This window comes from Acidovorax sp. GW821-FHT09B03 (assembly GCF_059418305.1).
The window spans coordinates 56,319-167,913 of the sequence record NZ_JBWKPP010000012.1; the positions used below are offsets into that span (position 1 = coordinate 56,319).

110 protein-coding genes and 2 tRNA genes (2 of these 112 only partly in view) are annotated in these 111,595 nt (G+C 65.4%); 38 read left to right on the forward strand and 74 right to left on the reverse strand.

Going from position 1 to position 111,595, the window contains the following annotated elements; genetic code table 11:
• Positions 1-2,153, reverse strand: the 5' portion of a protein-coding gene (locus AC07PA_RS20420; protein WP_494608692.1) for a DUF3683 domain-containing protein. 1,762 nt of this gene lie to the left of the window's left edge; the window shows 2,153 of its 3,915 coding nt (coding positions 1-2,153); the start codon lies at positions 2,151-2,153; its stop codon lies off the left edge, out of view.
• A gap of 121 nt (positions 2,154-2,274) precedes the next feature.
• Positions 2,275-3,504 (reverse strand): phosphoglycerate dehydrogenase, encoded by a 1,230-nt coding sequence (gene serA, locus AC07PA_RS20425; protein ID WP_007854597.1) that lies wholly within the window; start codon positions 3,502-3,504, stop codon positions 2,275-2,277.
• Between the two features lie 294 nt (positions 3,505-3,798).
• Between serA and ugpB the strand changes: the two genes are divergently transcribed.
• From ugpB to AC07PA_RS20455, 6 genes are all read left to right on the forward strand, one after another.
• Positions 3,799-5,109: a sn-glycerol-3-phosphate ABC transporter substrate-binding protein UgpB gene (gene ugpB, locus AC07PA_RS20430; RefSeq protein WP_494608693.1), complete on the forward strand. Its 1,311-nt coding sequence runs from the start codon at positions 3,799-3,801 to the stop codon at positions 5,107-5,109.
• A 123-nt stretch (positions 5,110-5,232) separates the two neighbouring features.
• Positions 5,233-6,114 (forward strand): sn-glycerol-3-phosphate ABC transporter permease UgpA, encoded by an 882-nt coding sequence (gene ugpA, locus AC07PA_RS20435; protein ID WP_007854594.1) that lies wholly within the window; start codon positions 5,233-5,235, stop codon positions 6,112-6,114.
• A 1-nt stretch (position 6,115) separates the two neighbouring features.
• Positions 6,116-6,967: a sn-glycerol-3-phosphate ABC transporter permease UgpE gene (gene ugpE, locus AC07PA_RS20440; RefSeq protein WP_494608694.1), complete on the forward strand. Its 852-nt coding sequence runs from the start codon at positions 6,116-6,118 to the stop codon at positions 6,965-6,967.
• A gap of 76 nt (positions 6,968-7,043) precedes the next feature.
• A complete protein-coding gene (gene ugpC, locus AC07PA_RS20445) occupies positions 7,044-8,054 on the forward strand; it encodes a sn-glycerol-3-phosphate ABC transporter ATP-binding protein UgpC (RefSeq protein ID WP_007854588.1) in 1,011 nt (336 codons plus the stop codon).
• 5 nt (positions 8,055-8,059) lie between these two features.
• Complete coding sequence (ugpQ, locus tag AC07PA_RS20450) at positions 8,060-8,827, forward strand: glycerophosphodiester phosphodiesterase (RefSeq protein WP_494608695.1); 768 nt, start codon at positions 8,060-8,062, stop codon at positions 8,825-8,827.
• A 79-nt stretch (positions 8,828-8,906) separates the two neighbouring features.
• Positions 8,907-11,432: a DUF3772 domain-containing protein gene (locus AC07PA_RS20455; protein ID WP_494608696.1), complete on the forward strand. Its 2,526-nt coding sequence runs from the start codon at positions 8,907-8,909 to the stop codon at positions 11,430-11,432.
• Between the two features lie 21 nt (positions 11,433-11,453).
• Here AC07PA_RS20455 and AC07PA_RS20460 read toward each other — a convergent pair whose 3' ends face one another.
• Positions 11,454-11,732, reverse strand: coding sequence for a hypothetical protein (locus AC07PA_RS20460; RefSeq protein WP_494608697.1), 279 nt, complete (start codon positions 11,730-11,732; stop codon positions 11,454-11,456).
• Positions 11,733-11,805: 73 nt separating this feature from the next.
• Between AC07PA_RS20460 and hemA the strand changes: the two genes are divergently transcribed.
• The 6 genes from hemA to paeA all read left to right on the forward strand — a co-directional run bounded on the left by hemA (position 11,806) and on the right by paeA (position 18,150).
• Entirely contained in the window at positions 11,806-13,107 is a 1,302-nt protein-coding gene (gene hemA / locus AC07PA_RS20465) for a glutamyl-tRNA reductase (RefSeq protein WP_007854579.1), read from the forward strand.
• Positions 13,108-13,193: 86 nt separating this feature from the next.
• Positions 13,194-14,282, forward strand: coding sequence for a peptide chain release factor 1 (gene prfA / locus AC07PA_RS20470; protein WP_494608698.1), 1,089 nt, complete (start codon positions 13,194-13,196; stop codon positions 14,280-14,282).
• Between the two features lie 23 nt (positions 14,283-14,305).
• A complete protein-coding gene (gene prmC / locus AC07PA_RS20475; RefSeq protein ID WP_494608699.1) occupies positions 14,306-15,160 on the forward strand; it encodes a peptide chain release factor N(5)-glutamine methyltransferase in 855 nt (284 codons plus the stop codon).
• Between the two features lie 52 nt (positions 15,161-15,212).
• Positions 15,213-15,536, forward strand: coding sequence for a Grx4 family monothiol glutaredoxin (grxD, locus tag AC07PA_RS20480; RefSeq protein WP_007854573.1), 324 nt, complete (start codon positions 15,213-15,215; stop codon positions 15,534-15,536).
• Between the two features lie 183 nt (positions 15,537-15,719).
• The gene (locus AC07PA_RS20485; protein WP_494608700.1) at positions 15,720-16,727 is read left to right on the forward strand and encodes an AAA family ATPase; all 1,008 of its coding nucleotides are present in this window, start codon (positions 15,720-15,722) and stop codon (positions 16,725-16,727) included.
• A 91-nt stretch (positions 16,728-16,818) separates the two neighbouring features.
• Positions 16,819-18,150 carry a polyamine export protein PaeA gene (gene paeA / locus AC07PA_RS20490; RefSeq protein WP_007854569.1) on the forward strand — a complete coding sequence of 444 codons (1,332 nt, stop codon included), beginning with the start codon at positions 16,819-16,821 and terminating at the stop codon, positions 18,148-18,150.
• A 31-nt stretch (positions 18,151-18,181) separates the two neighbouring features.
• Here the strand turns inward: paeA and AC07PA_RS20495 are convergent, their stop codons facing one another.
• Positions 18,182-18,850 (reverse strand): lytic transglycosylase domain-containing protein, encoded by a 669-nt coding sequence (locus tag AC07PA_RS20495; RefSeq protein ID WP_494608701.1) that lies wholly within the window; start codon positions 18,848-18,850, stop codon positions 18,182-18,184.
• Entirely contained in the window at positions 18,847-20,589 is a 1,743-nt protein-coding gene (locus tag AC07PA_RS20500) for a proline--tRNA ligase (RefSeq protein WP_145694506.1), read from the reverse strand. Before AC07PA_RS20500 ends, AC07PA_RS20495 begins: the two co-directional genes overlap by 4 nt.
• A 92-nt stretch (positions 20,590-20,681) precedes the next feature.
• On the opposite strand from AC07PA_RS20500, the gene AC07PA_RS20505 reads away from it, so the two are divergent.
• Positions 20,682-21,389: an RNA pyrophosphohydrolase gene (locus tag AC07PA_RS20505; protein WP_145694931.1), complete on the forward strand. Its 708-nt coding sequence runs from the start codon at positions 20,682-20,684 to the stop codon at positions 21,387-21,389.
• Positions 21,390-21,463: 74 nt separating this feature from the next.
• On the opposite strand, the gene proB is transcribed toward AC07PA_RS20505, so the two are convergent.
• From proB to rplU, 4 genes are all read right to left on the reverse strand, one after another.
• Positions 21,464-22,606 (reverse strand): glutamate 5-kinase, encoded by a 1,143-nt coding sequence (gene proB, locus AC07PA_RS20510; RefSeq protein WP_145694507.1) that lies wholly within the window; start codon positions 22,604-22,606, stop codon positions 21,464-21,466.
• Positions 22,607-22,711: 105 nt separating this feature from the next.
• The gene (cgtA, locus tag AC07PA_RS20515) at positions 22,712-23,782 is read right to left on the reverse strand and encodes an Obg family GTPase CgtA (protein WP_145694508.1); all 1,071 of its coding nucleotides are present in this window, start codon (positions 23,780-23,782) and stop codon (positions 22,712-22,714) included.
• Between the two features lie 180 nt (positions 23,783-23,962).
• A complete protein-coding gene (gene rpmA, locus AC07PA_RS20520; protein ID WP_007854552.1) occupies positions 23,963-24,220 on the reverse strand; it encodes a 50S ribosomal protein L27 in 258 nt (85 codons plus the stop codon).
• A 15-nt stretch (positions 24,221-24,235) separates the two neighbouring features.
• The gene (gene rplU, locus AC07PA_RS20525) at positions 24,236-24,547 is read right to left on the reverse strand and encodes a 50S ribosomal protein L21 (protein ID WP_024814187.1); all 312 of its coding nucleotides are present in this window, start codon (positions 24,545-24,547) and stop codon (positions 24,236-24,238) included.
• Between the two features lie 226 nt (positions 24,548-24,773).
• On the opposite strand from rplU, the gene AC07PA_RS20530 reads away from it, so the two are divergent.
• From AC07PA_RS20530 to AC07PA_RS20565, 8 genes are all read left to right on the forward strand, one after another.
• Entirely contained in the window at positions 24,774-25,703 is a 930-nt protein-coding gene (locus AC07PA_RS20530) for a polyprenyl synthetase family protein (RefSeq protein WP_035203467.1), read from the forward strand.
• Positions 25,704-25,751: 48 nt separating this feature from the next.
• Positions 25,752-25,828 (forward strand) — tRNA-Pro (locus AC07PA_RS20535).
• 139 nt (positions 25,829-25,967) lie between these two features.
• Positions 25,968-27,707 (forward strand): type IV-A pilus assembly ATPase PilB, encoded by a 1,740-nt coding sequence (pilB, locus tag AC07PA_RS20540; RefSeq protein ID WP_035203458.1) that lies wholly within the window; start codon positions 25,968-25,970, stop codon positions 27,705-27,707.
• A 28-nt stretch (positions 27,708-27,735) separates the two neighbouring features.
• Positions 27,736-28,956 (forward strand): type II secretion system F family protein, encoded by a 1,221-nt coding sequence (locus AC07PA_RS20545; protein WP_494608702.1) that lies wholly within the window; start codon positions 27,736-27,738, stop codon positions 28,954-28,956.
• The gene (locus AC07PA_RS20550; protein WP_494608703.1) at positions 28,956-29,870 is read left to right on the forward strand and encodes a prepilin peptidase; all 915 of its coding nucleotides are present in this window, start codon (positions 28,956-28,958) and stop codon (positions 29,868-29,870) included. The genes AC07PA_RS20545 and AC07PA_RS20550 overlap by 1 nt, the downstream gene beginning before the upstream one ends.
• A 3-nt stretch (positions 29,871-29,873) precedes the next feature.
• Positions 29,874-30,473: a dephospho-CoA kinase gene (gene coaE, locus AC07PA_RS20555; protein ID WP_494608704.1), complete on the forward strand. Its 600-nt coding sequence runs from the start codon at positions 29,874-29,876 to the stop codon at positions 30,471-30,473.
• Positions 30,474-30,561: 88 nt separating this feature from the next.
• Positions 30,562-31,317, forward strand: a complete 756-nt coding sequence (gene zapD / locus AC07PA_RS20560) for a cell division protein ZapD (RefSeq protein ID WP_007854534.1) — start codon at positions 30,562-30,564, stop codon at positions 31,315-31,317.
• 14 nt (positions 31,318-31,331) lie between these two features.
• Positions 31,332-31,556, forward strand: a complete 225-nt coding sequence (locus tag AC07PA_RS20565) for a DNA gyrase inhibitor YacG (protein ID WP_007854531.1) — start codon at positions 31,332-31,334, stop codon at positions 31,554-31,556.
• A 35-nt stretch (positions 31,557-31,591) separates the two neighbouring features.
• Here the strand turns inward: AC07PA_RS20565 and AC07PA_RS20570 are convergent, their stop codons facing one another.
• The 5 genes from AC07PA_RS20570 to AC07PA_RS20590 form a co-directional block, all read right to left on the reverse strand.
• Complete coding sequence (locus AC07PA_RS20570) at positions 31,592-32,050, reverse strand: NUDIX domain-containing protein (RefSeq protein WP_494608705.1); 459 nt, start codon at positions 32,048-32,050, stop codon at positions 31,592-31,594.
• A complete protein-coding gene (locus AC07PA_RS20575) occupies positions 32,043-32,915 on the reverse strand; it encodes an ATP-binding protein (RefSeq protein WP_494608706.1) in 873 nt (290 codons plus the stop codon). Before AC07PA_RS20575 ends, AC07PA_RS20570 begins: the two co-directional genes overlap by 8 nt.
• A 19-nt stretch (positions 32,916-32,934) precedes the next feature.
• Positions 32,935-34,164 carry a bifunctional glutamate N-acetyltransferase/amino-acid acetyltransferase ArgJ gene (gene argJ / locus AC07PA_RS20580; RefSeq protein WP_494608707.1) on the reverse strand — a complete coding sequence of 410 codons (1,230 nt, stop codon included), beginning with the start codon at positions 34,162-34,164 and terminating at the stop codon, positions 32,935-32,937.
• A 101-nt stretch (positions 34,165-34,265) separates the two neighbouring features.
• Positions 34,266-37,031 carry a preprotein translocase subunit SecA gene (secA, locus tag AC07PA_RS20585; protein ID WP_007854521.1) on the reverse strand — a complete coding sequence of 922 codons (2,766 nt, stop codon included), beginning with the start codon at positions 37,029-37,031 and terminating at the stop codon, positions 34,266-34,268.
• A gap of 139 nt (positions 37,032-37,170) precedes the next feature.
• Positions 37,171-38,151, reverse strand: coding sequence for a M23 family metallopeptidase (locus AC07PA_RS20590; RefSeq protein ID WP_035203453.1), 981 nt, complete (start codon positions 38,149-38,151; stop codon positions 37,171-37,173).
• 32 nt (positions 38,152-38,183) lie between these two features.
• Here AC07PA_RS20590 and AC07PA_RS20595 point away from each other — a divergent pair, with 32 nt between their 5' ends.
• On the forward strand, positions 38,184-38,483 hold the full coding sequence (locus tag AC07PA_RS20595) for a hypothetical protein (RefSeq protein WP_007854517.1): 300 nt from the start codon (positions 38,184-38,186) through the stop codon (positions 38,481-38,483).
• 156 nt (positions 38,484-38,639) lie between these two features.
• Here the strand turns inward: AC07PA_RS20595 and AC07PA_RS20600 are convergent.
• From AC07PA_RS20600 to petA, 6 genes are all read right to left on the reverse strand, one after another.
• A tRNA-Thr gene (locus tag AC07PA_RS20600) sits at positions 38,640-38,715 on the reverse strand.
• A 59-nt stretch (positions 38,716-38,774) separates the two neighbouring features.
• Positions 38,775-39,332, reverse strand: a complete 558-nt coding sequence (locus tag AC07PA_RS20605) for a ClpXP protease specificity-enhancing factor (protein WP_007854515.1) — start codon at positions 39,330-39,332, stop codon at positions 38,775-38,777.
• A gap of 44 nt (positions 39,333-39,376) precedes the next feature.
• Entirely contained in the window at positions 39,377-39,988 is a 612-nt protein-coding gene (locus tag AC07PA_RS20610; protein ID WP_007854512.1) for a glutathione S-transferase N-terminal domain-containing protein, read from the reverse strand.
• A 104-nt stretch (positions 39,989-40,092) separates the two neighbouring features.
• The gene (locus tag AC07PA_RS20615; protein ID WP_007854505.1) at positions 40,093-40,848 is read right to left on the reverse strand and encodes a cytochrome c1; all 756 of its coding nucleotides are present in this window, start codon (positions 40,846-40,848) and stop codon (positions 40,093-40,095) included.
• 16 nt (positions 40,849-40,864) lie between these two features.
• A complete protein-coding gene (locus tag AC07PA_RS20620; protein WP_145694516.1) occupies positions 40,865-42,280 on the reverse strand; it encodes a cytochrome b in 1,416 nt (471 codons plus the stop codon).
• Between the two features lie 13 nt (positions 42,281-42,293).
• On the reverse strand, positions 42,294-42,890 hold the full coding sequence (gene petA / locus AC07PA_RS20625) for a ubiquinol-cytochrome c reductase iron-sulfur subunit (RefSeq protein WP_007854498.1): 597 nt from the start codon (positions 42,888-42,890) through the stop codon (positions 42,294-42,296).
• Positions 42,891-43,035: 145 nt separating this feature from the next.
• Between petA and mscL the strand changes: the two genes are divergently transcribed.
• Entirely contained in the window at positions 43,036-43,464 is a 429-nt protein-coding gene (mscL, locus tag AC07PA_RS20630; protein WP_007854489.1) for a large conductance mechanosensitive channel protein MscL, read from the forward strand.
• 162 nt (positions 43,465-43,626) lie between these two features.
• Here the strand turns inward: mscL and pdxA are convergent, their stop codons facing one another.
• Positions 43,627-44,658, reverse strand: coding sequence for a 4-hydroxythreonine-4-phosphate dehydrogenase PdxA (pdxA, locus tag AC07PA_RS20635; RefSeq protein WP_494608708.1), 1,032 nt, complete (start codon positions 44,656-44,658; stop codon positions 43,627-43,629).
• Positions 44,655-45,413 carry a Nif3-like dinuclear metal center hexameric protein gene (locus AC07PA_RS20640; RefSeq protein ID WP_081497336.1) on the reverse strand — a complete coding sequence of 253 codons (759 nt, stop codon included), beginning with the start codon at positions 45,411-45,413 and terminating at the stop codon, positions 44,655-44,657. The genes pdxA and AC07PA_RS20640 overlap by 4 nt, the downstream gene beginning before the upstream one ends.
• Positions 45,414-45,534: 121 nt before the next feature.
• On the opposite strand from AC07PA_RS20640, the gene AC07PA_RS20645 reads away from it, so the two are divergent.
• Positions 45,535-46,701 carry a S1C family serine protease gene (locus AC07PA_RS20645; protein WP_007855723.1) on the forward strand — a complete coding sequence of 389 codons (1,167 nt, stop codon included), beginning with the start codon at positions 45,535-45,537 and terminating at the stop codon, positions 46,699-46,701.
• A 150-nt stretch (positions 46,702-46,851) separates the two neighbouring features.
• Here the strand turns inward: AC07PA_RS20645 and tatC are convergent, their stop codons facing one another.
• The 9 genes from tatC to AC07PA_RS20690 form a co-directional block, all read right to left on the reverse strand.
• Positions 46,852-47,655, reverse strand: a complete 804-nt coding sequence (tatC, locus tag AC07PA_RS20650; protein ID WP_007855724.1) for a twin-arginine translocase subunit TatC — start codon at positions 47,653-47,655, stop codon at positions 46,852-46,854.
• A gap of 62 nt (positions 47,656-47,717) precedes the next feature.
• Entirely contained in the window at positions 47,718-48,179 is a 462-nt protein-coding gene (gene tatB / locus AC07PA_RS20655) for a Sec-independent protein translocase protein TatB (RefSeq protein WP_007855725.1), read from the reverse strand.
• A gap of 22 nt (positions 48,180-48,201) precedes the next feature.
• Entirely contained in the window at positions 48,202-48,444 is a 243-nt protein-coding gene (tatA, locus tag AC07PA_RS20660; RefSeq protein ID WP_007855727.1) for a Sec-independent protein translocase subunit TatA, read from the reverse strand.
• A 106-nt stretch (positions 48,445-48,550) separates the two neighbouring features.
• A complete protein-coding gene (locus AC07PA_RS20665; RefSeq protein WP_007855728.1) occupies positions 48,551-48,907 on the reverse strand; it encodes a histidine triad nucleotide-binding protein in 357 nt (118 codons plus the stop codon).
• Positions 48,908-48,949: 42 nt separating this feature from the next.
• Entirely contained in the window at positions 48,950-49,990 is a 1,041-nt protein-coding gene (locus AC07PA_RS20670; RefSeq protein WP_494608709.1) for a patatin-like phospholipase family protein, read from the reverse strand.
• On the reverse strand, positions 49,983-50,369 hold the full coding sequence (locus AC07PA_RS20675; RefSeq protein ID WP_007855730.1) for a DUF4870 family protein: 387 nt from the start codon (positions 50,367-50,369) through the stop codon (positions 49,983-49,985). The genes AC07PA_RS20670 and AC07PA_RS20675 overlap by 8 nt, the downstream gene beginning before the upstream one ends.
• Positions 50,366-50,743 (reverse strand): phosphoribosyl-ATP diphosphatase, encoded by a 378-nt coding sequence (locus AC07PA_RS20680; protein ID WP_007855731.1) that lies wholly within the window; start codon positions 50,741-50,743, stop codon positions 50,366-50,368. The genes AC07PA_RS20675 and AC07PA_RS20680 overlap by 4 nt, the downstream gene beginning before the upstream one ends.
• Positions 50,744-50,747: 4 nt before the next feature.
• Positions 50,748-51,146 carry a phosphoribosyl-AMP cyclohydrolase gene (gene hisI / locus AC07PA_RS20685; RefSeq protein ID WP_186457775.1) on the reverse strand — a complete coding sequence of 133 codons (399 nt, stop codon included), beginning with the start codon at positions 51,144-51,146 and terminating at the stop codon, positions 50,748-50,750.
• Positions 51,147-51,264: 118 nt separating this feature from the next.
• Entirely contained in the window at positions 51,265-52,935 is a 1,671-nt protein-coding gene (locus AC07PA_RS20690; protein ID WP_494608710.1) for an RCC1 domain-containing protein, read from the reverse strand.
• Between the two features lie 163 nt (positions 52,936-53,098).
• Between AC07PA_RS20690 and AC07PA_RS20695 the strand changes: the two genes are divergently transcribed.
• Together AC07PA_RS20695 and AC07PA_RS20700 are read left to right on the forward strand one after the other, a co-directional pair.
• On the forward strand, positions 53,099-53,788 hold the full coding sequence (locus AC07PA_RS20695) for a response regulator (protein ID WP_007855734.1): 690 nt from the start codon (positions 53,099-53,101) through the stop codon (positions 53,786-53,788).
• Between the two features lie 73 nt (positions 53,789-53,861).
• Complete coding sequence (locus AC07PA_RS20700; RefSeq protein WP_494608711.1) at positions 53,862-55,784, forward strand: sensor histidine kinase; 1,923 nt, start codon at positions 53,862-53,864, stop codon at positions 55,782-55,784.
• A 12-nt stretch (positions 55,785-55,796) separates the two neighbouring features.
• On the opposite strand, the gene AC07PA_RS20705 is transcribed toward AC07PA_RS20700, so the two are convergent.
• The 9 genes from AC07PA_RS20705 to AC07PA_RS20745 all read right to left on the reverse strand — a co-directional run bounded on the left by AC07PA_RS20705 (position 55,797) and on the right by AC07PA_RS20745 (position 62,673).
• Positions 55,797-56,345: a hypothetical protein gene (locus tag AC07PA_RS20705; protein ID WP_007855737.1), complete on the reverse strand. Its 549-nt coding sequence runs from the start codon at positions 56,343-56,345 to the stop codon at positions 55,797-55,799.
• A 20-nt stretch (positions 56,346-56,365) separates the two neighbouring features.
• Positions 56,366-57,166, reverse strand: a complete 801-nt coding sequence (hisF, locus tag AC07PA_RS20710; protein ID WP_145694521.1) for an imidazole glycerol phosphate synthase subunit HisF — start codon at positions 57,164-57,166, stop codon at positions 56,366-56,368.
• Between the two features lie 38 nt (positions 57,167-57,204).
• Positions 57,205-57,945 (reverse strand): 1-(5-phosphoribosyl)-5-[(5-phosphoribosylamino)methylideneamino]imidazole-4-carboxamide isomerase, encoded by a 741-nt coding sequence (gene hisA / locus AC07PA_RS20715; protein WP_007855741.1) that lies wholly within the window; start codon positions 57,943-57,945, stop codon positions 57,205-57,207.
• Between the two features lie 78 nt (positions 57,946-58,023).
• A complete protein-coding gene (hisH, locus tag AC07PA_RS20720) occupies positions 58,024-58,695 on the reverse strand; it encodes an imidazole glycerol phosphate synthase subunit HisH (protein ID WP_145694522.1) in 672 nt (223 codons plus the stop codon).
• A 55-nt stretch (positions 58,696-58,750) separates the two neighbouring features.
• On the reverse strand, positions 58,751-59,386 hold the full coding sequence (hisB, locus tag AC07PA_RS20725; protein ID WP_110536646.1) for an imidazoleglycerol-phosphate dehydratase HisB: 636 nt from the start codon (positions 59,384-59,386) through the stop codon (positions 58,751-58,753).
• Positions 59,383-60,495 carry a histidinol-phosphate transaminase gene (hisC, locus tag AC07PA_RS20730; protein ID WP_494608712.1) on the reverse strand — a complete coding sequence of 371 codons (1,113 nt, stop codon included), beginning with the start codon at positions 60,493-60,495 and terminating at the stop codon, positions 59,383-59,385. Before hisC ends, hisB begins: the two co-directional genes overlap by 4 nt.
• Entirely contained in the window at positions 60,492-60,950 is a 459-nt protein-coding gene (locus AC07PA_RS20735; RefSeq protein ID WP_145694524.1) for a PIN domain-containing protein, read from the reverse strand. Before AC07PA_RS20735 ends, hisC begins: the two co-directional genes overlap by 4 nt.
• Entirely contained in the window at positions 60,947-61,171 is a 225-nt protein-coding gene (locus AC07PA_RS20740; RefSeq protein ID WP_007855747.1) for a hypothetical protein, read from the reverse strand. The genes AC07PA_RS20735 and AC07PA_RS20740 overlap by 4 nt, the downstream gene beginning before the upstream one ends.
• 50 nt (positions 61,172-61,221) lie before the next feature.
• Complete coding sequence (locus AC07PA_RS20745) at positions 61,222-62,673, reverse strand: aminotransferase-like domain-containing protein (protein ID WP_494608713.1); 1,452 nt, start codon at positions 62,671-62,673, stop codon at positions 61,222-61,224.
• 153 nt (positions 62,674-62,826) lie between these two features.
• On the opposite strand from AC07PA_RS20745, the gene AC07PA_RS20750 reads away from it, so the two are divergent.
• Complete coding sequence (locus AC07PA_RS20750; protein ID WP_007855749.1) at positions 62,827-63,222, forward strand: DUF2917 domain-containing protein; 396 nt, start codon at positions 62,827-62,829, stop codon at positions 63,220-63,222.
• 9 nt (positions 63,223-63,231) lie between these two features.
• Here AC07PA_RS20750 and hisD read toward each other — a convergent pair whose 3' ends face one another.
• From hisD to AC07PA_RS20875, 25 genes are all read right to left on the reverse strand, one after another.
• The gene (gene hisD / locus AC07PA_RS20755) at positions 63,232-64,614 is read right to left on the reverse strand and encodes a histidinol dehydrogenase (RefSeq protein WP_494608714.1); all 1,383 of its coding nucleotides are present in this window, start codon (positions 64,612-64,614) and stop codon (positions 63,232-63,234) included.
• Positions 64,615-64,655: 41 nt separating this feature from the next.
• A complete protein-coding gene (hisG, locus tag AC07PA_RS20760; protein ID WP_108016683.1) occupies positions 64,656-65,300 on the reverse strand; it encodes an ATP phosphoribosyltransferase in 645 nt (214 codons plus the stop codon).
• Between the two features lie 18 nt (positions 65,301-65,318).
• The gene (gene murA / locus AC07PA_RS20765) at positions 65,319-66,611 is read right to left on the reverse strand and encodes a UDP-N-acetylglucosamine 1-carboxyvinyltransferase (protein ID WP_494608715.1); all 1,293 of its coding nucleotides are present in this window, start codon (positions 66,609-66,611) and stop codon (positions 65,319-65,321) included.
• A 50-nt stretch (positions 66,612-66,661) separates the two neighbouring features.
• Positions 66,662-66,904, reverse strand: a complete 243-nt coding sequence (locus tag AC07PA_RS20770; protein WP_007855755.1) for a BolA family protein — start codon at positions 66,902-66,904, stop codon at positions 66,662-66,664.
• 79 nt (positions 66,905-66,983) lie between these two features.
• Complete coding sequence (locus AC07PA_RS20775) at positions 66,984-67,739, reverse strand: ABC transporter permease (RefSeq protein WP_007855757.1); 756 nt, start codon at positions 67,737-67,739, stop codon at positions 66,984-66,986.
• Complete coding sequence (locus AC07PA_RS20780; protein WP_494608716.1) at positions 67,736-68,692, reverse strand: ABC transporter ATP-binding protein; 957 nt, start codon at positions 68,690-68,692, stop codon at positions 67,736-67,738. The genes AC07PA_RS20775 and AC07PA_RS20780 overlap by 4 nt, the downstream gene beginning before the upstream one ends.
• Positions 68,693-68,760: 68 nt before the next feature.
• Complete coding sequence (locus tag AC07PA_RS20785) at positions 68,761-69,030, reverse strand: STAS domain-containing protein (protein WP_035203965.1); 270 nt, start codon at positions 69,028-69,030, stop codon at positions 68,761-68,763.
• A gap of 22 nt (positions 69,031-69,052) precedes the next feature.
• Entirely contained in the window at positions 69,053-69,697 is a 645-nt protein-coding gene (locus AC07PA_RS20790; RefSeq protein WP_494608762.1) for an MlaC/ttg2D family ABC transporter substrate-binding protein, read from the reverse strand.
• A 146-nt stretch (positions 69,698-69,843) separates the two neighbouring features.
• Positions 69,844-70,674: an MlaA family lipoprotein gene (locus tag AC07PA_RS20795; protein ID WP_494608718.1), complete on the reverse strand. Its 831-nt coding sequence runs from the start codon at positions 70,672-70,674 to the stop codon at positions 69,844-69,846.
• Positions 70,671-71,159, reverse strand: coding sequence for an outer membrane lipid asymmetry maintenance protein MlaD (mlaD, locus tag AC07PA_RS20800; protein ID WP_494608719.1), 489 nt, complete (start codon positions 71,157-71,159; stop codon positions 70,671-70,673). Before mlaD ends, AC07PA_RS20795 begins: the two co-directional genes overlap by 4 nt.
• Before the next feature lie 39 nt (positions 71,160-71,198).
• Positions 71,199-71,981: a lipid asymmetry maintenance ABC transporter permease subunit MlaE gene (gene mlaE, locus AC07PA_RS20805; RefSeq protein WP_007855767.1), complete on the reverse strand. Its 783-nt coding sequence runs from the start codon at positions 71,979-71,981 to the stop codon at positions 71,199-71,201.
• A complete protein-coding gene (locus AC07PA_RS20810; protein ID WP_494608720.1) occupies positions 71,978-72,796 on the reverse strand; it encodes an ABC transporter ATP-binding protein in 819 nt (272 codons plus the stop codon). Before AC07PA_RS20810 ends, mlaE begins: the two co-directional genes overlap by 4 nt.
• Positions 72,797-73,107: 311 nt before the next feature.
• Positions 73,108-74,586, reverse strand: coding sequence for a glutamate synthase subunit beta (locus tag AC07PA_RS20815; RefSeq protein ID WP_145694533.1), 1,479 nt, complete (start codon positions 74,584-74,586; stop codon positions 73,108-73,110).
• Between the two features lie 53 nt (positions 74,587-74,639).
• Entirely contained in the window at positions 74,640-79,376 is a 4,737-nt protein-coding gene (locus tag AC07PA_RS20820; protein WP_007855770.1) for a glutamate synthase-related protein, read from the reverse strand.
• Between the two features lie 182 nt (positions 79,377-79,558).
• Positions 79,559-80,266, reverse strand: a complete 708-nt coding sequence (locus AC07PA_RS20825; protein WP_494608721.1) for an REP-associated tyrosine transposase — start codon at positions 80,264-80,266, stop codon at positions 79,559-79,561.
• Positions 80,267-80,367: 101 nt separating this feature from the next.
• A complete protein-coding gene (locus AC07PA_RS20830) occupies positions 80,368-81,315 on the reverse strand; it encodes a class I SAM-dependent methyltransferase (protein WP_494608722.1) in 948 nt (315 codons plus the stop codon).
• Entirely contained in the window at positions 81,312-81,977 is a 666-nt protein-coding gene (locus AC07PA_RS20835; protein ID WP_494608723.1) for a DUF1415 domain-containing protein, read from the reverse strand. Before AC07PA_RS20835 ends, AC07PA_RS20830 begins: the two co-directional genes overlap by 4 nt.
• A gap of 108 nt (positions 81,978-82,085) precedes the next feature.
• Entirely contained in the window at positions 82,086-83,258 is a 1,173-nt protein-coding gene (locus AC07PA_RS20840) for a deoxyguanosinetriphosphate triphosphohydrolase (protein ID WP_494608724.1), read from the reverse strand.
• A gap of 141 nt (positions 83,259-83,399) precedes the next feature.
• Positions 83,400-84,551 (reverse strand): 3-dehydroquinate synthase, encoded by a 1,152-nt coding sequence (aroB, locus tag AC07PA_RS20845; protein ID WP_494608725.1) that lies wholly within the window; start codon positions 84,549-84,551, stop codon positions 83,400-83,402.
• Positions 84,552-84,721: 170 nt separating this feature from the next.
• Positions 84,722-86,230: a putative Ig domain-containing protein gene (locus AC07PA_RS20850; RefSeq protein WP_494608726.1), complete on the reverse strand. Its 1,509-nt coding sequence runs from the start codon at positions 86,228-86,230 to the stop codon at positions 84,722-84,724.
• A gap of 10 nt (positions 86,231-86,240) precedes the next feature.
• Entirely contained in the window at positions 86,241-88,376 is a 2,136-nt protein-coding gene (locus AC07PA_RS20855) for a type IV pilus secretin PilQ (RefSeq protein WP_494608727.1), read from the reverse strand.
• Positions 88,373-88,918, reverse strand: coding sequence for a pilus assembly protein PilP (locus AC07PA_RS20860; protein ID WP_494608728.1), 546 nt, complete (start codon positions 88,916-88,918; stop codon positions 88,373-88,375). Before AC07PA_RS20860 ends, AC07PA_RS20855 begins: the two co-directional genes overlap by 4 nt.
• Positions 88,915-89,613: a type IV pilus inner membrane component PilO gene (locus AC07PA_RS20865; RefSeq protein ID WP_494608729.1), complete on the reverse strand. Its 699-nt coding sequence runs from the start codon at positions 89,611-89,613 to the stop codon at positions 88,915-88,917. The genes AC07PA_RS20860 and AC07PA_RS20865 overlap by 4 nt, the downstream gene beginning before the upstream one ends.
• Before the next feature lie 3 nt (positions 89,614-89,616).
• Positions 89,617-90,225 carry a PilN domain-containing protein gene (locus tag AC07PA_RS20870; RefSeq protein ID WP_494608730.1) on the reverse strand — a complete coding sequence of 203 codons (609 nt, stop codon included), beginning with the start codon at positions 90,223-90,225 and terminating at the stop codon, positions 89,617-89,619.
• The gene (locus tag AC07PA_RS20875; RefSeq protein WP_007855788.1) at positions 90,222-91,301 is read right to left on the reverse strand and encodes a pilus assembly protein PilM; all 1,080 of its coding nucleotides are present in this window, start codon (positions 91,299-91,301) and stop codon (positions 90,222-90,224) included. The genes AC07PA_RS20870 and AC07PA_RS20875 overlap by 4 nt, the downstream gene beginning before the upstream one ends.
• A 265-nt stretch (positions 91,302-91,566) precedes the next feature.
• On the opposite strand from AC07PA_RS20875, the gene AC07PA_RS20880 reads away from it, so the two are divergent.
• Positions 91,567-93,978, forward strand: coding sequence for a penicillin-binding protein 1A (locus AC07PA_RS20880; protein ID WP_494608731.1), 2,412 nt, complete (start codon positions 91,567-91,569; stop codon positions 93,976-93,978).
• An 80-nt stretch (positions 93,979-94,058) separates the two neighbouring features.
• Here the strand turns inward: AC07PA_RS20880 and cyaY are convergent, their stop codons facing one another.
• On the reverse strand, positions 94,059-94,388 hold the full coding sequence (cyaY, locus tag AC07PA_RS20885; RefSeq protein ID WP_145694543.1) for an iron donor protein CyaY: 330 nt from the start codon (positions 94,386-94,388) through the stop codon (positions 94,059-94,061).
• A gap of 12 nt (positions 94,389-94,400) precedes the next feature.
• On the opposite strand from cyaY, the gene lptM reads away from it, so the two are divergent.
• Both lptM and AC07PA_RS20895 read left to right on the forward strand, forming a co-directional pair.
• On the forward strand, positions 94,401-94,610 hold the full coding sequence (gene lptM, locus AC07PA_RS20890) for an LPS translocon maturation chaperone LptM (RefSeq protein ID WP_081497335.1): 210 nt from the start codon (positions 94,401-94,403) through the stop codon (positions 94,608-94,610).
• Positions 94,611-94,728: 118 nt separating this feature from the next.
• Entirely contained in the window at positions 94,729-95,553 is an 825-nt protein-coding gene (locus AC07PA_RS20895) for an oxygen-binding di-iron domain-containing protein (protein WP_494608732.1), read from the forward strand.
• Between the two features lie 8 nt (positions 95,554-95,561).
• Here AC07PA_RS20895 and msrQ read toward each other — a convergent pair whose 3' ends face one another.
• The 5 genes from msrQ to AC07PA_RS20920 form a co-directional block, all read right to left on the reverse strand.
• A complete protein-coding gene (gene msrQ / locus AC07PA_RS20900) occupies positions 95,562-96,197 on the reverse strand; it encodes a protein-methionine-sulfoxide reductase heme-binding subunit MsrQ (RefSeq protein ID WP_494608733.1) in 636 nt (211 codons plus the stop codon).
• Positions 96,198-96,231: 34 nt separating this feature from the next.
• A complete protein-coding gene (msrP, locus tag AC07PA_RS20905; protein ID WP_007855802.1) occupies positions 96,232-97,236 on the reverse strand; it encodes a protein-methionine-sulfoxide reductase catalytic subunit MsrP in 1,005 nt (334 codons plus the stop codon).
• A 143-nt stretch (positions 97,237-97,379) separates the two neighbouring features.
• On the reverse strand, positions 97,380-98,720 hold the full coding sequence (gene ccsB / locus AC07PA_RS20910) for a c-type cytochrome biogenesis protein CcsB (protein ID WP_007855804.1): 1,341 nt from the start codon (positions 98,718-98,720) through the stop codon (positions 97,380-97,382).
• Positions 98,717-100,870: a cytochrome c biogenesis protein ResB gene (locus AC07PA_RS20915; RefSeq protein ID WP_494608735.1), complete on the reverse strand. Its 2,154-nt coding sequence runs from the start codon at positions 100,868-100,870 to the stop codon at positions 98,717-98,719. The genes ccsB and AC07PA_RS20915 overlap by 4 nt, the downstream gene beginning before the upstream one ends.
• Positions 100,871-101,025: 155 nt before the next feature.
• Complete coding sequence (locus tag AC07PA_RS20920; RefSeq protein ID WP_035203946.1) at positions 101,026-101,670, reverse strand: c-type cytochrome; 645 nt, start codon at positions 101,668-101,670, stop codon at positions 101,026-101,028.
• Between the two features lie 76 nt (positions 101,671-101,746).
• Here AC07PA_RS20920 and yihA point away from each other — a divergent pair, with 76 nt between their 5' ends.
• Both yihA and AC07PA_RS20930 read left to right on the forward strand, forming a co-directional pair.
• Positions 101,747-102,496 (forward strand): ribosome biogenesis GTP-binding protein YihA/YsxC, encoded by a 750-nt coding sequence (gene yihA, locus AC07PA_RS20925; RefSeq protein ID WP_494608736.1) that lies wholly within the window; start codon positions 101,747-101,749, stop codon positions 102,494-102,496.
• 56 nt (positions 102,497-102,552) lie between these two features.
• Positions 102,553-103,473, forward strand: coding sequence for an alpha/beta fold hydrolase (locus tag AC07PA_RS20930; protein ID WP_494608763.1), 921 nt, complete (start codon positions 102,553-102,555; stop codon positions 103,471-103,473).
• Here the strand turns inward: AC07PA_RS20930 and AC07PA_RS20935 are convergent.
• Both AC07PA_RS20935 and AC07PA_RS20940 read right to left on the reverse strand, forming a co-directional pair.
• Positions 103,467-104,333, reverse strand: a complete 867-nt coding sequence (locus AC07PA_RS20935) for a lysophospholipid acyltransferase family protein (RefSeq protein WP_494608737.1) — start codon at positions 104,331-104,333, stop codon at positions 103,467-103,469. The two genes, AC07PA_RS20930 and AC07PA_RS20935, sit on opposite strands and share 7 nt — an antisense overlap.
• Positions 104,330-105,193 (reverse strand): lysophospholipid acyltransferase family protein, encoded by an 864-nt coding sequence (locus AC07PA_RS20940; RefSeq protein ID WP_494608738.1) that lies wholly within the window; start codon positions 105,191-105,193, stop codon positions 104,330-104,332. Before AC07PA_RS20940 ends, AC07PA_RS20935 begins: the two co-directional genes overlap by 4 nt.
• Positions 105,194-105,325: 132 nt before the next feature.
• Here AC07PA_RS20940 and metK point away from each other — a divergent pair, with 132 nt between their 5' ends.
• The 3 genes from metK to AC07PA_RS20955 all read left to right on the forward strand — a co-directional run bounded on the left by metK (position 105,326) and on the right by AC07PA_RS20955 (position 107,420).
• Positions 105,326-106,507, forward strand: coding sequence for a methionine adenosyltransferase (metK, locus tag AC07PA_RS20945; protein ID WP_007855814.1), 1,182 nt, complete (start codon positions 105,326-105,328; stop codon positions 106,505-106,507).
• A 205-nt stretch (positions 106,508-106,712) separates the two neighbouring features.
• Positions 106,713-106,898: a DUF1328 domain-containing protein gene (locus AC07PA_RS20950; protein ID WP_007855816.1), complete on the forward strand. Its 186-nt coding sequence runs from the start codon at positions 106,713-106,715 to the stop codon at positions 106,896-106,898.
• A gap of 66 nt (positions 106,899-106,964) precedes the next feature.
• Entirely contained in the window at positions 106,965-107,420 is a 456-nt protein-coding gene (locus AC07PA_RS20955; RefSeq protein ID WP_494608739.1) for a hemerythrin domain-containing protein, read from the forward strand.
• Between the two features lie 28 nt (positions 107,421-107,448).
• On the opposite strand, the gene AC07PA_RS20960 is transcribed toward AC07PA_RS20955, so the two are convergent.
• Positions 107,449-108,690, reverse strand: a complete 1,242-nt coding sequence (locus AC07PA_RS20960; RefSeq protein WP_007855821.1) for a diguanylate cyclase — start codon at positions 108,688-108,690, stop codon at positions 107,449-107,451.
• 303 nt (positions 108,691-108,993) lie between these two features.
• Here AC07PA_RS20960 and AC07PA_RS20965 point away from each other — a divergent pair, with 303 nt between their 5' ends.
• The 3 genes in view from AC07PA_RS20965 to AC07PA_RS20975 are tightly spaced (at most 27 nt apart) and all read left to right on the forward strand, a layout consistent with a single transcriptional unit that may run on beyond the window.
• A complete protein-coding gene (locus AC07PA_RS20965) occupies positions 108,994-109,848 on the forward strand; it encodes a cysteine hydrolase family protein (RefSeq protein ID WP_494608740.1) in 855 nt (284 codons plus the stop codon).
• Between the two features lie 27 nt (positions 109,849-109,875).
• Positions 109,876-111,066 (forward strand): nicotinate phosphoribosyltransferase, encoded by a 1,191-nt coding sequence (gene pncB, locus AC07PA_RS20970; protein WP_494608741.1) that lies wholly within the window; start codon positions 109,876-109,878, stop codon positions 111,064-111,066.
• 19 nt (positions 111,067-111,085) lie between these two features.
• A protein-coding gene (locus tag AC07PA_RS20975) for an NAD+ synthase (protein ID WP_494608742.1) crosses the window boundary here: on the forward strand, positions 111,086-111,595 show its 5' portion. The gene runs 1,191 nt beyond the window's last position; only the first 510 of its 1,701 coding nucleotides appear in the window; it begins with the start codon at positions 111,086-111,088; the stop codon falls past the right edge of the window.

Sequence of the window (111,595 nt, forward strand, 5' to 3'; positions counted from 1 at the left end):
CCGTGCGCGGTCTGCAGCATCTCGTAGTCGTCGCTGTTGACCGGCAGGTTGGTGTGCACGTTGCCGTCGCCGGCATGCATGTGCAGGGCCACCCAGACGCGGCCCTTGAGCACGCGCTTGTGGATGGCCGTGGCCTCGTCGAGGATGGGCTTGAAGGCCGCGCCCGCGAAGATGCCTTGCAGCGGTGCGCGCAGCTGGGTCTTCCAGCTCGCGCGCAGGGTGTGGTCCTGCAACTGGGGAAACAGGCTGTCCACGTTCTGCAGCCAGGTGGCCCACAGCGTGCGCACTTCGGCCACCAGGGCGATGGCCTGGGCCACGCGGTCCTCGAGCAGCTCGGCCGAGGGGATCTCATTGGCGTCGTCGTGCTTTCCGAGGGGCAGGTTGCCGCGCTCGAAGAAATCGGTGAGCGCATCGCACAGCTTGATCTTGTTGCGCAGCGACAGCTCGATGTTGATGCGCTCAATGCCGTCCGTGTACTCGGCCATGCGCGGCAGCGGGATCACCACGTCTTCGTTGATCTTGAAGGCGTTGGTGTGGCGGCTGATGGCGGCCGTGCGCTTGCGGTCGAGCCAGAATTTCTTGCGCGCCTCGGGGCTGATGGCGATGAAGCCCTCGCCGTTGCGCGAGTTGGCGATGCGCACCACCTCGCTGGTCACGCGCGCCACCTCGTCGGCGTTGTCGCCCGCGATGTCGCCGATCAGCACCATCTTGGGCAGGCCGCCGTTGCCCTTCTTGCTCTTGGTGGCGTAGCCCACGGCCTTGAGGTAGCGGTCGTCCAGGTGTTCCAGGCCGGCCAGCAGCACGCCCGAGCGCTTTTGCTCGGCGAACATGTAGTCCTTGATCTCGACGATGCTGGGCACCGCGTCCTTGGCGTTGCCGAAGAACTCCATGCACACGGTGCGTGTGTGCTCGGGCATGCGGTGCACCACCCAGCGCGCGCTGGTGATCAGGCCGTCGCAGCCCTCTTTCTGGATGCCGGGCAGGCCCGAGAGGAACTTGTCGGTCACGTCCTTGCCCAGACCTTCCTTGCGGAAGGTGCGGCCCGGGATGGCCAGGCGCTCGGTGCGCACCGGCGTCTTGCCGTCGGCCTCGAAGTACTGCAGCTCGAAGGTCGCGGTCTCCACGTCATGGATCTTGCCCATGTTGTGGTCCAGGCGCGTGACTTCGAGCCACTGGGCCTCGGGTGTCACCATGCGCCAGCTGGCCAGGTTGTCGAGCGCCGTGCCCCAGAGCACGGCCTTCTTGCCGCCGGCGTTCATGGCGATGTTGCCGCCGATGCACGAGGCCTCGGCACTGGTCGGGTCCACGGCGAAGACGAAGCCCGCGCGCTCGGCGGCATCGGCCACGCGCTGCGTGACCACGCCGGCCTCGGTCCAGACAGTGCCCACCTCGGTGTCCATGCCCGGCAGGCGGCGCATTTCCACCTCGGTCATGGCCTCGAGCTTCTCGGTGTTGATGACCACGCTCTTCCAGGTCAGCGGGATGGCGCCGCCGGTGTAGCCGGTGCCGCCCCCGCGCGGAATGATGGTCAGCCCGAGTTCGATGCAGCCCTTGACCAGCAGGGCCATCTCGGTCTCGGTGTCGGGCACCAGCACCACGAAGGGGTACTCGACGCGCCAGTCGGTGGCGTCGGTCACGTGGCTCACGCGCGACAGGCCGTCGAACTTGATGTTGTCCTTGGCCGTCAGGCGCCCCAGCGTGCGCTGGATGCGCCGGCGCAACTCGGTGGCCTGCACGAACGTGGCGTTGAACGCGGTCACGGCCTTGCCGGCGGCCTCGACCAGCTCGCCCACCAGGCGGTCGCGCCCGGCGTCGTCGCCCGGGGTGCGGCGCTTGTCGATCTCGGCCAGGCGGTGTTGCAGGGCCTCCACCAGCTGCTTGCGCCGGCCGGGGTTGTCCAGCAGGTCGTCCTGCAGATAGGGGTTGCGCTGCACCACCCAGATGTCGCCCAGCACCTCATAGAGCATGCGCGCGGAGCGCCCGGTGCGCCGTTCCTTGCGCAGCTGATCGAGAACCTCCCAGGCCGGGGACCCCAGCAGGCGGATCACGATCTCCCGGTCGGAGAACGAGGTGTAGTTATAGGGGATCTCGCGCAGACGCACAGGCTCGGCGGCCTGCGTCTGCAAGGCAGCCAACGCTATCGGAACATTCATGGGGGTCTACCTGGGGTGGGCGCTGCGCGCCCATGAGCCTCGGGGGCGTGATTTTACGCCAGAGGCCCGGCCGGCGCAGGGCGGGCCCTCGCCCCACCCCGCGGACCCACTCAGGCGCGGCTCAGAACAGCACCCGGCTGCGCAGCGTGCCGGTGACTCCAGCCAGCTTGTCCAGCGCCAGGTCGGACGAGGCCGCGTCGATGTCGATCACCACGTAGCCGACCTTCTCGTTGGTCTGCAGGTACTGGGCCGAGATGTTGATCTGGTTGTCCGAGAAGATGCGGTTGATCTCGGACAGCACGCCCGGTACGTTGCGGTGGATGTGCAGCAGGCGGTGCTTGCCGGGGTGGGCCGGCAGCGCCACCTCGGGGAAGTTGACCGACGAGGTGCTGGTGCCGTTGTCGCTGTATTTCACGAGCTTTTCGGCCACTTCCAGGCCGATGTTGGCCTGGGCCTCCATGGTGGAGCCCCCCACGTGCGGGGTCAGGATCACGTTGTCAAGCCCGCGCAGGGGGGACAGGAACTCGTCCTTGTTGGTGCGTGGCTCGACGGGGAAGACGTCGATGGCGGCACCCAGCAGCTTGCGCGCCTTGAGCGCTTCGGCCAGGGGCTCGATCTCGACCACCGTGCCGCGCGCGGCGTTGATCAGGATGCCGCCGGGCTTCATGGCGGCGATCTCGGCGGCGCCGATCATCCACTGCGTGGAGGGCAGCTCGGGCACGTGCAGGGTCACGATGTCGCTTTGCGCCAGCAGGTCGTGCAGCTTGTGCACCTGGCGCGCATTGCCCAGGGGCAGCTTGTTGACCACGTCGAAGAACGCCACCTGCATGCCCAGCGCCTCGGCCAGCACCGACAGCTGGGTGCCGATGGAGCCGTAGCCGATGATGCCCAGGGTCTTGCCACGGATCTCGTAGGCATTGTCGGCCGACTTGAGCCAGCCGCCGCGGTGCGCCACGGCATTCTTCTCGGGCACGCCGCGCAAGAGCAGGATGGCCTCGGCCAGCACCAGCTCGGCGACCGAGCGGGTGTTGGAATACGGGGCGTTGAACACGGCGATGCCACGCTCGCGCGCGGCATCGAGGTCCACCTGGTTGGTACCGATGCAAAAGCACCCCACGGCCACGAGCTTGCCGGCCTTGGCGAAGACTTCCTCGGTCAACTGGGTGCGTGAGCGGATGCCCAGGAAGTGCACGTCCGCGATCTTGGCCTTCAACTCCTCGTCGGGCAATGCGCCGGAGACGGTTTCGATCTGGGTGTATCCCGCGGAGCGCAGCACGTCCACCGCAGAGGGGTGGATGCCTTCGAGCAGCAGGAATTTGATCTTGTTCTTGTCCAGAGAGTTGTTGGCCATGGCAGTTGGTGGTTGCGGATGAAAAACGGAACAGGTCATGCGCAGCGCACCGAAGGTGTGCAGCGCAAGCACCACTATGCACCAAGGATGGTGCAACGCACAAAACCTTGCAACGGTCCGTGAATGGCAAAATGCTGTCACAAAAGAGTCACAATTGGACACATTGCACCTGGTGCAAGGGGATTTCCCCAGTTGTGACCACTACAGTGCTGTGCGACAACGACACATCACTGTCACAAGGGCTGCCTAGCATCCGCCCTTTGTGCATTTCGCCATCTCCGGAAGGAACCATCCATGCAACTCAAGCACCTGGCACTGTCTGCTGCCGTCGCCCTGTCCGTCTGCGCGCCCGCGCAGGCCCAACAAGTAGAAATCCAATGGTGGCACTCCATGAGCGCCGCCCTGGGTGACTGGGTGAACGATCTGGCCAAGCAGTACAACGCCAGCCAGACCAAGTACAAGGTCGTGCCAACCTACAAGGGGACCTACGACGAGTCGATGACCGGTGCGGTCGCGGCTTTCCGTGCGGGCAATGCCCCCCACATCATCCAGGTGTTCGAAGTGGGCACCGCCACCATGATGGCCAGCAAGGGCGCCATCGTGCCCGCCGCCAAGGTGCTGAACGACGGCGGCTTCAAGTTCGACCCCACCCAGTACGTGTCGGCCGTGGCCGGCTACTACACGGCGCCCAATGGCCAGATGCTGAGCTACCCGCTCAACAGCTCCACCACCATCTTCTACTACAACAAGGACGCCTTCAAGAAGGCCGGCCTGGACGCCGACAAGCCGCCCAAGACCTGGCCCGAAGTATTCGCAGCCGCCTCCAAGCTCAAGGCCAGCGGCCACAGCTGCCCGTTCACCACCAGCTGGATCAGCTGGACGCAGCTGGAGAGCTTCTCGCTGTGGCACAACACGCTGTTCGCGTCCAAGAACAACGGTTTCGACGGCAATGATGCGCAGCTGCAGATCAACACGCCGCTGCACGTGCGCCACTTCGAGAACCTGGCCAAGGCCTCCAAGGATGGCAGCTTCGTCTACAAGGGCCGCGGCAACGCGCCTGACGCCTCCTTCCCCTCGGGCGAGTGCGCCATGATCACCGGCTCGTCGGGCCTGTACGCCCGCGTGGCCAAGGAAGCCAAGTTTGCCTACGGCATCGCGGCCCTGCCCTACTACGACGACGTGAAGGGCGCGCCCCAGAACACCGCCATCGGTGGTGCCAGCCTGTGGGTGATGTCCGGCAAGAAGGCCGAGGAATACAAGGGCGTGGCCGACTTCCTGAACTTCCTGAACGACACCAAGGTGCAGGCCGCAAGCCACCAGCGCACCGGCTACCTGCCGGTGACCACGGCGGCCTACAAGCTGACCGAAGCCTCCGGTTTCTACGAGAAGAACCCCGGCACCGACGTGGCCGTGACGCAGATGATCCGCAAGGCCACCGACAAGTCGCGCGGCATCCGCCTGGGCAACTTCGTGCAGATCCGCACCATCATCGACGAGGAAACCGAACAGATCTGGGCCGGCAAGAAGTCCCCCAAGGAAGCCCTGGACACGGCCGTGACCCGCGGCAACGAGCAACTGGTGCGTTTCGCCCGCGCCAACAAGTAAGCGCTCCCTGAGCGCTCATGGCAGCAGCCCCGGCACACCGGCCAGGGCGCTGCCGAAAGCCCGCCTCCCTCGCAAACCGACCCGGTTTGCTGGGTGGCGGGTTGTCTTTTTGAGAGTCTGGACATGGAAAAACGCGTTCTCTTCCGCTCAGCATGGCTGCCGTGGGTGCTTCTGGCACCCCAACTGGTCATCATCAGCGTCTTCTTCTTCTGGCCGGCCGGCCAGGCCCTGGTGCAGTCGTTCCAGGTGCAGGACACCTTCGGCTTCTCCAACGAGTGGGTGGGCTTCGACAATTTCAAGGCCCTGTTCCAGGACGCCGGCTACCTGGCCTCCTTCAAGACCACGGCGTTTTTCTCCATCCTGGTGGCGGTCAGCGGCATCAGCCTGTCCCTGATCCTGGCCATCTTTGCGGACCGCATCGTCAAGGGCGCCCTGGCGTACAAGACCGCGTTGCTGCTGCCCTATGCCGTGGCCCCGGCCGTGGCCGGCGTGCTGTGGATGTTCATGTTCTCGCCCTCGCTCGGCGTGGTGACGTACATGCTGCGCCAGTCGGGCTTCAACTGGAACCACATGCTCAACTCCGACCACGCCATGGCGCTGATCGTGGTGGCGGCGGTGTGGAAGCAGATTTCCTACAACTTCCTGTTCTTCCTGGCGGGCCTGCAGTCCATCCCCAAGTCGCTGATCGAAGCCGCCGCCATCGACGGCGCCGGCCCCTGGCGCCGGTTCTGGAGCATCCAGTTCCCGCTGCTCTCGCCCACCACGTTCTTCCTCCTGGTGATCAACGTGGTGTATGCGTTCTTCGACACCTTCGCCATCGTGGACTCGACCACGCAGGGCGGCCCGGGACGCGACACCTCGATCCTGGTCTACAAGGTCTACTACGACGGCTTCAAGGCCATGGACATGGGTGGCTCGGCCGCGCAGTCGGTGGTGCTGATGTTCATCGTGGTGACCCTGACGGTGATCCAGTTCCGCTACGTGGAAAAGAAAGTGCAGTATTGAGATGGTTGAACGCAGTCCTTACCTGAAACTCTTCTCGCACCTGATCATGGTGCTGGGGGTGATCATCGTCGGCTTCCCGCTGTACCTGGCATTCGTGGCCTCCACGCACACCGCCCAGGACATCGTGCAGGCGCCCATGCCCCTGCTGCCCGGCAGCAACTTCTGGCAGACCTACCACGACACCCTGTTCGGCGGCGGCTCGGGCGCGGGTTCCACCGCACCCGTGGCGCGCATGATGTGGGTGAGCTTCATCACCGCCATCGTGATCACCGTGGGCAAGATCGCGATCTCGCTGCTCTCGGCCTTCGCCATCGTGTACTTCCGCTTCCCCTTCAAGGGCATCTGCTTCTGGCTGATCTTCATCACGCTGATGCTGCCGGTGGAAGTGCGCATCGGGCCCACCTACCAGGTGGTCTCCAACCTGGGCATGCTCAACAGCTATGCGGGCCTGACGGTGCCGCTGATCGCTTCGGCTACCGCGACCTTCCTGTTCCGCCAGTTCTTCCTCACGGTGCCCGACGAGCTGGTGGAGGCCGCCCGTGTGGACGGCGCCGGCCCCATGCGCTTCTTCAAGGACATCCTGGTGCCGCTGTCGCGCACCTCGATCGCCGCGCTGTTCGTGATCCAGTTCATCTACGGCTGGAACCAGTACCTGTGGCCGCTGCTGGTGACCACCTCGGAAGACATGTACCCCGTGGTGATCGGCATCAAGCGCATGATCGCCGGCGGCGACACCGGCAACGAATGGAACATCGTGATGGCCACGGCCCTGCTGGCCATGCTGCCGCCCGCGCTGGTGGTGGTGTTCATGCAGCGCTGGTTCGTCAAGGGCCTGGTCGATACCGAAAAGTAAGGCGACCACCCGCAACCCAATGACCGTGGCGGCCCCCCCCGTGCCGCCCAGACACAACCCAGATCCCAAAGTTGTTATGGCATCCATCTCCCTTCGCAATATCGTCAAGCGCTACGGCACCGGTCCCAAGGCCAACCAGGTCATCCATGGCGTGAACGCCGAGGTCAAGGACGGCGAGTTCGTCGTCATCGTCGGCCCCTCGGGCTGCGGCAAATCCACCCTGCTGCGCATGGTGGCGGGCCTCGAAGAAATCTCCGGCGGTGAGCTGCGCATCGGCGACCGCGTCGTGAACGACCTGGAACCAGCCCAGCGCGACATCGCCATGGTGTTCCAGAACTACGCGCTCTACCCGCACATGACGAACTTCGAGAACATGGCCTATGGCCTGAAGATCGCCAAGGTGCCCAAGGACGAGATCAAGGCGCGCGTGGACAAGGCCGCCAAGATCCTGGAGCTCGGCCACCTGCTCGAACGCAAGCCGCGCGAGCTCTCGGGCGGCCAGCGCCAGCGCGTGGCCATGGGCCGTGCCATCGTGCGCCAGCCGCAGGTGTTCCTGTTCGACGAGCCGCTGTCCAACCTGGACGCCAAGCTGCGCGCCCAGACCCGCCTGGAGATCCAGAAGCTGCACCGCGAGCTGGGCATCACCAGCCTGTTCGTGACCCACGACCAGGTCGAGGCCATGACCCTGGCCGAGCGCATGATCGTGATGAACGCCGGCAACATGGAGCAGTTCGGCACGCCCGAGGAGGTCTACCACACGCCTGCCTCGACCTTCGTGGCCAGCTTCATCGGCTCGCCGCCCATGAACCTGCTCAAGAACGCGCCGAGCGGCAAGCCCGGCACCATCCTGGGCATCCGCCCCGAGCACCTGGACGTGCGCAGCGAGGGTTGGGAAGTCAAGGTGGAAACCGTGGAGCTGCTGGGCGCCGAGCGCCTGATCTACGGCCGCGTGCATGGCGAGCAGCTCATCGTGCGCGTGGAAGAAGGCACGCACTCGCCGGCGCCCGATTCGATCATCCACGTGGTGCCGCGGGCAGACCGCCTGCACGCCTTCGACGCCACCACCGGCAAGCGCATTCCCGGTTGAACCGCATGAGCGACGAGCACACCCAGGCCGACCCGGCCGCGGTCTGGCCCTACCCGCGCTGGATCGCGCACCGCGGCGCAGGCAAGCTGGCACCCGAGAACACGCTGGCGGCGTTTCGCCTCGGGGCCCAGCACGGCTACCGCATGTTCGAATGCGATGCCAAGCTCAGCCGCGACGGCGTGCCCTTCCTGATGCACGACGCCACGCTGCAGCGCACCACCAATGGCCGGGGCACCGGCGGCGACCTGGACTGGAGCGCCCTGTCGCAGCTCGACGCGGGCGGCTGGCATTCGCGCGCGCATGCCGGCGAACCCCTGCCCACACTGGAGGCCCTGGCGCGCTACTGCATCGCCAACGCCTACTTCCTGAACATCGAGATCAAACCCACGCCCGGGCAGGAGGACGCCACCGGCCGCGTGGTGGCCGAGACCGCCGCTCGCCTGTGGCAGGGCCAGGCCGTGCCACCACTGCTGTCGTCCTTCCAGCCCGTTGCGCTGGCGGGCGCGCGCGCTACTGCGCCACAACTGCCGCGTGCGCTGCTGGTCGACGTGCACCGCCAGGGTTTCGTCGACGAAGCCCATGGCCTGGGCTGCGTGGCCATCGTCTGCAACCATGCGCTGTGGGATGCCGCGCTGGTGGCCACCGTGCATGGCCAGGGCATGCGGGCGCTGAGCTACACCGTGAACGATCCCTGGGCCGTGCAGCGCCTGATCGCGCTGGGCACGGACGGCATCATCACCGACCGGGTCGACCTGTTCAGCCCGGCAAGCTGACCCGCCGGCCAGGCAGCCCGCTGCAGCAGGCTGGAACACTCTCTCACAGGGGCTGCGGTGGGCGCAGCACAATGCGGGCATGACATTGCATCGCATCCGTGCCCGCCTGGCCGCCGGCACAGCCTTTCTGGCCTTCGTGGCGGCGCTGGCCGGGCTGCAGACGGCCCCCGCACACGCCCAGGGTCGCACTCCGGCCCCTCCCGCGGCTGCCGCCAGCAGCAGTTCCTCCAGTGAAAAGCCAGAGCTGCCCAGCGTGGACACGCTGCGCGAACGCTTCGAGGCCATCCCCGCCAAGATCGGCGAAGACGACGACTACCGCCAATGGCTCAGCGACATCTCGGCCATCGGCACGGCGGCCACGCAGGTGGCAGCACACCGCGCCGAAGCGCTGGCCGACGTCGATACCCGGCTTTCCGGCCTGGGCCCGGCACCGGACAAGGGGGCAGCAGCAGCAGAGGCACCCGATGTCGCACAGCAGCGCAGCGCGCTGGCCAAGGAGCGCAGCAGCATCGACGCCGAGCTCAAGCTCGCGCGCCTGATCGCGGTGGACGCCGAGCAGCGCAGCGCCGACATCATCCGCCAGCGCCGCGAGCAGTTCCAGACCGCGCTCACGACGCGCATCGACTCGCCCCTGACCGGCACCTTCTGGCGCAATGTGCGCAGCGCCTTCCCCGGCGACCTGGCGCGCCTGCAGTCACTGGCCGCCGAGCTGCAGCAGTCGGTAGCCAGGGCCTGGGAGCCCGCACACCGCACGGGCTTCGTGGTCAGCCTGGCCATGGCCTTGTTCGTGGCCATCGCCGGCCCCTGGCTGGCAGAGCGACTGCTGCTGCGCCTGGCGCCGGCGCGGCTGCCGCCTGGGCGGCTGCGCCGCTCGCTGCTGGCGTTCGCATCGGTGCTGGTGCACACCATGCTGCTGGCCCTGGCCGTCCAGCTGGCCTGGGGCGGGCTCACGGTGGAAGCGGTGCCGAGCCCGCGGCTGCAGGCCTTCGAGCGCGCCACCCTGCAGCTGGTGGTGTTCGCCGCGTTCATGATCGCGCTCGGCCACGCCCTCATCTCCCGCAAGCGCAGCTCCTGGCGCCTCACCGCCCTCTCGGATGAGCTGGCCACGCGCCTCGCCCCCTACCCCTGGTGGCTGGCGCTGGCGACCGTGCTCGGAGGGCTGGTCATCGAGGTCAACCGCGTGGTGGGCGCCAGCCTCTCGGCCGAGGTGTCGGCGCACGCCGTATCGGCCCTGCTGATGGCGCTGGTCATCCTGTGCGCGCTGCGCCACCTGCGCGCGCCCGCACCCGCCGCCGCGCAGCCCGCCAATGTGGGCCAGGATGCGCAGCAAGGCAGCGCCAGCGAACCGGCACCGGAGGCACCGGCCCCGCGCCCCATCTGGATGGGCTTGCTGGTGGCGGGCGCAGCGGCCACGGCCTTCGCCATCCTGGTGCTGCTGGTGCTGGGCTTCGTGGCCCTGGCGCACATGCTGGCGGGCCAGATGGTCTGGACCGGCGTGGTCTTCGCCACCACCTACCTGTTGTTCGAACTGGTGGAGGACGTGGCGCAGGCCGTGCTGTCCTCGCGCGGCGGCTTCGGTCAGCGCCTGCACAAGGGCCTGGGCGTGGATGGCAAGCTCCTGGACCAAAGCGCCGTGGTGGCCTCGGGAGCCCTGCGCGTGGTGCTGCTGTTCTACATGGCGATCGCCCTGCTGGCGCCGCTGGGCACGGCGCCCGACGAAGTGTTCCGCCGCGGCGGCAGCGTGAACCAGACCCTGCAGGTGGGCAGTGTGACGCTGGCACCGCAGGCGCTGCTGACGGCGCTGGCGATCGCCTGCGCCGGCTTCGTGATGATCCGCATCTTGAAGCGCTGGCTCAGCGACCAGTTCTTTCCGAACACCTCGCTGGAACCGGGCATGCGCAGCTCCATCGTCACCCTGCTGGGCTATGTGGGCGGCGTGGCGGTGATCGCCATCGCGCTGGCGGGCCTGGGTATCAGCGTGGAGCGCATCGCCTGGGTGGCCAGCGCACTGTCGGTGGGCATCGGCTTCGGGCTGCAGGCCATCGTGCAGAACTTCATCTCGGGCCTGATCCTGCTGGCCGAGCGGCCTGTGCGCGTGGGCGACTGGGTGGTGCTGGGCGAGACCGAGGGCGATGTGCGCCGGGTGAACGTGCGCGCCACCGAGATCCAGCTCGGGGACCGCTCCACCGTGATCGTGCCCAACTCCGAGTTCATCACCAAGACCGTGCGCAACATGACGCTGACCGGTGCCCCCGGCCGCGTGCTGCTGCGCCTGCCGGCGCCGCTCGATACCGACGCCCAGCGCATGCGCGAGGTGATCCTGGCGGCCTTCGCGGCCCACGAGGGCATCATGGCCGACCCCGAGCCCGTCGTGCAACTCGAAGGCATCCTGAACGGTACGCTGACTTTCCTGGCCATCGGCTACGTGAGCAACCCGCGCAATGCGGGCGGGGTGCGCAGCGACCTGCTGTTCTCCATCCTGGACAGCCTGCGCGACGCAGGCCTGGCACTGTCACCGCCGGCCACGACGGCCGTCACGCACGGCACGCGGGCCCAGGGTGGGGATACGCCGCTGGCACCGGTCACGCCAGCAGCGCCGGCCTGACCGGTCTGCGCGAAGGGGCGTTCAGCCCTTCCAGCTCTTGCCCATGGCCCACTGGCAGGTGGCGCAGGCCAGCACCAGCGCGGCATAGGTGGCCATCTTGCCGTCGCGGCCCTGCAGCACCAGCCCGCCCAGCAGCACCGCGCTGCCCACTGCGAATTGGATAGCGACCTGCGCCCATGTGGCGCGGAATGCGGTGGATTTCCAGCCCAACAGGCGGGCTCCCAGCGCCATCAGCACGGCCATGGCGACGGCGGGCGCGAGGAAATTCAACAGGTGGTTCAGCGTGTCCAAAGGACCCATGGCAATTGACCCAAATCAAGGCTTTCCCAGGCAGGTGCACCGGGATGTTCCAACAATTTTATAATCGGCGTCTATGGCAGTCTGGGCCCTCGGCATCAACCACACCACCGCGCCGCTCGATCTGCGCGGCCGGTTCGCGTTCGCGCTCGACCAGATTGCCCCCACGCTGCACGGCCTGCGCCAGTCGCTGGGCCAGGTAAGCCGCCACCCCGGGGTGGAAACCGCCATCATTTCCACCTGCAACCGCACCGAGATCTACTGCGCGGGCGAGCAGGCGGCCATCGACCACACCCTGGGCTGGCTGGCGCAAAGCGGCGGCGTGAGCCCGGCGCTGCTGCGCTCGCATTCCTATTCGCTCGAAGACAGCCTGGTGGCGCGCCATGCCTTCCGCGTGGCCAGCGGGCTCGACTCGATGGTGCTGGGCGAAGCCCAGATCCTGGGCCAGATGAAGGACGCCGTGCGCGCCGCCGAAACCGCCGGCGCCCTGGGCACCACCTTGAACCAGCTGTTCCAGCGCAGCTTTGCCGTGGCCAAGGAGGTGCGCACCTCCACCGAGATCGGTGCGCACAGCATCAGCATGGCGGCCGCCGCCGTGCGCCTGGCGGGCCAGCTGTTCGAAGACCTGGGCAAGATCCGCGTGCTCTTCGTGGGCGCGGGCGAGATGATCGAGCTGTGCGCCACACACTTCGCGGCCAGGAACCCCAAGCAGATCGCGATTGCCAACCGCACGCTGGAACGTGGCGAAAAACTTGCCACGCGTTTTGGCGGCGAGGTCATGCGCCTGGCCGACCTGCCTGAGCGGCTGCACGAGTTCGACGCCGTGATCAGTTGCACCGCCAGCAGCCTGCCCATCATCGGCCTGGGTGCCGTGGAGCGCGCGCTCAAGAAGCGCCGCCACCGCCCCATGTTCATGGTCGACCTGGCCGTGCCGCGCGACATCGAGCCCGAGGTCAAGGCCCTGGGCGACGTCTACCTGTACACCGTGGACGACCTGGCCAGCGTGGTGCAGACCGCCCAGGCCAACCGCCAGGCCGCCGTGGCGCAGGCCGAGGCCATCATCGACGCCGGCGTGCAGAGCTTCATGCACTGGATGGACCAGCGCCACCCCGAAGGTGGCGTGGTGCCCTTGATCCAGCAGCTCAATGCCCAGACCGACAGCTGGCGCACCGCCGAGATCGCGCGCGCCAAGAAGCTGCTGGCCCGTGGCGAAGATGTGGATGCCGTCCTGGAGGCCCTGTCGCGCGGCATCACGCAGAAGATGCTGCACGGCACCATGGCCGAGCTGCATGCGGGCGATGCCGAGATGCGCGCCCAGACGGCCCAGACCGTCTCGCGCCTGTTCCTGCGCTCGCAAAGCAAGAACAGCGGCCTGTAGCGGCGCCCGCTGCTCCACCAGGCCCGCTGCCCGCCACAGGACAGCGCCCGCTACGAACGCGTAGCCCCTCCCCCGATTTTCACCGCATGAAGACTTTTCTCAGAAACCAGCTGGAGCGCTATGCCCAGCGCTTGGGCGAGCTCGATTTCCTGCTCTCGCGCGAGGACATCATGGGCGACATGGCCCAGTACCGCCTGCTCTCGCGCGAGCACGCCGAGGTGACCCAGGTGGGGGGCCGCTATGCGCGTTATGTACAGCGCGAGGCCGACCTGGCCGGCGCGCGCGAGATGCTGGCCGACCCCGACATGGCCGAGATGGCGCAGGAGGAAGTCGCCAGCGCCGAGGCCGAACTGCTGCAGCTGGAAGACGAGCTGCAGCGCCTGCTGTTGCCCAGGGACCCGGACGACACGCGCAATGCCTTCATGGAAATCCGTGCGGGCACGGGCGGCGACGAGTCGGCCCTGTTCGCGGGCGACCTCACGCGCATGTATTCACGCTACGCCGCCAACGTGGGCTGGAAGGTCGAGGTGGTGAGCGAGAACGCGGCCGAGCTCGGGGGCTACAAGGAAATCGTGCTGCGCATCGAGGGTGACAACGTGTATGGCACGCTCAAGTTCGAATCGGGCGGGCACCGCGTCCAGCGCGTGCCGGCCACCGAGACGCAGGGCCGCATCCACACCAGCGCCTGCACGGTGGCCGTGATGCCCGAGCCCGACGAGACCGAGGCCATCAAGCTCAATCCGGCGGACCTGCGCATCGACACCTTCCGCGCCAGCGGCGCCGGCGGCCAGCACATCAACAAGACCGACTCGGCCGTGCGCGTGGTGCACTTGCCCACCGGCATCGTGGCCGAGTGCCAGGACGGCCGCAGCCAGCACAGCAACAAGGCCAAGGCCCTGCAGGTGCTGCAGGCACGCATCCAGGAGAAGGAGCGCAGCGAGCGCGCAGCCAAGGAGGCCGCACTGCGCAAGGGCCTGATCGGCAGCGGCGACCGCAGCGACCGCATCCGCACCTACAACTTCCCGCAGGGCCGGCTCACGGACCACCGCATCAACCTCACGCTGTACAAGCTGCTTCTGGTGATGGAAGGCGACCTGGCCGACGTGCTGCAGGCCATGGCCCATGCGCGCGAGGCCGAGCAGCTCGAAGAGCTGGAAATGGGAGCGGCCGGCTGAGCCAGCCCCCACCCAGACCCGCCATGGACGACACCACCCCCAACCCGCCCGCCACCGTGGCCGACGCCCTGGGCCTGGCCCGCACCCTGGGCCTGGCGCGCATCGACGCGCAACTGCTGCTGCTGCACGTGCTGGGCCGCGCCGCCACCGACCGCGCCTGGCTGCTGGCGCACGACACGGACGCGCTGGCATCCGATGCCTCTCGGCGCTACCAGGCCCTGTGCCTGCGCCGAGCTACCGGCGAGCCCGTGGCCTACCTCACGGGCAGCAAGGAGTTCTACGGCCTGGCCCTCTCGGTCGACGCCCGCGTGCTGGACCCGCGCCCCGATACCGAGACCCTGGTGGACTGGACTCTGGAACTGATCGCCCCCCTGCCCGCCCCGCGCATCGCAGACCTGGGCACGGGCAGCGGCGCCATTGCCCTGGCACTGCAGCACCAGCGCCCGGCGGCCCGCGTGCTGGCCGTGGATGCCAGCACCGACGCGCTGGCCGTGGCCCAGGCCAACGCCCAGCGGCTGGCGCTGCCGGTGCAATTCGCGCACGCCGATTGGCTGCAGGGGGTGGAGGGCCTGTTCGACGCCATCGTCTCCAACCCGCCCTACATTGCCGCGGCCGACCCGCACCTGGCCGCGCTGACCCACGAACCCCTCTCGGCCCTGGCCAGCGGCACCGATGGGCTGGACGACATACGCACCATCGTGGTGCAATCCCCCGATCACCTTCTGCCGGGGGGTTGGCTGTTGCTGGAACACGGCCACGACCAGGCGGATGCCGTGTGTGCACTGCTGCGCGAGCAGGGCTTCGCAGAGGTGCAAAGCCGCATGGATCTGGCCGGCATCGCACGCTGCTCAGGCGGACAGTGGCCGACAGTGAAATAATCGCGTTATTGCAGGCCTGCGAGGCCTGCCAGCCCTTTCAAGGAGTATTCCCATGAGCGACACCCAACAACGCATCGACGCCCTCGTGAAATCCAGCGACATCCTGCTGTTCATGAAGGGCAACGCCAGCTTTCCCATGTGCGGGTTTTCGGGCCGTGCGATCCAGATCCTCAAGGCCAGCGGCGTGGACCCCAAGACCGTGGTCACGGTGAACGTGCTCGAGGACGACGAAATCCGCCAGGGCATCAAGGAATACAGCCAGTGGCCCACCATCCCCCAGCTGTACGTGAAGGGCGAGTTCATCGGCGGTTCGGACATCATGATGGAGATGTACGAGTCGGGCGAGCTCAAGCAGGTGCTGGGCACCGGCGAGTAATTCCGCCTGCTACCGCCACCTTCGGTGAGGCCGCCTTCGGGCGGCCTTTTGCATGGCGGCAACACACGAAGGTAACAACGGGGCAAAACCGGTTGTCAGGGCTTATCCCCCAATACGCCAGGCATGTTGTGTGCTTGAATGCTTGTGTGATGTGACGCTTTTGCAACTCACAAGGAGCATGCGATGACCGGCCATAGCCTTGTTCCCCAACCACCCGCCCTGCGCCTGCCGGTGGCCCAGATGCGCAATGTGTTCCACCCCGGTGACGTTGAGCGCAAGCTCGCGCGGCTGCAGGAGTCGGGCAACCAGCGCGAATACGAAACCCTGCGCACCGTGTACGAACGCATGCTGGAGCGCGGGCCGGAGCGCTTCCAGGTCAAGCCCTCGGGCGTGCCCGACATGGCCAGCCTCTACGATCAATTGCCCAATTTCACGGACGTGCTGGACGACGTGAAGCGGCACGTGGCGCTGGCCCAGGACAGCCGCGACGGCCTGGAGGTCACGCCCATGCTGCTGCTGGGCCCGCCGGGCATCGGCAAGACGCACTTTGCGCGCCACCTGGCCGAGCTGCTGGGCACGGGCATGAACCTCTTGCCCATGAGTTCCATGACCGCAGGCTGGCTGCTGTCCGGCTCGTCCGCCCAGTGGAAGGGGGCGCGCCCGGGCAAGGTCTTCGAGGCCCTGGTGGAGGGCGAGTACGCCAACCCGGTGATCGTGGTCGACGAGATCGACAAGGCCGCCGCCGACGCGCAGTACGACCCGCTGGGCGCGCTGTACAGCCTGCTCGAGCACGATACGGCGCAAAACTTCACCGACGAGTTCGCCGAGGTGGCCATCGACGCGAGCCAGGTCATCTGGATCACCACGGCCAACGACACGCGGGGCATTCCCGACCCCATCCTGAACCGCATGAACGTGTTCGAGGTGGAGGCGCCCACGCTGGCGCAGGCACGCACCATCGCGCGCAACCTGTACCAAGGCATCCGCGCCGGGCACGACTGGGGCCGCCTGATCGACCCCGAGCCCCAGGGTGACGTGCTGGACCTGCTGGCCACGATGCCGCCGCGCGAGATGCGCCGGGCGCTGATGACCGGCTTCGGCAACGCGCGGCTGGAGCGGCGCTCCACAGTGGAGGTGGCCGACCTGCCCCGGGCCGCCGCCGGGCGCGGGCGCATCGGCTTCGTGCAATAGGCGGACGCCGGCAACGGCTGCCGTGGTGCACCGGGCGGGCAGATACACTCTGTAGCCCGGTGTGCCGCAGCGCCACGCTCTGTCGCCTTCCATGAGCCTTACCCAAAGTTTTTTCGTGATCGGGCTGCTGATCGCAGCCAGCGCCTTCTTCTCCATGGCCGAGATTTCGCTGGCAGCCGCGCGCCGCCTGCGCTTGCGGCAGATGGCCGACGAGGGCGATGCGCGGGCCGACCGTGTGCTGCGCATGCAGGAGCAGCCGGGCGACTATTTCACGGTGGTACAGGTGGGGCAAAACGCCGTGGCCATCCTCGGCGGTATCGTCGGCGAAGGGGCGCTGAGCCCACACTTCAGCGCGCTGTTCGGCTGGTGGCTGAGCGAGGGCCATGCGCAGACGGCGGGCTTCCTGGCCTCGTTCCTGGTCATCACCTCGCTGTTCATCCTGTTCGCCGACCTGTTCCCCAAGCGCCTGGGCATGGCCGAGCCCGAGCGGCTGGTGGTGCGCCTGGCCAAGCCCATGGCCTGGTGCATGACCCTGCTGCGCCCGGTGGTCTGGTTCTACAGCCGCGGGGCGGACGCGCTGTTCCGCGTGCTCGGGCTGTCGTCGCTGCGCGACGACCGCATCACCTCGGACGACATCCTGGCCATGATGGAGGCCGGCACCCGTGCGGGCGTGCTGGCAGCGCGCGAGCAGCAGGTGATCACGAATGTGTTCGAGCTCGACACGCGCACCGTGTCGAGCGCCATGTCGCAGCGCGACCGGGTGTCCTTCTTCCTGCGCGACGAGCCCGACTCGGTGATACGCCTGCGCATCGCGGCCGAGCCGTTCTCGACCTACCCGGTGTGCGAGGGCGACATCGACCACGTGGTGGGCTATGTGGACGCCAAGGACCTGTTCCAGCGCGTGCTCAACAACCAGCCGATCTCACTGGCCGACGACAGCCTGGTGCGCAAGGTGCTGATCGTGCCCGACCGGCTCACGCTGTCCGAGGTGCTCGAACAGTTCCGCCAGGTGCACGAGGACTTCGCGGTCATCGTCAACGAGTACAGCCTGGTGGTGGGCGTGGTGACCCTCAACGATGTGATGAGCACGGTGATGGGCGACCTGGTATCGCCGCTGGACGAGGAGCAGATCGTGCGGCGCGACGAGAATTCGTGGCTCATCGATGGCGTGACGCCCATCGGCGACGTGCTGCGCGCCCTGTCGCTCGACGAGCTGCCCCATGCCGAGGAGTACGAGACGCTGGCCGGCTTCCTGATGGTGATGCTGCGCCGCGTGCCGCGGCGCACGGACAGCGTGAGCTGGGGCGGCTACAAGTTCGAGGTGCTCGACGTGGACAGCTACCGCATCGACCAGGTGATGGTCTCGCGCCTGTCGCAGGCGGGAGGCCAGGACAACGCAAACACCCCTGGAACCATCGTCTAGCGACGGGAGGAAATCGACGAAAGGTGGGGTATCAGCCCGCCGCTGGTCGGTCGACGTATTCCCAGCTGCGCTGGGCGCCGAAGACGGCGTTCGGATAGGGTGGGCGGCCCCGGCTGCCGTTGTAGCGGCCCAGTGCCATGAACAGGTCGCCGCGCTCGCGCTCGAGGTAGTGGCGCAGGATCACGCAGCCAAAGCGCAGATTGGTCTGCATGTGGAACAGCTTGCCGGCATCGCCGTCGCCGATCACGCGCGTCCAGAACGGCATGACCTGCATGTAGCCACGCGCCCCCACGCTGGAAACGGCGAACTTGCGAAAACCGCTTTCCACCTGGATCAGGCCAAGCACCAGGGACACGTCGAGCCCCGCGCGCTTGGACTCGTACCAGACGGTCTGCAGGAAGTCGCGGCGCACCTCCCACTCGGGCTTGCGCCGGCGCAGACGGTCGCTCATCGCAGCCAGCCAGCGGGTGTAGTGCAGGCGCGTATCGGTGGTGAAGAATTCGGGTTCTGGCGGCGCCTGGTTGGCGATGGCGGAGCTCAGCGCAGTACGCACCGAGTCCATCAACGGTTCTTCGAGCTGGCCGCCCGCATGCGCTAGCGCAGGCGCAGCCAGCCATGCCGCCGGCCCCACGAGCGAAGCGGCAAGGCATGCGCGGCGGGACAGGCCGCCCCCACCGCCAAAACCGTGCACCCCGCTCATACCGCCATGCGGCCCTTCACATGGGCCCAGATGTCGGTGATCGCCACCTTGGTGGCAGCGCTGTCGCGGCGGTGCTGGTACTCGACCTGGCCTTCCTTGAGGCCCCGGTCGCCGATCACCACGCGGTGGGGCACGCCGATCAGCTCCCAGTCGGCGAACATGGCACCGGGGCGCTCGCCCCGGTCGTCCAGCAGCACGTCCACGCCGGCGGCCAGGAATTCGGCGTACAGCTTCTCGGCCGCCACCTTGACCTCTTCGCTGCGGTCCATGCCGATGGGGCAGATGACCACGGTGAAGGGGGCGATGGCGTCGGGCCAGATGATGCCGCGTTCATCATGGTTCTGCTCGATGGCAGCCGCAGGCAGGCGGGTGATGCCGATGCCGTAGCAGCCCATCTCCAACGGCTGGGGCTTGCCGTTCTCGTCGAGGAAGGTGGCGTTCATGGCGCGGCTGTACTTGGTTCCGAGGTAGAACACATGGCCCACTTCGATACCGCGCTCGATCGCCAGTTCCCCCTTGCCGTCGGGCGAGGCATCGCCCGCCACGACGTTGCGCAGGTCGGCCACGGCGTCGGGCTCGGGCAGGTCACGGCCCCAGTTGACGCCGGTCATGTGGAAATCGGCCTCGTTGGCACCGCAGATCCAGTCCGCCATGAGGGCCACATCGCGGTCGACCACGGTCTTCACCGGCTTCTTGAGCCCCAGGGGGCCGAGGTAACCCGGCTTGCAGCCGAAGTGCTCCTCGATCTCGCCCAGGGTGGCGAAGCGGAAACCGGCCAGGCCCGGTACCTTGCCGGCCTTGATCTCGTTCATCTCGTGGTCGCCGCGCAGCAGCAGCAGCCAGACCTGGGTCTTGACCGTCTCGCCCGCTTCATTGGTCTCGTCGGTGGCCAGCACCAGCGATTTGACGGTGGTGTTCAGCGGCACGTTGAGCAGATCGGCCACGTCGGCGCAGGTGCTTTTGCCAGGCGTGGGGGTCTTGGCCAGGGCCTGGGAAGCAGCGCCGCGCGGACCGGCAGGCGCCAGGGCCTCGGCCTTTTCCATGTTGGCGGCATAGTCGCTGCCGGGGCAGTAGACGATGGCGTCTTCGCCGGTGGCGGCAATCACCTGGAACTCCTCGCTCAGGTCGCCACCGATGGCACCACTGTCGGCGGCCACGGCACGGTAGGTCAGGCCGAAACGGTCGAAGATGCGGCGGTAGGCCTGGGCCATGACCTGGTAGCTCGCCTTGGCGGCCGCCTGGTCGCGGTCGAAGCTGTAGGCGTCCTTCATGGTGAACTCGCGCCCGCGCATCAGGCCGAAGCGTGGACGGCGCTCGTCACGGAACTTGGTCTGGATCTGGTAGAAGTTTTTTGGCAACTGTTTGTAGCTGCGCAGCTCCTGGCGAGCGATGTCAGTGATCACTTCTTCGCTGGTGGGCTGGATTACGAAATCGCGGCCATGGCGATCCTGGATGCGCAGCAGCTCGGGGCCCATCTTTTCGAAGCGACCCGTTTCCTGCCAGAGCTCGGCCGGCTGCACCACAGGCATGGTGAGTTCCACCGCACCGGCCCGGTTCATTTCCTCGCGCACGATGGCCTCGACCTTGCGCACCACGCGCAGCCCCATGGGCATGTAGTTGTAGATGCCGGCGCCCAGCTTCTTGATCAAGCCGGCGCGCGTCATCAACTGGTGGCTGACCACCTCGGCGTCGGCAGGCGCTTCCTTGAGGGTGGAAATAAAGAATTGGGAGGCTTTCATCGGCTTCGGCAGAGGGCGTCTGGGTGCAGCCCACTTGCTGCGCTCAAAGCGCCGTGCATAATGGACACAGTTTAAAAATTTGGGGTTTGATTATGCTTGACCGGGACGGCTTTCGGCCGAACGTCGGCATCATCCTGCTCAACCAGAAGAACCAGGTGTTCTGGGGCAAACGCATCCGCACCCACAGCTGGCAGTTTCCACAGGGTGGCATCGACCGGGGGGAAACCCCGGAACAGGCCATGTTCAGGGAGCTGCACGAAGAAGTGGGCCTGCACCCCAACCACGTGCGCTTGGTGGCCCGTACCCGGGACTGGTTGCGCTATGAGGTGCCTGACCGGTACATCCGCCGCGATGCGCGCGGACACTACAAGGGCCAGAAACAGATCTGGTATCTGCTGCAACTGGTCGGACACGACTGGGATTTGAACCTGCGTGCCACCAACCACCCGGAGTTCGACGCCTGGCGTTGGAACGACTACTGGGTGCCGCTGGACGTGGTGGTCGAGTTCAAGCGTGGCGTCTATGAAATGGCGCTCACGGAGCTGGCGCGCTTTCTGCCCCGCAACGAGCAGCGCAACCGCTATCTGCGCAGCGGCATGCGTGCGCGCGACGGCGAGCACGCGGGCAGCGCCATGTTCCGCACCGGTTCGTTGCTGGTGAACCCGGGCATGGAACTGCCTCCGGGCGCCAGTTTCGATCCCGATCCGCAAAGCAGCCGGCCCATGGGGCTGGAAGAGTTGCCTGCGCCGTCCACCATGGACACGGAAAGCAGCAGCAGCGGCCAGCCTCCCGCCAAGTAATACGCGCTTGGCGCACAGTCCGACCGGCTGCGGGTGATGGCGGCCAGGCGCTGCCCTGGCATGGCACGCCACCATCACGCGATGGTGAGCACCATGTTGTCGCGGTGCACCATCTCGGCCTCGGCCACATAGCCGAGCAGGCGCTCGAACTCCGAGGAGGACTTGCGGCACAGCAGGCGCGCCTCGGCGCTGGCGTAGTTGGCCAGGCCCCGGGCAATCTCCACCCCGGCCAGGTCGCGCACGGCGATCACGTCGCCACGTGAGAAATCCCCTTCGACCGCCGTCATGCCGATGGGCAGCAGGCTCTTGCCCTCATCGCGCACCTTGGCCGCAGCGCCGGCATCGACCAGCACGGCACCGCGCAGCTGCAGGTGGTCAGCCATCCACTGCTTGCGGGCCTGTTTCTTCTGTGTCTGCGCCACCAGCAGGGTGCCCAGGGCCTCGCCCTGGACCAGGCGCACCAGCACATCCTGCTCGCGCCCCCAGGCGATGACGGTGGAGGCGCCGGACCCGGCCGCGCGCTTGGCCGCCAGGATCTTGGTGATCATGCCGCCCCTGCCGATGCTGGAGCCTGCGCCGCCGGCCATGGCTTCGAGCGCAGGATCCCCCGCCTTGGCCTCATGCACGAACTGTGCGGCCGGGTCGCGGCGCGGGTCGGCCGTGTACAGGCCCTTCTGGTCGGTGAGGATGACGAGGGCATCCGCCTCGACCAGGTTGGCCACCAGTGCACCCAGGGTGTCGTTGTCGCCGAACTTGATTTCGTCGTTGACCACCGTGTCGTTCTCGTTGATCACCGGCACCACGCCCAGGCGCAGCAGCGTGAGCAGGGTGGAGCGGGCGTTCAGGTAGCGCTCACGATCGGCCAGGTCGGCATGGGTGAGCAGCACCTGGGCACTGCCCATGCCCTGCTCGCGCAGCTTGGTTTCGTACATCTGGGCCAGGCCCATCTGGCCGACGGCGGCGGCAGCCTGCAGTTCGTGCACTTCATGGGGGCGGGTGGTCCAGCCCAGGCGCTTCATGCCTTCGGCGATGGCACCGCTGGAGACCATGACCACCTCGCGTGGAGCGCCGCCACCCTCGCCGCGCACCAGCGCGGCCAATTGCCGGCTCCATTCGCCAATGGCCGCCTCATCCAGGCCCCGGCCTTCGTTGGTGACCAGGCTGGAGCCTACCTTGACGACGATTCGGCGGGCGTCCCGCAGCACACTGGAAACCATGTTTGTTTCTTTTGCCTCTTGTCGCTGAGCGGCCAGGATGGCCGCCATCACTGCATTGTTTTGTGGAGGCCCGCACGCTCGCGCGGGCCGCGGCGCCGGCGGCCGTCAGGCCGGCGCGTCCCCCGCGAAGCGCGGATCGATTTCCTCGGGCGTGTTTTCCGAGCGCTGCTCGGTCTGCACATGGCGGTAGATGGCATGGATCAGCGGCTCGCAGCCTTCGCGCGTGAGCGCGGAGATCTGGAATACCGGCCCCTTCCACTTGAAGCGCTTGACGAAGTCCTTCACGCGCTGCTCGCGCTCGTCGGTCGGCACCATGTCCAGCTTGTTGAGCACCAGCCAGCGCGGCTTGTCGTGCAGCTGCTGGTCGTACTTCTTGAGCTCGCCCACGATGGCCTTGGCCTGCGCCACCGGATCGACCGCATCATCGAACGGCGCCATGTCCACGATGTGCAGCAGCAATCGGGTGCGCTGCAGATGCCGCAGGAACTGGTGGCCCAGGCCCGCACCTTCGGAGGCGCCTTCGATCAGGCCGGGGATGTCGGCGATCACGAAGCTTTGCTCGGGGGCCACGCGCACCACGCCCAGGTTGGGATGCAGCGTGGTGAAAGGGTAGTCCGCAATCTTGGGCCGCGCGTTGGACACGGCGGCGATGAAGGTGGACTTGCCCGCGTTGGGCATGCCCAGCAGGCCCACGTCAGCCAGCACCTTGAGCTCGAGCTTGAGGTTCTTCTTTTCACCGGGCCAGCCGGGTGTCTTTTGCCGGGGGGCGCGGTTGATGGCACTCTTGAAGCGCATGTTGCCAAAGCCGCCGTCGCCGCCTTTGGCGATGGTGACCAACTCGCCCGGATTGAGCAATTCGTACAGCACCTCGCCGGTTTCGGCGTCGGTGAAGATGGTGCCCACAGGCACCTTGAGCGTGATGTCCGCACCGGCGGCGCCGAACATGTCGGAGCCCATGCCGTGCTCGCCGCGCTTGGCCTCGTGCCGGCGCGAGTAGCGGAAATCGACCAGGGTGTTCAGGTTCGGGTCCGCCACGGCGAACACATGCCCGCCCCGGCCGCCGTCGCCCCCATTGGGACCGCCGAACTCCTTGTACTTCTCGTGCCGGAACGACACGCAGCCATTGCCACCATCACCGGCGGCAATGTCAATATAGGCTTCATCGACGAACTTCATGGGTATCCAGTTTACAAAAGAGCGCTGCGCAAGAAAATCACCGGTGAAGGAGCAGCAGGGCTTTGCTCTTTTCGAGGGGCGTACAGGACGCCGACAGGACGCCCCGGCAGGAAGTACCAGAGGTCCAAACAACAAAGCCCCGACCAGGCGGGGCTTCGTTTGCTGCCGGGGTGAAAACCCTCAGGCGGCCGTCACATTGACTGTCGACTTGGACAGTGCACCCTTGGTGCCGAACGACACGTGGCCGTCCACCAGTGCGAACAGGGTGTGGTCCTTGCCCACGCCCACGTTGGTACCGGGGTGGAAACGCGTACCGCGCTGGCGCACGATGATGGAGCCAGCACTGATCAGTTCACCACCGAACGCCTTGACACCCAGCATCTTTGGCTTGGAGTCACGTCCGTTTCGCGTAGAGCCGCCGCCTTTTTTCTGTGCCATGACATCAGCTCCCTGTTAAGCAGCGATCACGCCAATTTGCAGTTCGGTGAACTGCTGACGGTGACCTTGACGTTTCTGATAGTGCTTGCGACGGCGCATCTTGAAGATGTGCACTTTGTCGTGCTTGCCGTGCGCCACGACAGTGGCTTTGACCGTTGCACCGGACACCAGGGGCGTGCCAACCTTCAGTTCAGCGCCGTTTCCGACAGCCAGAACCTGGTCAATCACAATTTCCTGGCCTACGTCCGCAGCAATCTGTTCTACTTTAATTTTTTCGCCGGAAGCAACGCGATACTGCTTGCCGCCGGTTTTTATGACCGCGTACATGTTGACCTCTTGATATGAGTTCCGCAGACGAATTTCTGCAGAGCCCGCTAGTTTAGCATAGCCTCAAGATCGTGGCAAGCCAGCGACATCCGCGGCGAACGTGGCGCACCGCCACGGCGGGAAGGCCATGGCCGTTCCTATAATCCGCTGCACTTCGAGCGCTCCTATCTTGACTGACCACTCCCAAACAGCCGCCACGCCCGCACTCACGCTCATCGCTGCCGACATGCACGAGGTGGACCGGGTGATTGCCGCACGCCTTACCTCCTCCGTACCCCTGGTCGCGCAGATATCGCAGTACATCATCGCGGCGGGCGGCAAGCGCCTGCGCCCCGCGTTGCTGCTGCTGGTGTGCGGCGCCCTGGGCTACCGCGGCGCGCACCGCTTCGGCCTGGCGGCCGTGGTGGAGCTGATCCACACCGCGACCCTGCTGCACGACGACGTGGTCGATGCTTCCACCCTGCGGCGCGGTCGCGCGACGGCCAACGAGACTTTCGGCAACCCGGCCAGCGTGCTGGTGGGCGATTTCCTGCACACGCGCTCCTTTCAGATGATGGTCGAGACCGGCAGCATGCGGGTCATGGAAATCCTCTCGGAGGCCACCAACGTGATCGCCGAAGGCGAAGTGCAGCAGCTCATGAACATGCACGACGCCTCTCTGGACGAGGAGGGCTATTTGCGGGTGATCCGCTCCAAGACCGCCAAGCTGTTCGAGGCCAGTGCGCGCCTGGGCGCCGTTCTGGCAAACAGCCCCCCCGCACTGGAAGAGGCCTGCGCCACCTACGGCCAGGCACTGGGCACCGCCTTCCAGATCATCGACGATGTACTCGACTACGACGGCGATGCCAGCGAAATGGGCAAGAACCTGGGGGACGACCTGCGCGAAGGCAAGTCCACCCTGCCCCTGATTGCGGCCATGCAGCGCGGCACCGACACCCAGGCCGCGATCATCCGGGAGGCCATCGAGCAAGGCTCCACCGAACAGCTTCCATCCATCATCACCATCGTCCGGGAAACCGGCGCACTGGAAGTGACCCGGGCCGCGGCGATCTCGGAAGCCCACAGGGCCATCGCAGCCCTGCAAGTGCTGCCAGGCAACGATTACACCGCCGGCTTGCTACACTTGGCTTCTCAATTGCTGGACCGCCGCGCGTAGGCTCCGCCTTCGCGCGACCACAGGTCCCGGCGCCCCACGGGCGCCTTGCGGGGTGTAGCTTAGCCTGGTAGAGCGCTACGTTCGGGACGTAGAGGCCGGAGGTTCGAATCCTCTCACCCCGACCACCCTCCCACGGAGGGCCGCAGCCTTGCAAATCCATTTTGAACTGTGGTTCAGGCGCCAATATGCAACGCTGTACAGGTCTTTGCCAATAGGCGATGATAGGATGGCTCGTTGTTCAATTCCTAACACATTACCGGTTACATGGCTGCTGTAGATACTGCTCAGAAAGAAACACCTGCAATAGCCCTTCCAGGCTTGGGCCGGGCGTTGATGTCTGCGGGAAAGCTGACCCAAAAGGCGGCCGAGGATATTTACAAAAAGTCACAAACCAGCCGCACCAGCTTTATCGCGGAGTTAACCGGCTCAGGGGTCGTCTCCGCAGGAGATCTGGCCCACACCGTATCCGCAGTCTTCGGCGCTCCCTTGCTGGACCTGGAGGCCATTGACCCGCTGCGGCTGCCCAAGGACCTGCTGGACGCGAAGATCTGCCAGTCCTATCGGGTGGTGGTGCTGAGCAAACGCAACAACCGCCTGATCGTCGCCACGGCCGACCCCACGGACCAGGAAGCCGCCGAAAAAATCAAGTTCACGACCCAAATGGGAGTGGACTGGATTATCGCGGAATATGACAAGCTGAACCGTTTGGTTGAAAGCACCACGAAATCGACGTCTGAGTCGATGGAGGCCATGACCAGCGGGGGGGATTTCGAATTCGATGATATTCCCATCGAAGTGGAAGCCGAGGCCACCGATGCCGGTGCGGCCTCGGACGTCGAAGATGCCCCGGTCGTCAAATTCCTGCACAAAATGCTGCTCGATGCGTTCAATATGCGGGCATCCGATCTGCACTTCGAGCCCTATGAGCACCAATACCGCGTGCGCTTTCGCATTGACGGAGAGCTGCGGGAAATCACGTCGCCGCCGATTGCGATCAAGGACAAGCTGGCTTCGCGCATCAAGGTGATTTCGCGCATGGACATTTCCGAAAAGCGGGTGCCGCAGGACGGAAAGATGAAACTGAAAATCGGCCCCGACCGGGTCATCGATTTTCGGGTGAGTACCTTGCCTACCTTGTTTGGCGAGAAGATCGTTATCCGTATTCTGGATCCGTCCAGCGCGAAGCTGGGCATCGATGCACTGGGCTACGAACCGGAAGAGAAGGCACGCCTGCTTGATGCCATCAGCCGCCCCTACGGCATGATTCTGGTGACCGGCCCTACCGGCTCCGGCAAGACGGTGTCGCTGTATACCTGCCTGAACCTGTTGAACAAGCCGGGCGTGAACATCGCCACGGCGGAAGACCCCTCGGAAATCAACCTTCCGGGGGTGAACCAGGTGAATGTCAACGACAAGGCCGGGCTGACCTTTGCCGTGGCACTCAAGTCGTTTCTGCGCCAGGATCCCGACATCATCATGGTGGGGGAAATCCGTGACCTGGAAACAGCCGATATCTCGATCAAGGCCGCCCAGACGGGTCACTTGGTGCTGTCCACACTGCACACCAACGATGCCCCAACGACGTTGACACGGATGCGCAACATGGGGATCGCCCCATTCAACATCGCCTCCAGCGTCATTCTGATCACCGCGCAGCGCCTGGCCCGGCGACTGTGCCCCGTTTGCAAGGTGCCCGCAGACATTCCGCACGAGGCGCTGGTGGACGCCGGCTATGCCGAGGAGGAACTCGATGGTTCCTGGATAACCTATCGCCCCGTGGGATGCTCCGCCTGCAACAATGGATACAAGGGTCGCGTCGGGGTCTACCAGGTCATGCCCATCACCGAAGAAATACAGCGGATCATCTTGCGCGATGGCAGTGCACTGGAGATCGCCGAGCAGGCCAGGTCCGAGGGTGTGCGGTCTCTTCGCGATGCCGCCCTCTACAAAGCCAAGCTGGGGCACACCTCACTCGAAGAAGTGCTGGCCGTGACCAACGAATAAACATTACAGAATAGCGACGGGGAATACCATGGCGACTGCAGCAGCATCGAAGGACATCAAGGATTTCGTCTTCGAATGGGAAGGCAAGGACCGGGCCGGGAAAATCGTGCGCGGAGAAATCCGTGCGGGGGGTGAAAACCAGGTTCAGGCCACGTTGCGGCGCCAGGGCGTGTTCCCGACCAAGATCAAGAAGCGGCGCATGAAGTCGGGCAAGAAGATCAAGCCCAAAGACATCGCCCTGTTCACGCGCCAACTCGCTACCATGATGAAGGCTGGCGTACCCTTGCTCCAGTCGTTCGACATCGTTGGTCGCGGCAACACCAATGCCAGCGTGACCAAGCTGCTCAACGACATCCGTACAGACGTGGAAACAGGGACGTCGTTGAACGCAGCTTTCCGTAAGCACCCGCTGTATTTCGACACCCTCTACTGCAACCTCGTGGAGGCCGGTGAAGCGGCCGGTATTCTGGAAGCCCTGCTGGACCGTCTGGCCACCTACATGGAAAAGACGGAAGCCATCAAGTCGAAAATCAAGTCGGCATTGATGTATCCCATCTCTGTGCTGATTGTGGCTTTTGTGGTGGTCACGGTGATCATGATTTTCGTGGTTCCGGCCTTCAAGGAAGTATTTTCATCCTTCGGCGCGGACCTGCCCGCCCCGACCCTTTTTGTGATGGCTATCAGCGAGATTTTTGTCAAGTGGTGGTGGTTGATTTTTGGGGTGCTGGGAGGCGGGGTGTACTTTTTCATGGAAGCATGGAAGCGCAACGAGAAGATGCAAAAGTTCATGGATCGCGCTCTGTTGAAGATGCCGATCTTTGGCGCATTGATTGACAAGTCCTGCGTGGCCCGCTGGACCCGGACATTGGCGACCATGTTTGCGGCGGGCGTCCCACTGGTGGAAGCGCTCGATTCCGTTGGAGGCGCCTCCGGCAACTCGGTTTACGCCGTCGCCACCGAAAAAATCCAGCAGGAGGTCTCTACCGGCACCAGTCTGACTGCCGCCATGGGGAATGCCAATGTATTTCCATCCATGGTGCTGCAGATGTGTGCCATCGGTGAAGAATCTGGTTCGATCGACCATATGCTGGGCAAGGCTGCCGACTTCTATGAAGCTGAAGTAGACGAGATGGTGGCCGGCCTCTCCAGCCTGATGGAACCCATCATCATTGTTTTCCTCGGAACACTGATCGGTGGCATTGTGGTTGCAATGTACCTGCCCATTTTCAAGCTCGGCCAGGTCGTTTGATGGTCCTGGATCCGTGGTGGAGCGCCGCTCTGGTCGGCGTCCTGGGCTTGTTGATCGGCAGCTTTCTGAATGTAGTGATCTACCGGCTGCCCAAGATGATGGAGCGCCAATGGAATGCGGAGGTGGCCGCCTACGCCGCCGAGCAGGCGGCAGCAACGCAGCAGCCTTCCGATGCATCGACGGCAGCGACAACTGAAGCGCCTCCACAGCCTTTGGTAGAGCCATTCAATCTCATGGTTCCCCGCTCGCGCTGCCAGGCGTGCGGGCACATGGTGCAGTGGTATGAGAACATCCCCGTGCTGAGCTATCTGTTCCTGCGCGGCAAATGCTCCTCCTGCGGGACACGCATCAGCGTGCGCTATCCGTTGGTAGAACTTGCCACGGCGGGTCTGTTTGCTTTCCTGGGCCATTGGGGAGGGCTGTCGGGGCCCACCCTGGTCTGGTGCGGGTTTGCCGCGGCCATGGTGGCGCTTGCCATGATCGACTGGGACACGACCCTGCTGCCCGACGACATCACCCTGCCCTTGCTCTGGGCGGGATTGATTGCCTCGACACTGGGCTGGACAGGCATTCCCACCGCGGCTTCGGTGTTGGGTGCCGCAGCCGGCTACCTGTCCCTGTGGCTCGTGTACTGGGGCTTCAAGTGGGCCACCGGCAAGGAAGGCATGGGCTACGGTGACTTCAAGCTGTTCGCGGCGCTCGGTGCCTGGTTTGGCTGGCAGGCCCTGGTACCGATCATTCTCATGGCATCCGTGATCGGTGCCATCGTGGGTCTGGCCATGAAATTCAGGAACCAGTTGCGCGAGGGGGGCTACGTCCCTTTCGGCCCCTTCCTGGTCGGGGCCGGCCTGGCTTCGATGGTGTTCACCCCCGAGGCCATTCTCCAGGCTGTGCTGCACCAGTTGGGGCTGTAAGCCATGCGCATCGGTCTGACCGGGGGGATCGGCAGCGGCAAGAGCACCTTTGGTCAGTTGCTCGCATCGTTGGGAGCAGCGCTGATCGACTCCGACCAGATCGCGCGCAGCGTGACAGGTCCGGGCGGCGCGGCCATCGAGGCGATCCGGCAGAACTTCGGGGTCGGGTATGTCGATGCCTCCGGTGCACTCGACAGGGCCCGCATGCGGGCCCTGGCATTTTCCGATGAGGATGCGCGGGCACGCCTGGAGTCCATCGTGCACCCGCTGGTGACCCAGCGCAGCGCCTACGAAGCGCACCAGGCCCAGCAGGACGGCAAGCGCTTGATCGTGCATGACATCCCCTTGCTCGTGGAGTCAGGACGCTGGACCCGGCAGCTCGATGCCGTGGTGGTGATCGACTGCCCACCGGAAACCCAGATTGAGCGGGTCGTGCAGCGCAGCGGCCTTGCGCGCGAGGCCGTGCAGGCCATCCTGGCGAACCAGGCCAGCCGGCCCGTGCGCCGGGCCGCGGCCGATGCCGTGGTACACAACGGCCCACTCTGCACATTGACGCAATTGCAGGCCCAGGCCGTGCAGCTGGGTCGGCGGTTCGGGCTATGATGCATGCGCACGCCTGTGGTCCCTTGCTTTGACGGGCAAAGACCCGCGGCGCCGCAAAATACCCTGAGAGCCCCGGGAACCCGCCAGCGTGATCCTTTACGAATACCCTTTCAATGAGCGCCTCAGAACGTACCTGCGTCTGGAGCAGCTGTTTCGCCGACTCGGCGAACTGATCCCGCGCTCCCACGCTCTGGACCACCATTTCGCGCTGGTCACGATCTTCGAGATCATGGACGTGGCCGCACGCGCCGACCTGAAGTCGGACGTGCTCAAAGACATCGAGAAGCACAAACACCAACTGGAAGGCTACCGGGGCAACCCCTCGATCTCGGAAGCCGCGCTGGAAGCGGTCATCACCCAGCTGGACCATTGCTTCACGGCACTGAACACCCAGAATGGCAAGTCCGGCCACGCCCTGACGGAGAACGACTGGTTGATGAGCATCCGCAGCCGCGTCGGCATTCCGGGCGGCACCTGCGGCTTCGACCTGCCCGCCTACTACGCCTGGCAGCACCACGACGTGGCCCACCGCCAGAACGCACTGCAGGAATGGGCCTCCACCCTCGCACCCCTGGCCGAGTCCATCTACGTGTTGCTCAAGCTGCTGCGCGACTCCGGCGTTCCGCAGAAAGTGGCCGCCGAGCGTGGCCAGTTCCAGCAGAACCTGCCCCAGGGTCGCACCTTCCAGCTGCTGCGCCTGCGCATGGACCCATCACTGGGGCTCATCCCGGAAATCAGCGGCAACCGCCTGATCGTCTCGGTGCGGCTCATGCGCCAGGAAGCCGATGGCCGGCTGCACTCCTGCGCGGAGGATGCCGCTTTCGAACTGACCCTGTGCGCGTGAAGGAGGCGCTCAGCATGGCCCGACAACCATCCAACCCGAGCAGCACCCCTGCCCGCACCGTCGTCTGTCCCACCTGTGGTGGCGACAGCATCTACAGCCCGACCAATGCCTACCGCCCCTTCTGCAGCGAGCGCTGCAAGCAGGTGGACCTGGGCGCCTGGGCCAGCGAAGACTTCCGCATGCCTGCCGAGGCGCCGCCGCTGGACGCCCAGTATGGCGACCCCAAACTGCAGCACTGACTGAGCTGCGGATCGCGGCCCTCGGCCTTCGCGGGTCAGACCTTGGGAAGTTCCGGTGCCACGAACGCCAGGCCGCGCTCCTCGGAGAGCCACTGCAGCACCGGGTAAGCCCCGGGCAATATCGGCTTGACCTCCAGCGGCAGCTGCTGCCATGCCATGTCCTGGCCTTCGCGCATCTCGAAGTCCCCTGTCCACGCATGGACCTTGCACCAATGCAGCCGCACCAGCGCGTGCGGATAGTCGTGTTCGGTGATCTTCCAGACCGCGGCGGGCCCGATGGTCACGCCCAGCTCCTCGACCAGCTCACGCCGCAGGGCCTGCTCCACCGTCTCGCCCACTTCCAGCTTGCCGCCCGGAAATTCCCAGTAGCCCGCGTAGGGCTTGCCTGGCGGCCGGGTGGACAACAGCAGTGCGCCGTCCGGGCGCACCAGGATTCCCACCGCCACCTCGGTGTGGTTGCGCACCGCTGCCTCGCCGGCCACGGGCTCAACCACCCCGGCGCCCCGCGTAGTCGCGTGCGAACTGGTAGGCCACGCGGCCGCTGCGCGAGCCCCGCTCCAGCGCCCACACCAGGGCCTGGGGGCGCGCCGCTGCAATCTCCTGGGCATCCACGCCCAGCGACGAGAGCCACTGTGCCACGATGGCCAGGTACTCGTCCTGGCTGAACGGGTAGAAGCTCACCCACAGGCCAAAGCGTTCCGACAGCGAGATCTTCTCCTCGACCACCTCGCCGGGGTGTACCTCGCCGTCCTCACTGTGCGTGTAGGTCAGGTTCTCGGTCATGTACTCGGGCAGCAGGTGGCGGCGGTTGCTGGTGGCGTAGATCAGCACGTTCGGCGTGGCGGCAGCCACCGATCCATCGAGGATGGACTTGAGCGCCTTGTAGCCCGGCTCGCCCTCTTCAAAGCTCATGTCGTCACAGAAGACGATGAACTTCTCGGGTCGTGCCGAGACCACGTCCACGATGTCGGGCAGGTCGGTCAGGTCGGCCTTGTCCACCTCGATCAGGCGCAGGCCCTGTGGCGCGTAGGCATTCAGGCAGGCCTTGATCAGCGAGGACTTGCCCGTGCCACGCGCGCCCGTGAGCAGCACGTTGTTGGCCGGCTTGCCCTGCACGAACTGGCGCGTGTTGCGCTCGATCTTGTCCTTTTGACCATCGATCTCCTTGAGCTCGGTGAGGGCCATGGCCGCCACATGGCGCACGGGCTCCAGCGTGCCATGGCCGCTGCTGCGCTTGCGGTAGCGCCAGGCGATCGAGGCCGTCCAGTCCGGCGCGGACAGCGGCTGCGGCAAGGCCGCCTCAATGCGGGTGATCAGTTGCTCCGCGCGCGCGATCAGGTGTTCCAGTGCTTGGTTCATGTGCCAGAGGCTCGCGTGTTCAGGAGCGGTAATCCGCGTTGATGGTCACGTACTCGTGGCTGAAATCGCAGGTCCACACGGTGTCGGCGGCATCACCCCGGCCCAGCAGCACGCGCACGGTGATCTCGCTTTGCTTCATCACGCGCTGGCCGTCTTCCTCGCGGTAGGCCGGGTTGCGCCCGCCCTTCACGGCCACGTGCACGTCGTCCAGGTACAAATCGATCCCGGTCTGGTCCAGGTCGTCAATGCCGGCGTAGCCCACTGCAGCCAGGATGCGGCCCAGGTTCGGGTCGCTGGCGAAGAAAGCCGTCTTGACCAGGGGCGAATGGGCGATGGCGTAGGCCACCTTGCGGCACTCGTCGCCGGTCTTGCCGCCTTCGACGCGCACGGTGATGAACTTGGTGGCACCTTCGCCATCGCGCACGATGGCCTGGGCCAGCTTCTGCGCCACCTGCAACATAGCGGCCTGCAGGGCCTTGCCTTCGGCACTGGCCAGATCGGTGATCGGAGCGTGCGCCGCCTTGTTCGTGGCCACGACCACAAAGGAATCGTTGGTCGAGGTATCGCCGTCGATGGTCACGCGGTTGAACGACCCATCGGCCAGCTCGCGCGCCAGCTGCTGCATCACCGAGGGATGCACCACAGCATCGGTGGCCATGAAACCCAGCATGGTCGCCATGTTCGGGCGGATCATGCCAGCGCCCTTGCTGATGCCGGTGATGGACACCATCGTGCCCGCGATCTGCACCTGGGCCGAAAAGGCCTTGGGCAGCGTATCGGTGGTCATGATGCCTTCGGCAGCGCGTGCCCAATGGCCGGGCTGCGCATCCGCAATGGCCGCCGGCAGGCCGGCCTCGATGCGGTCCACCGGCAATGGCTCCATGATCACGCCGGTGGAGAACGGCAGCACCTGCTCGGGCGCCACGTTCAGCTGGCGCGCCAGCGCAACGCAGGTGGCACGCGCACGCGCCAGCCCATCGGCACCAGTGCCGGCATTGGCATTGCCGGTGTTGATCACCATCGCGCGGATGCCCTGCCCGCCAGCCAGGTGCTCACGGCCGACCTGCACCGGCGCCGCGCAAAAGCGGTTCTGCGTGAACACACCCGCCACGCTGGCGCCTTCGTCGAGCAGGAACACGGTGAGGTCCTTGCGGTTGGCCTTGCGGACACCGGCTTCGGCGACACCAATGCGGACACCGGCAATCGCATGCAGATCGGCGGCAACGGGGGCAAGAAGATGAACGGGCATGGGAGGAGGCTCTTTCTTGAAAAACTGCGTCCGATTATGCGGAAAACCGTGGCGCGCCAATGAAAACACGGGCCGAAGCCCGTGTCATGCAGATCAGAAAATCAGGCCAGCTTGCCGTGGCACTGCTTGTACTTCTTGCCGCTGCCGCAGGGGCATGGGTCGTTGCGCGACACGCGCAGGCCTTCGGGCAAGGGCAGCTCCTGGCCGCCGGCGGCCTGGCGCTGCTCCTGCGTGGTCTCCACTTCGCCGGTTTCGGTGGGCGCCGTGTAGGTCACGTTGGCGATGCTCTCGGCGCGACTTTCCATGTCCTGTGCGGCCTGGTCGAGCTGGGCCTGCGACTGCACCTGCACGGTCATCAGCACCTTGGTGACTTCGTTCTTGACCTGATCGATGAGCTGGCGGAACAGCTCGAAGGCCTCGCGCTTGTATTCCTGCTTGGGTTGCTTCTGGGCATAGCCGCGCAGGTGGATGCCCTGGCGCAGGTAGTCCAGCGAGCTCAGGTGGTCGCGCCAGTTGGAGTCGAAGTTCTGCAGCAGCACCACGCGTTCGAACTGCGTGAAGTTGTCGCGGCCGACCTGCTCCACCTTGGCGTCGAACGCGGCCTGCGCCGCCTGCACCACCTTCTCCAGGATCTCGTCATCGGTGATGGCGCTCGATGCCTCGACGATGGCCTTGAGGTCGATGTCGACCTGCCACTCGTCGGCCAGCACCTTCTGCAGGGTGGGGACGTCCCACTGCTCTTCCACCGACTCGGCGGGCACGTACTGGCGCACCAGGTCGGTCATGCAGTCGTCGCGCATGGCGGCAATCACGTCCGACAGCTCGGAGGCATCGAGGATGTCGTTGCGCTGCTGGTAGATCACCTTGCGCTGGTCGTTGGCCACGTCGTCGTACTCCAGCAATTGCTTGCGGATGTCGAAGTTGCGGGCCTCCACCTTGCGCTGGGCCGATTCGATGCTGCGGGTCACGATGCCCGCCTCGATGGCCTCGCCATCGGGCATCTTCAGGCGGTCCATGATGGCCTTGACGCGGTCGCCCGCAAAGATGCGCATCAACGAATCGTCCAGGCTCAGGTAAAAGCGCGAGGAGCCGGGGTCGCCCTGGCGGCCCGAACGGCCACGCAGCTGGTTGTCGATGCGGCGCGACTCGTGGCGTTCGGTGGCGATGATGCGCAGGCCGCCCAGGGCCTTGATCTTCTCGTGGTCCACGGACCAGTCGGCGCGCACCTGGGCAATCTGTGCCTCGCGTCCCGCCGCGTCCAGCGCCTCGTCGGCTTCGACAGCAGCGATCAGCTTCTCGATGTTGCCGCCCAGCACGATGTCGGTACCGCGGCCGGCCATGTTGGTGGCGATGGTGATCATGCCGGCACGCCCGGCCTGGGCCACGATGTCGGCCTCACGGGCATGCTGCTTGGCGTTGAGCACCTGGTGCGGCAGACCTTCCTTGTTGAGCAGCTGATCGATGATCTCGGAGTTCTCGATCGAGGTCGTGCCCACCAGCACCGGCTGGCCACGCTCGTGGCATTCGCGGATGTCCTTGATGGCGGCTTCGTACTTCTCGCGCGTGGTCTTGTAAACGCGGTCGAGCTGGTCGTCGCGGCGGCTGGGGCGGTTCGGCGGGATCACCGTGGTTTCCAGGCCGTAGATTTCCTGGAACTCGTAGGCTTCGGTGTCGGCCGTGCCGGTCATGCCGGCCAGCTTGCCGTACAGGCGGAAATAGTTCTGGAAAGTGATCGAGGCCAGCGTCTGGTTCTCGGCCTGGATGTTCACCCCTTCCTTGGCTTCCACGGCCTGGTGCAGGCCTTCGCTCCAGCGGCGGCCCGACATCAGGCGGCCGGTGAACTCGTCCACGATCACGATCTCGCCGTTCTGCACCACGTAGTGCTGGTCGCGGTGGTACAGGTGGTTGGCACGCAGCGCAGCGTACAGATGGTGCATCAACGTGATGTTGGCCGGGTCGTAGACCGATGCGCCCTCGGCGATCAGGCCATGGCTGGCCAGGATGCGCTCGGCGCTTTCATGGCCCTGCTCGGTCAGGAACACCTGGTGGGTCTTCTCGTCGAGCGTGAAGTCGCCCGGCTTGGTCACGCCCTCGCCGGTGCGGGGATCGGCCTCGCCTTCCTGGCGAATCAGAAGCGGCACCACCTTGTTCATGGCGATGTACATGGCCGTGTGGTCTTCGGCCTGGCCGCTGATGATCAGGGGCGTGCGCGCCTCGTCGATCAGGATCGAGTCCACCTCGTCGACGATCGCGAAGTTCAGGCCCTGCTGCACGCGGTCCGCGGCCTCGTAGACCATGTTGTCGCGCAGGTAGTCGAAGCCGTATTCGTTGTTCGTGCCGTAGGTGATGTCGGCGCGGTAGGCGGCCTGCTTTTCCTCGCGCGGCATGTTGGGCAGGTTGATGCCCACCGAGAGACCCAGGAAGTTGTACAGCCGGCCCATCCACTGCGCATCGCGGTTGGCCAGGTAGTCGTTCACGGTCACCACGTGCACGCCCTTGTCGGACAGCGCATTCAGGTACACCGGCAGTGTGGCGGTCAGGGTCTTGCCCTCGCCCGTGCGCATTTCGGCGATCTTGCCGAAGTGCAGGGCCATGCCGCCCAGCAGCTGCACGTCGAAGTGGCGCATCTTCATGATGCGCTTGGAGCCTTCGCGCACCACCGCAAACGCCTCGGGCAGGATGTCGTCCAGCGACTCGCCCTTGGCCACCCGGTCCTTGAACTCCTGCGTCTTGGCGCGAAGCGCCTCGTCCGTCAGCTTCTCGTAGTCGGGCTCCATCGCATTGATGCGGGAGACCGTCTTGCGGTACTGCTTGAGAAGCCGGTCATTGCGGCTGCCGAATAGTTTGGTAAGGAAGTTGGTGGCCATGCGAACAGGACCGCCCCACCCGCTGCAATCAGCGCGCGAAGCGACCGAAACCCCTAAGATGAATTGAGATCAGGTGGGTCCGTCGCCCGGTATTGCAAGGACTGCACTACCGTGGGCTGCGAACGCCGGACCCGCGATTTTACCTGCCTGCAGCAGGGCTGCCGGAAGCTGCCACCAGGCCCGGCTTTTGCGCCCCAGTGCCCTGGCCTCCCGCCACCGCGCTGCCCGCGCTGAGAAACTTCTGCGGGTCCTGGAAAACCCCTTGCACCAGCACTTCAAAGTGCAGGTGCGGGCCCGTGGAACGCCCGGTGGTGCCCACCTCGGCGATCTTCTGCCCGCGCTTGACGATGTCCCCTTGCTTCACCAGGGTACGCGAGGCGTGTGCGTAACGCGTCACCAACTGGTTGCCGTGGTCCACCTCGATCATGTTGCCATAGGCCGGATGGTATTCCTGCGTCACGACCACGCCGCCCGCGGCCGCCAGGATGGCCGTACCGGTATCGGCCTGGAAGTCGAGCCCTGTGTGCAGCGCCGATTGGCCCGTGATCGGATCGATGCGCCAGCCGAACGACGACCCGGGCAGCTTGCCCGCCACGGGCGCATGCGTGGGGACCATCTTCTTGCGGATGTGCTGGTCGAACAGGCGCGACTCCATCACCGTCATCAGGTCCACCCGCTGGTTGGTCAGGCGCTCCAGGTCATTGAGCGTGGCCTGCAGCTCTTCCATGCTCAGGTTGTGGGCACTCACCAACGCGCCGCCGCGCCCGTCGCTGCGCAGTTCCGTCGCAGGCATGCCCGCCAGGCCCAGCACACGTTCGCCCAGGGATTCGAGCTGCACCATGCGCGCCTGCATCTCACCCACGCGCTTGGCCATCGCATCGAGGTTGGCGCGCATGAAACGGTCGCGCTCGGCGAATTCGTCCTTCACCACCAGGCGCACCAGCGCGCCGAAGACCGGCCAGCCTTCGCGCGCGCCCTTGAGAAAGACCCAGTGGTACAGGCCGGCGGCCGTGACCATAAGTCCGAGGGAAAGAACCAGGCCCGCCAGCAGAAGGCGAACCCCGGAAAGGTGAATGGCGCGGCTGCGCGCCAAACGGGCGTCCGTGATAATCAGGTGCACTACGACATCTCCACGCCCACCGGCGCATCCCCATGACCCGCCGCCACCACGCCGTCACCCTGCAGCAAGCCAGCGAGGAATCCCCCACGCTGCACATGCTCACCGCATTGACACGCGACTCCAGCGAACGGCTCAAGGCCATTGAATTGTTGTTACCCGCCGGCCTGCGCCAGTCCGTCCAGGCTGGCCCCATCGATGGGAACACCTGGTGCCTGCTGGTCAAGAGCAATGCCGCCGCGGCCAAGATCCGTCAACTGCTGCCTGCACTGCAGGCGCACTTGCGCAGCCGGGGGTGGGAGGTTAACTCCATTCGGCTGAAAGTTCAAACCTGAAAAACAGGCCCAAAGACAGTTACTTGCTTGTCAAAAAGCTGCCAAATGGATATGGCAGGCGGTCCACGGCGTGAAAACGTAGCACGCGACTCCACACAACATGCGGGCAATCGCATGCCCGACGGCGGAAGAAGAAGGGGAGAGGGAGAGAAAAGATGGTGCCGGTTGTCGGAATCGAACTGACGACCTACCGCTTACAAGGCGGGTGCTCTACCAACTGAGCTAAACCGGCGAAGGCTGGATTTTATCCTGCAAAAACAGCCCGAAAAATGAACCAGGGGGTGTCCCGCGCTATTTCACCCGCTTGAGCGCAGGGCGACTGCCGCCACCCGAGGGCGACGGACGCGGCGGATGGCCATCCCCGCCATCGGAAGCAGGGGATTCGCCCGGCACCAGGTGCACCACCCGGTCGTCCACGGGCGATGCCGATACCGGCGTTGGCGCGGCCACCGGCACCTGGGACAGTTCGGCGGGCGCGGACGCCGGTGCCGACAGACCCTGTGGCGGGGCGCCGCCCACCAGGTTGTCCACCGGCGGCGGAAACGCCATGCCCTGCCCGTTCTCGCGTGCATAGATCGCGATCACCCGGCCCACAGGCACCAGGATCTCGCGCGGCTTGCCGCCGAAACGGGCCTTGAACTCGATGAAATCGTTGCCCAGTTGCAGCGCGCTGGTGGCGTCATAGCTGATGTTGAGCACGATCTCGCCATCGTTCACGTACTCGCGCGGCACCTGCACGGAATCGTCCACCCGCACCGCCACGTAGGGCGTGAGCCCGTTGTCCGTGCACCATTCGTACAGGGCGCGGATCAGGTAGGGGCGTGTGGACGTGGATTCCGTGGCATTCATGGGCTAAGGGCAGGCGTTCAGGGACGGACGATGGCGCACGCGCATTACTTGCGCATGACCTTTTCGGAAGGCGTCAGCGCTTCGATGTAGGCAGGGCGCGAGAAGATGCGCTCAGCGTACTTGAGCAGCGGGGCCGCATTCTTGCTCAGGTCGATGCCATAGTAGTCCAGGCGCCACAGCAGCGGGGCAATGGCCACATCCAGCATGGAGAAGTTGTCGCCCAGCATGTACTTGTTCTTGAGGAACACGGGTGCCAGCTGCGTCAGGCGGTCGCGGATATGGGCACGTGCCTTTTCCAGCGCTTTTTCATTGCCCTTGGTCGCACGCGACTCCAGGATGTTCACGTGCACGAACAGTTCCTTCTCGAAGTTGAGCAGGAACAGGCGCACACGGGCGCGGTCCACCGGGTCGCCGGGCATCAGCTGCGGGTGCGGGAAGCGCTCGTCGATGTACTCGTTGATGATGTTCGACTCGTACAGGATCAGGTCGCGCTCGACCAGGATGGGCACCTGGCCGTAGGGGTTCATCACGCTGATGTCTTCGGGCTTGTTGTACAGGTCCACATCGCGGATTTCGAAGTCCATGCCCTTCTCGAACAGGACGAAGCGGCAGCGGTGGGAGAAGGGACAGGTCGTTCCCGAGTAAAGCACCATCATGGTGTGAGGCTCCTAAAAATCAAAAGAGTGGGAGCCAAAAGCGCCCACTCCGTAAAGACCCCGCCCCACCCCCGCCAGGGGGTGTGGCATATGGATCTGGCGTGTTACTTGACGTCTTTCCAGAACGCTGCGTTGAGTCTCCAGGCAATGACCGTGAACACACCCAGGAAGATCAGCACCCAGACACCGACGCGGATGCGGGTGTTCTGCGCGGGCTCACCCATCCATTGCAGGTAGTTCACGAGATCGCCGATATTCTGTTCGAACTGCAAAGGCGTCACCGTTCCTGGGGTCACCTGCTGCCAGCCCTTGAAGACCTGGGTCTTGTGGCCGTGGCTTTCATGCTCTTCGAACACCGGGCGGCGATCGCCCTGCATCTCCCACAGCACGTGCGGCATGCCCACGCTGGGGAAAGCCAGGTTGTTCCAGCCCGTGGCCTTGGTCTCGTCGCGGTAGAAGGTGCGCAGGAAGGTGTACAGGTAGTCTGCGCCCGTGCCGCCATGGCCCGCACGCGAACGCGCGATCACGGTCAGGTCGGGCGGGTTGGCGCCAAACCATTCCTTGGCTTGCTTGGGATCGATGGACGCCTTCATGGTCTCGCCGACCTTGTCGGTTGCGAACAGCAGGTTGTCCTTGATTTCCTGCTCGGTCAGACCAATGTCGCGCAAGCGGTTGTAGCGCATGAACGCTGCCGAGTGGCAGCTCAGGCAGTAGTTGACGAAGATCTTGGCGCCGTTCTGCAGCGAAGCCAGGTCGTTCGTCTTGTTGGGCGCCTTGTCCCAGGCAATGCCGCCTTCGGCGGCCTGCACGCCCGAAACAATGCCCAGGGCTGCGATCAGCGTGAGGATGAGTTTCTTCATTGTTCTTGTCTCCCGCTCAGTGCGCGGCAAAGGTCACACGGTCAGGCACCGGCTTGGGCGTGCCCAGACGGCTCCACCAGGGCATCAGGATGAAGAAGCCGAAGTAGAACAGCGTACCCACCTGCGAGACGCGCTCGCCGATCGGCGACGGTGGCTGCACACCCAGGTAACCCAGGATCAGGAAGTTGATCACGAAGATGCCGTACAGGTACTTGTGCCAGTCGGGACGGTAGCGGATCGACTTGACCGGGCTGTAGTCCAGCCATGGCAGGAAGAACAGGATGATCACGGCACCGCCCATCACCACCACGCCCCAGAACTTGGCGTCGATGGCCAGCATCAGCGCGGCGACCACCAGGGCGGCGACCACGGCGCCGGCCTTGATGAAGCTGGGCAGCTTGAGCTTGACCGAGGCCAGCACGGCACCACCCACCACGCACAGGATCAGCGCATACATCATCTCGCTGGTGATGGCGCGCAGCATCGAGTAGAACGGCGTGAAGTACCAGACTGGCGCAATGTGCGCAGGCGTCTTCAGCGGGTCGGCCGGGATGAAGTTGTTGTATTCGAGGAAGTAGCCGCCGAACTCGGGGGCGAAGAAGATCACCGCCGTGAAGGCCATGAGGAACACGCAGACACCGAAGATGTCGTGCACCGTGTAGTAGGGGTGGAAGGGCACGCCGTCCAAAGGCTTGCCGTTGGCATCCTTGGGCGCCTTGGGGCCCTTGATTTCCACGCCATCGGGGTTGTTCGAGCCCACGTCGTGCAGCGCCAGCAAGTGGGCGACCACCAGGCCCAGCAGCACCAGCGGCACGGCGATCACGTGGAAGCTGAAGAAGCGGTTCAGCGTCGCATCGCCCACCACGTAGTCACCGCGGATCAAGAGGGCCAGGTCCGGACCGATGAAGGGAATCGCAGCGAACAGGTTCACGATCACCTGGGCGCCCCAGTACGACATCTGGCCCCAGGGCAGCAGGTAGCCCATGAAGGCCTCGGCCATCAGGCACAGGAAGATCGCGCAGCCGAACACCCACACCAGCTCGCGCGGCTTGCGGTAGCTGCCGTAGATGAGCCCGCGGAACATGTGCAGGTAGACCACCACGAAGAAGGCCGAGGCCCCCGTGGAGTGCATGTAGCGGATCAACCAGCCCCAGGGCACATCGCGCATGATGTACTCGACCGATTCGAAGGCCTTGGCCGCGTCGGGCTTGTAGTGCATCACCAGGAAGATGCCGGTGACGATCTGGATCACCAGCACCAGCAACGACAGCGAGCCGAAGATGTACCAGAAGTTGAAGTTCTTCGGAGCGTAGTACTCCGACATGTGCACGCGGTAGGCGTCGAAGGCCGTCGGGAACCGGTTCTCGAACCAGTTGGTGGTCTTCGCCGCTATCGAGGCGTTGGGGGAGATTTCCTTGAATTCGTGGGCCATGTTCTTGTATCCCTCAAGCCTTGTCTTCACCGATCAGGAGGCGGGTCTCCGACAGGTACATGTGGGGCGGCACTTCCAGGTTGTCCGGGGCCGGCTTGTTCTTGAACACACGGCCCGCCATGTCGAAGGTGGAGCCGTGGCAGGGGCACAGGAACCCGCCCTTCCAGTCGTCAGGCAGCGAGGCCTGCGCGCCGGTCTGGAACTTGTCCGACGGCGAGCACCCCAGGTGCGAGCAGATGCCCACCGCCACGAGGATCTCGGGCTTGATGGAACGCGCTTCGTTGCGGGCGTATTCGGGGGTCAGTTCCGAAGGCTTGCGCTCGGACTTGGGATCCGCCAGCTGGCCATCGAGCTTGGGCAGCTCGGCGAGTTGCTCCGGCGTGCGCTTGACGATCCAGACGGGCTTGCCGCGCCACTCCACGGTGACTTTTTCTCCAGGCTTGAGCGCGGAGATATCCACCTCGACGGCCGCACCTGCAGCCTTGGCCCGCTCGGAAGGCTGGAAGGTACTCACGAAAGGAACGGCGGTTGCCACGCCGCCCACCGCACCAGCACAGCCGGACGCAATCAGCCACGTCCGCTTGCTGGAGTCGATTGGGGTGTCACTCATGGGGATCCTCGATGTACATCGCTATTGGGGTCAACCGCGAATTGTAGCGGAGTGAAAAGGGTCATTGCAGGCGGACACTCCGCCTTGACAGGGGGCAGACCTGGGCAATACTCGCCTTCTTGTCTATTATCAAGAGGGGTTATCCATGGGCATTGCACAAGAGTTCCGGGAATTTGCCGTCAAGGGCAACGTGATCGATCTGGCCGTGGGCGTCATCATCGGCGGGGCCTTCGGAAAGATCGTGGATTCGGTCGTGTCCGACCTGATCCTGCCCGTGGTGGGGCTGGTGTTCGGCAAGCTCGACTTCTCCAACCTGTTCGTCGTGCTGGGCAATGTGCCGGCCGGCACCGCCATGACGCTCGATGCCCTCAAGAAGGCCGGCGTGCCGGTGTTCGCCTATGGCAATTTCATCACCGTGGCAGTGAACTTCATCATCCTCGCCTTCATCATCTTCATGATGATCAAGCAGATCAACCGCTTGAAGCGCGAAACCCCACCGGCACCTGCAGCACCGGTCGCCCCTCCTGAAGACATCGTGCTGCTGCGCGAGATCCGCGACAGCCTGAAAAAATAAGCACCCCCTGAGTCGCTTCGCGCCTTCACCCCTCTCTCGACTTGCTGCGCGAGTCGGGAGGGGGACGCCCCCAGTGCACGCAAGCGTAGCGCCGCATCCACGGCTTGGCGGCCCTTGCACGGGGGCACTGGCTTGGGGCGCGCCAGTTTCCAGGAGGCTGCGCTAAGCCGACAACTTGCGGGCCATGCGCACGGCCTCCACCAGACTGGAGGCGTCTGCGATGCCCTGCCCCGCAATGTCGAAGGCCGTGCCGTGGTCCGGGCTGGTGCGCACGAGCGGCAGGCCCAGCGTCACGTTCACGCCCTTGTCCACGCCGAGGTACTTCACGGGGATCAGGCCCTGGTCGTGGTACATGGCCACCACCACGTCGAACTCGCCGGGGTGGCCGGGCGCGTGGCGTGCGCGCATGAACACCGTGTCGGGCGCGAACGGTCCCTCCACGTCCATGCCCTGCGCCCTGGCTGCCGCGATGGCCGGGGCGATGGTCTCCACCTCCTCCTGGCCGAACAGGCCGCCCTCCCCCGCGTGCGGGTTGAGCCCCGCCACGGCGATGCGCGGCGCGCGGCCCAGGGTGCGCAGCAGGGCGGCATGGGTGATCTGCAACGTCTGCGCCAGGTTGGCGGGTGTCACGGCCTCGATGGCGTCGCGCAGCGATATGTGGATGCTGACGAGCACCGTGCGCAGCTCGTCGCTGGCCAGCATCATGCGCACCGGCATGGCGGCCAAGGGCACGCCCTGGTGCTTCGCCGCCTCGGCCTGCAGCAGCTCGGTATGGCCTGGAAAGGCCACGCCAGCGGCCGACAGCGCCTCCTTGTGCAGCGGTGCCGTGACCAGCGCCGCCACCTCGCCGCGCAGCGCGGCCCGCGCCGCCCAGACCACGCATTCGGCCGCTGCGCGGCCGGCCTCGGCACCGATGCGGCCCCAGGGCTGCGGCCCGGGGAGCCCCGGCAATGGCAGCACTGGCACGCAGCGCAGGGGCACCTGCAGGGCCTGTGCCGGCGCCTCGATCAGCGCCACCGGCAGCGAAGGCATGCCGGGGCGCTCGATGCACTGCGCCGCCCGGCGCAGTGTGGCCACGTCGCCCACCACAAAGCAGCCGCGCAGATCGTCGGGCGCATCGCGGAAGGCCTTGGCAATGATTTCGGGGCCTATGCCGGCCGGATCCCCCTGGGTAATGGCAATGGCAGTGCTCATGCGGGGTTGTCCACCTCGATGAAGACATGCTCCACACCCGCCTGCTGCGCCACATGCGCAGCCACCGCCGGGGCGCCATAGCGCTCCGTTGCGTGGTGGCCGGCCGCGATGAAGCACACACCCGTCTCGCGCGCCAGGTGGGCCTGGGGTTCGGAGATTTCCCCGGTGATGAAGGCATCGGCCCCGGCGGCAATGGCCGGCTCGAAGTAGCCCTGTGCCCCGCCCGTGCACCAGGCCACGCGGCGAATCGGTCGGCGCAGGGCCGCCTCGGGCTGCACCAGCGTCACCGTTCGCCCCAGTGCTGCGGTGACATGGTCGGCCAGCGCCTGGCCATCGGCAAAATCCGCGTCCGCGGCACAAGCCAGGTCCTGCTCGCCAAAACGCGCATCGGCCGCCAGGCCCAACACACGACCGAGCTGCGCGTTGTTGCCCAGCTCGGGGTGGGCATCGAGCGGCAGGTGGTAGGCAAACAGGTTGATGTCATGCGCCAGCAGCAGTTGCAGGCGCTGCTTCATCCAGCCCACCACGCGGCCGTCCTGCCCGCGCCAGAACAGGCCGTGGTGCACGAAGATCGCGTCGGCCCGCTGGGCAATCGCTGCCTCGATCAGCGCTCGGCTGGCCGTTACGCCGCTCACGATGCGGGTGATGGTCTCCTTGCCCTCGACCTGCAGGCCGTTCGGGCCGTAGTCCTTGAAACGCGCGGGTTGCAGCAGCGCATCGAACGCCTGCAGAAGTTGGTGCCGGGAAATGCTCATGCGCCTATTGTCGCGCGGGTGCGGCACCACCCCCTCGCCCCCCAGCGGCATGCATGGAGGACAATGCGGTCATTCCCGCGCCGCGCGCGCCCGTCCTCCCGATGTTTTCCCCGTCCAACCCATGAAGCGACTCTGGCTGCTGTTTTCCCAAACCGTGACGGTGCTCGTCGCGGCCTATTTCGTCGTGGCCACCCTGCAGCCCGGCTGGCTGGGGCGCGGCACGGTGCGCTCGGGCGCCGGCATCGCGCTGATCGAGGCACCCGCCAACACCTCCGCCGCAGGCCAGCCACCGGCCGCCGGCAGCTTCAGCGCCGCTGCGCGCAAGGCCGCGCCGGCCGTGGTGAGCATCAACACCAGCAAGGCCGTGCGCCACCCGCGCAGCAACGACCCGTGGTTCCAGTTCTTCTTCGGCGACCAGGGCAACAACCAGCAGCAGCAACAGCAGGCGGGCCTGGGCAGTGGCGTCATCATCAGCCCCGAGGGCTACATCCTCACCAACAACCACGTGGTGGAAGGCGCCGACGAGATCGAGGTCACGCTCACCGACAGCCGGCGCGCCCGGGCGCGCGTGATCGGCACCGACCCCGAGACCGACCTGGCCATCCTCAAGATCGAGCTCGACAAGCTGCCCGTGATCGTGCTGGGCAACTCGGACACCCTGGACGTGGGCGACCAGGTGCTGGCCATCGGCAACCCTTTCGGCGTGGGCCAGACGGTGACCAGCGGCATCGTCAGCGCCCTGGGCCGTACCCAGCTCGGGATCAACACCTTCGAGAACTTCATCCAGACGGACGCAGCCATCAACCCCGGCAACTCCGGCGGCGCCCTCGTGGACGTCAACGGCAACCTGCTGGGCATCAACACCGCCATCTACTCGCGCTCGGGCGGCAGCATGGGCATCGGCTTTGCCATCCCGGTATCCACGGCACGCCTGGTGCTCGACGGCATCGTCAAGGACGGCCAGGTCACGCGCGGCTGGATCGGCGTGGAGCCCAACGAGCTCTCGCCCGAACTGGCCGAGACCTTCGGCGTGAAGGCCTCCGAAGGCGTCATCATCACCGGCGTGCTGCAGGACGGCCCCGCGGCCCAGGCCGGCATGCGCCCGGGCGACGTGATCGTGAAGGTGGACGGCAAGAACGTGGGCAATGTCTCCGAACTGCTCACGGCCGTGGCGGCCCTGAAGCCCGGCACGGCGGCCCCGTTCAACGTCAGGCGCGCCGACGCCCTGGTGGAGTTGAACATCACCCCAGGCCTGCGCCCCCGACCGCAGCGCAATGTCAAGAGGTGAGCCCTCCCGGAGCGCTTCGAGCCATCCTTCCAAGGTAAGCGAAGCACCACATCCAGCCTGCGGGCACCCATGAAAAAAGCAACTGGCGCTCCTGGCGGCAGTTGCTTTTTTTGCTCCGCCCCGTCGCGGGACGGGCGCCCCTCGGTCAGGTCAGGAGGAAGAGGACGACGAGGCCGTGCTCTCGGCGTCTTCCGGCGCCTTGGTGTGCTTGATGAAGATCTGCGCGGCCCAGATGCCCACCTCGTAGAGGATGCACATGGGCACGGCCAGCGCGAGCTGGGAGACCACGTCCGGCGGCGTCACGATGGCCGCGACGACGAAAGCACCGACGACGAAGTAGCCGCGAAAGCTCTTGAGCTTTTCCACGCTGACGATGTTCATGCGTGCCAGCACCACCACGGCGATAGGAACCTCGAAAGCCATGCCGAAGGCCAGGAACATCGAGAGCACGAAGCTCAGGTAGGCCTCGATGTCTGGCGCAGCCGTGATGCTCTTGGGCGCGAAGCTCTGGATGAACGCAAACACCTGCCCGAACACGAAGTAATAGCAAAACGCCACGCCGATGAAGAACAGCAGCGTGCTGGAAACCACCAGCGGCAACACCAGTTTCTTCTCATGCGAATACAGGCCCGGCGCCACGAAGGCCCAGACCTGCCACAGCACGACGGGCAGCGCCAGCAGGAAGGCCGACATCAGCAGGATCTTGAGCGGCACCATGAACGGCGAGATCACCGAGGTGGCTATCAGCGTGGCGCCCTTGGGCAGGTGGGCCACCAGCGGGGCCGCCAGGAAGTCATAGAGCGCGCCAGGACCGGGAAAGAAGAACAGGATCGCCGCCGCAATGGCGATGGCGATGATGGCCTTGACCAGCCGGTCGCGCAGCTCCATCAGGTGCTGCACGAACGGCTGCTCGGTGCCGGCCAGTTCGTCTTCTTTGGGGGGAGTTTCGGACATGTTGGATTTTCAGGGGCGTGGGGGCCGCCCATGCAGCGCGCACCGGGTGCTGCGCGGCATCGTCAATGGAATTTCTGGGGCCGGTAGCGGGCAACGCGTGCCGCGCCGGACTGTGCCTTGGTGCGCACGCCGCTGCGCGACTTGTACCACTGGGGCGTGGCTCCGCGCTTGAGACGCCAGTTCTTGCCCGGGTGCTTGTAGGCCGGCACCACCACCGAAGTCTCGAAGGGCTCGGCAGCCGTCATGTCCGTCGCCGCGGCCCAGTCCTTCTCGAACTCGCTGGCGCCGGTCTGGATGGACTGCTGCACGTCGCGTGCGGCACCTTCCACCGTGTCCTTCATCTTGCGCAGCTCGTCGAGCTCCATGGACCGGTTGACCTCGGACTTGACGTCGGCCACGTAGCGCTGCGCCTTGCCCAGCAAGGTGCCCACCGTACGCGCCACGCGCGGCAGCTTCTCGGGGCCGATGACGATCAACGCCACGGCGCCGATCAGCGCCATCTTGGACAGGCCAATATCAATCATGAAGCAGGTGTCCGCTCAGCGGTCAGCTCTTTTGCTTGGCTTCGACGTCGATGGTGGTCTTGTCGGTCGCCTGGCTGGCAGTGACCTGGCCAGCGGGAGGATTGACCGCACCGCTCTCGGCCGTGGAACCGTCCTTCATGCCGTCCTTGAAGCCCTTGACGGCGCCCCCGAGGTCGGAGCCCATGTTCTTGAGCTTCTTGGTGCCGAACACCATGACGACGATCAGCAGCACGATCAGCCAGTGCCAGATGGAAAAAGAGCCCATGGAATATCTCCTAACGTATTGCAATCATTTTAGACCCCGGCAGTGACCGGAGTTCAGGCCCCCTGTTGCGAAACAGGGGTCTATCGGGTCGAAACGTCAGCTGGGGTCAGCCTTTGAGCCACGGGCGGGGGCCACCCATCACGTGGATGTGCAGATGGTGGATTTCCTGCCCGCCTTCAAGCCCCGTGTTTACCACGATGCGAAAACCGCCATCCGGGTAGGGGTTGCAGCCCTGCTCCAGGGCCAGTTTGGGTGCCAGCGCCATCATGCGCCCCAGCACGCCGGCATGTTCTTCGGTGACCTGGGCCATCGAAGGGATATGTGCCTTGGGGACCATCAGGAAGTGCACCGGTGCCCAGGGATGGATGTCATGGAAGACGAACATGTCATCGTCTTCATGGACCTTCTTCGAAGGAATCTGGCCCGCGATGATTTTGCAGAAAAGGCAGTTCGGATCGTGCATGGTGGAAAAGGGAGGACGAAATCTGGCTGCACGAAGGCAGGTTCACGCATTGTCTGCGATCTTGATGCTCGGCCGCACCCCCACGTCCCGGCGGTGCGCCTTCATCCAGTCCTTGCCCGCCCGGCGTCCGAGCTCGAACAGCTGGCGCACGAAGGCCGTGTCCGCACGCACCTTGCTGTCGGCGCCAAAAGGGGCCAGCACCGCCCCCCCGTCAATGCGGTGCATCAGCACGTTCTTGTAGCGGCGCGCATCGAGCTTGCCCTCGGCCAGCAGCCGGCGCACGAACTCGATGGCGCGCAACTCGGCCAGCAGGCTGGCGTTGAAGGTCACCTCGTTCATGCGCTCCATGATCTCGTGCGCGTTGTCGGGCACGGCGAGGTGCTCGATGGGGTTGATCTGCACCAGCAGGATGTCCGACGCCTCGGTCTGGTAGATCAGCGGGTGCAGCGCCGGGTTGCCCGAGTAACCACCGTCCCAGTAGTGCTCGCCATCGATCTCCACGGCCTTGAACACCATGGGCAGGCAGGCCGAAGCCATCACGGCGTCGGCGCTCAGGCGCGGACCCGCAAAGATCTCGCCGCGCCCGGTGCGCACATTGGTCGCACACACGAACACCTGGGGCACCACGCTTTCGATGCTGGCGCGCGCTGAACACAGCAGGCCGAAATCGACCTCGCGCTCGAGCAACTGGCGCAGCGGATTGAAGCCCAGGGGGTTGGTCTGGTAGGGCGAGAACCACTGCGCCATCATGCCCATCAGCGGATTGGCCGCCGACAGCGGCGTGCCCCAGGTCAGGCTGCCCAGGGAACCCACGCCCTCCCACAGCCGGGTGAGCGACTCGCGCGCCAGGGCGCAGCCCGCGGCGTGGGCCTCCAGCGGATCCTTGTGGGTTTCGACGGCGCGGGCAAAGCCGTGCGCCAGGGCCACGGCATTCATGGCCCCCGCGCTGGTGCCGCTGATGCCCTCGAACTGCCATCGCCCGTCTTCGAGCAGGGCGTCGAGCACGCCCCAGGTCAGCGCACCATGCGAGCCCCCGCCCTGCAGCGCCAGGTTCAGGCGCCGCGGCGCGTGGGGTTCAGGCATCCACCGCCTGGTTCTTGCTCATGGCCAGCATGCCGCGCACGATGCGGTACAGGAACCACAGCGAGATGATGCCCCAGGCGATCCAGCCGGGGATGAAGAACAGCAGCCACAGCGGCGCGGTCACCGCGTACAGCACGCCCGCCCAGATCACCGAACGGATGCGCCAGGAGAAATGGTTCTCCTGCCAGGTGCCCTGGGCGTCGCCGCGCTTGACCAGGTCGAGCACCAGGGCGATGACCAGCAGCAGCGCGCTGGCCTGCGTGCCCGGCAGCACGGCGCCCAGCGCCACGATCAGGTGCAGCGCATAGCTGACCCAGCCGATGTTCTTGAGGCTTTCGGCCTTCTGGTCATTGGTTCGCACGTCGATGATGTCGCTCATGGGGATCCTTCCTCGTGGGCTGCACGCGCAACGGCCTTGCGCAGGGCTTTCTCCTCGATGCCGCTGGTGCCTTCGCGGCGCTCGAGCTCGTTGACCACGTCGGCCGGCGACAGGCCATAGTGGGCCAGCGCGATCATGGAATGGAACCACAGGTCGGCCACCTCGTAGACCAGCTTGCTGGCGTCCGCGCCATGGTCCACGTCCTTGGCGGCCATCACCACCTCGGTGGCCTCCTCGCCGATCTTCTTGAGGAAGGCATCGGGCCCCTTGTGCAGCAGGCGCGAGACATAGCTTTTCTCGGGGTCGCCGCCGTTGGCGGGCTTGCGGCTTTCGATGACGGCCGCCAGGCGTGCCAGGGAATCGTTGGAACTCATGGTCTTACTTGTAGATGGATTCGGGGTCTTTCAAGACCGGATCGACGGCTTTCCATGCGCCGTCCCTGAGCACGCTGAAGAAACAGCTGTGGCGGCCCGTGTGGCAGGCGATGCCGGGCTCATGGCCCAGCTGGGTCACCTTGAGCAACACCACGTCGTTGTCGCAGTCCAGGCGGATCTCGTGCACCGTCTGCACGTGGCCGGACTCCTCGCCCTTGAACCACAGCTTGCCGCGCGAGCGGCTGAAATACACGGCGCGGCCGAGTTCGGCGGTCTTTTCCAGCGCCTCGCGGTTCATCCAGGCAAACATCAGCACGTCGCCCGTGCCCTGCTCCTGCGCGATCACGGGCACCAGGCCCTGCGCATCCCATTTCACTTCGTTGAGCCAGTTCATGGCCCGGATTGTCGGCGATTTGAATGACCGACCCCGGGCATGGCATTGCCAGCGCCCCAAAAGGGACAAGGCCCGGGCCCCGCCTGCACTGGACAGGCGGGGCCCGGGCCGGGCGGCACAACACCCTTCAGCGCAGGTTCAGGACATTGGAGTAGCGCCCCGCGCGCAGCATCTCATAGAGCGCGGCCAGGGAATTCACCCCCAGGCCATACCCCAGGTAGAGTTGGCTGCCCGCCAGGGAGCTCAGGTCCATGCCGTTGATGTCCAGGACCGGGGCCGACACCGGCAGAGCCCCCGTGTACAAGGCAGCCATGGCGGGCACGAAACTGACCGTTGCGCCATCGAGCATGAGCAGGCGGCCATCGGACAGCAGCAGGGCCACGAAGATGGCGCCAGGCTGGCCCGCATGGGAGGCAGGCAGGGTGACACCGGCCTTGGCCGTGAGATTGTTCAGCGGACCGCTCTGGGCCGTGCTGAAGGCCGGCTCGGTGCCGGGTGCCGGCGTGCCGGTGCCCGGGTTCGTGCCGCCCGGATTGCCGACGTTGCCCGGGTTTGCGCTGTTGTCCACGCCGGCGTTGAGCGAAATGCGCGTGGGCGTGCTCACGACCCCGTTGGCAGTGGTCACCCCGTTGCCCAGCACGCCGCCGTCGGTGCGGCCCCAGGTATAGACCGCGCCATCGGGCATGAGCGCCGCGGCGGCAAACGCACCCGTGAAGACGTATGACACCGGGCCCGGCAGTCCCTGCACCCGCACCGGGCCCGCCTTGGCATTGGCCGGCACCGAATCCCACTTGGTAGACACCGTGGTGCCATCCCCCAGCAGGCCTCGCTCTCCCTGGCCGCAAGCGAACACGGCGCCGGCGCCGTCCACGAACAGCGCAGCACCACCGCCCGCGGCGATCTGGCGCAGGTTGGACAGGTTCTTGATGGTGTAGGGCTGGGCCGCCGTCTGCGCGCTCTCCTGGCCGCAGGTCAGCATGCCGCTGTTGGTGTCTCCCCAGGCCAGCGCCTGGCCATTCTTGATGCCGTAGTACAGGCCGGCGGCGTTGCCCGTAGCGGTCGCGTCGATGAACGACAGACCGACGGGCTTGAGGGCCGTCACCCCCAGCGGATCGGTGGCGGCGGTGACGGCCTGCAGCGGGTTGTCACGGCTGCTGTTGCTGCCCCAGCCGATCAGACTGCCGTCCTGGCGGCGGCCGATCATCTGCGTTCCCGTCACGGCCAGCTGCACGATGCCGGTGGCACCGGCCACGGGCAGCGGCTGGCCCCGCTGCTGCGGGCCGCCCGGGCCCAGTCCCAGGTTGCCATAGCCGCTGTCATAGCCCCAGGCCCAGATCTGGCCATTGCTGTCCGTGGCGTAGAGCGAGTAACCGTTGGTCGCGGCCAGCACCGATACGATGCCCGAGAGACCCGGTACCTGGACGGGCTCGTAGCGGAACTGGCCGCCCGAGGTATTGGCGCCGATCAGCCCGTCCGAGACATTGCCCCAGACCCACACGCTGCCATCGCGCTTCACGGCCGCGGACAGTTGCCCCCCGGCGGTCAAGGCGACCACCTCGTTGCCCAGCGATGCGATCTTGGCGGGCGCAGGGTTGCTGCGGTCGGCCTGGCCACGGCCCAGTTGTCCCGAGTCGCCGCGTCCCCAGGAGGTGACGCTGCCGTCCGCGTGGAGCAGCAGCATGTGGTAGTCGCCGATGACGACATGCGGAATGGCCGCCATCGCCGGGCAGGCCAGTCCGGCCATGGCACCGGCCAGCACGAGGGCCCGGCGCAAGAACCGGTTCAAGGAATCAGACATGGAGCAACTCCTGCGAGCAGTGAAGGTGCATGGATTCTTCCGCCACCTGCCGTATCCGTCTGTCCCTCGAACACGGGACAAAACGGTTCATGTGCAAGCAGCTGTGACAGCAGGCCCCGCGTATCATGAAACGCACCGCCGAGCTTCCAAGGCCCGCCCACCCATGTCCGCTTTGCTCTCCGTGCTCGTGATCGAGGACGACCCGCTCTTCAGGCAGCGCCTGTGCGACAGCATTGCCGCCGCGCCCGACCTGCGCCTGGTGGGCGCCGCCGGTGACGCCGCCTCGGGCCTGGCCCTGCTGGCCCGGCACCAGCCCCAGGTGCTGCTGCTGGACCTGGGCCTGCCCGACCTCAACGGCATCGAGGTGATCGCGCGCAGCGCGGACGTCGCGCCCCATTGCGAGGTGGTGGTGGTCACCGTGTTCGGCGACGAGGCCCATGTCATGCAGGCGCTGGCGGCCGGCGCCACGGGCTATGTTCTCAAGGACACACCGGCCCTGGACCTGGCCGAGATGGTGCGTGCCGTGCACGCGGGCGGCAGCCCCATCAGCCCCGTCATCGCGCGCCGCCTGCTGACCCGGCTGGCCCCCGCGGGCCCCTCGCGCCAGCGTGCGCAGGCCGGCCCGCCGGACACCGCCGTCAGCGAAGCCGATGCGGGCCTGCTCAGCGAGCGCGAATGCGAGATGCTCGGCATGGCCGCCAAGGGTTACAGCTACCGCGAGATCGCACAGATGATGGGCGTGACCCAGCAGACCGTGCTCACCTACGTCAAGCGCAGCTACCGCAAGCTGCAGGTGCACTCCCGCTCGGAAGCGGTCTACGAAGCCCGCAAGCGCGGGCTGATGGGCGACTGAAGGCCCCGGCCCTGTGAAGCCCGCGGCGCGCGCCCCCTGCACCAGACCGGCACACCCCGGCCTGCCCCGGTTGGTGGCCGCCAGCCTGGTCCTGGCGGCCCTGCTGGCCCCGGCCCGTGCGGCTGCAACCGGCGCCCCCGAGACCACCGACTCCCTGGTGGTCACACGCGTGGAGCGCTGGACCCCGGCACCGGGGACCGAGCCCTCCATCGGCCCGCCGGCGGATGCCGCGCGAGGCGCCTGGCAGCCGGTCGAGCTGCCGCAGGCGGTGCGCCGCGACCCGACCACGCGGGCCGCCGTCAACCTGCCCCTGCCCACCGTCTGGTACCGCACCGCATGCCCGGCACCCGTCGCGCAGGAAACCCTGGCCCTGTACCTGCCACGTGTCAACGGCGGCCCCCTGCAGGTCTGGCTGCGCACCGCGCTGGGCACACGGCAGCTGCTGGACAACAGCCCGGCCTGGCCCTCGCAGTGGAACCAGCCCATCCTGCTGCGCCTGCCCAGCGCCGCCTCCCAGCCGGGCGGCAGTTGCCGGCTGTTCCTCGCGCTGCCGCCGCGCGCCGACGGCAACTATGCCCTGAGCCGCCTGTGGATGGGGCCGGAGCCGGAGGTCCAGGGCCTGTGGTCGGCACGCCAGCGCTGGGTCGTCACCGTGCCCCTGGCGGCCAGCACCACGCTGGTCATGCTGGGGCTGTTCTCGCTGGCCTTCTGGTGGCGCCGACGACAGGACACCGCCTATCTGTACTTCGGGCTCGCGTCGCTGGCCTGGTGGTTCCGCAACCTGCACTACGGCATCGAGCTGCCGCAGAACCTCGACGCCCTGCGCTGGTTCTGGTGGGCCACCGATGCCTCGATGACCTGGGTCATGCTGCTGGTCTACCTGTTCTCGCTGCGCTTTGCGACGCGCAGCTTCCCCTTTGTGGAGCGCCTGCTGCTGGGCTTTGCACTCCTGGTCTCGGCCGTGTCGATGCCGGTGCTGCCCTGGGCGCTGGACACGCCGCTGCTGCTGCATGCCGCCAATACGCTGGTGGCGATGGGCGTGACCCTGCTCATCGCCTGGTCGGCCTGGCGCGGTAGCCGCGAACTGCGCGTGCTGGCACTGGCGCTGTGCATCTGCCTGGGCCTGGGCGTGCACGACCTGGCGCTGCTGCAGCTGCGCATCCCGCCCGAAAGCCTGTACCTGATGCCCTACGCCATGGTGCTGGTGCTGGGCGCCTTTCTGTACGCCGTGAACCGCCGCTACATCGGTGCGCTGGAGCATGCCGAGGGCGCGGCCCAGGTACTGCAGGACCGGCTGGCCGAACAGCAGCGCGCGCTGGAGGCCAATTTCGCCCTGCTGGCCGAGGTGGAGAACGAGCGCGTGCGCCTGACGGAGCGCCAGCGGCTCACGCGCGACATGCACGATGGCCTGGGCGCGATGCTGGTGTCATCGCTGGGCCAGATCGAGCAGGGCCGACTGTCGCAGGGCGAGATGGCCCAGGTGCTGCGCGAATGCCTGGAAGACCTGCGCCTGACCATCGATTCGATGGAGCCCATCGACCAGGACCTGACCACCCTGCTGGCCACTTTGCGCCAGCGCGTGGGCCACCGCCTGGCGCAGGGCGGCATCGCCCTGCACTGGCACATGGACGACCTGCCGCCGCTGCCCTGGCTGGACGCCCCCGCCGCGCTGCACGTGCTGCGCATCGTGCAGGAGGCGCTGGCCAACGTGGTCAAGCACTCCGGGGCGGCCAACGTCACGCTGTCGGCCACGCTGGATGCGGGGCCGGGGGTGTGCGTGCAGATCGAGGACGACGGGCGCGGGCTGCAGGCCCGGCCGGATGGGCACCAGGGCCGCGGGCTGGGCCACATCGAGGAGCGCGCACGGCAACTGGGCGGCCATGCGCGGATCGTGCTGGGGGCCGGGGGCGGTACGGTGGTGCAGCTGTGGTTGCCGCTGCAGGGCCCGCCCCCTTTGGCGGAAGGGTTCAGGCATTCGCGCTGGCCTGCACCCTGACCGTTCAGGGCCTCAGGGCTTGGCTACAGTCAGGAAGACCCGCTTGCGGTCCCAGTTCTTGCGCCCCAGGTACTTGATGGCCATGGCGTAGCGCCCTGGGGGCAGGAAGTCTTGCGTCAGGGTGTCCTGCTGCGTGACCACGGGCTGGCCATTGACGCGCACATCCTGGCGCGCCACCAGCTCGGGTTCGCTGTCCAGGTCCTGGCCATCGAGGGCATAGACCGTGACATCGGGCTCTTCCTTTTCTTCGCCCACGTGGGGCAGGCCCATGGCGCTGGGACGCGTGAGCACGTCGAGCGCCACCTTGCCATCCACCGGCTCGCGCACGATCCAGTAGACCTCGCGCACGTTCTCGTTGAGTTCGGCCAGCAAGGCCTTGAGCTTCTCGAACTCGGCCTTGTCGGCGATCACCTCGACAGCCTTGCCACCGATGGTCGCATCAAAGCAGCGGCCGATGCGGTCCACGCAGGGCAGGCGGTCAAAGTAGCCACGGGCATAGGATGGCGCAGGCACCTGCTGCGCAGCGGCAGGCACGGCCATCGAGCCCAGGCACAAGGCCATGGCGGCAGCGGCCAGCGCCCTCACAGCCGCACCGGGATGCCGCGCCCCGCCATGTGCTGCTTGGACTGGCCCACGGTGTATTCGCCGTAGTGGAAGATGCTGGCGGCCAGCACCGCATCGGCACCGCCGATCTGGATGCCGTCGGCCAGGTGGTCCAGGTTGCCCACACCGCCCGAGGCGATCACGGGCACGCTGACCGCATCGCTCACAGCGCGCGTGAGCGCCAGGTCGAAGCCGGCCTTGGTGCCGTCGCGGTCCATGCTGGTCAGCAGGATCTCGCCCGCGCCGCGGCGCGCCATCTCGGTGGCCCAGGCCACGGCATCCAGGCCCGTGTTCTTGCGCCCGCCATGGCTGTAGACGTCCCAGCCGGCGCCCACGGGCCGGCCGTCGGCACCGGTGCGCTGCGCGTCCTCGTCGGAGCGGCGCTTGGCATCGATGGCCACCACGATGCACTGCGCGCCGTACTTGGCCGACACCGCATCGATCACCTCGGGGTTGGCGATCGCGGCCGAATTGAAGCTGGTCTTGTCGGCGCCCGCATTGAGCAGGCGGCGCACATCCTCGACCGTGCGCACGCCGCCACCCACGGTGAGCGGGATGAACACCTGGCTGGCCACGGCCTCGATGATGGGCAGGATCAGGTCGCGGCCATCGCTGGTGGCGGTGATGTCGAGGAAGGTCAGTTCGTCGGCGCCCTGCGCGTTGTAGCGCGCGGCGATCTCGACGGGGTCGCCCGCATCGCGCAGCTCGACGAAATTGACGCCCTTGACCACGCGGCCTCCGGTCACGTCCAGGCAGGGGATGATGCGTTTGGCAAGCATGTCAGAGGTCCAATGGGGCGGCGCTGCCACCCCGGGGGTTATCCATTGAGTTCGTCGGCGCGCGCCTGCGCGGCCGTGAAATCGAGGTCGCCGCTGTAGATGGCACGGCCGCAGATCACGCCTTCCACGCCTTCGCCCTCGACGGCGCACAGCTGCTCGATGTCGGCCATGTTGGACAGGCCGCCCGAGGCGATCACCGGGATGCTCAGCGACTGCGCGAGCTTGACGGTGGCATCGATGTTGATGCCCGAGAGCATGCCGTCGCGGCCGATGTCGGTGTAGATGATGGACTCGACGCCCCAGTCCTCGAACTTCTTGGCCAGGTCTACGACCTCGTGGCCGGTGAGCTTGCTCCAGCCGTCGGTGGCGACCTTGCCATCCTTGGCATCCAGGCCGACGATGATGTGGCCGCCGAAGGCACTGCAGGCGTCCTTGAGGAAGCCGGGGTTCTTCACGGCCGCCGTGCCGATGATCACGTAGCGCAGGCCGCCGTCGATGTATTTTTCGATGGTGTCCAGGTCGCGGATGCCGCCGCCGAGCTGCACCGGGATGTCCTCGCCCACTTCCTTGAGGATGGACTTGATCGCCGTGAAGTTCTTGGGCACGCCGGCGAAGGCACCATTCAGGTCCACCAGGTGCAGGCGGCGCGCGCCGGCCTCCAGCCACTTGCGCGCCATGGCGGCAGGGTCTTCACCGAAGGTGGTGGATTGGTCCATATCGCCTTGCTTGAGGCGTACGCAGTGGCCGTCCTTGAGGTCGATGGCGGGAATGAGCAGCATGGTGGGTTCGGGTGGAAAGGGGCGAGGCCGGGCTCGGCCCGAACAGGGTTGTGAAGGGTTGGGAACGCGGGGACGTTCTCAGGGATTCCAGTGGAGGAAGTTGCGGTACAGCGCCAGGCCGTGCTCCGCACTTTTCTCGGGGTGGAACTGGGTGGCAAAAATATTATCGCGTGCAATCGCCGCGGCGAACACACCGCCGTAGTCCGTCTCGCCCGCGCAGTGGGCTGCGTCCTTGGGACGGGCGTAGAAGCTGTGCACGAAGTAGAAGTAGCTGCCATCGGGCACGCCGGCCCAGACCGGGTGCACGCCAGCAGCCCCGTGGGGCACCTGGCGCACCTGGTTCCAGCCCATCTGCGGCACCTTGAAACGGCTGCCGTCGGGCTGGTTGCGGCCGACCAGGTCGAACTTGCGCACTTCGCCGGGGACCAGCGACAGGCCAGGCGTATCGCCCTCGGCGCTGTGGTCGAGCAGCATCTGCATGCCCACGCAGACGCCGAACATCGGCTTTTGCGCCGCTGCTTCGAGCACCGACTCCTGCAAGCCGGAATCGCGCAGCTCGCGCATGCAGTCGGGCATGGCGCCCTGCCCCGGCAGCACGATGCGCTGCGCGGCGCGCACCGCTTCAGGGCGCGAGGTGACGACCACGGTCCAGCCCGAGCCCTCGGCCGCGGCCTGCACGGCCTGCGATACCGAGCGCAGGTTGCCCATGCCGTAATCAACCACGGCGACGGTTTTTGCTTCCATATTCATAGCTATCGGCGCTTGGTGAAAAAGCGGTAGCGGCCTTTTTCTTGGCGAAGGGGGATCAGAGACTGCCCTTGGTGGACGGAATGGTGCCGGCGGCGCGCGGGTCGCGCGTGAGGGCTGCGCGCAGTGCGCGCGCGAAGGCCTTGAACACCGTTTCGCACTGGTGGTGCGCGTTGATGCCCTTGAGGTTGTCGATGTGCAAGGTCACGCCCGCATGGTTCACGAAGCCCTGGAAGAATTCGTAGGTGAGCTGGGTGTCGAAGCCACCGATGCTGCCTGCGGTGAAGGGGATGTGCAGGTGCAGCCCGGGGCGGCCGGAGAAATCGACCACCACGCGGCTCAGCGCCTCGTCCAGCGGCACATAGGCGTGGCCGTAGCGGGTGATGCCCTTCTTGTCGCCCACGGCGCGCGCGAAGGCCTGGCCCAGGGTGATGCCCACGTCTTCCACCGTGTGGTGGCCGTCGATGTGCAGGTCGCCGTCGCAGTCGATCTCCAGGTCGATCAACCCGTGGCGGGCGATCTGCTCGAGCATGTGGTCGAAGAAGCCGATGCCGGTGTGCAGCTTGGCCTGGCCGGTGCCGTCGAGGTTGATGCGCACGGTAATGTGCGTCTCGGCGGTGTTGCGGCTGACCTCGGCGGTGCGATCGGCCTGGGGATCGGCCGATGCGGAAGTTACGAGAGCAGAAGAAGTCATAGGGAGGCTTGGAGCGCAGCAAGCATCTGCGCGTTGTCGTCGGCGTTGCCCACCGTGAGGCGCAGGCAGTTGGCCAGCAATGGGTGCATTGTAGAAACGTTCTTGACCAGGACCTTGCGCTTTTTCATGCCCTCGTAGGTTGTGGCGGAATCGGCCACACGCACCAGCACCATGTTGGCCTCGCTGTCCCAGCATTTTTGGATGCCCGGCATGGCCTTGAGCGCCTGCACCAGGACCGTGCGCTGGGCACGCAGCTCGGCCGCCTGGCCGGCGAACACGTCGGCGTGCTCCAGCGCGAACAGCGCGGCCTCGCAGTTGAGCACGCTCACGTTGTAGGGCGGGCGCACCTTGTCGATCTCGGCCACCACAGCAGCCGGGCCGATGAGGTAGCCCAGGCGCACGCCGGCCAGGCCGAACTTGCTGAGTGTGCGCATGAGCAGCACGTGGGCGTTGCGCTCGGGCTCGGCGCGCATGCGGTCGATGAAGCTGCGGCTGGCGAAGGGCTGGTAGGCCTCGTCCATCACCACGAAGCCGCCCTGAGCACCCACCGCGTCGACGATGCGCTGCACGGCGCCCTCGTCCCATAGCGTGGCCGTGGGGTTGTTGGGGTAGGCGATGTAGGTGATGGCCGGGCGGTGCTGCGCAATGGCGGCCAGCATGGCGGGTTCGTCGAGCTCGAAATCGGGCGTGAGCGGCACGCCGACGAAGTCCAGGCCCTGCAGCTGCGCGGAGAGCGGGTACATCACGAAGCCCGGCATGGGCGCCAGCATGGTGGCACGCTCGCCGGGCTGGGCGCAGGCCAGGGCCAGCAGGGTGATGAGCTCATCCGAGCCATTGCCCAGCACGATGCCATGGCCCTCGGGCAGGCCGGCGTACTTCGCCAGCGCGGCCTTGAGGTCGTTCAGGCGCTCGCCCGGGTAGCGGTTGAGCGCCAGCCCACCCAGGCGCTGGCCCAGCGCCGCCTGCAGATGGGCCGGGAGGCGAAACGGGTTCTCCATGGCATCCATCTTGAGCATGCCGGTGGAGGGCTGCACGCCATAGGCATGCATGGCACGCACGTCGGCACGGATGCGGTTCAGGGCGGCGGGAAGGCTTGCGGGAGTGGTCATTCGGCGGTGTCCAGTTCGTTGGGGGCCACAAGGAAAGGGTTGATGCAGCGCACGGCGTCCAGCACCTGGTCGTGCGGCAGCGCTTCGGTGAGCAGGTAGCGGCAGCCCTGCTGGTGCGCGGAGGAGACGATGAGCGCGTCCCAGTAGCCCAGGCGGTAGCGGTCCTGCAGGTCCCAGGCACCGTCCACGGTGTAGGCATCGAGGTGGGGCGGCAGCCACACGCGCAGGCGGCGCACCTGGGCACGCACCAGTTGCACGGTGCGCGGACCCTCGAAGCGCTGGATGGCCTGGTTGTACAGCTCGTTGAGCACCTGGGAGCTGATGCGCCCGCTGCGCGTCTGCCAGCAGAAACCGAGCCACTCCCGTGCACGGGCCTGGCGGGCCGGGTCGCGCTCGTCCACGCTGGCCAGCAGCACTTCGGTGTCGACGAAGAGGGGGGTCGTGCCGCTGCTCATCGCTGGAACAGGGTTTCGCGCGGCACATAGGGGCCGCTGGAGGCGCCCCAGCTCTCGAAGCCCAGGGCCTCGCGCATGGCCTGGGCGTAGGCGTCTTCCTGACGCATCTTCTCGGCCAGCCATTCGCCCAGCAAGCGCGAAACGCTGCTGCCGCGCCGCGCCGCCTCGACGCGCACCCATTCGGCAACCGTGTCGTCCATGGTGATGGTGACGTTCTTCATGCAATCAATATTACACGAAGTTCGTGCTCCACGAACTTCGTGTAAAAAATTCAGGCCGCTTTCCGCCCGCTGGCCAGCAGCACGCGGCAGGCCATGTCGCCCACCTTGCGCAGGGCCACCAGGTGCGCAGGGGTCCAGTCGCCGCCCACGCCGATGCGCAGGCAGTTGCGAAAGCGCCCACTGGCACTGAACACGGTGCCGGGGGCGATCAGGATGTGCTCGCCCAGGCAGGCCTCGTGCAACTGCACCGAATCGAGCGCACGCGGCAGCTCCACCCACAGCAGCATGCCGCCGGGCGGGTCGCTGACCCGCGTGCCCGGCGGAAAGTGCGCGCCGATGATGTGGCGCACCTCGTCGAGCCGCGCCGCCGCGGCAGCACGCAGCTGGCGCATGGCGGCCGCATGCCCGCTCTGGTTGATCAGGTCGGCCAGCGCCAGCTCCAGCACGGCGGACTGGCCACCGGCCTGCATGTCCTTGATGCTGCGCAGCTGTTCGGTCCAGCGCCCTGCCTCGACCCAGCCCAGGCGCAGGCCCGGGGCCAGGGTCTTGGAGAACGAATCGCAGAGCATCACGTGGCCCGTGGTGTCGTAGGACTTGACGGTGCGGCGCATCTCGTCGGGCTCGGCCAGGTCGGTGTAGATCGCATCCTCGATGACCGCCATGCCATGGCGCGCGGCCATCTGCGCCAGGCGTCGGCGCTCGGGTTGCGGCATGCAGCTGCCCAGCGGGTTGCTCAGCGTGGGCACCACCATCAAGGCCTTCACGGGCTGGGTATCGAGGGCGAGCTGCAGCGCGTCGAGCGAGATGCCGTGGCGCGGGTGGGTGGGGATCTCCAGCGCCTTGAGGTGCAGGCCCTGCAGCACCTCGAGGAAGGAGAAATGCGTGGGCGACTCCAGCGCCACCACGTCGCCCGGCTGGGTGACGGCGCGCAGGCACAGGGCGATGCTGTCCATGCAGCCGCCGGTGATCACGATGTTCTCGGGGTCCAGGCTGCAGCCCAGGCCCACGGCATAGCGCGCCAGGGCGCGCCGCGCCTCTTCCTGCCCGGCCGAAGACGGGTAGGTGCACAGCAACTGGCGGTTGCGCTGCACGGCGCGCACCACGGCGCGGCGCACGCGGTCGGGGTTGAGCATGTCGGGACCCGGCGTGCCGCTGCTGAAGGAGAGCATGTCCACCGGCTGGGCGCGGCCCATGATGCGCTGGCCCAGCCAGTCCACCGAGACCTCGCGCGGGCGGCGCAGCGGGCGCGGGGTGGTCGGCTCTGGCAGGTTGACCGGGCGCGCCGCCACGAAGAAGCCCGAGCGCGGCCGCGCGGTGATCAGGCGCGCATCCTCGAGCCAGTGGTAGGCCTGCACCACCGTGCTCTGCGCCACGCCGCGCTGGCGGGCGAGTTCGCGCACCGAGGGCATCCTCTCGCCGCGCGACAGGGTGCCGTTGCGCACCAGTTCGGCCAGCTGGGCCGCGATCTGCAGGTACAGGGGCGTGGTCTCTTGGGCGTCCATGGGTCCATTCTGTACTGCCCAAGGCAATCATGGCCAATACAGATGGCCCCGAAACAGTACAGCACAGAGGCCTGTGCGCACGCATCTGTGCTGTACCAGCTCGGTGCGCGCTGTGGCTGGCGACGGATGCCGCCGCGCAGCACAGTGCAAGGCATGAACACCACCACCCTGCCCTCCCCCTGCCCCCCTCCGACCACCACGGTGCAGCCGCTGCGGCCCCAGGCCCTGGCGCTGCGCTGGAACCGCCAACCCCTGCCGCCACCGCAGGCGGTGCAGACACTCGAATTCCGCGCAGGCGAAACCGCCCTGCTGGAGGTGGAGCAAGGCCGCGTCTGGGTGACCTGCGACGGCCTGCTCGAAGACTATTTCCTGGAAGCGGGGCAGCGCCTGAGCTTCACCGGGCCGGTGCGGCTGCGCGTGAGCGCCGAGGGCCAGCGCCCTGCGCGCCTGAACTGGGCGTGCCTGCGCGCCAGCGATGCGGCCGGCCGCGCCGCCACCCCGCAGGCCGGTGCGCTGCCTGCCGCGGGCCTGCGCATGCGCGCGGCCTGACGAGCCCTGTCAGCCCCGCGCCGGGGGCACGGGCATGAGCCGCAGCTCGGCGGCGCGTGCGTGGGCCTGCAGGCCCTCGCCATAGGCCAGTTCGGCCGCGATGGTGCCCAGGGCCTGGGCCCCGGCCTCGCTCACCTCGATGAGGCTGCTGCGCTTTTGGAAGTCGTACACCCCCAGCGGCGAGCTGAAGCGTGCCGTGCCGCTGGTGGGCAGCACGTGGTTGGGGCCGGCGCAGTAGTCACCCAGGCTCTCGCTGGTGTAGGCCCCGAGGAAGATGGCCCCAGCATGGCGCAGCAGCGGCTCCCAGCGGTGCGGCTCGTTGCTGCTCACCTCCAGGTGCTCGGGGGCGATGCGGTTGCTGATGGCGCAGGCCTCTTCCATGCTGCGCGTGTGGATCAGCGCGCCGCGGCCATTCAGGCTCTTGGCGATGATCTCGGCGCGCGGCATGCTGGGCAGCAGGCGGTCGATGGCCTTCTGCACGGCGTCGAGGTAGGCCGCGTCGGGGCACAGCAGGATGCTCTGCGCCAGCTCGTCGTGCTCTGCCTGCGAGAACAGGTCCATGGCCACCCAGTCGGCCGGGGTGCTGCCATCGGCCAGCACCAGGATTTCGCTGGGGCCGGCGATCATGTCGATGCCCACGGTGCCGAACACGCGCTTCTTGGCGCTGGCCACGTAGGCGTTGCCCGGGCCGGTGATCTTGTCGACCTTGGGCACGGTGGCCGTGCCATAGGCCAGGGCCGCCACGGCCTGAGCGCCGCCGATGGTGAAGGCGCGCGTGACGCCGGCCACGTAGGCCGCGGCCAGCACCAGTTCATTGCGCTCGCCTTGGGTGGACGCCAGTTGCGCGCCCGAGCCCCCGGTGGCCACGCTGCCGCGCACGGGCGTGGGCACCACCATGATGATCTCCTGCACGCCGGCCACGTGGGCGGGGATGGCGTTCATGAGCAGGCTCGACGGGTAGGCCGCCTTGCCGCCGGGCACGTAGATGCCCACGCGGTCGAGCGGCGTGACCTTCTGGCCCAGCAGGGTGCCGTCCTCGTCGCGGTAGCTCCAGCTCTCGCCCGAGGCCTTCTTCTGCGCCTCGTGGTAGCTGCGCACGCGCCGGGCAGCGGCCTGCAGGGCATCGCGCTGGGCGGCGGGGATGGCGTCGAAGGCGGCCTTGAAGTCGGCCTGCGTGAGTTCCAGGGCCGCCATGGACTCGGCGGCCAGGCCATCGAAGCGCGCCGTGTAGTCGAGCACGGCGGCATCGCCGCGCGCCTGCACGTCGGCCAGGATATCGGCCACGCGCTGCTCGATGGCCGCATCCGTGTCGGCGGACCAATGCAGGCGATCGCGGAAGGCGGCTTCGAAATCGGCGCTGTCGGTGCTCAGGCGGATGGGCTTGGCTTGCATGGCTTTCGGGTCTCTATCGCAGTGGGAAATCGGTGGTTCGTTCAGGCGCGCGCCGCGGTGGCCGCGGCAAACGCATCGATGATGCGCCGCAGCGGGGCCTGCTTGAGCTTGAGTGCGGCCTGGTTGACGACCAGGTAGGAGCTGATGTCCATGATGCGCTCGACTTCCACCAGGTGGTTGGCCTTGAGGGTGTTGCCGGTGGACACCAGGTCGACGATGGCGTCGGACAGGCCGATCAGCGGCGCCAGCTCCATGCTGCCGTAGAGCTTGACCATGTCCACGTGCACACCCTTGGTGGCGAAGAAGTCGCGCGCGATGGAGGTGTACTTGGTGGCCACCTTCAGGCGCGAGCCCTGCTTGACGGCGCGCTCATAGTCGAAGTCGTTGCGCACGGCCACGCTCACACGGCACTTGGCGATCTGCAGGTCCAGCGGCTGGTACAGGCCCTGGCCGCCGTGCTCGATCAAGGTGTCCTTGCCGGTCACGCCGATGTCGGCACCGCCGTACTCCACGTAGGTGGGCACGTCGGTAGCCCGCACCAGCACCACGCGCACGTCGGGCTGGTTGGTGGGCAGGATGAGCTTGCGCGACTTCTCGGGGTCTTCGAGCACTTCGATGCCGGCGGCAGCCAGGAGCGGCAGGGTCTCGTCGAAGATGCGGCCCTTGGACAGGGCGAGGGTGATCATGGTCATGGGGGTTCTCTCTTAGGACATGCGCTCGATGTCGGCGCCGATGCCGCGCAGCTTGGCTTCCATGCAGTCGTAGCCACGGTCCAGGTGGTAGATGCGGTCCACCACGGTTTCACCATCGGCCACCAGGCCGGCGATGACCAGGCTGGCCGAGGCGCGCAGGTCGGTGGCCATGACGGTCGCACCCGACAGGGGCGGGTCCACGGCCTCGGCGTTGCCCAGGCCCTCGATCACGGCCACCTTGCCGTCGGTCTGGATGCGGGCGCCCAGGCGCACCAGCTCATCCACGTGCATGAAGCGGTTCTCGAAGATGGTCTCGGTCACCGTGGAAGTGCCCTGCGCCACGCAGTTGAGGGCCATGAACTGGGCCTGCATGTCGGTGGGAAAGCCCGGGTATTCGGTGGTGCGAAAGCCCTGGGCGCGCAGCTTGCCGGCGCCGGGGCTCTGCACGCGGATGCCGGCCTCGACGGCCTGCACCTGCACGCCGGCCTCGCGCAGCTTGTCGATCACCGCGTCGAGGTGGTCGGCGCGGCCATGGCGCAGCACCACGTCGCCGCCCGTGGCGGCCACGGCGCACAGGAAGGTGCCGGCCTCGATGCGGTCGGCCACCACGCGGTGAGTGCAGCCGGACAGGCGCTCCACGCCCTGGATGCGGATGCGGCTGGTGCCGTGGCCCTCGATCTTCGCGCCCATGGCGATCAGCATCTCGGCCAGGTCGATGATCTCGGGCTCCTGCGCGGCGTTCTCGAGCACGGTCTCGCCCTCGGCCAGCGCGGCGGCCATGAGGAAGTTCTCGGTGCCGGTCACGGTGACCATGTCGGTGGTGATGCGTGCCCCCTTCAGGCGCGTGGCGCCCGCTGGCAGCTTCGCGATCATGTAGCCGTGCTCGACGACGATCTCGGCGCCCATGGTGGCCAGGCCCTTGATGTGCTGGTCCACCGGGCGCGAGCCAATGGCGCAGCCGCCGGGCAGGGACACGGTGGCCTCGCCGAAGCGCGCCAGCAGCGGCCCCAGGGCCAGCACCGAGGCGCGCATGGTCTTGACCAGCTCGTAGGGCGCCTCGGGCGTGTTCAGGCCGCTCGCGTCGATGCGCACGGTGCCGTCAGGGGCACGCTCAGCCGCCACGCCCATGTTGCGGATCAGGGTGAGCATGGTGCTCACGTCCTGCAGCTGGGGCACGTTGAGCAGGGTCACCGGCTCGGCCGTGAGCAGCGCGGCGCACAGTTCGGGCAGCGCGGCGTTCTTGGCGCCGGAGACCAGCACCTCGCCCTGCAGGGTGCGGCCGCCACGGATGAGGAGTTTGTCCATCGCGAAACCCGTGAAAAAGTAGTGGGAGGTGCCGTGGGCGCAGTCGCCGCTCAGCGCGGCTGCGCCGCCCATTCGGCGGGCGTGAAGGTCTTCATGGACAGGGCATGCACCTCGTCCGTCTGCATGCGCGTGCCCAGCGTGGCGTACACGCGCTGGTGGCGCTGGATGGGGCGCTTGCCCTCGAACTCGGCCGAGACGATGGTGGCGTACCAGTGGCGGCCATCGCCCTGCAGGTCGAGGTGCTCGCAAGCCAGGCCGGCGGCGATGAGGTCTTTGAGTTGGTCGGCGGTCATGGGTGGGGCGTGGTGGTCTGCGTCATCCGGGGCGGGCGGCAAGGGTACCGCGAACCGCCTCCGGGCGGTTCAGTATCGGTCAATGGCGGATCTTGTAGCCCGTGCGCAGCAGGTGCACGGCCAGCCAGCTGACCGCGAGCCAGGCGACGCCGACGATGGACAGGCTGAGCCAGGGCGAGGTGTCGCTCTGGCCGAAGAAGCCGTAGCGGAAGCCGTCGATCATGTAGAAGAACGGGTTCAGGTGGCTCACGGTCTGCCAGAACGGCGGCAGGGACTGGATGGAGTAGAACACGCCGGACAGGAAGGTCATCGGCACGATCACGAAGTTCTGGAACGCCGCCATCTGGTCGAACTTGTCGGCCCACAGGCCGGCGATGAGCCCCAGCGTGGCCAGCAGCGCGGCCCCCAGGAAGGCGAAGGCCAGGATCCACAGCGGCGCGGCGAACTCGGGCCGCGCGAAGGCGATGGTGACGAGGAACACCCCCAACCCCACGGCCAGCCCGCGCACGATGGACGAGCCCACGTAGGCCACGAACCAGGCCCAGTGCGACAGGGGCGTGAGCAGCACGAACACCAGACTGCCCATGATCTTGCTCTGGATCAGGCTCGACGAGCTGTTGGCAAAGGCGTTCTGCAGCACGCTCATCATGACCAGGCCGGGCACCAGGAAGGCGGTGTAGCTGATGCGGTCGTAGACCTTCACATGGTCTTCGAGCACGTGGCCGAAGATCAGCAGGTACAGCACGGCGGTGAGCACCGGGGCGGCCACGGTCTGGAAGCTGACCTTCCAGAAACGCAGCACCTCCTTGTAGAACAGGGTCTGCCAGCCGGTCATGCGCGCACCTCCACGGGGGCCGCGGTGGGCGCAGGCGGGGGATGGGACGAGGAGGTGCCGGCCATGACCTGCAGGAACACGTCCTCCAGGTCGGGGCGGCGGATCTCCATGTCGTGCACCTCGACGCCGGCCAGGCGCAGGGCGGCCAGGTGCTCCTCGATCTCGCGCGCGTCATGGGCCGGCATCTGCACGATGCGCCCGGTGACGCGCGCCAGGCGCGCGAGCGCAGGCGGCAGGTCCACGTCGGCCTTGAACTGCAGCACGTTGCCCGAGGCAGCCTTGAGCAGGTCGCTGGTATCGGCCAGGGCCACCACCTGCCCGGTCTTGAGCATGGCGATGCGGTTGCACAGGGCCTCGGCCTCTTCGAGGTAGTGCGTGGTGAGCAGCACGGTGTGCCCTTCCTTGTTCAGGCGGGCGATGAATTGCCACAGCGTCTGGCGCAACTCCACGTCCACCCCCGCGGTGGGCTCGTCGAGCACGATGATGGGCGGCTTGTGCACCAGCGCCTGGGCGACGAGCACGCGGCGCTTCATGCCGCCCGACAGCTGGCGCATGTTGGCGTTGGCCTTGTCGGTGAGGCCCAGGTGGTGCAGCAGTTCGTCGATCCAGGCGTCGTTGTTCTTGACGCCGAAATAACCGGACTGGATGCGCAGCGCCTCGCGCACGTTGAAGAAGGGGTCGAAGACCAGCTCCTGCGGCACCACGCCGAGCTTGCGGCGCGCCAGCGCGAAATCCGCCTGCACGTCGCTGCCCTGCACCAGCACGCGGCCATGGCTGGGCCGCGCCAGGCCGGCGAGGATGCTGATGAGAGTGGTCTTGCCGGCGCCATTGGGGCCGAGCAGTCCGAAGAACTCCCCTTCCTCGATGTCCAGGCTGACCTGGTTGAGTGCCTGGAAAGGGCCTTTGGGGGTGTCAAAGGTCTTGGAAACGGCTTGGAATGAGACTGCGGGCATGAGCCGCTGATTTTAAGGCCTGGTGCACAAACCTGCTGTGCCGGCCCCGGGAACCCCTGCCGGACGGGTCAGGCCGCTGGCAGCAGGTCGGCGACGCCGTACAGGCCGGCCATGCTGTTCAAGGCTGCAGGCAGGCCCTGCACGGCGAAGGTCTTGCGGTCCGAGAGCGCCTCGCGCCGGCACTCGAGCAGCACCGCCAGCGCAGAGGTGTCGAACACCGCCAGCGCCTGGGCGTCCACGACCACGCTCGGTTCCTTGTGCACCTTGAGGCCCTGCAGGAGCATGCGCAGGCACGCTGGTGCCTGGCGGTGGGTCAACTCCTGCGGAAGGACCAGCACGGGCATGGAGGCAGCCCCCGCGTCAGCCCTTGGTACCGGCATTGGACTTGTTGCGCGCCTCGAGCGAGGCGATCAGGCCATCCACGCCCTTGGCGTTGATTTCCTGCGCGAACTGGCCCTTGTACGTTTCCACCAGCCACACGCCGAGCACGTTGAGGTTGTAGATCTTCCAGCCTGCGCCGTCGCCCGGGGTCTTTTCCAGGCGGTAGTCGAGCTGGATCGGGTCACCCCGGCCCACGATCTCGGTGCGCACCAGCACGTCCTTGTCGGCCGGATCGGCACGCAAGGGCTTGACCAGGATAGTCTGGTCGTTGACCTGGGCCAGCGCACCCGCATAGGTGCGCACCAGCAGGATCTTGAATTCGTCCTGCAGGCGCTTTTGCTGCTCGGGCGTGGCCTGCCGCCAGCCCGGCCCCACGGCGGCGGCGGTCATGCGGCGGAAGTTCACATTGGGCATGACCGTCTTGTCCACCAGCGCGATCACCTTGGAGATGTCGCCACCCTGGATGGACTTGTCAGCCTTGACCGTGTTGAGCACGTCGGTGGACAGGCGCTTGATCAGGGCGTCGGGGGCTTCGTCGGCAGCAGCAGCCGACAACGGCAGGCCCAGGGAGGTCACAGCCACCAGGGTCAGGGCCATGTGGCCCATGAGTCGTCGGTTCATCATCATCGTCATCATCTCGTCTTCTTTCATGGGGGCGGGCAAGGCACCCTTGATTTCATTGTGGGCGCTCAATGCCTGCCATGTGCTTCTGCCCGGTAGCGGATTGCAAGCAAGTGCAACACCCCGCCGAGCTTGAATCCTCCGCCGGTTCAGCGGGTTTTGGTATTTGCCGGTGGGGGCTCCTCGGGCAGCACGCCGTCATTGGCGTCGCGGTCGCTGTCGTCCTTGTCGTATGGGGCCGCCCCGGCCTGGCTGCGCACCTGCAGGAACACATCGCGCGTGAAGCTGTATTTGTCGAGCGCCGCGCTGTCGAGCACCGAACCGGCGCGCAGCAGGTTGGCACGCGCGTCCACCGCGCGCAGGGCGTACAGCGAATTGCGGGCCGAGGTCGGGTCCACATAGCGCACGGGGTTGCCCACCATGTCCACCGGCAGCGCGAAGGTATCGCGCACGGTGGACGGACCCAGGATGGGCAGGACCAGGTAGGGGCCGGTATCCACGCCCCAGCGGCCCAGCGTCAGGCCGAAGTCCTGGCGGTAGCGGTCGATGCCGATCTCGCTGGCCACGTCAAGCACGCCGCCCAGACCGAGGAAGGTGTTCACGTTGACGCGCATGAAGCTGGAGGCAGCACCTTCGAGCCGGAACTGCAGCACGTTGTTCACGAAGGACCAGACGTCGGTCAGGTTGGCAAAGAAGTTGCTCACCCCGGTGCGCACGGGAGCGGGCGTGACTTCCTTGTAGGCCGTGGCCACGGGCTTGAGCACGATGGCATCGACCTGTTCGTTGAACTTGGTGACGCCGCGGTTGTAAGGCTCCAGCGGGTCGCGCGGATCGTTGCGCGGGCCGCTCGCACAGCCCACCAGCAGGGCCAGGCCCAGTACGGCCACCAGCGCGCGGCCGGCGCGGCGCAGCGTTGCAGCGCCATCCGCGCCGTGGTTGTCATCGTCGCGGGCAGTGCCCGCTTGCATCCTGTTCATCATTTTTTGCCACCTGCCCCTGCGGGCTTACTGCCGTCTTCGGCTTTGCTGTAAAGAAATTGTCCAATCAGGTTTTCGAGCACCACGGCAGACTGCGTGGCGGTGATCGTGTCTCCCGCTGCAAGGTTCTTCTCGTCGCCACCGGCCTCGATGCCGATGTATTGCTCACCCAGCAGGCCGCTGGTAAGGATCTTGAGCGAACTGTCCTTGGGGAACGCATAGCGGTCCTGCATGGCCAGGGTGACGCGCGCCTGGTAGGTCTTGTCGTCGAAGCTGATCGACTCGACCCGGCCCACGACCACGCCGGCGCTGCGCACGGCGGCCTGGGGCTTCAGGCCGCCGATGTTGTCGAAGCGCGCGTTTAGCTGGTAGCCACGCTGGAAATTGAGGCTCAGCAGGTTGGCCGACTGCAGGGCCAGGAACACCAGTGCCGCGATGCCCAGCATCACGAACAGGCCTACCCAGACATCATTCTTGGAGCGTTGCATCGTTAAGGTCTCTTTTCTTCGTCTGCCGGCAGCCCGGCATCAGATGCTGAACATCATGGCGGTGAGGAGGAAGTCCAGCGCCAGCACCGCCAGCGAGGCCATCACCACGGTGCGCGTGGTCGCGCGGGACACCCCTTCGGGCGTGGGCTTGGCGGAATAACCCTGCAGCAACGCCACGAAGGTGACGGTGATGCCAAAGACAACGCTCTTGGCAACACCGTTGCCGACGTCCTTCCAGACATCCACCCCGCCCTGCATCTGGCTCCAGAAGGCGCCGGGGTCGATGCCGATCAGCACCACGCCGACCACCCAGCCACCGATCACGCCGACCGCGCTGAAGACCGCGGCCAGCAGCGGCATGGTGATCACGCCGGCCCAGAAGCGCGGCGCCAGGATGCGGCGCACGGGGTCCACCGCCATCATCTCCATGGCGCTGAGCTGCTCGCCCGCGCGCATGAGCCCGATCTCGGCCGTGAGCGAGGTGCCCGCCCGGCCGGCGAACAGCAGCGCCGTGACCACGGGCCCGAGTTCGCGCACCAGCGACAGCGCCACCAGCATGCCCAGCGCCTCGGACGAGCCGTAGCGCTGCAGCGTGTAGTAGCCCTGCAGGCCGAGCACGAAGCCCACGAACAGGCCCGAGACGGCGATGATGGCCAGCGAATAGTTGCCCAGGAAGTGCACCTGGTCGCGCACCAGCGAAGGCCGCAGAAAAGTGGCCCCGAACAGGCGCACCAGGCGCACGAACAGGTGGGCCGCAGCGCCTATGTCCGCGAGCTGGCTGCGCACGGCCAGGCCCACGTCGGAAGGTTTGTACCAGCTCACAGGCCTATCCCCCCGGCAGGGCCGAAATCCTGCTCTGCCGTAGGCCCCGGGTAATGGAAGGGCACGGGCCCGGTGGGCAGTGCGTGCACGAACTGGTGCACCAAGGGGTCTTTGCTGGCGCGCACCTCGTCGGGCGTGCCCTGCGCGGCGACCACGCCCTCACCCAGGATGATCACGTGGTCGGCCAGGCGGAAAGTTTCCTCCAGATCGTGCGAGACCACGATGCTGGTGAGCCCCATGGCGTCGTTGAGCTGGCGGATGAGCTGGGCGGCCGTGCCCAGGGAAATCGGGTCGAGCCCGGCGAAAGGCTCGTCGTACATGACCAGTTCGGGGTCGAGCGCAATGGCCCGGGCCAGCGCCACGCGCCGCGCCATGCCGCCCGAGATCTGGCTGGGCATGAGGTCGCGCGCACCCCGCAAGCCCACGGCATTGAGCTTCATGAGCACCACGTCACGGACCAGCTCTTCGGGCAGCTGCGTATGCTCGCGCAGCGGGAAGGCCACGTTCTCGAACACGTCGAGGTCGGTGAACAGGGCGCCGAACTGGAACAGCATGCCCATGCGCCGGCGCGCCGTGTACAGGGCGGTCGCATCCATGCGCCCGACGTTCTGGCCGTCGAACAGCACCTCACCCTGCTGGGCCTGCTGCTGCCCGCCGATGAGGCGCAGCACCGTGGTCTTGCCCCCGCCCGAGGCCCCCATGAGCGCCGTGACCTTGCCGCGCGGCACGGTCAGCGACACGTCGCGCAGGATGGCGCGGTCACCATAGGAGAAGGTGACGTTGCGCAGTTCGGCAAAGGGCGAAGGCTCGGGCATCAATGAGGAACAGAGGGGCAGGTATCAGAAAACGGCGGTCCACACGCAAGGCAAGCCATGCGCGCAAGACAGCAGCGATGGTAGCCGAATCAACAAACATACATACATGTATGTTTGCATTTTTCCCATACGGCGTTGCAGGCGGTGTCCGGTATGCCAGTGTCTGGTATTCCCGGAGGGACATTGCTTCCAATTGTGCCTACATCCGGCGTCGCGCGTGCGCAACGGTTTTTTCCCGGTGTCTCCTCCTGCACGCGCCATGAAAAACGGCGCCGCTCGGGCGCCGCTCTCAGCCATTGACCTGCCAGCAATCAGCGCGGCAGGTCCGAGTAGCCCATGAGGAACTCGTCGACCGAGCGCGCAGCCTGGCGGCCTTCGCGGATCGCCCAGACCACCAGGGACTGGCCACGGCGGATGTCGCCGGCAGCAAACACCTTGGGGGCGCTGGTGGCATAGCCGCCATCGAACTCGGTGGTGGCACGGGCGTTGCCGCGGGCATCCTTCTCGACGCCGAAGGCTTCGAGCACGGCGGCGACGGGGCTCACGAAGCCCATGGCCAGCAGCACCAGGTCGGCCTTGAGGATCTTCTCGGAGCCCGGGACTTCGACCATCTTGCCGTCCTTCCACTCCACGCGCACGGTCTTGAGGCCGGTGACCTTGCCCTTCTCGCCAATGAACTCCTTGGTGGAGATGGCGAACTCGCGCTCGCAGCCCTCTTCGTGGCTGGAGCTGGTGCGCAGCTTGATCGGCCAGTAGGGCCAGGTCATGGGGCGGTTTTCGACTTCGGGAGGCTGGGGCATCAGCTCGAACTGGGTGACGCTGACCGCGCCGTGGCGGTTGCTGGTGCCCACGCAGTCGCTGCCGGTGTCGCCGCCACCGATGACGATGACGTGCTTGCCGTCGGCGCGCAGCTGGTTCTTGAGCTTGTCGCCGGCGTTGACCTTGTTCTGCTGGGGCAGGAACTCCATGGCGAAGTGGATGCCATCGAGGTCGCGGCCGGGCACCGGCAGGTCGCGGCTCTGCTCGGCACCGCCGGTGAGCAGCACGGCGTCGAACTCGGCCTGCAACTGCTCGGGGGTGATGGTCTCCTTGGCCCAGTTGGTGACCTTGGAGCCCTTGCCCAGGCCGTCCTTGGCCGCGCCGACGAAGACGCTGGTGCGGATGGTGACGCCTTCGGCCTTGAGCTGCTCGGCACGGCGGTCGATGTGCGACTTCTCCATCTTGAAGTCGGGGATGCCGTAGCGCAGCAGGCCACCGATGCGGTCGTTCTTCTCGAACAGGGTCACCTCGTGGCCGACGCGCGCCAGCTGCTGGGCCGCAGCCATGCCGGCCGGGCCGGCACCGATCACGGCGACCTTCTTGCCGGTCTTGTGCTTGGACGGCAGGGGCTTGACCCAGCCCTCTTCCCAGGCGCGGTCGATGATCGCGTGCTCGATGGACTTGATGCCCACGGCGTCATCGTTCACGTTAAGCACGCAGGCCGCCTCGCAGGGCGCGGGGCAGATGCGGCCGGTGAATTCGGGGAAGTTGTTCGTGCTGTGCAGCACGGCAATGGCGCTCTTCCAGTCGGCCTGGTAGACCAGGTCATTGAAGTCCGGAATGATGTTGTTCACCGGGCAACCGCTGTTGCAGAACGGCGTGCCGCAGTCCATGCAGCGCGCGCCCTGTACCTTGGCCTGGGACTCATCGAGCCCGATGACGAATTCCTTGTAGTGCTTCAGGCGCTCGCCGACGGGCTTGTAGCCCTCTTCGATGCGCTCGTACTCCATGAAGCCGGTGGTCTTTCCCATGATTGCGTGTCCTTGTCTATGAATGCTGTGCGGGTGTTCGGTGGGGCCGCGCCTTACTTGGCGGGCACGGCCACGTTCTTGGAGGCCGGTGCCACCGCGGGGGTGGCAGGCTCCTCGAGCACCTTGCGTTCATAAATCTCGGCCAGCGCGCGCTTGTACTCGGTCGGGAAGACCTTGACGAACTTGCTGCGCGATGCCGCCCAGTTGTCGAGCAGTTCGCGCGCGCGCTTGCTGCCCGTCCAGCGGTTGTGGTCTTCCAGCAGCTTCTTGAGCTGGGCTTCGTCGGTCTGGCCGCCATGCCAGATGGCGCGTGGCACCGTGGCTTCCTGCTCGGACGACGGAAGGATGCGCTCGAGCGTGACCATGGACATGTTGCAGCGCGTGTCGAACTGCCCGTCCTCGTCGTAGACGTAGGCCACGCCGCCGCTCATGCCGGCAGCGAAGTTGCGGCCGGTCTTGCCCAGCACCATCACGGTGCCGCCGGTCATGTATTCGCAGCCATGGTCGCCCGTGCCTTCGACGACGGCCGTGGCACCCGACAGGCGCACGGCGAAGCGTTCGCCGGCCACGCCACTGAAGAAGGCTTCGCCCGTGGTGGCGCCGTACATCACCGTGTTGCCGACGATGGTGTTGCGCACCGAGTCGCCACGGAAGTCGATGCTGGGGCGCACGATGACGCGCCCGCCCGACAGGCCCTTGCCGGTGTAGTCGTTGGCGTCGCCGATCAGGTACAGCGTGATGCCGCGCGTGAGGAAGGCGCCGAACGACTGGCCGCCCGTGCCTTCGAGCTGGATGCGGATGGTGTCATCCGGCAGGCCTTCGGGATGGGCCCGCGTCACGGCACCCGAGAGCATGGCGCCCACGGAGCGGTTGACGTTGCGCGCCACCTCGATGAACTGCACGCGCTCGCCCTTGTCGATGGCAGGGCGGCTGCGCTCGATGAGCTTGCGGTCCAGCGTGTGCTCGATGTTGTGGTCCTGCACGTCCACATGGAAGCGGGGCACGTCGGCAGGCACGTTAGGCTGGGCGAACAGGCGGCCGAAATCGAGGCCACGGGCCTTCCAGTGGGCGATGCCGGAACGCGTGTCGAGCAGGTCGGAGCGGCCGATCAGGTCGTCGAACTTGCGGATGCCCAGCTGGGCCATGATCTGGCGCACTTCTTCGGCGATGAAGAAGAAGTAGTTGACCACGTGCTCGGGCTTGCCCGAGAACTTGGCGCGCAGCGCCGGGTCCTGCGTGGCCACGCCCACCGGGCAGGTGTTCAGGTGGCACTTGCGCATCATGATGCAGCCTTCGACGACCAGCGGCGCCGTGGCGAAGCCGAATTCGTCGGCACCGAGCAGCGCGCCGATGGCGACGTCGCGGCCGGTCTTCATCTGGCCGTCGGCCTGCACGCGCACGCGGCCGCGCAGGCGGTTGAGCACCAGGGTCTGCTGGGTTTCGGCCAGGCCGATCTCCCAGGGACCGCCCGCGTGCTTGATCGACGACCAGGGCGATGCGCCCGTACCGCCGTCATGGCCGGCGATCACGATGTGATCGCTCTTGCACTTGGTGACGCCCGCGGCAATGGTGCCCACGCCGACTTCGGACACCAGCTTGGTGCTGATGCTGGCATGCGGCGCCACGTTCTTCAGGTCGTGGATCAGCTGGGCCAGGTCTTCGATGGAGTAGATGTCATGGTGCGGCGGGGGCGAGATCAGGCCCACGCCGGGCACGCTGTGGCGCAGCTTGCCGATGTAGTTGGAGACCTTGCCACCAGGCAGCTGACCGCCTTCGCCGGGCTTGGCGCCCTGCGCCATCTTGATCTGGATCTGGTCGGCCGAGGACAGGTACTCGGCCGTGACGCCGAAGCGGCCCGAGGCCACCTGCTTGATGCGGCTGCGCAGGGAGTCACCGTCCTGCAGGGGCAGGTCGACCTCGACGTTCTCGGCGCCGATCACGCTCTTGAGCGAATCGCCCTGCTTGATCGGGATGCCCTTGAGTTCGTTGCGGTAGCGCGCAGCGTCCTCGCCGCCCTCGCCGGTGTTGCTCTTGCCGCCGATGCGGTTCATGGCCACGGCCAGCGTGGCATGGGCTTCGGTGGAGATGGAGCCCAGCGACATGGCGCCGGTGGCGAAGCGCTTGACGATCTCCTTGGCGGGCTCGACCTCGTCCACCGGGATGGCCTTGGCAGGATCGATCTTGAACTCGAACAGGCCGCGCAGCGTCATGTGGCGCTTGCTCTGGTCGTTGATGATCTGCGCGTATTCCTTGTACGTGTTCCAGTTGTTGGCACGCGTGGAATGCTGCAGCTTGGCGATCGCGTCGGGGCTCCACATGTGCTCTTCGCCACGGGCGCGCCAGGCGTATTCGCCGCCGGCGTCGAGCATGGTTTCGAGCACGGGGTCATCGCCGAAGGCGGCCTTGTGCATGCGGATGGCTTCCTCGGCGATCTCGAACACGCCGATGCCTTCCACGCGGCTGGCGGTGCCGGTGAAGTACTTGCCCACGGTGTCGGTGTTCAGGCCGATGGCCTCGAACAGCTGCGCGCCGCAGTAGCTCATGTAGGTGCTCACGCCCATCTTGGACATGATCTTCGACAGGCCCTTGCCGATGGCCTTGACGTAGTTGTAGATGGCCTTGTCCGGCGACAGGTCGCCGGGCATGTCCTTGTGCATCTCGGTCAGGGTTTCCATCGCGAGGTAGGGGTGCACGGCTTCGGCGCCGTAGCCGCCCAGCACGGCGAAGTGGTGCACTTCGCGTGCGGTGCCGGTCTCGACCACCAGGCCGGCCGTGGTGCGCAGGCCCGCGCCCACCAGGTGCTGGTGGATGGCCGACAGGGCCAGCAATGCGGGGATGGCCACCTGCGTGGCGCTCACAGCACGGTCGCTGACGATCAGGATGTTGGCGCCGCCCTTGATGGCGTCTACCGCCTGTGCGCACAGCGAGGCAAGCTTGGCTTCCACGCCCTCACGGCCCCAGTCCAGCGGGTAGGTGATGTCGATGGTGGCGCTCTTGAACTTGCCTTGCGTGTACTTCTCGATGTCGCGCAGCTTGGCCATGTCGGCGAAGTCGAGCACGGGCTGGCTCACTTCGAGCCGCATCGGCGGGTTGACCTGGTTGATGTCCAGCAGGTTCGGCTTGGGGCCGATGAAGCTGTTGAGCGACATCACGATGGCCTCGCGGATCGGGTCGATCGGCGGGTTGGTCACCTGGGCGAACAGCTGCTTGAAGTAGTTGAACAGCGGCTTGTTCTTGCCCGAGAGCACGGCCAGCGGGCTGTCGTTGCCCATGGAGCCGATGCCCTCCTCGCCGTTCTTGGCCATGGGGGCCATCAGGAACTTGATGTCTTCCTGCGTGTAGCCGAAGGCCTGCTGGCGGTCGAGCAATGGCAGCGTGGCAGCCTGGGCCACGGGCGCGTCCGCGGCAGCGTCGATGCTGTCGAGCTTGATGCGCAGGTTCTCGATCCACTGCTTGTAGGGCTTGGTGTTGACGACGTTGGCCTTGAGCTCCTCGTCGTCGATCATGCGGCCCTGCTCCAGGTCGATGAGGAACATCTTGCCGGGCTGCAGGCGCCACTTGCGCACGATCTTGTTCTCGGGGATCGGCAGCACGCCCGATTCCGAGGCCATGACGACCAGATCATCGTCGGTGATGCAGTAGCGCGAAGGGCGCAGGCCGTTGCGGTCCAGCGTGGCGCCGATCTGGCGGCCATCGGTGAAGACGATGGAGGCCGGGCCGTCCCAGGGCTCCATCATCGCGGCATGGTATTCATAGAAGGCGCGGCGGCGCTCGTCCATGGTGGTGTGCTGCTCCCAGGGCTCGGGGATCATCATCATCACGGCCTGGCTGATGGGGTACCCGGCCATGGTCAGCAGCTCGAGGCAGTTGTCGAACGTGGCGGTGTCGGACTGGTCGGCGAAGCTGATGGGATAGAGCTTGTGCAGGTCGGCCGCAAGCACGGGCGAAGCCATCACGCCCTCGCGCGCCTTCATCCAGTTGTAGTTGCCCTTGACGGTGTTGATTTCACCGTTGTGCGCCACGTAGCGGTAGGGGTGGGCCAAGGGCCACTCGGGGAAGGTGTTGGTCGAGAAACGCTGGTGCACCAGGCCGATGGCCGAGACGCAGCGCTCGTCCTGCAGGTCCATGTAGTAGGTGCCCACCTGGTCGGCCAGCAGCAGGCCCTTGTAGACCACGGTGCGGCTGGACATGCTGGGAACGTAGTATTCCTTGCTGTGCTTGAGCTTGAGGTTCTGGATGGCGGCGCTGGCCGTCTTGCGGATCACGTAGAGCTTGCGTTCCAGCGCGTCCTGCACGATCACGTCGTTGCCGCGACCGATGAAGACTTGGCGCAGGATGGGCTCCTTCTTGCGCACGGTGGGCGACATGGGCATGTCGACGTTCACCGGCACATCGCGCCAGCCGAGCAGCACCTGGCCTTCGGCCTTGATGGCGCGCTCCATCTCCTGCTCGCAAGCCAGGCGGGAGGCGTGCTCCTTGGGCAGGAAGATCATGCCCACGCCGTATTCACCGGCGGCAGGCAGCGTGACGCCCAGCTTGGCCATTTCTTCGCGGTACAGCGCGTCGGGGATCTGGATCAGGATGCCCGCACCGTCGCCCATGAGCTTGTCGGCACCCACGGCACCACGGTGGTCGATGTTCTCCAGGATCTTCAAGGCCTGCGTCACGATGTCGTGGCGCTTGACGCCCTTGATGTGGGCGACGAAACCGAGGCCGCAGGCGTCGTGTTCGTTGGACGATGAATACAAACCGTGTTGTTGGAGATGCTGTATCTCGGCAGCCGTGGTCATGGCGCACTCCTCATGAATTTTCGCAGGGAGTGCAAGATTAGTGCATTGCAACATGCAAGGCAAGCATATTAATTGGGGTCAGATTCCATTTAAATTAACCAACTGAAAAAGTCGGATTTAATTGGGGACATATCAAAATGGGCGAAATGGCGCGTACACATTACCGTCGCCCCCGATCTTCCTCAGACTTCTTCTTCGGAAGCAGCAGACACAGGGGGCCGGCCCGGCTTGGCCTTGGTCACCCTGCGGGATGTGAGCTTCTGCAGCCCGGCCACGAAATCGGGCTCACCCAGGGCCCAGCCACTCAGCGCGGATTGTGTAAGCGCCTGGAGCTGTCTCTCGCCCAGGCCCGATTGCACGAGCGCAGCATAGGCTGCCTCGCGTGCAAAGGGGGTGTTGCCCAACGCCCAGTAAAGCCCGTGGGTGGTGAGCAGCCTGTCGGTGCTCAGACCGAGCCAATGGCCGTGGCTGGACCAGGGGTAGTCGGCCGGTCGCTGGGCGATGCCGGCGCGCACGGGGTTGAGGTCGATGTAGACCATGCAGGCCAGCAGGTAGCGCTCGGCATCGATCACGGTGGAGCGGTAGCGCCCCTCCCACAGGGTGCCCGTGCGGCCATGGCGCTGGTTGAAGTAACGCACGTAGCTGCGGCCTATGGACTGCATCATCTGCGGCAGGCCGTCGTCGGTGGACGGTGTGGCCAGCAGATGGAAATGGTTGTCCATGAGCACATAGGCATGCAGGGCCACCTGGAACTTGCGGGCGTTTTCATCCAGCAGCGCGAGCATGGCCTCGAAATCGGCCCGGTCCAGGAAGATCGCCTGGCGGTTGTTGCCGCGCTGGATCACATGGTGGGGGAAGCCGGGCAGTGTCAGTCGAGGCAGGCGGGCCATGGCGAAGGCAGGTGATCAGATGGGGTGGGAGGGGCATGATATACCTGTCCCCATTTTCATCCGATGCGCTGCCCGCCACCCACGGGCACCCGCCGAGGGGTCTAAGGCGCCGCGGTTTCGGCGCTGCTGTCGGCCTCTGCCCCGAGCACCGCCACGGGCTGCAAGCCGAAGCGCGCCGCCATCGCCTGCTCCAACCCCATCTCGCGCAGGATGGCACGCAGGCGCTCGGCGGCGCTGCGCTTCTTCTGGCCTGTGTAGCGCGCGATGATGAGCTCGTTCTTCATGCTGTGCTCCCAGCCGACGAGTTCGGTCACCGTGACCTGGTAGCCGCTGGCTTCCAGGTACAGGCAGCGCAGCACGTTGGTGACCTGGCTACCCAGCTCGCGCGTGTGCAGGGGGTGGCGCCACAACTCGGCCAGTGGCGTGCGCGACAGTTGGAATGCCTTGCCCTGGCGCAGGCAGGCAGCAATCTCGGCCTGGCAGCAGGGCACCAGGACCATGGCCCGGGCGCGCTTTTGCAGGCCGAAGGCAATGGCGTCGTCAGTGGCGGTATCGCAGGCGTGCAGCGCGGTGACGAGGTCGATCTGCACGGGCAGTTCGGCGGCATCGGCGGATTCGGCCACCGACAGGTTCAGGAAGGACATGCGCCCGAAGCCGAGGCGCTGGGCCAGCGCCCGCGACTTGTCCACCAACTCGCTGCGCGTCTCGATGCCATAGATATGGCCACGCGAGAGCGCCTTGAAATACAGGTCATAGAGGATGAAGCCCAGGTAGGACTTGCCTGCCCCATGGTCGGCCAGACTGGGGCTGTGCCCGTCGGCCGACAGCTCGGCGAGCAGGGGTTCGATGAAGTTGAACAGGTGGTACACCTGCTTGAGCTTGCGCCGCGAATCCTGGTTGAGCCGGCCATCGCGCGTGAGGATGTGCAGCTCCTGCAGCAGCTCGAGCGACTGGCCAGGGCGCAGCTCGGACAGCACGGGATCCACTGGCGAGCCAGAAGCGCCCTTGCCCGTGGGCTTGGCGCCCTGCTTGTTGCGGGGCGCGTTCATGCCTTACCTCCGGTCGCGGTGGTCGACACATCCGGCACTGCTGCTGCAGCAGTCGCGGCAGTACAACTGGGGCCGACGTGCAATGCCTCCCACCCCGGCAGGCCGAGCTGCTCGAGCACCTCGATGTTGCGCTCGTAAATGGTTTCCGCCTCAGGGAAAACTTCCACGGCGCGGTCGATGCTCTCTTCGCGCAACAGGTGCAGCGTGGGGTAGGGAGAGCGGTTGGTGCAGTTGGTCACGTCGTCAGCGCGCGTGCCGGCAAACTGGAACTGCGGGTGGAAGCTGGCGATCTGCAGCGTGCCGTCCAGTTCGAGTTCTTCGAGCAGGTCTTCCGCCTCGCCCAGAAAGTCGTTGAAGTCCAGGAAGTCCGCCAGCAGCGGCGTCGGCACGACCAGCAGGGTGGTGTCGCGCACGGCAGCCGCCAGACCCGCCAGGGCCAGGAGCTCCCCACGCAGATCGGCCAGCAGTTGCTGCGCATCCTGCGCCTGGCTCACGGCATAGTGGATCTGCCCCTTGGCATGGACCCCCTTCGCAAAAGGGCACAGGTTCAGGCCGATGACGGCGCGTTCCAGCCACTGGACCGTGTCCCGGATGGCAGGTTGCGAGGCAAGGGACGAAGAGGCTTCGGTCGATGGCGAGGCCGCGAAAGAGGGGGAGTTCATGCAAAGGCGCTGGGCGCGTGGGGTGGCCTGCCATTTTAGCGGGCGGGCCCCAACCCGGTCTTTGGCGGTGCCTTGCAGCCGAAAGCCAGCGGCGGTCGCCGTTGTTCCTCAGTCAAGCAGGCGCTGGCCCGTCAGACGTTCGTGCTCGCGCGCGGCGAAGCGGTCGGTCATGCCCGCGATGAAATCGGCAATCGCACGCGCCTTGACCGTGCTGTCTCCAGCACTGGCTTGCTGCGCAAAGGCAGGTTTCATCTCCTGTGGTGCCTGCAGGTAGGCGGCAAACAGATCCCGCACGATCTGCTGCGCTCGCCCGGTGGTTTCCATGACCTGGGAATGGCGGTACAGGTTCTTGAACAGGAAGCGTTTGAGCACCAAGGACTGCTCCCGCATGGCATCGCTGAACATTACCAGGGGCTCGGAGCGCCGCACCGCATCGGCGCTGCCCGGTGCCACCCGAGCCAGCGCCGCCGAGGTGGCATCGATCACATCGTACACCTGGGCACTGAGCATGAGTCGGATGGCTTCGAACAGCAGGCGGCGGTGCATGGCGGTCTCGCCCAGATGGGGATGCGCTGCCTGGGCCGCGTGGCGGTACTGGTCGAACAGGGGGACCTCGCCCAGTTGGGCCAGGGTGATGAGACCGGAGCGCACCCCGTCATCGATATCGTGGGCGTTGTAGGCAATCTCGTCGGCCAGGTTGCACAGCTGGGCCTCCAGGCTGGGCTGCTCGCGGCGCAGAAAGCGCGCGCCCACGCCGCCGGGTTCGGCCTCTTCGAGCTGCTGCGCGTGGGCGCGCGAGCAATGCTTGAGGATGCCTTCGCGTGTCTCGAAAGTCAGGTTGAGGCCGTCATACTGGGGGTAGCGCTCCTCCAACTGGTCCACGACCCGCAGGCTCTGCAGGTTGTGCTCAAAACCGCCATGGTCGGCCATGCAGCCGTGCAACGCGTCCTGCCCCGCATGGCCAAAAGGCGTGTGGCCCAGGTCGTGGGCCAGCGAAATGGCTTCGACCAGGTCTTCATCGATGCGCAGCGAGCGCGCGATCGACCGCCCCAGTTGCGCGACTTCGAGCGAATGGGTCAGGCGTGTGCGGAACAGGTCGCCTTCGTGGTTGAGGAAGACCTGGGTCTTGTAGACCAGCCGGCGGAACGCCGTGGAGTGCACGATGCGATCACGGTCGCGCTGGTATTCCGAGCGGGTCGGTGCCGGCACTTCGGGGTGGCGCCGCCCCCTGCTGGATGCAGGGTGGCTGGCGTAGGCGGCAAGGTCGGATCTAGGGTTCAACAACAGGCTCGCAGTGCTCGTTCGTCAACAGGATATCCCCATTGTGGCCGCGAACGGTGGCCAGCGCCTGGCAGGGCTGAGACGACCGACAGGCACAGCCTGTCTGCCAGCCATCCCACGAACCCGCCCGCCCTGCATGCGCTAAGCGCAGCAGGCATCGATCACTTCGCGCACCAATGCATCGGGCGCCGCACGGACGATGGCCTTGCCTGGGCCGTCGATCAGCACGAAGCGGATCTCGCCCGCCTCGGACTTCTTGTCGATGCGCATGAGCTCCAGGTAGCGGCCGGCATTGTCGGCTGCATCGATGACGGGCCCTTTTGTGGGCAGCCCCGCGCGTTCGATCAAGGACACCAGGCGGCACACGAAAGCATCGTCCACCAGGCCCAGGCGGCGCGACAACTCGGCGGCCATCACCATCCCAGCCCCCACGCCTTCGCCATGCAGCCACACGCCGTAGCCCATGCCTGCTTCGATGGCATGGCCAAAGGTATGGCCGAAATTCAGGATGGCCCGCAGACCGCCTTCGCGCTCGTCCTGGCTCACCACCCAGGCCTTGATCTCACAGCTGCGCCGCACAGCATGGGCCAGCGCCCTCCGGTCACGGGCACGCAATGCGTCGACGGAGGATTCCAGCCAGTGCATGAACTCCATGTCGGCAATGGGGCCGTACTTGAGCACTTCCGCCAGCCCGGCGCTCATCTCGCGCGCGCTCAGGGTGTCGAGCGTGGCCAGGTCGCAAACCACCAGCCGGGGCTGGTAGAACGCGCCGACCATGTTCTTGCCCAGCGGGTGGTTGATGGCCGTCTTGCCTCCCACCGAGGAATCCACCTGGGCCAGCAAGGTCGTGGGAATTTGCACGAAGGGAACGCCGCGCATGTAGGTCGCGGCGGCAAAGCCGGTCATGTCGCCGATCACGCCACCACCCAGCGCGAACAGCACGGCCTTGCGGTCGCAGCCATTTGTCAGCAGGGCGTCGAAGATCAGCTGCAGGGTTTCCCAGCCTTTGAATTCCTCGCCGTCGGGCAAGGTCACCCTGTGCACGACCGGGTAGCGTTTGCGCAGCGCTTCGATCACAGCAGCCCCGTACAGCGGGCCCACGGTGTCATTCGTGACGACCAAGGCCGACGTGCCATTGGGAAGCTCCAAGCCGTCTTGCAGGCAACCGAGAAGACCGGCGCCGATTTCAATGCCGTAGCTGCGATCGCCCAGATCGATGGCGACTCTGTGCGAGGCGATACCTGCAGAGGGTACGGGACGAGAAGCGGGGATCAGATCGACGGTTTCAGGCATAGGCCCGTAGTTTACGCAGAATGCCACCGCGACTGCAGACCATTCACCGACGAGAAAAACTGCAAGGCCCCCCAAAAAAGAAAGACCCCGTGGGCCCAGGCCCACGGGGTCTTTACTCAAGCAGCGGGGGCCCGACAGATCCAAGAGATCTGAACCACCCCCCGACCCTATTAAGGGCAAGCCGCCGTATTGGCGCCGATCTGCACAGACACCTGCTGGGTCACGGTAACCGTACCGCGGGTCGCTGTGACCAGGAACCTGGCATTGCACGAAGCAGTGGGGGTGCCGCTGATCACGCCGCTGTTACCCGTGCTGCTGCCCCTGAGACCGGCTGGCAGCGTAGAGGGCGCAAAGGTCCAGATCACTGCGTCTGTTGCATTTCCACCGGTCACTGTCAAGCTGTAAAGATAAGCTTCACCAACATTCGCAGCGGGCAGAGAGCACACCGAGCTGCCGTTGCTTACACAGCCATTCACCGTCAGAGGGTTGGGGACCGATGCGCCAGGAGCCACTGTGAACTTCACATTGCCTGACACCTTAGTTCCCAATGAGTCGACCACCGTCAGCACTCCGCTGTAGGAGCCAGGGCCTTGAGGCACACCACTCACAATACCATCATTGCTGATAGCGAGGCCACTTGGCAGAGCAATAGAAGACCACGTGTAAGGACCAACACCTCCTTGTACAGGAAACACCGCAGCAAAAGGAAGGCCAACGACCGCGTCCTGGTCAGCCGGCGGAGGCAGGGTCAGCGGGGCCGTTGCCACACTGTCTACAACAGGCACAGCGTGAAGAGCCGTTACCGGATCCTGGATACCGTTGGTAACGTCATTGTCAAAACGGTCCGTGACATATTCCAACACGATGGAGCCGTTGTTAGTGCCGCTTGACAGCGAGAACAGACCTATCCCGCCAATCGTCCGTACTTGCAGTACGCTGCCCGACTGATTTCCTTGCAGCAGACGCGCACCTACTGCGGCTGAGCCAATGGACCGGATACTAACCTGGAGGTTGGGTGCTGAAGGCTCCGGAATAGGTTGGTTTGCATCGTCCATGACAAAAGCCTGGACACCTATGTTATTGCGATAAGGGGGCCTGTTAGTGCTATCTCTTGAAACCAAAACAAAGGGTGCCTCCGCACGACCAACAACACTAGCAACCTTGCCAGTTGCTGCGCCAACTTTGATATCCACACTGGCACTGTAGACCTTCTTATCACGCGGATCGGTTACCGAGCAGCTAATGCGCGCGGTGCCAGCCTGATTGATTGCATGAAAGTGGAAAGAGGCTCCACCCGCATTCGCTCCCAGAACAATAGAACGGAACGCCGCAGGATTTCCGTTCTCGTCCTCATGCTCATCCTTGCCATCAAGATAGTACAACACACCGCTATCCAAGCCTTGCACGATATTACAGGCAAATACCTCCTCACCACCGGGAATTGGATTGGATCCAACCCGCGCATCCACATAAAGCGTCGTAGTGTAGGCACCAAAAGCCCCCATCCTCACCGGTTCATTTGCAATATTAATTGGAAGTTGTGATTTTGCAGTCGTCAGGGTAATGCGGTATTGGAGATTGGATTCCCCGCCGCTACCACCGCCTCCACCACAAGCCGCCAGTAACACGGCAGACAACAGAAGCAAGGCTTTCCATAATTTTTTCATTTTCTTTCCCATTTCAAAAACTTTAACGGAATGCCGAACGGTCGGTAATGACTTTGGGCGTGATAAAGATCAGCATCTCCTGCTTGTTGGCTGATTTTGTACGTGTTTTGAACAAATTTCCCACACCTGGAATGTCACCCAACAAAGGAACCTTGGTTTCGGTGTTGTCTTCAAACAATTCAAAAATACCACCAATTACCACCGTACCACCATTTTCGACCAGTACTTGCGTTTTAATGTGCTTGGTATTGATTGCTCGCACATTGTTAAGCACCTCACCTGGACTATCCTTATTGACATCCAGATCAAGAATAATATTGCCTTCAGGAGTGATCTGCGGAAGCACTTCCAACTTGAGCACAGCCTTCTTGAACGCAATTACCGTACCGCCGTTTGGAGCAGTAACAGGATAAGGAAATTCAGTACCTTGCTCGATGGACGCCTTGGTCTGATCCGCCGTCACGACACGCGGGCTGGATACGATTTTGCCCTTGCCATCCGCTTCCAGCGCCGAAATCTCCAGATTCAGGAATCGATTCGCAGCCGAGTTGAAAATAGATATCGCGAAGCTGGATGGATCGTAGCCGCCAATGGCAGTTGCAGGCAAGTTCACAAAGTTACCATTTGTGTTGACCACCCCACCGGCAGAAGTGGATGCAACAGCATTGCTGTAGTTGGTGCCGAAACCAACCCGATTGCCACTTGTTCCCAAGGAGTATCCACCGTCGCCACCACGGGCAGCACGAAGGTCGGTCGCGCCCAATCTCACGCCAAGAGAACGCCCGAAAGTATCGGAAGCTTCGACAATCCGAGCCTCGATCATCACTTGGCGAACAGCTACATCCAGAGTGGAGAGGAGTTGACGCACCTCTTCCAATTTACTGGCCGTGTCCGTCACAAACAACTGATTGGTTCGGGGCTCGGCAATCGCACTGCCACGCTCGCTCAAGAACCGGTTAGACACCCCTCCTCCCCCACCCACAGTCGTGGAAAGCTGTATAACCATGTCAACAGCCTTGGCATAATTCATCTGGAATGCCTGCGTTCGCAGAGGCTCCAGTTTTTGTATGGCCATGGCCGCCTCGAAATCCTTCTTTGTTCTATCGTCGATCTCATCTTTGGGAGCGATCCAGAGAACGGAGCCATTCTTTCGCATGCCAAGGCCCTTGGCATCCATGATGATTTGCAGAGCCTGATCCCAGGGAACATCCTTCAGCCGAAGTGTCAGAGCACCTGTCACCGTGTCAGATGTCACGATGTTGAAATTGGTGAAGTCGGCGATCACCTGCAGCAGGGAGCGTACTTCGATATTTTGGAAATTGAGCGACAACTTCTCGCCGCTATAACCCGGACCTTGCGTCAGCTTGGTCAGATCCACCTTCTTTTGGCGAACCTCCACCACAAACTGGTTGTCACTTTGGTAAGCGCTGTGCTCCCATTCACCCACAGGCTCGATCACCATGCGCACCCGCTCGCCCTGCTGGGTCGTGGAAATGATCTGCACTGGCGTTCCAAAATCCGTAACATCTAGTCGCCGGCGCAAGCCTTCCGACAGTGAGGACTTCAGAAAGTCCACTGTCAGTCCCTTGCCTACAGGCCGCAGATCGACACCGACCTGATTATTGGGCAGGGTTACAACGACTCGACCAGACCCATCAGCACCACGTCGAAAGTCGACGTCCTTGATGGCCATCACTTCCGTATTTGCATTTTCGGCGAAGCTCACAGGTTGCGAAGTGGTTGCAACGGGTGCCGCACTGCTATCCAGATAGACCAGCACCGACTTGCCCTGCAGCTCGGTACGGTAAGAGGACGCCTGCTTCAGGTTCAGCACCACCCGTGAACGTCCAGGCGCCTGCACCAGATTGGCAGACCGGATATTTCCCTGATTGATCTGCACCGCCGACTTGCCCAATGCGCTGGTGGTGTCAGGAAAATCCAAGGCGATACGTGCCGGTGACTGGGTCACGAAGCCCGTCGGGAGCACTGAAACTGGTTCCGAAAAATCAATCCGGACAATCTCCACCCCCCCTTGCATGGCACCTGAAATATTTTCAATTGAGCCTTGCGCCCATGCCAACGAAGACGCAGCAACCGATGTCGCAAGAAGTACGCCCCGATTGAAAAATCGCATCATTCCGAAAGTGTTCTGCTTCATTTTTTTACCCCTTCTTGCAACTCAAGCGACGTCGTTCGTTCAACCCAGTCACCCGTAGCATCCTGCACGATCTCACGCAATTGAATGGCTGTTTCATTGATGGACGTTATGCGTCCATAGCTCTGCCCAAGGTATTGGCCCACAGTGACTTGGTACAGCAGTTTGTCGGCCGTGACCAATGCAGCGGGTTGCCCCTTCTTTTGCAGACTACCCACCATCTTGATGGTGTCCAACGGATAGGCTTCCAAAGGCTCTTTGCGGCGCGCCATCTCTGGTGCAATCAATGCAGCATTGGAAGCCAATTGCGCCGAATCCCTGCGCAAAGCTTGCGTGAGTTTTAGCGGATTGAAAGGCTCCAGCTGAGCATCGGTCGTATAGGCTTCGGGCTTGAATTGCTTGGGCTCGGTAATTGGAGTCACGCGTGGCTTTGCCTGCGCGCGCTCTTCGCTGATCCATTGCCTAACCTCATCTTCGCCAGAGTCAACACAACCGCTCAGCACCGCCACACAGGCAAGCACCAGGCCGCTTCTTAGAAATCTCATTTTGCAGCTCCCTTCGCTGCCGTCTTGCGCTGGGCTTGAATTTCCTCAGTATCGAGGTATCGGAAGGTTCGCGCAGTGGCATCCATCACCAGAACACCATTGGCTATATCCCGCTCCTTGTCTTTCCCTTGGGGTGTGGTAATTGCCACATCATTCAAGGTGACGATGCGCGACAGATGGGCGATATCCGAGGCAAATGCACCCATGTCGTGGTAACGCCCGGTTACCCGAACTGCGATGGGCAATTCCGCATAGTATTCGCGCACAACAACCTGCCCTGGTCTGAAAAGCTCGAACTGCAGACTTCGACCCAACCCAGATTGGTTGATATCGGAGAGCAGAGCCGCCATTTCTGCCTTGCTAGGCAGTTGTTTTTCCAGCTGAATAACGTATTGCTGAACCTGCTCGCGCTGTTTCTTCAAGGCATCCAAGCTCACCGCCTTTTGGAGCTTCTTCTTGTAGTCGTCACGCAGCGTCAACTCGGTGGCCTTTTCCGTTTGAAGCTCTGCCTCATAGTCTGTTAGTTTGACAAACCAAAGTGCAGCAGCTACCGCCACGACGATGAGCAAGCACAGCAGATACCGAGGAATCGGTGGCCACAGCGAAGGGTCCTTGGTATCCAGATTGGTGAACTGGCGCTGCAGATTCGCAAACTGCTCAGACACGTCGACTTTTTGAAGTTTTTTAGTTGCCATGGGTCAGCCTTTAGCAGAGCTTGCCGCTGTTTCCATTGCCTTGCGGGCTTCGCTGGATTTCACCAATTGGAAGCGAAGGTTGAATGACGCCACGCGTCGGCTGTCCCGCGGGCTCAGCGCCACGTTGCTGGCCACAATCTCCACCAGCTCGGGCTTGGACAACCAAGGCGTGTTGTTGGACAGGTTGCGCAGCATTTCCGAGATGCGTTCATTGGACTGCGCAACCCCCTTGATCTCGATCGATTGGTTGGTCTGCTTCAAACTGGTCACATACACGCCGTCAGGCAGTTGCTTGACCAATTCCGTCAACAAGTGAACCGGCAGATTGCGATCGGCCTGCAGATCTTCCACGGCCTTCTGACGCGCACGCAATGCAGCAATTTCCTCTTCGATATTCGCAATTTCCTTGATCTGACCTTCAAGTACTTGAATTTCAGCTTTCAGGACCCCATTAGTGGCTTGCTGGTCCGCGATCAATGTTTGCAAGACCCAGTAGATAAGCCCGGCAATCAGCAGGCCGGCAATGGCAGAGGCCACCATCGTCGCCTGAAATCCTTCGCGGCGGCGTTTTCTGGCGGCTTCCCGGTGGGGAAGTAAGTTAATCAAAATCACTGCAGAAACCTCCGCATGGCAAGGCCGCACGATGTCAGGTAGGAAGGCGCTTCGCGCACCATCTTCTTGAGCCGCACCGAGTTGCCAATTTCCATGCCGTCAAAGGGATTGGCCAGGCTGCAGGCAAAGCCTGTCTGCTGGGTGACTGCTTCCGTCAACCCCGGCAGCGGGGCCGAGCCACCAGCCAGAACGATGTGGTCGATGCGGTTGTGGGGCGTGCTGGTAAAGAAGAATTGCAGCGCCCGTCCGATTTCCTGGGCCATGTTGTCCACAAAAGGACGCAGCACCGCCGCCTGGTAATCCTCGGGCAGATCGCCACTGCGCTTCTTGTTCTCGGCCTCTTCCACCGAGAAACCATACTGCCGAACAATCAGCTGGGTCAGCTGCGCACCGCCAAATGCCTGGTCGCGGTCATAGACCACTTCCTCATTGCGGATGACCTGCATACTGGTGGTCACGGCGCCCACCTCGAACAATGCCACCAGGGCATCTACACCCTTGTTGGGCAATGCCTCGATCAAACGGCCTGCGGCGAGGCGCGAGGCATTGGACTCAATATCCACCACCACCGGCTTCAGGCCGGCAGCTTCTGCGAGGCCCTGGCGGTCCTGCACCTTTTCCTTGCGGGATGCGGCAATCAACACTTCCACATCACCCGGGGAACTCTTGCTGGGGCCTATGACACAAAAGTCCAGGCTCACCTCGTCCAGAGAGAAAGGAATGTACTGATTTGCTTCAGACTCGACCTGGACTTCGAGCTCCTGCTCGGTCATGCCGCCGGGCAACGTGATCTTTTTGGTGATCACCGCAGAAGGCGGCAAAGCCAGCGCCACATTTTTGGTGCGGGTGCCGCTTTTCTTGACGAGGCGACGCAGGGCTTCCGCCACTTCGTCGAACTTTTCGATATTGCCATCGGTGATCCAGCCGCGTTCCAGCGGCTCGATGGCGCAGCGCTCAAGGACCAGGCCTCCCGCCTTGTCCCGCCCCAACTCGACCAACTTGACGCTGGATGAGCTGATGTCGATACCCAGCAGAGGCGCAGCCTGGCGACTGAACAAAGATCCCGTTGAGATCAAGATTGGTCCCCTGTAACTTGTCAAAATGACGCAACAAAACTTAACACTTCACATGAATGCTATCAGTAAGGTAGTTCACCGGCAAAGAATTTTCCCCATCTGAACCGTTCAGAGCGTTGCCAAAACCACACGATCGGTTGGGCGGACTCGGCGCAATTGCAAGACCGTAAAGCGGCCGCCGAGACCGTTGGTCGGAGCCTTGGGGCCGTTTCCACTGAAAGAGGCCCGAGATTTTTATAATGGCGTCTCCACCAATCGGAGCGATATGCCGCCGCCCTCTTCTCCACAGCAAAAGCCAACCGACTCTTCGACGACCGCTTCCGCGCCTTCCCGCCCCACCTGGCTTCGCTGGCTGCTTCGCTTCGTACTCTGGACCACGGGCCTTGCGGTTGCGGGTGCGCTTGGCCTGCTGCTGACCATTGCCGTGGCACTGGCGGTGGCCTATCCCAACCTGCCGGACATCTCGGATCTGGCGGACTACCGCCCCAAGCTGCCTCTGCGGGTCTATTCCTTCGAGGGAGCTCTGTTGGGTGAATTCGGTGAAGAGCGGCGCAACCTCACCCCGATCCAGGAAATCCCCAAGGTCATGAAGGACGCCGTACTGGCCATCGAGGACTCGCGCTTCTTCCAGCATGGCGGTGTGGACTACAAGGGCGTGGTCCGCGCCGGCCTGGCCAATCTCGGCCGCGTCAAAAGCCAGGGGGCTTCCACTATCACAATGCAGGTGGCGCGCAATGTTTATCTCTCCTCGGAGAAAACATTTACTCGCAAAATTTACGAAATATTACTGACATTCAAACTGGAGCATATGCTGACCAAGGACCAGATCCTTGAGATTTACATGAACCAGATTTACCTGGGAAACCGTGCCTACGGATTTTCTGCGGCTGCAGAGGCTTACTTTGGCAAGCCCCTCAAATCCATTTCGATTGCCGAGGCGGCTATGCTCGCCGGCCTGCCCAAGGCGCCTTCTGCCTACAACCCCATCAGCAACCCCAAGCGGGCCCGCTCGCGCCAGCTCTACATCATCGAGCGCATGGAAGAGAACGGCTTCATCACCGCCCAGGAAGCCGCCGCCGCCAAGAAGGAAGACCTCAAGATCCGCAGCGGCCCGGACAACACGCGCATCCATGCCGAATACGTGGCCGAGATGGCGCGCCAGCTCATCTTCACGCAGTATGGCAACGAGGCCTACACCCGCGGCCTGAACGTGTACACCACCCTGAACGCAGGGGAGCAGGAGGCGGCCTACACCGCACTGCGCCGCGGCATCATGGACTATGAGCGCCGCCAGCAGTACCGAGGCCCCGAAAAGTTCGTGGTGCTGCCCACGGCCGCCCAGGAAGTCGAAGACGCCGTCGACGATGCTCTGGCCAACCACCCCGACAACGGCGACGTGATGGCGGCCGTAGTGCTTGAAGCCGGCCCCCGCAAGATCGTTGCCGCCCGTGCCAATGGCGACAACCTCGAGATCTCGGGCGATGGCCTCAAGCCCGCGCAGTCCGGCCTGAGCGACAAGGCACCGCCCAACATCAAGATCCGCCGTGGCGCCGTGATCCGCGTGGTCAAGACCCCCAAGGGCGCCTGGGAGATCACCCAGCTGCCCGAGGTCGAAGGCGCCTTCGTGGCCCTCGACCCGCGCAACGGCTCCATCCGCGCCCTGGTCGGTGGTTTCGACTTCGACAAAAACAAGTTCAACCACGCGGCGCAGGCCTGGCGCCAGCCGGGCTCCAGTTTCAAGCCGTTCATCTATTCGGCGGCCCTGGAGAAGGGGTTCACGCCCGCCACTGTGGTCAACGACGCTCCGCTGTTCTTCGATGCCGGCACCACCGGCGGCCAACCCTGGGAGCCCAAGAACTACGACGGCAAGTACGACGGCCCCATGACCCTGCGCACGGGCCTGGCGAAATCCAAGAACATGATCTCCATCCGCATCTTGCAGGCCGTCGGCCCCAAGACTGCGCAGGAATGGGTGTCGCGCTTCGGCTTCGATGCGGAAAAACACCCTGCCTACCTGACCATGGCGCTGGGAGCGGGCTCGGTCACGCCGCTGCAGATGGCCTCGGCCTACGCAGTGTTCGCCAATGGCGGGTACCGCGTGAACCCCTGGCTGATCGCCAAGGTCACCGACCACAAGGGCCGCGTGATCTCCGAAGTCACGCCGCCCGCAGTGTCCGAGCTCCCGCGCGCCATCGACGCGCGCAATGCCTTCGTGATGAACAGCCTGCTGCAGGAAGTCACCCGCTCCGGCACCGCCGCACGCGCCCAGGGCACACTGAAGCGTTCGGACATCGGTGGCAAGACCGGCACCACCAATGATTCGGTGGATGCCTGGTTCGCGGGCTACCAGTCGACCATCGCTGCGGTGACCTGGATCGGCTACGACACGCCGCGCAACCTGGGCAGCCGCGAAACCGGTGGCGGCCTGAGCCTGCCGGTGTGGATCAGCTTCATGGAGCGCGCTCTCAAGGGCGTCCCCGTGACCGAGCAGGTCGTTCCTCCCGGCGTGGTCAACGTGGGCGGAGAATGGTTCTACGAGGAATATGCACGCAACGCAGGCATTGCCAGCGTCGGGCTGGAGGAACAGCAGCGCACCACCGGCGGTCCCGATGTGGCACCGCATGCGCCACCGCCCACGGAAGAGCGCAACCGAATCCTCGATCTGTTTCGCAACTGATAGCCAGCGCCGGAAGCAAGGGCCGCCGTGTGCGGCCCTTGTTCTTTTTCGCTGCCCGTTCTTTCAGCGCTGCCGGCGTGTCAAGCGGAAAAGACCAGCGGCATCCCCGACTGTGTGCGCGCGTCCTCGGTCAGCCGGGCAAAGAACTCACCGCTCCCCTTGGTGTCCTGCCACACCGAACCATCGAACTTGTAGTGGTAGCCACCGGACTTGGCGGCCATCCACACCTCGTGCAGCGGCTTTTGCAGGTTGATGACGATCTGGCTTCGGTTCGCAAAGCTCAGCGTGATCATGCCGCCCGAGCGCTGGTTGTCGATGTCGGCGTCGGTCGTGTCATTGAGTTCGTCGCAACTGCGCTCGACAGCCGCCAGCAGTTTCTCGGCGTGGTCCTGGAATTCAAGGTCAGTCATTACAATTTGCGCATGTTGAAAGCATCCCAAATTCTAGTCAGGACGCTTGTCCTTGCTGCCAGTGCGGCGGCCATCGCGGGTTGTGGCCAGCGCGGGCCGCTGTACCTGCCCTCCGGCCCCGCCGCTGCACAACGCGCCACCCTGCCCGAAACGCTCACGCCGGGCGCCACTCCCTCGACGGCCACTTCAGCACCCCAGGCACCCGCTTCCACCGCGCGCTGACCCCATCTCAGGGAACCGGGTGTCCCCGGACCCCTGATTGCCCATGGCTTGATTTCCATCAAGCCGCTTGGCCATGCCCCGTCCTACAGTCGGTTTTTCACTGCACTGCAGCATTGCCATGGCCATCGAACTGTACCGAGACAAGAACCACGCCTGCCTGATGTTCACCGACCTCATCGAGGAGGATGGCCAGGCCGTGCAGGCCAACCAGTTCCTGATCGTCGACGACGGCACCGGGGCCATCATCGATCCGGGCGGCAACCTCGCGTTCAACGAGCTGTTCATCGGCATGACCAAGCACTTTGCGCCGCACAAGCTGTCCTACCTGATTGCCTCGCACGCCGACCCGGACATCATTGCCTCGCTGGATCGCTGGATGACCAGCACCAAGGCCTCGCTCGTGATCTCGCGCGTCTGGGAGCGCTTTGCGCCCCACTTCACCAAGGTCGGCAAGACCGAGAACCGCGTGATCGGCGTGCCCGACAGTGGTGGCCACCTGCCCCTGGGCCGCAACGAACTGGTGCTGCTGCCGGCCCACTTCCTGCACTCGGAAGGCAACTTCCACTTCTACGACCCGGTGAGCCGCATTCTGTTCACAGGGGACCTTGCGGTGTCAATGACATCGGGGGCGGAAGCCAGCATTCCCGTCACCGACCTGGCCGCGCACATTCCGCGCATGGAGGGCTTCCACCGCCGCTACATGGTGTCCAACAAGATCCTGCGCCTGTGGGTGCGCATGGTGCGGCAACTGGACATTTCCATGTTGGTGCCGCAGCACGGTGCGCCCATCCTGGGCAAGCAGGCCATCGACGACTTCTTCGACTGGGTGGAGAACCTCATGTGCGGCATCGACCTCTTCGACGACCGCGCCTACCAGATCCCCACTGCGCACATCGACCCCGTCACCCGCCAGATGCGCCCCGCCCTGCGGGCCGTGGGCTGACACGCAAATCAGCGCGACGCCGCGGCAGCGGTACCGGCCTTCACCGACCGCCGGCGCGCGGCCTGCCACACGCGCCAGCCCAGCAGCATCGCGAGAATGGCCGCATACATCGCCACCTCGCCAAAATCGTTCTTGCCCGCACGCATCCAGAAGAAGTGCAACACCGCCAGACCTGCCACGCCATACACCGTGCGGTGCAGCGCCTGCCAGCGCTTGGCACCCAGCGCCCGGATGGCACGGTTGAACGAGGTGGCCGCCATCAGCACGAGCAGCACGAAGGCGGCAAACCCCACAAGGATGAACGGCCGTTTGGCAATGTCCACGGCGATGTCCGCCACCTCGAAGCCCATGTCGAACCAGCTGTAGCACAGCAGGTGCAGCAGAGCGTAAAAGAAGACAAAGAGCCCCAACATGCGCCGAAAGCGCGCCATCTGCGGGGTGGAGGTCAACACCCGCAGCGGCGTCACCGCCAGCACCAGGCACAGGGCACGCAGTGTCCAGTCCCCGGTGGAGCGGATCAGGGCTTCGGCGGGGTTGGCTCCAAGCTGGTTGGAGACGGCCGCATAGACCAGCCAGGCCAGCGGCAGCAGGCACAGCGTGAATACCAATGGCTTGGCCAGAGGATGGAGCAGCAGCTTTCGCATCGCAATGACCACAGGAACCACCGTGCGCGGCCGATCAGTAGAACTTCTTGAGGTCCATGCCTGCGTACAGCTGGCCGACCTGGGCCTCGTAGCCATTGAACATCAGCGTCTTGCGCTTTTTGGCGAACAGGCCGTCCTCGCCGATGCGCCGCTCGGTCGCCTGGCTCCAGCGCGGATGGTCCACGTTGGGATTCACGTTGGAATAGAAGCCGTACTCCTGCTGCGCCGCCTTGTTCCAGGCCGTGCCCGGCTCCTTGTCGGTGAAGCGGATCTTGACGATGCTCTTGGCGCTCTTGAAGCCGTACTTCCACGGCACCACCAGGCGCACCGGTGCGCCGTTCTGGTTGGGCAGCACCTCGCCATACATGCCAAAGGCCAACAGGGTCAGCGGGTGCATGGCCTCGTCCATGCGCAGACCTTCGACATAGGGCCAATCGAGAACGCGTGAGCCCACGAAAGGCATGGTGGCCTTGTCCGCCAGCGTCACGAACTCCACGTACTTGGCACTGCCCTGCGGCTCCACGCGCTTGATGAGCTCAGCCAGCGAGTAACCCACCCACGGGATCACCATCGACCAGCCCTCCACACAGCGCAGGCGGTAGATGCGCTCTTCCTGCGCGCTGAGCTTGAGCAGGTCCTCGATGCCGTACTTGCCCGGCTTTTTCACCAGGCCCTCGATCTCCACCGTCCAGGGAGATGTCTTGAGCGTGTGTGCATTGCGCGCCGGATCGGCTTTGTCGGTCCCGAACTCGTAGAAGTTGTTGTAGGTGCTGGCGTCCTTGTAGTCAGTCAGCTTTTCCATGGACACGGCCCCCGCCACGGACGACTTGGCGCCCGCCAGCGCCGCCAGCTTGCCCGGCCGGCCGGGCGCAGCCGCCTGCGCCAGGGCCTCGCGCCCAGCCCAGGCGGCCATGGCAGCCCCCGCTGCGCCACCGGCCATCAGGCGCAGCATGTCGCGGCGCCCTTCGTAAGCCGCACGGGGCGTGATCTCGGAAGAATGCGGGTGGTTGAAACCCGGGTTGCGGGAATGGAAGGGCATGGGGGCTCCGGTCAGGCAGTGGTGGTTTCGGCTACGGGTAGAGCCATTCCACCCCTAGTTCGTTCCAGATACGGATCAGGTTACACCGTGGATGCAATCTTTGCAGGGCCCGTCCTTCGCATCCACCGCCTTGCGCGTCCGTCCTACAGCGTGCCGTAGCTGTGCAGCCCGCTCAGGAACATGTTGACCCCGAGGAAGGCAAAGGTCGTGACCGCCAGGCCCACCAGGGCCCACCAGGCCGACACCGTGCCGCGCAGGCCCTTCATGAGACGCATGTGCAGCCAGGCCGCGTAGTTGAGCCAGACGATCAACGCCCAGGTTTCCTTCGGGTCCCAGCTCCAGTAGCCGCCCCAGGCCTCGGCCGCCCACAGCGCCCCCAGCACCGTGGCAATGGTGAAGAAGGCAAAACCCACGGCGATGGACTTGTACATCACGTCGTCCAGGATCTCAAACGAGGGCAGGCGCTCGGCGATGCGCTTGCGCCCCAGCAGGATGCCGGCCACGATCAGCGCCGAGATGCCGAAGTACACCATCCAGTAGCCGCCGCCATTCTCGGTGGCGCCCTGGCGGAACACGATGGGCTCGAAGCACAGCACCACGCCCAGCAGCCACAGCGGCGCCAGCTTGTACCAGCGCGTTTCGGTCGCCTGCTGCTTGATCAGGTAGGCAAAGGCCACCATTGCCGACAAAGCGAAGGTGCCGTAGCCGATGAAGTTGGCCGGCACATGCAGCTTCATCCACCAGCTCTTGAGGGCCGGCACCAGGGGCTGGATCTCGTGCGCCTCGCGCACCACCGTGTACCACAGCAGAAAGCCCACGGCTGCGCTCACCACCAGCATCACGAAGCCGCCCAGCGCGCGCGTCCTGTACTGTGCTTCGTAGTACAGGTAGAAGGCCGCCGTCATCCAGCAGAACAGCACGAACACCTCGTACAGGTTGCTCACCGGGATGTGGCCAATGTCCGGGCCGATCAGGTAGCTCTCGTACCAGCGCACCAGGGTGCCGATCAGCGCCATGCCCACGGCCACCCATGCCAGGCGCGAGCCGATCAGGTTCATCGCATGCCCCTCGCCGCGCGCGAACATGCCGATCCAGTAGAACGCCGTGCTCATGAAGAACAGCACGCTCATCCACAGAATGGCCGACTGGCTCGACAGGAAGTACTTGAGCCAGAACACCGTGTCCGCGCGCGCCAGGCTGCCAGCCCCGTCCACCTGGTACAGGCCGATGGCCATCAGCGCCACCGCGGACACCACCAGCATCAAGGTGCGCAACGGTCGCCAGAACCAGCCCAGCCAAATGGCAGAAGGAATCGTGCCCAGCAGGATGCCCTTCTCATAGCCATCCATGAAACTGCCATAGCGCTGCAGAGCAAACAGCCCGCCTGCCACCACGATGGCGGCAAAGGCCCAGTCCAGCCAGTTGCGGCGGGAGAAATACCCCTCGTTCAGGGTGATCGTGGTGTTGCGGGTGGCCGTGTTCATGGGTTGCCTTGCAGGGGCTTGGCCCCGATCAGTTTTTCTGCGAGTTCCACGAACTCGTTGTCTCCGTCCATGGTCTTGCGGTTGGTCGAGAGTGCCATCATGGCATGCGTCTTGTCCCCCTGCGGCGCCACCCAGACCCAGATCCGGCGTTCGCGAATGTAGAGCATGGCAAAAACCCCCAGAATGAGCAAGGCACAGCCCAGGTAGACGATGTTCCTGCCGGGCGCGCGGGCCACCTGGAACACGCTGGCCTGCACCTGCGTGAAATCCTTGAGCTCGAAGGCAATGGCCGCCGGGTAGATCTGCACGTCGCTGAGCGACAGCACGGCCTGCGTCATGAAGCCGCGCGTCTTGTCGTCCGGCAGCATGGGCTGCAGGCCGGCGTTCTTGCGCGAGAGTTGCGCCAGCTCGAACAGGGTGCCGTTCAGGATGCGGATCAGCACCTCGCCCGCCCGGCCGCGCTCGGCCTCCGGCACGTTGGACTCCATGAAGTCCGAGATCGCCTGCAGCCCGCCTGTGGGCTTGCCATCGACGATGCCATTGCCGGCAAACAAGGCCAGCGCGCGCATGGCCGATTGCGCCAGCTGCTCACCCACGTCGGGGCGCGAGGGGTCGATGGCCTGCGCGACATAGCTGCGCACGGCCTGCTCGCGTGCCGCCGGGTCGGCCAGTGCGGCGCGCAGGCGCAGGAAACCGTCCATACCGCCCTGGTCGTCGGTCGGTATGCGCAGGTAGCGGAAGGCATCTGCCGGCGTTTCGCGCACACCCAGCAGGTACACCGGCACGCCGTCGCCGGTGTCCACGGGCAGCATGTAGTTGTGGAACTCGCGCGCCTGGCCCGCCGCATCGCGCAGCTTGTAGCTCACGCTCGGGCCCACGTTGCGCAATTCCTTCTTGGTCACGGTCTTGTTGGCCGCGCCCAGGCGCGACTCCACGGCCTCGCGCAGGTCCACCTTGCGCACGTCCACGCCCGTGGCGCCGGGTCCGGCACCGCCGAAATTCTCGACGTTGATGGTGCGCAGCGCTGTGAACTCCAGCGTCATGGTGTCGCTGCCCGGCATGCCGCCCTTGTTGGTCAGCTGGGTCGAGTCCCCCACCACGCCCTCCACATCGAAGGCCTTGGCGCCCGGCACCATGGGCACGGCGCGCAGCTTCAGGTGCGAGCCCCCATCGTCGAAACTCGATTGGTAGATCTCCACGCCCTTGTAGCTGGCCGGGTGGTTCACCTCCACGCGGGCCGGCGTCTTCTCTCCCGTGGCCTTGTCGTGGATGATGATTTCGCTGGCAAACAGCTTGGGCATGCCCGTGGAGTAGTGCTCCACGATGAATTTCTTGAGCTCGATGGCAAACGGCAGCTCCTGCAGCAGCACGCCGTCGGACTGGTTTAGCAATGCGATGCTCGACTGCGTGCCCTCGGCTACCAGCAGGTTGCCGCGGAAGGTGGGGTTGCGCTCGGACAGCCGGTGCTCGGGCTTCACGTCGGCGATCAGGCCGCCGCCGGCATACGGCGTCTTGCCACCCAGCAGCATCTGCGCGCGCACGATCAGGTCGCCATCGAGCAGGCCCCCCACGCACACCAGCACGATGGCGCTGTGCGCCGCGATGTAGCCGATCTTGTTGGCTGCGCCGGCCTTGGCGGCCACCATCCAGCCGGTGCCGACACCGGCTGGCGTGTCGCGCTGCTGCAGGCGCACCTTCCAGCCGCCGCCGGCCAGCAGGGTACCGATGCGTTTCGCCTCGGCCTCGGGGCCCTCGGGCAGCTCGGCCTCGGCCTTGTGGTGGAAGGCCTTGAGACTCTGCTCACGAATGTTCTCCTTGTAGACGCGCAGGTCCACCAGGATCTTGGGGGTGTTGCGCGCAATGCACAGCGAAGTGCTCAGAACCAGGAACGCCAGGATCAGCAGGAACCACCACGCGCTGTACACCGCATTGAGCTGGATGGCACCGAACAGCGTCGCCCAGAACGGGCCGAACTGGTTCACATAGTTCGCTGCCGGCTCGTGCTGCTTGAGCACGGTGCCGATCACCGAGGCAATGCAGATCACCGTCAGCAGCGAGATGGCGAACCGCATCGAGGACAGCATCTCGATCACGGCGCGCAGGGCCTTGGAGCCGTACTGGACGCGAACGCCTTGGGTGTTGTCAGACATGGGGGAGAGCAAAGGGGCGGCGAGGCAGGCAAAGAAAAAAGGACGGGACCATCGGCTCGATGGACCCGCCCTTTTTGGGTTTGTTATTGGCGGTTGGTTCCGTGCAGCCCGTGCTATGTGGGCCGCACTTGATGAAGATCAGTCAATCGTTCGAATCAACGCAGGCCGGCGATGTAGTCCGCCACAGCCTTGATCTCGCGGTCGTTCAGCTTGGCGGCCACCTGCGTCATCTGCAGGCTGTTGCCGCGCTTGCCGTCGCGGAAGGCGACGAGCTGTGTGGCCGTGTAGTCGGCATGCTGGCCGGACAGGCGTGGGTACTGGGCCGGGATGCCGGCACCGTTGGGGCTGTGGCAGCCGGCGCAGGCCGCGATCTGGCGGTCGGCAATGCCGCCGCGGTAGATGCGCTCGCCCAGGGAGACCAGGGCCTTGTCCTTGGCGAAGCCGGGCTTGGCCGCCTTGGCCGTCACCCAGTAGGCGATGTTCTTCATGTCCTCGTCCGACAGGGCCATGGCAAAGCCCTTCATCACGGGATCGTTGCGCTTGCCGGACTTGAACTCCTGCAGCTGCTTGACCAGGTACTCGGGATGCTGTGCCGACAGCTTGGGGTTGGCGGCGATGGCAGAGTTGCCGTCCGCGCCATGGCAGGCCGCGCACACCGCCGTGAAGCTGGCCTCGCCCTTGACCAAGTCAGGCTTGGCAGCCGCCTTGGTTGGCGCAGCGGGTGTCTCGCCCGCGGAAAAAGCCGGAAAAGCAGGTGCTGCCAGCACGGCAGCCATCAGCATAGAGGCGAGCAACTTCATATCGAGGGTCTGTATGTTTATGTGCGCAAAATCTCCGCGATTCTACAATGAGGCCCCACTAGCATCTCAACTTCTCATGACGACCACCCCTATCGCGCCAGTTGCTGGCTCTCTTCCGCCTGCACCCGACGCCAAGATCGCCATGGGTTGGATGCACACGGCCAGGTTCCTGACCACGGCGGCGCAACTGCACCACCTGCCCCCCATCACAGTGCCCGAGATTGCATTCGTGGGCCGTTCCAATGCAGGCAAATCCACCTGCATCAACACGCTGACGCAGCAAAAGCAGCTCGCATTCGCCTCCAAGAAGCCCGGCCGCACCCAGCACATCAACCTGTTCTCCTTGGGAAAACAGGGCGTGATGGACGCCGTGCTGGCCGATCTGCCGGGCTACGGCTATGCCGCCGTCTCGCGCTCGGACAAGGTGCGCTGGCAGCAGGTAATGGTCAATTACCTGGTCAGCCGCCCGGGCCTCACGGGCATCGTGCTGCTGTGCGACCCCCGCCTGGGCCTCACCGAACTCGACGAAGCCCTGCTCGAAGCGGTGCGCCCCCGGGTCGAAGAGGGCCTGAAATTCCTCATCGTGCTCACCAAGGCCGATAAGCTCACGCGCGCCGAGCAAGCCAAGGTGCTGTCGATTACGCGACTGCAGGCCGGCGGCGGCGAGGTCAAGATGTTCTCTGCCCTGAAGAAACAGGGCGTGGACGAGGTGGCCCAGCTGCTGTGGCAATGGGCCCACCCCCTGCCCGGCGCCGAGCCGACTCCTGGCGATGCCCTTGCGCCTGGCGCCGCCGAAGCCGACGACCAGGAACCCGAGGAAGATTGAGCGCCAACGCTGGTCCCATGAGCGCTGGCAGCTACCCCAACGATAGCAACAGCGCCATGATCCAGACCCGCAACCTCACCCTGCCCCACGGCACCACCCTGCAGTACCGCGAAAGCGGCGCCGCCGGCCGGCCCGTGCTGCTGTTGCTGCACGGCTTTCCCGAAGGCGCCTTCATCTGGGACGCCATGCTGGCCCATTTCGCACAGCCCGAAAATGGCGGCTACCACTGCTTGGCGCCGTACCTGCGCGGATTCGGCGAATCCAGCAGCCCCGGGGAGGTGGAGGCCTACCGGGCCAAATATCTGGTGCAGGACCTCGTGGCCCTGGTCGCAGCAGTGAGCCCTGACCAACCCCTTGAATGCCTGGTGGCCCACGACTGGGGCGGCGCCGTGGCCTGGAACCTGGCGAACCAGCAGCCGCAGCTCATGCGGCGGCTGGCCATCGTCAACTCGCCCCACCCCGGCACCTTTTTGCGCGAGCTGCAGCACAACCCGGCGCAGCAGGCCAACAGCCAGTACATGCACTTCCTGTGCCGGCCCGATGCCGAGGCCCTGCTGGCCGAGAACGATTTCGCGCGGCTGTTCGCATTCTTCGACGACCCCGAAGGCCACGCCCCCGCCTGGCTGACCGAGGAGGTGCGTGCCCAGTACCGCACCCTGTGGAGCCAGGGCCTCACCGGGGCCTGCAACTACTACCGCGCCAGCCCTTTGCGCCCGCCGCGCGGCGACGACAACACCATCGCCGGCATCAGTTTGCCCGACAGCATGCTGACCGTCTCCATACCCACCCTGGTGGTCTGGGCGATGCAGGACCCGGCCCTGCTGCCCGGCCTGCTCGACGGCCTGGAAGGCTGGATCCCGCAGCTGCAGATCGACCGGGTCGAGGCTGCCTCGCACTGGGTGGTGCACGAACAAGCTGAGCGGGTCATGGCTGCGCTCGGGCGCTTTCTTCGAGGGGCCCCGGCCCCCAGTCAATAGATGGAAGGATCCCCTTCGGGCCTTGTCTTGAAGCGTTTGTGCACCCAGTAGTACTGGCCGGGCGACACATCGATGTACGACTGCAGGTTGCGGTTCATCAGCGCCGTGTCGGCCTCGGCGTCGTCCGTCGGGTAGCCCGGCCAGGCAGGCGACAGCTCGGCGACATAGCCCGTGGGCGTGATGCGCGTGACCATGGAGATCACCTTGGCGCGCCCGAGGCGGGCAAAGCGTGACAGCGAGGGCACGGTGGCCGCATTCACCCCGTAGAAGGGCACGAACAGCGAGTCATTGCGTCCGAAGTCCATGTCGGGCAGCAGGTACAGCAAGCCCCCTTTGCGCAGCCCGCTCAGGATGGGCTTGACGCCATCGCCGCGGTTGAGCATGCGTACATTGCCAAAGCGCTGACGCCCATTGCGGATCCACATGTCCACGGCCGGATCGGGCTGGGGTGTGAAGATGGAGGTGAAGGCACGGTCGGTGTGCAGGGTGAGCGCGGAGCCCCCGGCGTCCATGCCGTAGAAATGCGGCGCGAAGATGATGGTGGGCGTGTCGCCCAGCAGCTCGTCCAGCGCGCCAGTCAACTTCACGCGGTCGAGCACCACCTCGCGCGGCGCAAACCACAGCCAGCTGCGGTCCAGCCAGGTCTGGCAAAAGCCCACGAAGCTCTCGCGCGCCCATTGGCGGCGCTGGGATTCGGTGAACTCCGGAAAGCACAGCGCCAGGTTGCGCAGCGCCACCCTGCGCCGCGGCGCCGCCAGCAGGTACAGCGCCTGGCCGATCAGCCAGCCCATGCCCCGCAGCACCCCCAGCGGCAGCAAGGCCAGCACGCGCATGAACCACACCCCCAGGCGGCCGGTCATGCGGCGCCTCCGGCGGGCGCGGCCGCAGCGGCCTCCACGCGGGGCTGCTTGTAGCGGCCGTAGCCCCACAGGTACTGGCCAGGGGATTGTCGTATCAGGTGTTCCATGGCCTGGTTGATCTGCAGCAGTGCTGCGTCGGTGTCCTGCGCCAGCGGAGCGGCGGGCAGGGGTTCGAAATGCACCACGTAGCCACGGCCCCGGGGCAGGCGTTCGCAGCGCGCCAGGACCACCGCCGCGCCCGTCTGGTGGGCCAGGCGCACGGCCAGCGTCATGGTGTAGGCGTCCTCGCCGAAGAAAGGGCTCCACTGGCCCTGGCCCTGTGGCGGCACCTGGTCGGGCAGCAGGCCCACGGCCTCGCCACGGCGCAGCGCCTTGATCATCTGGCGCACGCCCGAGAGGTTGGTGGGTACCGCCTGCATGCCGGGCCGGTTGCGGGCCGTCTCCATCACCTTGGCCAGCCAGGGCTGGCGTGCGGGGCGGTAGAGCACGGTGATGGGGCCATGCTCGGCACTCCAGCGCTGTGCAGCCGCCTGGGCCGAGAACTCGAAACAGCCCAGGTGGGGCGTGAGGTACAGGATGCCGCGGCCCTGGGCATAGGCGGCCTCCACGCAGGCCCCGCCCTCGATGCGAAACGGCAGCGGCGCCCCCAGCCACAGACGCGGCAGCTCGGCCACCATGCGACCCGCATGGCCTACGGCAGCGCTCACCTGGCCAAAGCGATAGCCGGCCCGCGCCGCATTGGCGCGAAAGCGCCCGCGGTAGACCGGAGAGGCCAGAAAAGCCACCCAACCCATGGCGGCGCCCAGGCCGTGGAGCAGCCACAGCGGGAACACGGAAAAGAGACGAAACAAAGATGGCATTAAAATGACGGGGTCGCTGAGTTAAATGAGCAACTTGCAGGGCGACGGTAAATAAATCTGCTAAAGCGTTCGCCAAAGCTCCTTCGGGGTGAGGGCAACGCCCCAAATGCCGGAACACAGGAGTTTATTCAAATGGCGAACGACTTTCTCTTTACCTCGGAATCCGTCTCCGAAGGCCACCCCGACAAGGTGGCAGACCAGATCTCGGACGCGATCCTCGATGCCATCTTCAAGCAGGACCCCCGCAGCCGCGTTGCCGCCGAAACGCTGACCAACACCGGCCTCGTGGTGCTGGCTGGCGAAATCACGACCAACGCCCACGTGGACTACATCCAGGTGGCGCGCGACACCATCAAGCGCATCGGCTACGACAACACCGACTACGGCATCGACTACAAGGGCTGCGCCGTGCTCGTGGCCTACGACAAGCAATCGAACGACATCGCCCAGGGCGTGGACCAGGCCAGCGACGACCACCTGAACACCGGTGCCGGTGACCAGGGCCTGATGTTCGGCTACGCCTGCGACGAAACGCCCGAGCTGATGCCCGCGCCGATCTACTACGCGCACCGCCTCGTGGAACGCCAGGCACAGTTGCGCAAGGACGGCCGCCTGCCCTTCCTGCGCCCCGATGCCAAGAGCCAGGTCACCATGCGCTACGTGGACGGCAAGCCCCACAGCATCGACACCGTGGTGCTCTCCACCCAGCACCACCCCGACCAGAGCGAAACCGCCAAGACGATGAAGAAGAGCTTCATCGAGGCCGTTATCGAAGAGATCATCAAGCCGGTGCTGCCCAGCGAGTGGCTCAAGGACACCAAGTACCTGATCAACCCCACCGGCCGCTTCGTCATCGGCGGCCCGCAAGGCGACTGCGGCCTGACCGGCCGCAAGATCATCGTCGACACCTACGGCGGCGCCTGCCCCCACGGTGGTGGTGCCTTCAGCGGCAAGGACCCAACGAAGGTGGACCGTTCGGCCGCCTACGCCGCCCGCTACGTGGCCAAGAACATCGTCGCCGCCGGCCTGGCCCGCCAGTGCCAGATCCAGGTGGCCTATGCCATCGGCGTGGCGCGCCCCATGAACGTGACCGTCTACACCGAAGGCACGGGCGTGATCCCCGACGACAAGATCGCCGCACTGGTGCAGGAGCATTTCGACCTGCGCCCCAAGGGCATCATCCAGATGCTGGACCTGCTGCGTCCGATCTACGAAAAGACCGCCGCCTACGGCCACTTCGGCCGCGAAGAGCCTGAGTTCACGTGGGAGAAGACCGACAAAGCTGCGGTGCTGCGCGCCGCAGCCGGGCTGTAACTCAGCGAGCGTGCGCCCCAGGGCGCGCATCGAACAAAAGCCGCAGCGCTCACCGCGCTGCGGCTTTTTTCATTGGCAGTGCCGGCGCATCGGCACTCTCCTACACCCTTATCCCGCACTTGCCGACGGCCCCGGCACGTGCGCCCCGGTATCGTTCCATCACACCCTTTCGCAGCACACGCTGCTTCCACTGCAAGGAACCGCCATGCTCAAGTACGCCATCATCTTCGCCCTGATTTCGCTGGTTGCCGGTGCCCTGGGCTTCACCGGTGTGGCCGCAGGTACTGCCGGTATCGCAAAGGTACTGTTCGTGCTGTTCCTGGTGCTGGCCGTGCTCTTCGTGGTGCTGGCCGCGGTCGGCGTGGGTGCCGCCCGCAAGGCGCTCAAATAACAGGCGCAGCTTCCCCGCAGGGGCCTGGGCCCCTGCAGCCCCAAAAGAGAAATGAGAGGGAACGCCATGAGCCAACAAAACATCTTCGAAGCCCTGCGCGAGAGCCATGAGCTGCAGCGCGACCTGTACCGCCGCCTGACCGAGACCAGTGGCGATACGCCCGAGCGGCAGGAATTGTTCACGCGGCTCAAGGCCGAGCTGGCAGCCCACGAACTGGCCGAAGACCGCAACTTCTATGCACCGCTGATGCAGCTCGATGCTGGCATGGACCTGTCGCGCCACGCGATTTCGGAGCACCACCAGATCGATGAGCTGGTGGAATCACTGGAGAAGGCCGACCCGGCCACCCCTGCCTGGCTGCCCCTGGCGAAAAAACTGGCCGAGAAGGTGGAGCACCACCTCCAAGAAGAGGAACACCGCTTCTTCCAGATGGCCGGCAAGTTGCTGACCGAAAAGCAGAAGACGTCCCTCGCCGGCGATTACCTGACCGACTACGACGAGGCCAAGGCTGCCACGGCCTGATGGGCCCGCAGCGCCCCGCTGCGCAGCTTCAGACCGCGTCCTTGGCCTGCACCACGCAGTTACGGCCGCTGGACTTGGCCACGTACAGGGCCGTATCCGCACGCTTGATCAGCGCATGCGCATCTTCCACCTGGTTCCAGGTGGCCACACCGAAGCTGGCGCTCACATGGCCTACCGAGTCGAAGGGCACGGTGGCAATGCGCGCGCGCACAGCCTCGGCCATGGCCATGGCGGCGTCCACCGGCGTTTCCTTGAGCAGCAGGATGAACTCTTCGCCACCGAAGCGCGCCGCGCAGTCGGAGGAGCGCAGCAGTTCGCGCACCCGCAATGCCGTGGCCTTGAGCACCACGTCGCCCGAATCGTGCCCGAAGGTGTCGTTGATGCGCTTGAAGAAGTCGATGTCGAACATCACCACCGACAGGCTGCTCTTCCTGATGCGCGTGTCGGCCATCTCGGCTTCCAGCCGCTCGAAGAACTTGCGGCGGTTCACCAGGTCGGTCAGGAAGTCCTTGGTGGCCAGATCTTCGAGCTTGCGGTTCAGGCGCGCCATGGGCTCGATCACCAGCGACGACAGCGACAGGTTCAGCACCGCGAACAGCAGCAGAAAGCTGCCGGCCAGCGCCGTCATCACCGTGTTGAAGGTCGTGCGCGCCTTCTCCAGCGGGTAGAACATGGGCACCCGCACCACCTGGATGCCGATGGTTTCGTTCATCTGCCAGCCAAAGCCGTTCTTGTCGCCGTAGACCTTGAGCATCGTGGGCGGCGCAGCGGCAGGCGTGCTGTGGCAGGCCAGGCATTGCGGCTGCTTGATGGTGATGGGGCGGGCCACGTAGAGCGTGCGGTGCATGCCCTCGCCCACCTCTCCCGTCACTTCCTTCTTGAGGTCGGCCCGGCCTTCGCGGAAGTCCTTGACGATGCGTTCTTCCCACTCGTTGGCACGGTCGCGCAGGTTGGTGGGGTTGAGCACCGCCTCCTTGTACTCATAGCCGGGGAAGCGGCTCTGCAACCGGCGCAGCGTTTCGGTGGCCGCAAAAGCCGGTACCGTCTGCGGCAAGAACTGCTCTGCCAGCGTCACGTCCAGGTGCGGCTTGACCAGTTCGGTCGTGTAGTCGCGGATGGCCATGGCCGCGTGCATCATGAGCTGCGAGTTGTGCTGCACCTCCTCGATGGCCGTCTTCTGCAGGAAGCGGTGCACGTACAGGCCCGTGCCTGCCGCTGCCACCAGCAGCACGCAGGCCAGCACCAGATTGAATTTGAGCCGCAATGACATGAATATCCCTTGTCGCCGACTTTAGTCAGCATGTATGGCGGATGGCAAGCAAACCTTGGCAGCCCGCGGCGCACCCCATCGTGGTTGTGTCCCGCCCACCCTGGCCCCGAAAGGCCCGTTGCAACGGGACACAAAGTTTTCGTTTGTGCCAGATTTCAGGCCCGCGGTCCAATGAAATACGCCCGGCGCGCCCGCCACAGTGCGAAATGCGCCCACTCCACCCAGCGCCATGGAGTATCGACATCTTAGTTGCACAATTAAATTAACTGAATTACACTGCGGCCACAGACAAGGAGAAGAGCCGTGGCACACAGCAACCAGCTTCTGGTGATCGACCCGCAAAACGACTTCTGCGACCTGCCCGCCGCGTGGCAGCCCATCGACCCGGTCACGGGCCTGCGCACCGCCCCCTCGCTGCCGGTAGCGGGCGCCCATGCCGACATGCAGCGAACAGCGGCCTTCATTCAAGCCCACGGCGCAGCGCTCGACGGCATCACCACCACCCTCGACTCGCACCAGCAGTTCGACATCGCCCACCCCGGCTACTGGCAGCAGGCCGACGGGCGGGCCGTGGCGGCCTTCACCCCCATCACTGCGGCGCAGGTGCGCGCCGGCTCTTTCGTGCCCCGCAACGGCGCCCTGCTGCAACGCACCCTGCAGTACCTCGATGCCCTGGAGCAGCAAGGCCGCTACACGCTGATGGTGTGGCCCGTGCACTGCGAGATCGGCAGCTGGGGCCATGGCGTGCACGCCGATGTGCTGGCCGCCTGCAGTGCATGGCAGCTGCAGCGCCAGCGCGCCGTGCACAACGTCTTCAAGGGCACCAACCCCTTCACCGAGCACTACAGTGCCATCGAGGCCGAGGTGCCCGATGCGGACGACCCCGGTACGGCCCTCAACACCCGGCTGCTCGCAGCGCTGGGCTCCGCCGACCGGCTGTTCATCGCCGGCGAGGCCAGCAGCCACTGCGTGCGCGCCACCACCGAGCACATCGTGCATCACCTGCCCCGGTTGCAGCCGGGCTGGACGCCTGAGCGCATCACCCTGCTGACCGACTGCATGAGCCCGGTGGGTGGCTTCGAAGCCCAGCACACCGCGTTTCTCGACGCCATGCGCGCCCAGGGCGTGCAGCTGGCCCGCAGCACCGACGATTGCTAGAACGTGTTTACGATCTAAGGAGTTTCCATGTCCGACCACGTCATCCACAGCCTGCTCGATACCGACCTCTACAAGTTCACCATGTGGCAGGCCCTGCTGCACGGCCACCCGCAGACGCAGAGCGAGTACCGTTTCGTCTGCCGCAACCAGAGCGCCTACCCGCTCACCGAACTGCTGGACGAGGTGAACGCCGAACTCGACCACCTGTGCACGCTGCGCTTTGCCCCCGACGAGTTGGCCTACGTGGGCGGCTTGCGCTACATCAAGAGCGACTTCATCGACTTCCTGCGCATCTTCCAGTTCCAGCGCAGCTTCATCGAGGCCTCGGCGGTGGACGGCCAACTGCACATCGTGGCGCGCGGCCCGCAGGTGCATGTGATGGGCTTCGAGATCTTCGTGCTGGCCATCGTCAACGAGCTGTATTTCCGGCGCTTCGACCCCGCCGCGGCGCTGGCCGAAGGGCGCCGCCGCCTGGCCGCCAAGGTGCAGACGCTCAAGGACCTGGCACAGCAGGCCACGCTGCGCCACCCCTTCGAGTTGTTCGACTTCGGCCTGCGCCGGCGCTACAGCGGTGCCTGGCAGCGCGAGGTGGTGCAGACTTTCGCGCGCGAAACACCGCAATGGTTCAAGGGCACCTCCAACGTGCTGCTGGCCCGCGACCTGGGCCTGGTGCCCATCGGCACGATGGCGCACGAATACCTGCAGACCTACCAGGCCCTGGGCGTGCGGTTGCGCGACTTCCAGAACACGGCCCTCGAAGAGTGGGTGCAGGAGTACCGCGGCGACCTCGGCATCGCGCTGACCGACACCGTGGGCATGGACGCCTTCCTGGCTGACTTCGACCTTTACTTCGCCAAGCTGTTCGACGGCCTGCGCCACGACTCGGGTGACCCGGTGGCCTGGGGTGAGAAGGCCCTGGCCCACTATGCATGCCTGCGCATCGATGCACACACCAAGCGCCTGGTGTTCTCCGACGGGCTTACCCTGCCGCGCGCCCTGGCGCTGTACCAGCACTTCGGCGACCGCACGCAGCTGGGCTTTGGCATCGGCACCAACCTGACCAACGACATGGGGCAGACGCCGTTGAACATCGTGATGAAGCTCACGCGCGCCAACGGCCAGCCCGTGGCCAAGCTCTCGGACACGCCCGGCAAGACGCTGTGCGACGATGAGACCTTTCTTGCCTATCTCCGCCAGGTCTTCCACGTCAAGGCGTAAACGACCCCGAGGATTTCCCATGCTCCGCATCACCCTTGCCCAACTCAACTTCACCGTCGGCGACATCGAAGGCAATGTCGCGCGCATGGTGGCTGCCGCACGGCAGGCCGCCAGCGAACAGGCCGACCTCGTGGTCTTCAGCGAGCTCGCGCTGTGCGGCTACTACCCGGGTGACATGCTCGACGAAGGCGCTTTCCAGCAACGTGTGGCTGCAGGGCTGGCCGCGCTGCAGCAGGCCTCGGCCGAGCTGCCCGGCCTGCACTGGGTGGTGGGCGCGCCCACGCCCGCCCAGGGGCCCGGCAAGCGCCTGCACAACAGCCTGCTGGTGCTGCACGCCGGCGCAGTGCGGCTGCGCTACGCCAAGCAACTGCTGCCCACCTACAACATCTTCGACGAGCGCCGCCACTTCGAGCCCGGGCCTGATGTGGCCAAGGTGCTGCGCATCGGCAATGCCCAGGTGGGCCTCCTGATCTGCGAGGACGGCTGGAACGACAGCGGCGCTGACTACGCGACCAACCCATTCGACCGC

What these genes read in the sequence shown, in the direction of transcription:
- AC07PA_RS20640 (WP_081497336.1), bottom strand. Translation starts at nt 45,413, where the DNA reads ATGAGCATTTCCCGGCACCAACTTCTGCAGGCGTTCGATGCGCTGCTG.
- yihA (WP_494608736.1), top strand. Translation starts at nt 101,747, where the DNA reads ATGACGACCACCCCTATCGCGCCAGTTGCTGGCTCTCTTCCGCCTGCA.
- AC07PA_RS20940 (WP_494608738.1), bottom strand. Translation starts at nt 105,193, where the DNA reads ATGCCATCTTTGTTTCGTCTCTTTTCCGTGTTCCCGCTGTGGCTGCTC.
- AC07PA_RS20670 (WP_494608709.1), bottom strand. Translation starts at nt 49,990, where the DNA reads ATGCCTGAACCCCACGCGCCGCGGCGCCTGAACCTGGCGCTGCAGGGC.
- AC07PA_RS20930 (WP_494608763.1), top strand. Translation starts at nt 102,553, where the DNA reads ATGATCCAGACCCGCAACCTCACCCTGCCCCACGGCACCACCCTGCAG.
- rpmA (WP_007854552.1), bottom strand. Translation starts at nt 24,220, where the DNA reads ATGGCACAGAAAAAAGGCGGCGGCTCTACGCGAAACGGACGTGACTCC.
- tatC (WP_007855724.1), bottom strand. Translation starts at nt 47,655, where the DNA reads ATGTCCGAAACTCCCCCCAAAGAAGACGAACTGGCCGGCACCGAGCAG.
- prmC (WP_494608699.1), top strand. Translation starts at nt 14,306, where the DNA reads ATGGACGACACCACCCCCAACCCGCCCGCCACCGTGGCCGACGCCCTG.
- msrQ (WP_494608733.1), bottom strand. Translation starts at nt 96,197, where the DNA reads ATGCGAAAGCTGCTGCTCCATCCTCTGGCCAAGCCATTGGTATTCACG.
- lptM (WP_081497335.1), top strand. Translation starts at nt 94,401, where the DNA reads ATGTTGAAAGCATCCCAAATTCTAGTCAGGACGCTTGTCCTTGCTGCC.
- hemA (WP_007854579.1), top strand. Translation starts at nt 11,806, where the DNA reads ATGGCAGTCTGGGCCCTCGGCATCAACCACACCACCGCGCCGCTCGAT.
- AC07PA_RS20960 (WP_007855821.1), bottom strand. Translation starts at nt 108,690, where the DNA reads ATGTCATTGCGGCTCAAATTCAATCTGGTGCTGGCCTGCGTGCTGCTG.
- AC07PA_RS20815 (WP_145694533.1), bottom strand. Translation starts at nt 74,586, where the DNA reads ATGGGAAAGACCACCGGCTTCATGGAGTACGAGCGCATCGAAGAGGGC.
- pdxA (WP_494608708.1), bottom strand. Translation starts at nt 44,658, where the DNA reads ATGAGCACTGCCATTGCCATTACCCAGGGGGATCCGGCCGGCATAGGC.
- AC07PA_RS20915 (WP_494608735.1), bottom strand. Translation starts at nt 100,870, where the DNA reads ATGTCTGACAACACCCAAGGCGTTCGCGTCCAGTACGGCTCCAAGGCC.
- AC07PA_RS20610 (WP_007854512.1), bottom strand. Translation starts at nt 39,988, where the DNA reads ATGATGGTGCTTTACTCGGGAACGACCTGTCCCTTCTCCCACCGCTGC.
- AC07PA_RS20500 (WP_145694506.1), bottom strand. Translation starts at nt 20,589, where the DNA reads ATGAAAGCCTCCCAATTCTTTATTTCCACCCTCAAGGAAGCGCCTGCC.
- serA (WP_007854597.1), bottom strand. Translation starts at nt 3,504, where the DNA reads ATGGCCAACAACTCTCTGGACAAGAACAAGATCAAATTCCTGCTGCTC.
- cgtA (WP_145694508.1), bottom strand. Translation starts at nt 23,782, where the DNA reads ATGAAGTTCGTCGATGAAGCCTATATTGACATTGCCGCCGGTGATGGT.
- rplU (WP_024814187.1), bottom strand. Translation starts at nt 24,547, where the DNA reads ATGTACGCGGTCATAAAAACCGGCGGCAAGCAGTATCGCGTTGCTTCC.
- AC07PA_RS20735 (WP_145694524.1), bottom strand. Translation starts at nt 60,950, where the DNA reads ATGAGCAGCGGCACGACCCCCCTCTTCGTCGACACCGAAGTGCTGCTG.
- AC07PA_RS20575 (WP_494608706.1), bottom strand. Translation starts at nt 32,915, where the DNA reads ATGAACCAAGCACTGGAACACCTGATCGCGCGCGCGGAGCAACTGATC.
- AC07PA_RS20865 (WP_494608729.1), bottom strand. Translation starts at nt 89,613, where the DNA reads ATGGCAACTAAAAAACTTCAAAAAGTCGACGTGTCTGAGCAGTTTGCG.
- AC07PA_RS20830 (WP_494608722.1), bottom strand. Translation starts at nt 81,315, where the DNA reads ATGAACGCGCCCCGCAACAAGCAGGGCGCCAAGCCCACGGGCAAGGGC.
- mlaD (WP_494608719.1), bottom strand. Translation starts at nt 71,159, where the DNA reads ATGCAACGCTCCAAGAATGATGTCTGGGTAGGCCTGTTCGTGATGCTG.
- AC07PA_RS20740 (WP_007855747.1), bottom strand. Translation starts at nt 61,171, where the DNA reads ATGAAGAACGTCACCATCACCATGGACGACACGGTTGCCGAATGGGTG.
- ugpB (WP_494608693.1), top strand. Translation starts at nt 3,799, where the DNA reads ATGCAACTCAAGCACCTGGCACTGTCTGCTGCCGTCGCCCTGTCCGTC.
- AC07PA_RS20455 (WP_494608696.1), top strand. Translation starts at nt 8,907, where the DNA reads ATGACATTGCATCGCATCCGTGCCCGCCTGGCCGCCGGCACAGCCTTT.
- hisC (WP_494608712.1), bottom strand. Translation starts at nt 60,495, where the DNA reads ATGACCACTCCCGCAAGCCTTCCCGCCGCCCTGAACCGCATCCGTGCC.
- AC07PA_RS20565 (WP_007854531.1), top strand. Translation starts at nt 31,332, where the DNA reads ATGGCCCGACAACCATCCAACCCGAGCAGCACCCCTGCCCGCACCGTC.
- AC07PA_RS20790 (WP_494608762.1), bottom strand. Translation starts at nt 69,697, where the DNA reads ATGATGAACCGACGACTCATGGGCCACATGGCCCTGACCCTGGTGGCT.
- hisD (WP_494608714.1), bottom strand. Translation starts at nt 64,614, where the DNA reads ATGCAAGCCAAGCCCATCCGCCTGAGCACCGACAGCGCCGATTTCGAA.
- hisG (WP_108016683.1), bottom strand. Translation starts at nt 65,300, where the DNA reads ATGATCACCCTCGCCCTGTCCAAGGGCCGCATCTTCGACGAGACCCTG.
- AC07PA_RS20825 (WP_494608721.1), bottom strand. Translation starts at nt 80,266, where the DNA reads ATGGCCCGCCTGCCTCGACTGACACTGCCCGGCTTCCCCCACCATGTG.
- AC07PA_RS20835 (WP_494608723.1), bottom strand. Translation starts at nt 81,977, where the DNA reads ATGAACTCCCCCTCTTTCGCGGCCTCGCCATCGACCGAAGCCTCTTCG.
- AC07PA_RS20820 (WP_007855770.1), bottom strand. Translation starts at nt 79,376, where the DNA reads ATGACCACGGCTGCCGAGATACAGCATCTCCAACAACACGGTTTGTAT.
- pilB (WP_035203458.1), top strand. Translation starts at nt 25,968, where the DNA reads ATGGCTGCTGTAGATACTGCTCAGAAAGAAACACCTGCAATAGCCCTT.
- ugpQ (WP_494608695.1), top strand. Translation starts at nt 8,060, where the DNA reads ATGAGCGACGAGCACACCCAGGCCGACCCGGCCGCGGTCTGGCCCTAC.
- AC07PA_RS20705 (WP_007855737.1), bottom strand. Translation starts at nt 56,345, where the DNA reads ATGGCCTTGTGCCTGGGCTCGATGGCCGTGCCTGCCGCTGCGCAGCAG.
- AC07PA_RS20595 (WP_007854517.1), top strand. Translation starts at nt 38,184, where the DNA reads ATGACCCGCCGCCACCACGCCGTCACCCTGCAGCAAGCCAGCGAGGAA.
- AC07PA_RS20690 (WP_494608710.1), bottom strand. Translation starts at nt 52,935, where the DNA reads ATGTCTGATTCCTTGAACCGGTTCTTGCGCCGGGCCCTCGTGCTGGCC.
- AC07PA_RS20615 (WP_007854505.1), bottom strand. Translation starts at nt 40,848, where the DNA reads ATGAAGAAACTCATCCTCACGCTGATCGCAGCCCTGGGCATTGTTTCG.
- AC07PA_RS20645 (WP_007855723.1), top strand. Translation starts at nt 45,535, where the DNA reads ATGAAGCGACTCTGGCTGCTGTTTTCCCAAACCGTGACGGTGCTCGTC.
- hisB (WP_110536646.1), bottom strand. Translation starts at nt 59,386, where the DNA reads ATGACTTCTTCTGCTCTCGTAACTTCCGCATCGGCCGATCCCCAGGCC.
- prfA (WP_494608698.1), top strand. Translation starts at nt 13,194, where the DNA reads ATGAAGACTTTTCTCAGAAACCAGCTGGAGCGCTATGCCCAGCGCTTG.
- tatA (WP_007855727.1), bottom strand. Translation starts at nt 48,444, where the DNA reads ATGGGCTCTTTTTCCATCTGGCACTGGCTGATCGTGCTGCTGATCGTC.
- AC07PA_RS20895 (WP_494608732.1), top strand. Translation starts at nt 94,729, where the DNA reads ATGGCCATCGAACTGTACCGAGACAAGAACCACGCCTGCCTGATGTTC.
- murA (WP_494608715.1), bottom strand. Translation starts at nt 66,611, where the DNA reads ATGGACAAACTCCTCATCCGTGGCGGCCGCACCCTGCAGGGCGAGGTG.
- AC07PA_RS20505 (WP_145694931.1), top strand. Translation starts at nt 20,682, where the DNA reads ATGCTTGACCGGGACGGCTTTCGGCCGAACGTCGGCATCATCCTGCTC.
- AC07PA_RS20860 (WP_494608728.1), bottom strand. Translation starts at nt 88,918, where the DNA reads ATGAGATTTCTAAGAAGCGGCCTGGTGCTTGCCTGTGTGGCGGTGCTG.
- AC07PA_RS20950 (WP_007855816.1), top strand. Translation starts at nt 106,713, where the DNA reads ATGCTCAAGTACGCCATCATCTTCGCCCTGATTTCGCTGGTTGCCGGT.
- AC07PA_RS20550 (WP_494608703.1), top strand. Translation starts at nt 28,956, where the DNA reads ATGGTCCTGGATCCGTGGTGGAGCGCCGCTCTGGTCGGCGTCCTGGGC.
- grxD (WP_007854573.1), top strand. Translation starts at nt 15,213, where the DNA reads ATGAGCGACACCCAACAACGCATCGACGCCCTCGTGAAATCCAGCGAC.
- AC07PA_RS20495 (WP_494608701.1), bottom strand. Translation starts at nt 18,850, where the DNA reads ATGAGCGGGGTGCACGGTTTTGGCGGTGGGGGCGGCCTGTCCCGCCGC.
- msrP (WP_007855802.1), bottom strand. Translation starts at nt 97,236, where the DNA reads ATGCCCTTCCATTCCCGCAACCCGGGTTTCAACCACCCGCATTCTTCC.
- AC07PA_RS20675 (WP_007855730.1), bottom strand. Translation starts at nt 50,369, where the DNA reads ATGAGCGACATCATCGACGTGCGAACCAATGACCAGAAGGCCGAAAGC.
- secA (WP_007854521.1), bottom strand. Translation starts at nt 37,031, where the DNA reads ATGGCCACCAACTTCCTTACCAAACTATTCGGCAGCCGCAATGACCGG.
- mscL (WP_007854489.1), top strand. Translation starts at nt 43,036, where the DNA reads ATGGGCATTGCACAAGAGTTCCGGGAATTTGCCGTCAAGGGCAACGTG.
- coaE (WP_494608704.1), top strand. Translation starts at nt 29,874, where the DNA reads ATGCGCATCGGTCTGACCGGGGGGATCGGCAGCGGCAAGAGCACCTTT.
- tatB (WP_007855725.1), bottom strand. Translation starts at nt 48,179, where the DNA reads ATGATTGATATTGGCCTGTCCAAGATGGCGCTGATCGGCGCCGTGGCG.
- ugpC (WP_007854588.1), top strand. Translation starts at nt 7,044, where the DNA reads ATGGCATCCATCTCCCTTCGCAATATCGTCAAGCGCTACGGCACCGGT.
- AC07PA_RS20545 (WP_494608702.1), top strand. Translation starts at nt 27,736, where the DNA reads ATGGCGACTGCAGCAGCATCGAAGGACATCAAGGATTTCGTCTTCGAA.
- ugpA (WP_007854594.1), top strand. Translation starts at nt 5,233, where the DNA reads ATGGAAAAACGCGTTCTCTTCCGCTCAGCATGGCTGCCGTGGGTGCTT.
- aroB (WP_494608725.1), bottom strand. Translation starts at nt 84,551, where the DNA reads ATGCCTGAAACCGTCGATCTGATCCCCGCTTCTCGTCCCGTACCCTCT.
- AC07PA_RS20745 (WP_494608713.1), bottom strand. Translation starts at nt 62,673, where the DNA reads ATGGACGCCCAAGAGACCACGCCCCTGTACCTGCAGATCGCGGCCCAG.
- metK (WP_007855814.1), top strand. Translation starts at nt 105,326, where the DNA reads ATGGCGAACGACTTTCTCTTTACCTCGGAATCCGTCTCCGAAGGCCAC.
- petA (WP_007854498.1), bottom strand. Translation starts at nt 42,890, where the DNA reads ATGAGTGACACCCCAATCGACTCCAGCAAGCGGACGTGGCTGATTGCG.
- AC07PA_RS20665 (WP_007855728.1), bottom strand. Translation starts at nt 48,907, where the DNA reads ATGCACGATCCGAACTGCCTTTTCTGCAAAATCATCGCGGGCCAGATT.
- ccsB (WP_007855804.1), bottom strand. Translation starts at nt 98,720, where the DNA reads ATGAACACGGCCACCCGCAACACCACGATCACCCTGAACGAGGGGTAT.
- AC07PA_RS20920 (WP_035203946.1), bottom strand. Translation starts at nt 101,670, where the DNA reads ATGAAGTTGCTCGCCTCTATGCTGATGGCTGCCGTGCTGGCAGCACCT.
- argJ (WP_494608707.1), bottom strand. Translation starts at nt 34,164, where the DNA reads ATGCCCGTTCATCTTCTTGCCCCCGTTGCCGCCGATCTGCATGCGATT.
- proB (WP_145694507.1), bottom strand. Translation starts at nt 22,606, where the DNA reads ATGGTTTCCAGTGTGCTGCGGGACGCCCGCCGAATCGTCGTCAAGGTA.
- cyaY (WP_145694543.1), bottom strand. Translation starts at nt 94,388, where the DNA reads ATGACTGACCTTGAATTCCAGGACCACGCCGAGAAACTGCTGGCGGCT.
- AC07PA_RS20695 (WP_007855734.1), top strand. Translation starts at nt 53,099, where the DNA reads ATGTCCGCTTTGCTCTCCGTGCTCGTGATCGAGGACGACCCGCTCTTC.
- pncB (WP_494608741.1), top strand. Translation starts at nt 109,876, where the DNA reads ATGTCCGACCACGTCATCCACAGCCTGCTCGATACCGACCTCTACAAG.
- hisA (WP_007855741.1), bottom strand. Translation starts at nt 57,945, where the DNA reads ATGCTGCTCATTCCCGCCATCGACCTCAAGGACGGCCACTGCGTACGC.
- AC07PA_RS20460 (WP_494608697.1), bottom strand. Translation starts at nt 11,732, where the DNA reads ATGGGTCCTTTGGACACGCTGAACCACCTGTTGAATTTCCTCGCGCCC.
- hisH (WP_145694522.1), bottom strand. Translation starts at nt 58,695, where the DNA reads ATGAATATGGAAGCAAAAACCGTCGCCGTGGTTGATTACGGCATGGGC.
- AC07PA_RS20530 (WP_035203467.1), top strand. Translation starts at nt 24,774, where the DNA reads ATGCACGAGGTGGACCGGGTGATTGCCGCACGCCTTACCTCCTCCGTA.
- AC07PA_RS20485 (WP_494608700.1), top strand. Translation starts at nt 15,720, where the DNA reads ATGACCGGCCATAGCCTTGTTCCCCAACCACCCGCCCTGCGCCTGCCG.
- paeA (WP_007854569.1), top strand. Translation starts at nt 16,819, where the DNA reads ATGAGCCTTACCCAAAGTTTTTTCGTGATCGGGCTGCTGATCGCAGCC.
- AC07PA_RS20770 (WP_007855755.1), bottom strand. Translation starts at nt 66,904, where the DNA reads ATGACCGCCGACCAACTCAAAGACCTCATCGCCGCCGGCCTGGCTTGC.
- AC07PA_RS20680 (WP_007855731.1), bottom strand. Translation starts at nt 50,743, where the DNA reads ATGAGTTCCAACGATTCCCTGGCACGCCTGGCGGCCGTCATCGAAAGC.
- ugpE (WP_494608694.1), top strand. Translation starts at nt 6,116, where the DNA reads ATGGTTGAACGCAGTCCTTACCTGAAACTCTTCTCGCACCTGATCATG.
- hisF (WP_145694521.1), bottom strand. Translation starts at nt 57,166, where the DNA reads ATGCTTGCCAAACGCATCATCCCCTGCCTGGACGTGACCGGAGGCCGC.
- AC07PA_RS20620 (WP_145694516.1), bottom strand. Translation starts at nt 42,280, where the DNA reads ATGGCCCACGAATTCAAGGAAATCTCCCCCAACGCCTCGATAGCGGCG.
- AC07PA_RS20795 (WP_494608718.1), bottom strand. Translation starts at nt 70,674, where the DNA reads ATGATGAACAGGATGCAAGCGGGCACTGCCCGCGACGATGACAACCAC.
- AC07PA_RS20775 (WP_007855757.1), bottom strand. Translation starts at nt 67,739, where the DNA reads ATGACCGGCTGGCAGACCCTGTTCTACAAGGAGGTGCTGCGTTTCTGG.
- AC07PA_RS20750 (WP_007855749.1), top strand. Translation starts at nt 62,827, where the DNA reads ATGAACACCACCACCCTGCCCTCCCCCTGCCCCCCTCCGACCACCACG.
- AC07PA_RS20880 (WP_494608731.1), top strand. Translation starts at nt 91,567, where the DNA reads ATGCCGCCGCCCTCTTCTCCACAGCAAAAGCCAACCGACTCTTCGACG.
- AC07PA_RS20955 (WP_494608739.1), top strand. Translation starts at nt 106,965, where the DNA reads ATGAGCCAACAAAACATCTTCGAAGCCCTGCGCGAGAGCCATGAGCTG.
- AC07PA_RS20850 (WP_494608726.1), bottom strand. Translation starts at nt 86,230, where the DNA reads ATGGGAAAGAAAATGAAAAAATTATGGAAAGCCTTGCTTCTGTTGTCT.
- AC07PA_RS20810 (WP_494608720.1), bottom strand. Translation starts at nt 72,796, where the DNA reads ATGCCCGAGCCTTCGCCCTTTGCCGAACTGCGCAACGTCACCTTCTCC.
- AC07PA_RS20855 (WP_494608727.1), bottom strand. Translation starts at nt 88,376, where the DNA reads ATGAAGCAGAACACTTTCGGAATGATGCGATTTTTCAATCGGGGCGTA.
- AC07PA_RS20935 (WP_494608737.1), bottom strand. Translation starts at nt 104,333, where the DNA reads ATGACCGGCCGCCTGGGGGTGTGGTTCATGCGCGTGCTGGCCTTGCTG.
- AC07PA_RS20780 (WP_494608716.1), bottom strand. Translation starts at nt 68,692, where the DNA reads ATGCCCGCAGTCTCATTCCAAGCCGTTTCCAAGACCTTTGACACCCCC.
- AC07PA_RS20605 (WP_007854515.1), bottom strand. Translation starts at nt 39,332, where the DNA reads ATGAATGCCACGGAATCCACGTCCACACGCCCCTACCTGATCCGCGCC.